Genomic DNA, 114296 nt, shown 5'->3' on the forward strand with positions numbered 1-114296 from the left:
ATCACCACCGCCTACTCCGTCAACCTGCTCCTGCTGACCTGCCGAGAGATCCGCCTGCACACTGTGCTGCCAGCACGCGGCGCGACAACGTCCCGGCTCGCGTACCTACGACAGCTACTCAGCCAGGCACGCCACGACGTTCAGGCGCTGATGCGATGGGCTTGAACCGGACAACCGCCGGCGCAGCGATCCAGCGCGGCCTCGCGGGCGGCTCACAGGCACCTGCCCCGCTGAGCCGTGACTTTCACCGACTGTGGGGCGCCTACTCGGTCAGCCACCTGGGATCCGCCGTCGGGGCAGGCGCGCTGCCGCTGGTCGCGATCCTGCTGCTGGACTCATCGGCTCTGCAGGTCTCCCTGCTCGCGGTGATCTCCGGCCTCGCTTCGGCAGTGATCGTCTTACCCCTGGGTCCCTGGATCGAGTTCCGGCGCAAACGGCCTGTGATGATCGGCGCCGACCTGCTGCGCTGCGCGGCCCTGACCAGCGTCCCCATCGCCGCCGCGCTCGGCGCCCTGACGTACGAGCAGCTGTGCGTCGTCGCCGTCGTGCAGACCGCCGGCACCATCGTGTTCAGCGCCGCCAGCGGCGCGCACCTGAAGCACCTCGTCACCATCGATCAACGTGTCACTGCCAACAGCCGATTCGAGACCTCCCAGTGGACGGCCAACAGCCTCGGCTCACCCATCGGCGGTGTCCTCGTGTCCTGGCTCGGCGCTACCGCGTCCATCACCGTCGACGCCGCGAGCTTCTTGATGTCCGCGCTCGGGATCCGCCGCCTCCGCAGCCCCGAGCCGCCGCCACCTGCCCGGCAAACCGCCCCGAGTCGGGGACGGGAAGCCATCGAAGGATGGCGGCACATCCTTCACCATGCGGGCCTGCGAGCCCTGTTCGTCAACGCCGTCATCTTCGGCGGCGCCATCACGGCCACCACGCCCATCATCGCGGTGTTCATGCTCCGCGACCTCCACCTGGCTCCCTGGCAGTACGGCCTGGCCCTCGGACTGCCCTGCCTCGGCGGCATCCTCGGCTCCCTCACCGCCGGCCCCCTCACCACCCGATACGGCCTCCGCGCAGTCCTACTCACCACCGGCGTCGCCCGCACACTCTGGATGGGACTCATCCCCCTCGCCCCACCCGGCACACCGGGCCTGATCATCATCACCCTCGCCGACACACTCCTGCTGTTCATGGCGGGAACGTTCAATCCCACCTTCGCCGCCTACCGAATGAACCACACCAGCGAGCACTGCCTGTCCCGCGTCCTGACCGCCTGGTCCATCACCAGCAAACTCACCCAACCCATCTTCATCGCCGCCGCCGGCATCCTCGCCGCCGCCACCGGCCCCCGCACCGCCCTCACGGCAACCGCCGCCCTCACGCTCACCAGCGCCGCATTCCTGCCGTGGAAGACAACCCCGACCAGCCCGCCGCGAGCCCGCCCAGCGGAGGTCGCCTACCGGCACGTCGTTCCGGTAGCGCGAGCACCGGCCTGCCTACCGCCGTCACGGCCACCGCCACCACCACACCCAGGGAGAACGCAGAACGAGCGATGACAACCCGCAGCTGCGGGCACCCCGCCGCTACACCGGCACCACGACCGATTTCGTGCTGGACGGCACCACGGGACGCCTCACCACGGCCACCTCGTCCGGTCAGCTCACCCACGTCGACCTGCGCGTCGGCAAGCACGGCTCCACCCTGGCCGGCTTAACCGAAGCGCTGTCCACGGCGATCACCGCCGGGCTGCAAGCCGGCGCGCCCCCGTCCGAGTTCGTGGCCCCACTGCGGCACACCCACTACACCCCCTCCGGCGCCACCACCGACCCGGACGTACCGCACGCGACCTCGCTGAGCGACTACCTCGCACACCGCCTCCACCAGCAGCACACCAGCAGCGCGCCACCGCACCCAGACGCCGCGCAGCTGCCTGGAGCCGCCCGAGCCAGCACGCAGCCACGACTTCCAACGGCGAGCTGGGTGCCGCACCCGCGCAGCTGAGCCGACCTCGATCAACCTGGACCTGTCGGAGGTGAAGAGGGCATGCGCGATGACGAGTTACGCGGTCTGGTTGGCGGGAGCCAGCCGCTGATGCGGGCGCTGCGCACCGTGCGGGACTCGGGCCTACCGGACGCCTGGATCGGCGCTGGTGTCCTCAGGGACCTCGTCTGGGAGCAACGCTACGGGCACGGATTCGACTTCTCCCAAGCCCGGGACATCGACGTGGCATTCGTCGACCCCACCGACCTGACCCAAGCCAACGACGAGCACGCCACCGAACGGCTGGCGACGATGTGGCCGGGACCGCCGTGGGAGGCGAAGAACCAGGCCGCCGTGCACACCTGGTACCCCGCCCGATTCGGAAGCGACCCCGTACCCGCGCTGCGAAGCATCGCCGACGCGGTCGCGACCTGGCCCGAATACGCCACCGCCGTCGCAATCCGTCTCGACGTCGGCGGGCACGTGGCTGTCTGCGCACCACACGGACTCGATGACCTTCTCGACGGCATCTGGCGCCGCAACCCGACCCGAGTCAGCCTGGTCGTGTCCGCGCAACGACTAGCGCGGCAACGCCCCGCCCACCGCTGGCCCCGAGTCCGAGTCCTCACCTGACCACCCGCGATCGCCGCCAGGACGCTGACCCCCATGATGTTCGACTCGCCGCGGACGCTCACGTTCGTTGCGAACCGTCCACCCTCGTCCCGTAGCCGAGTAGCTGCATCGCGGTCACGTTGTCGGGTTGGGCCCAGAAGAGCTGGTGTAGCTCGTCGGGCAGTTCGTCGCGATGGGTGCTGTTGAGCCCTCTACGGAAAAAGCGGTCATCGGCCTGTTGAAGCTCGGTGAACGACGGGATCTGGGCGCCGGCGTCGGGTCGGAGCTGGGGCGTCAAAGTGTGGATGACCCGTTCCACAGCAGCTCTCGGCTTCTGAGCAAGTGCTTCGTACCTCAGCACCACTCGGTGAGGTGCCGACGGCAGCAGCCAGCTCAGCACATTGCGTCCCCAACTGCCGGTTCCGAACTCGCCCCGTCGGAGGATCATGGCTCGCAACTCGCTCTCGAATCGTGCAGCGTCTGCCTCGCTGGCCAGGCGCGCCCACGAGACGAGCGCATCGCGCCCGTCCCGGACGAGACAGACGGCCTTGTCCGCTTCATCGACCTGGTCGTCGCGCTGTCGGTGCGTCTTGACGAAGTGAACCTCCATCGAGTCACGCATGGCTTCAATCGCTGCCGGGCGTTCGGTGAAACCGACCAGATCGGAACCCAGACGTTCGGCCACGCCATCGACGTCATAGACGACGGATGTCCTTACGCCGTAGAGCCGATTGAGGACGATCCGAAAGAAGGTGTTACCTGACCGGGGAAAGGAGCACACCCACACAATCACCAAACCAGGGTAGCCAATTCTATCGCCTACGCGCGGTTCACCATGGCCTCGGCGGTGCCTTCTGCGCCGACCTGTTGGGCTACGAATGTTGATTCTGACGGTCCCACTCGGCCCCCACCCGGACGGCGCGGTCTGGCCCCACCGCCGCCCGTCAGGCGGCCGGTGTGGCGGTCTCATCTGGCCCACGAGGCGGCTTATTTCCCGACTACCGAGTGTCACCGCGGCATGGGTAGCGAGCACGCGGATCGCGGCAGTTGAGCAAGTGAACCTGGCGAAACATCGACTCTCATCGGCCGGTCTTCGGAGGCGTTCCTCGAACGCCTTCATGCGGGGCGATTGGCAAGCTCACCGCGGATCTGATTTACCAAACCGAGAATCTCGGTCAACTCCTCAGTTTGCGGCGTCGGCCCTTTGACTCCATGGGCAAGGCTATTGCGAAACTGCTGAAGCCTGCGTACGCGTGGGAGAATATCCTCGTCTAGAACTCCAATCTCTACGAGCGTACTCGCTATCGATTGAGCGTTCGGAAGGTAGTCGACTCCTTCTTGCCGCGCTAGCCGCGCCAATGACCATTCCAGGGCAACGAACGCGGCCATGAAGGCTGCACCAATGTCAAGGTTTGCTAATTGCCCTACGGCAGCTATGCGTCGATCGATCTCGTCTTCATCTAGCAGATCCGGACCAGGATCTGGAATCACGAGCAATTCGAGATCCCAGCCGGGGATCGCTCGGACAATCGTACGCAGGTGCTCAATATTCCTCGTTTTGTCCTGATTCCTGAGCGCTCGCCGCGAGGTCACCTCGAAGACAATGCCACCCTGCGGTCCCCGCGCTACGGCGTCGACTTCCCGACCAGACAGGCCCGCCGGCAGTGATGCTGGTTCGGGGTTGACTTCCATCGTCCAGTCTGGCGGCAAGCGACTTGCCCGCTTGCGAAGCTCTAGCTGCCCGGGATACCGATCCATGGGATCTCCTCCTCGTCAATCGGCGCACCCATCACGATATACACAAAAGGCCCGTTCCATGACAATGCCTGAGCCAGCGCAGGCGAAGGATTGCGAAACGTGAGCGGCTTTGTTAGATCTCGGCGAGACCCCGACACATCACGCACTTGGTTGTCATCTGCAATAACCTGGGGCCATAATCCATCCAGGATAGGCTTAAGCATGTTGTCCACGTCTAGCGGCGGATCCTCATGAAAGTAGGTGACTGAAACTGCCAAATCGCCGAGGAGCGGGAAATCAGGTCCGCTAAACGCTGTTGTTGCATGTTGACGCACACGTTCTGTCCAAGCGTGTTTTTTGGCGGTGTTTCGTGTAGAAAGCGACACCGGCACTCCGGGAACTGCAAAGTCCCACTGCATGCCATTCGGTCCCCGTTCTGTCCAGCCGCCGAGAGTATGTCCGCTCAGCGTAGCCCCGTGCGTGCCCGGTAAGTCGAGCGCGCGCCGCTGCACGCCTGTTATTTTCTGAGCGGGGACTCGCCCGCTCAGGTGTGCCGGCACCGCCCCCACATCGGCAGGAGCGGGCAGGTGACCGAGGTGACGCTCGGCGTCTATCAACTACCCTGAGTGACGCCGCGCTTGAGATTCTGACCATGAGGTGGGGCCAAGTCAGACCCTCCCCTCTTCCGCTGCCTCGACCGCGGTGGAGCCAGAGGGAGCCGTCACGGTGGGGCCACCTATGGCCGTCAGAATCAGAATGTCGACTGGCGCCGATCTAGGCTGCGCCAGTCTCGATCGCGGTGAGCTGTCGCGCGTCGCCGGCACCACCGCCGCCGAATGGGACTACTCTTCGCCTCCGTCGCCCGTCGACGCCACTGGACTCGGCACTCTCCCGAACGGTCCGTTCGACAGCCGACGCCCACTTGAGGCTGGCTACGCGCTCCAGCGCCCGCCAGCGTGGGACCGAGGTGTCCCGCCGCACCCGGCGGCGGGACACCACCCGGTACTACTCGATGTCGTAGTCGTAGTCGTCCGGGTCTTGCGCATCATTGCGGTCAGCGGCTTCCTGCGCCCGGTCGTCAAACCCGCTGGTCGCGGTCGGCGAGTCGGGATCGCGGTCGGCGGCCGCGCTGATGCGGTCGGCGGACTCGTGGTCCATCGGCTGAGATCGGGCCATGACGGTTCTCCTCCGTCGGCTCGTGCCCTCGGTTACGCCTGGGGCGACGCGCACCCGGACCGCATGGTGCGGCCGGGCAAGCGATTCCGTGGCTACGTCGGTGCCGGGCCCGCTTCGGCGGGCTGCCCATGCTGGTCACCGCGAGTGAGGCGTCCGGCGGAATCAACCGGAGGTTCACACCGTCACACACCCGGCTGAGGAATGCCGGTCCCATCAATGCCCACCAGGCTACGCCAGTCGCGGGCGAGGCACGGGCGCCAGGCCCGGTAGCGCCTTGCGGCAATCAACCGTGGCGGTGGCCATCCCAGGGGTCATCTCCGGAACTTGGGCGACGACCTCGCCCTGAGGGCTGATGATGCTCGTCGGCCCGTAGCCGATGCGGTCCGCGCCCCGCTCGCCGGTGACGTCAGCCGAGACCAACCACAGGCCGCTTTCTCGTGCACGGGCGGCGCGGATAGGAGTGTGCCGGTCTTTCCATTGCAACGCGGAGGTGCGGCGCATCATGTTCTGCGCCGGCACGAGGAGAAGCTGCGCGTCCTGCGCTGCCACTGCCGCAGCTGCGGCTGGCACTTGCGTGTCCGAGCAGATGTTGATGCCGAACCGCACGCCCTCGACGTCGAAGGTCGGGTAATCCTCACCTGCGGTGAAAAGCGCTTCGCCCGGCATGAGGTGGACCTTGCGGTAGATGCCGAGAAGCTCACCGCCACCCACGACGACCGCGGAATTGAAGTAACGACCTTCCCGCCGTTCAATCACCCCGAAGACCAGAGTCTGCCCGATCGGGTCCAGGCGGCGCAGCAGCGCGCCGAACGACGCCGAGCGCAGGTCCATGGCGTAGGCGTCCAGGTGCCGCTCCTGCACGAGATAGCCCTGAAGAAAGCACTCCGGGAACAGCAGCAGCTGCACACCCCGCTGCTCGGCCTCCCGAGCGAACTCCTCCATGCACCGCAGCGCCGCGTCGACGTCACCCAGAGTCTCCGGGGTCTGACAGGCCCCGACTCGCAACACCCCAGTCACCCCAGTGATCCCGGCGAGTTGTGACGACATCGCTGCTTGTGCGCAGTCATCGCGGGGACGACGCCGCCGCTGGGGGATAAGAAGTGAGGCTGTCGGTGACGCTGTAGGACCAGCTGACGGCCCTGCCGTGGGCGAAGGGCATCACCCCGTGAAAGACGCGGGGCTGGCTGCTAAACACCAGCGGTAAGAAGTGTCGGTCACTTTCCCACATCGGCACGCGCCCAGCGAGCACGTCTGCGATCTTGGCCCAGACCAGGGTGCCCTCAGGGCACTCCGGCCGTAGCTGTCCTGTCCAGCAGGGGATGCGGAACAGGAACCCGAACCAGTTTTCCCCACTGCGGCCGAAGCCGGGCCAGGAGATCGTTCCTGAGAGCTGAACCTCGCGGCACTCCAGACCGCTCTCTTCTCGGATCTCCCGGCGCATCCCAGCGACCACGTCCTCGTCCGGCTCGAGCTTCCCGCCCAGCCCGTTGTGGTAGCCGAAGTGCACGTCGTCGGGTCTCTTGTCCCGCCGGATCAGCAACACCTGCTCGCCGTCGGGGTGCAGGACGTAGCCGAGCGTCGCGAGGATGGTCAGCATTCCCTCACCCTATGTTTACCGCTTCAGACGCTGAACAGACGCGCCGCTTTCGCCGCATCAGGGCGGACGCGGACTCCCGTAACCTGGACGACGCGTCTGCGGATGAGTGGGGGCGCCGTGCCCCGCGAGGCGCCCGCCCGCTTCGAAGGCCCGGAACCCGAACCAGGGGCCGTCGCGTCCAGCGACCGCGTTAGCTACCAGCTCTCCTCCGAAATGGCCCGGACGCGGCCAACGGGAGTCCGCGGAGGGCCACTGGGGGTTAGCGCTTGAAACGGCGGGGCGAGGTTCGGCTGTCCCAGAGTTCAACTCACTTCAGCATCGGACCGGAGAAAGATGATCAATGCGTAGTGCCTGGACCGATCTGCCTGACAACGTCACCGGGGCGATCGCCGAACGGATCGGTGAACCCTTCGACGTCACCCCGGCCGTCCACGGTGACCACGCGGACATCGCCGCGACAGTCACCGGACCAAGCGCGAAGGTCTTCATCAAGGCAGCCTCCGCAGACCTTTGCGTCCGATCACTGCGCTACGAGCTGGCGGCGAGCACGGCCATCGACCGGTACCCGCCGGCGGTCCTCTGGCACTTCGAGTCCGACGGATGGTTGGTGGTGGCGACCGAGCACCTTGCTGGCCCGCACCCCGACCTGTCCCCCGCCAGTCCCGATCTCGACCTCCTCGCCGCGACGCTCATGGAGCTGCAGAACACCCGCGCGCCGAACGGCACCTGGTACGACCCGGCGGGCCGGCTCGGGTTCGCGCATCCCCTGATGGCCGGCGAAGGGCTCGTGCACTCTGACCTCAACCCGACCAACCTGATCGTGACCGACAGCGGCCTGCGCATCGTCGACTGGGCTTTCGCGACCAAGGCAGCGCCTTGGGTGGAACTGGCACTGCTGATCCAATGGCTAATCGGCTGCGGCCACACCCCCGGCCAAGCAGAACGCTGGGTGGCGCAACTTCAGGCGTGGGCTGCGACCGATCGCGACGCCCTAGACGACTTCGCGATCCGCAACGCCGCGAAGTGGGCAGGCAAAGCCGAGAAGAGCACCCAGGTATGGGTCCACGACCTTGCAACCTGGACCAGTGAGTGGGCGACCTACCGCCGATCGAGGATCCGGGCGCGCTCCGTGGTGTCGCAGCAGCCCGGTCCCGGCGCGGACGCATGCGCCCTTGCCCCCAGGGGAACCTACAGCCTGTAGGGCTGCAGCCCATGCCCCACCGATGCCGGCGGCATCACCGATGCCTTGCTGCAACGGGCTGCGGCTCGGATACGAAGCAGACGCCGTCTCGCCCGCGCCGCCCACCGGACTGTCCTACATCCCCTGGCCGTTGCGAGCGACAGGCAGGTTACGCGCAGCCAGCGTCGGTGCGAGGTCACTGCAACTGATTGTGCCGGCGGAGCTGACGTCTACGGCGGACGCAGCGCGGGGACAAACGAAGCGGCAAAGCGAGGCGCCAACCTTGTTGTCTGGCGAGGGGAGGTGTCCCTGTCAGCCCCCGTTGTCACGTGCTCGCACACGCTAGAGCGCCGATAGCCGCCGGCAACACCAATGCCGACGCCGTCCCAGAACGCGGATGAGCCGTCGATGTGGCAGCCCAGGGTGTGCCAGGTAAACCCCGGCTTCTCCACGCGCAGCGCCACCAGCCGCCCACACCCTGAACCTCGACGTCGACATCTTCACAACGAAGTTCCCCTGCTGGATCAGCGGATGGCGGATCACCTAACTACGGCACCTGCGTTCGTCAGGGATCGCCTCGGGCTCCAACGCCGGCGGGCCACAGACGACGAGCATCGTCGGAACAGCAAGTCCCTGCGTCTCGGTGGGCAACCGAGGCAGCGGCACCCAATCCAAACCCACCATGACCGGGCAGTCACACGGCAACTCGTCCGCACCGAGGGTCGGTTCACCGGCAGCCACGTCGACCGCGAAGCACGCCGTCAAGCCCGACGGGTACGGCACCTCGAACAGGTAACGCACCGCGACAGGCCGCAGCCCGACCTCCTCGACCACCTCGCGCCGGACCGCGTCCTCCGCCGTCTCACCAGCGGCGATACCGCCCCCAGGCAGCGTCCAGTACTCCTGGCCATCATGGCGACCCGACGGACCGAGGCCACGCTCCCGCACCATCAGCACTCGGCCGTCACGAACGATCACCGCAGCGGCTCGATGACGTAGCGTCACAGTCACATCATCCCCATCCCGGCCGTGCACGGGGCGCTTCACCGCCGACAAATCTCACCGCAAAACCGGTGCCGATCACTGGGGCGGCGGCCAACCGTGGCCGGCCCCTGTTCCAAGAGCACCTACCGAATAGCACTTCCCGCCCCGCTCTGATGAGCCCGTACGCACCGGGCGAGACCAGTGGTACGGGCTCTTACGTAGCTGCCGAGACGTGCCCTTCAACCGGTGCGGACCCGACAAACACAGCGAGCCCCGGCCGCTACCCGTCGAGCCCGGCACCGCCGCAAGTGCTCGCCCACCCCCACGGGCGTGGGGGTGGGCCGATCCCCGACATGCGGCGGATCGGCGACGGCGGGTGCTCCCCATGCCCGTGGGGGTGGGGCCGGAAGGCGACCCGGTGCGCGCCTGGACCAAGGTGTGCTCCACACGTCCGTGGGGGTGGGCCGGCGGTCGAGCGGCTCAGCCGCCAGCTGGTCAAGGGCTCCCCGCGCTAGTGTGGGTGGGCCGCAGCCCACGCCGCCAGGCCTGCACCCGCCAGTGTTTCCCACGCCCGCAAAGGGTGGGGGTGGGCCGTTGGAGACCGGCACAACTCGCACCGGCATGCCGAACCCTCGGTGCTGTCACCTATTGGTTGTGCTCGATAGGCGCCCGTCTCTACGCTCCCACGGTTCGGTGTGGACTCTGAGCCCCGGAGGGTGCGCGATGTCGTTGACCGACACCATTGGTGCCGATTTGCAGGCGATGAAGGAGGGTGTGGACCGGGCGCAGCAGGAGGCTTCGGCCGTCGACCGAGCGATCGAGCAGATTGCCGTCCGGGCGGCGGCCTCCGGCTTTGCTGGCATCACTGTGGGGTTGGCTCGAGTGCGAGAAGTGCTCGGGCAGGTGCGGTCTGACCTGGCGGAGGCCGGTGGCGTCTTGGGTGAGGCGTCGCGGTCGCTGGGTGCCGTGGCACAGCAGCCGTCGCCGCAGGAGACGACCGCCGCGCTCACGCCGGTCGTGGCCGCGCTGGCCGCCGTTGACGGCCACGTCACGGCGGCGGCATCCGCGGTCGACGACACCCGACGGCTGGTCACGGCGGCGTTGCAGGGAGGACAGCCCGGTCCGACGCTGGCGCGACTGCAGCAGGTGCTGCAGGTCCTGGTGACTGTCCGGACGCGCGGAACTGCCGCCCGGCAACACGTCGATACGGCGCTGGCGCAGGCCCGGCAGGTCGGTGAACTGGGAAACTGATAACGGGCGGTGGTGGCGACATCCGCCAACCGCCCGCCGCACGCGGCACGTCTGCGAGTGCAACGGACGTGCCGGTGCCATCTGAGCCCTTGCCCGAATGGTTGAAAGATGCCGCTCGTGACCTGCCTCGCCGGCAAGCGAAGGACCCCACCTCCGGTGTCGCGTTGATCGGTGGTAAGCGGATACCCCTGAAGTCGGGCCGCGACCCAGCCGCCGCCGCCGACCTCAAGCCGGCCTACAAGCTCATCGCCACCACGACCGACCATCTGGAGGCCAAGCTTGCCGCCCGGATGCGCCGCGACCGGATCACACAGGCGGCTGTGGTGACGAACAATCCTCCCTGCGACTACACCCCCTACGGCTGCGAGAAAGTCCTCGCCCGACTCTTACCGGCCGGCACCCAGCTCGCTGTCTACGTACGCGACGATGACGGGCAGGTACGCCATTGGCGTACCTACACCGGCAACGGAAAGGCGATCGCATGAAGGTGACCTGGACCTACGACCGGGGCGAGCAGCGCGACAACCACGAGGTCGAACTGACCGACCCCAACGCCTTAGAAGCTCTCCTTCGCGAAATCCAGCAGGCCGGCGAGCCCGTCGTGCTGACCATCTTCAGCGACACCACCGACGACCCCGACGACCTGCCACCCGGCATCCAGATCGGCCTCGGTCACCCCACCCACGCGTTCGCGGTACACATCACCGACGATGGCGCCTACCTGCACGACCCCACAGCGGAGATCCCGAGCGACGGAGTGGCATTTGATCTCGGTGGGGTACCCACCGAGTACCCGGCCGAGGACCTACAACTCCGGCCCGAAACGGCAATACGACTGGCAGTCACCTTCTTCAAGACCGGCGGCGAACCGCCGGACTTGACGGCGATTGCCGAATGACCGCGTAGCGAATGGGCACGTGCCACGTCTTGGTGCCACCGCCCCGCGACGCCGAAGGCCTTCGTGCCCCGCAGCGCACGACACGGCCGGCTCCCGCAGAGCCCGGTCCGACGCGACGCCCAGTGCCTACTGACGGTGTGCGCGGCAGCTACCCAGCTCGTCGTCTCCTCCGTCGAGACCCGGAAACGCGGCCTCGGCAACTCGGTCACGCGCCGTCGGCGCGGGAGACAGATTCGCCGTAGGCGTGCTCGCCGCCGTAGCGCTCGCCCCAGGACATCTCCAGGAAGGGGTCCGGCTCGGCATGGCCCTCGCCCGACACGCGATTCAGCACCATGACCTCACCGGGGCCGCTTTCAAACCCGCCTCCGAAGCCGAACACCGGCGCCTGAGCCGATGCTCGGCTTCCGGAGGCGGCAACAAGGATGAACCGGCCGTGCGGACCTCGCGCGACGTTGGATCTCCCGGAACAAATCGAGGTGATGCGGCCGGCATCAGCCCGGCCAGTCGCCCGCCATCGGCGCTCTGCTCGGCCCAGCACGCGGGCGGTGAATAGGTTCGTGGCCGTATGGAAACGGGCTCCTACCGTACGAGCACTACGGGATTCACCTTCTCACAGTCGGTCCGCTCTGTTGCGGCGGGAAGGCTGGCGGCAAGAGGTCTGGCTGGATTGTGGCCGTCGGCGGTGCCTGGTGCCGCCGCGCCTGATCGGCGAATCTGGCTAGGCGCTCGGCTTCCTGGGCCGTTAGCGTCCGGTGCGCCTCGTTCTGGGTCATGGCGACGTCGTTCGCGTGGAGGTGGCCTCGTTCACGGAGTGCCGCCGCGAGGTAGGTAGCGTGGATTGGCTGGGTGGCCGCCGTGTCGGCGTCACCAGGATCGCCCTGCCACAGTGGTCCGAGACGTGAAGCCATGGCGCTGCTGATCTGGGCGCGTTCGTCGGCGGCCAGGCCGGTGTAGATGTCGGCGGCGATCCGGTGCCCGAGTGCGTCGGTTCGGTCTGGGCCGCTGGTCTCCCGGTGGGTGATGCGATGGGCCGCGATGACGGCTTCGGCGGTTTTCCAGTAGGCGTGGTGGCCGGCGCGGCCGGCGTCGATGTAGGGGCCGAGAGGTTGGGTGGTGGTGTCGTCGGTGACCTGGTGCTGGTCGCGGTATGCGGCGGCGGTGCCGAGATGGTGTAGCCAGGTGTCGTAGTCGGGTCCGGGTTGCGGCGCGGTACCGAAGACGGTGGTCCAGGCGGGTCGGGTGGTCGCGGCGTCGAGGGCGAGGTCGCGGATCCGTGCGCCGATCTGCTCGCGGGCGTCGGCGAGGTATTCGGTGTAGCGCGCGTCGCCGGTTTCGGTCGCGGGCGACAGCCACGGGGGCAGGTCGGCCGTGTGGGTGGCGGGTTGATTGTGGCTGCGGGTGGATGCTTCGAGGTAGCGCAGCAGTTCCTCCGGGGTGACCACGCCTTGCACCTTGGCGAACACGATGCTGGTGTCGGTGCCGGCGCCTTCTGCGGCTTTGAGCGCCCACGCGAGCTGGTTCCAGGTGTTTTCGGGATCGTTTGGTCCGGTGGCGGGGTGGTTGTCGAGGTAGCGGCCGATGCGCCAGGCGAGGACTTCGCTGAGCGAGTCGGCGGTGGCCAGTTCCCGCTGGGCGTAGGCGTGCTGCAGAACCTCGGCTGGATGGTGGCCGGCGTATTCAGCGCGGCGGACGGCGGCGGCCAGCGCCGGCCATGCTGACTCGCTGGCGGCGCGGATGGTGACGCGCGGGCCGAGAACCCCGACGATGATCGACTGGTAGTGGTCGGCGTCCCGCGCAGCTGCCATGGCGGGGTCGACGGTCAGCGCGCCGGGACGTCGCAGCGCCCGCCGGGTGTCGAGCTGCGCCGGGGTGAGACCGGTCAGCGGCGCGATGACCGCGGCGTAGCGGGCGGCGTCGAGCGCGGTGGGTTGGGCCAGGCGCGTGGGTGCCCGGTGTTCGTGGATGGTGGTGGTGCAGCGCCAGGCCAGCAGTTGGGCGGGCGAGTCGCCGGTGGTGAGCGGACCTCGGCGGGCGGCGGTGGCGAGCAGTTGCTCGGGCTGCCATCCGGCGGCTTCGGCGGCGTGTAGTGCCCGCACGACGGCGGGGAACGCGGTGTCGTTGGTGACGAGTGCGGCGGTGGTGGGGTCGAACATCGAGTGGATGAGCTGCTGGTATCCGGCGGTGGTGGCCTGCTCGGCGGCGTGCAGGTAGTGCGGGACCAGGGTCGAGAGCGAGGCGGCTTGTTGCTGGGTGCGGCGGATGGTTTCGGTCGCCGACAGCATGGCGCCTTCGCGGTCGAGGATGGTGTCGAGGACTTCGCGGGCGGCGCGGGCGTTGGCGTCGTAGCGGGGCCGGTCGAGCCGTTCGTCCTCGTCGAGCGGGAGTAGTTCGTGGGTGGCGACGTAGGCGTGGTTCGCGAGCCGGGCGCGGGTGATCGCGACGTACAGGTTTTCGCGGGTGAGTTGGTCGTCGACGAGTAGGTGCGCGGTGTCGACGGTGGCGCCTTGGGCGCGGTGGGTGGTGGTGGCGTAGTGCAGTTGGACATTCCGTGTGACGTAGTCCGCGGGCAGGGTGCACCGGCCGCCGTGCTGCTGGTGACGTACTCGGAGTGACCCGTCGCGGTAGCGGTGTTCGACAGTCCAGGCGTCGCCGTTCTTGACCCAGTCCCGGCCGCGGTTGGTGCTGAGTTTGCGGTTGTTGTGGCGGGTGACGATCCAGTCGCCCTTGCCCGCGAGGTTGTCATCGGCCAAGGCGACGCCGAGGGTTTCGACCTGACCGGCGGCGACTCGTTCGGCGCGGGCACGCGCGGACAGTGCGGTGATGTCGCGGTTCGTGGCGGCGATCATCAGGGTGACGTGGCCGACGAGCATGTCGGCCCGCCACGCCTTGTAAACAGCGTCGGCCATGGCCTGGCGGGAGCCGCCGTGGAGGCGGCCGTGGGTGTCGTAGAAGTCCAGGGCGGTGGTGTCGCCGGTGCGTAGCGCGATGGTCGCGGCGGCTTCGGCCGGGTTGGCGAACCGGTGCACGGTGTCGAGCTCGACGGCTCCGGCGTCGTGGGCGATCAGCCGCAGCGCGCCGCCGGATTCGACCGCGCCGAGTTGCCGCCAGTCGCCCAGCAGTCGGACGCTGGCGCCGTGCCGTTCCGCGATGGTGACGAGTCGTTCCAGCGGCAGGGTTCCGGCCATGCCGGCCTCGTCGACCAGGATGATGTCACCGGGGCGTACCTGGAACCAGAGTCGCTGGGGCGAGACCTGCTTGTGGTGGTGGAGGTTGTGGGCGTCCGGACCGTTGGTGTGTTCCCACAGGAACTTGTGCAGGTTCTCGGCCGTGGTCCCGATGTCGTTGCCGAGTACGGCGGCTGACGCGGCGGAGGTGGCAAGCGGGATCAGGCGCCTGCCGTGGGCGTCGGCGACGTGGCGTAGTGCCCGCATGGCGGTGGTCTTGCCGGTGCCGGCCGCGCCGATGCCGACCGCGATGCGGGTGTCCGTGGTGGCGAATGCGGTCACCAGGTCGCGCTGCCCGGCGTCGAGGGTCCGGCCGTGGCGGGTCTCGAACTGGCTGAGGCTGGTGGTGACCGCTGCGGCGGGAATGCCGATGAGGGTGGGGGTGCGTGCGGCGTCGAGCAGGCGCTGTTCGGCGTCGAGAATCTGCTGGCTGGTGTATCGGGACGTGCCGTGGCGGGCGAAGACTGATTCACCGTCGGAGCGGCGCAGCACGTCGGGTTCGTCCACCATCGCTGGGGCGTCGATCAGGATGCGGTGCGCTGGGGACACGGCCCGCTGTGTGATCGCGTCGGCGATGCGCTGTTGCGCGTCGACCGTGGCGAACCGGAGTCCGCCGACGCGCAGCGTTCGTTCGGTCTCGGCGTGCACGTTCCACCGGGTCCAGGTTGCCCGCGCCGCGGCGACCCTGCCGATCACCTCTGCGGCGAGTTCGTCGACCTGCTGATTGGTCAACGGGCCGATCTTGGCTGCGGTCGGAACGGTGGCGATCGTCGCCAGGACGTCGAGGGCGGCCGGGCCGTGGGCGTCGGTGATCTGCTCGCGCCAGTCCGCCCGCATTGCCTGCAAGGAGCGGGGTGGCTTCTTCCCGTCGCGGGTTTCCAGGGTCGCCTGGCGGGCGAGTTTCTGGGCGACCTTCGTGCCCGGGTCGTAGCCGTGCTCGCGGCGGTAGTCGCGCAGCAGCTCGTCGTAGCGTGTCTCCAGCTGGGTGCGCCGCTTGGAGAACTGGGTGATCCAGGTGTCGGGCACACCCTCGATCTCGCGGACCGGTTCCTTGCCCGCGGCCGTCCCTGGACGGGAAGCGAAGCTCACCCCGAGCCGGGCGGTCAGCGCGGTCTCGAAGGTGGTGTTGTAGTGCTCCGACGCGGCGACGGTCATCTGATACAGGGCGGTCGCGTCCAGGGACCGCCACTTGCCGTCGACGCCTTGGACCTTGTTGGCGATGACCACGTGGGTATGTAAGTTCGGGTCGCCGCACCGCGAGTCGTAGTGATCGAACGCTACCGCTACCAGGCCCCGCGTTTCGATCTGGGCGATGCCGGCCTTGCCCGTGCGGGTGTAGGCGGCGTGCTTCTCCAGCATCCCGAGCGCGGAATTCTTGGCCTCCTCATGCGCGGCGCGGACAGCCGCTCGAACCGATTCCCGCTCGTCGAGAGCCCACAGCAGCGCAGCCGATTTGACCGGGGCGAATACGGCGTCGTAGCCGGCATTGGCACCGCGCTGGCGGGCGGACTCCTCGTGCCGGACCTTCTTGACCTCCGCCTCGGTCGCGTCGCGGCCCATGTCCGTGGCGATCACCGCCAAGCGGCGGGCTACCCGCTCCTCGTACGGGTCGAGGGCCTTGTAGACGGGGAACTGGCGGCCGAGCGTGGCGTGCCGGCGGGCCTGATCGTTAACGGTGGCGATCTGCTCGGGCGTCATGTCGGCGGCAATGTGCGCGGCCTGGTAGGCGGCGATAATCCGGTCGGCGTCGGGGTGCCAGCCAAATCCGTAGAGGGCACGCATCTGCGCCTCGTCCACAAAGTCGCCGGGGGTGATTCCGAGACCGGCCAGACCCGCGCCGACCCACTGGCCGGTCGGGTTACCTTCGGCCGTGTAGTAGTCGGTGGCGTCCTGACCGCGCCGCCGGTCGACGTCACCACCGGCGACATGCCGAGTCAGGTAGGTGTACCCGTCCCCCACGGTGATCTTGTGAATGGTCATCATCGCCGGACTCCGACATGTCCGTACGCGGCCAGGGTCGGGCGGGTGGGTGCAGCTGCGAGCAGGCCACCGGCGCGTCCGGAACACCCTGGCCACCGGGCCGCGGAAATTCGCGGGCCGGCGGACAGGCTTCGCCCGGCCGCCCGGCGATACGCAACGCCCCGCAGGCGTGAGGGCCGGCTCGTCATGCCCCCCGACCACAACCGGATTCGGGAATACGGAACGGCGACTTCGATACCCATCCCGCACCTCCCAGGGTCGCCTTTGAATTGTTATTGGAGACCAACGCTCCCCCATGGTCACTACAAGTGCAAGAGGTGTCTGGCCCCTGTTTTTTTGATCTTGATGAGCGTATTGGGCTGGGATTTTGTCCGTTTCCTGTCGGCTTCGTCGAGGATCATGTGACGGCGGTTATTCGATGCTGGCTTTTCTTATCCAGTCTGTTTAACGCCTCTTTCGCGCACCTATTTCCGTGATTACTTTTCCCCGTATGGCACGAACGAGTGGTACCCGAGCGGCAGCGATCCGCAGGGCGCAGGAAGCCAAGCAACGTCGTGACGCCGAGCAGCTTCAGCGGTCGCGGCAGATCACCGACGCGCTGACCGACTTCTACGAGCAGACCCAGCGCGCGGCCGACATCACCGCTCACGGCGCCGAGAAGGCGGCCCGGATCATCGCCGACGCGGAACAGGCGGCCCGCGAACCGGCCCGGCTCGCCGCGCAGGCGGTGGCCCGGCTCGAAGCACTCGGCGAGACCCGCGGCGCGATCGCCGAACTGACCGGCCTACCGGTTGGCGCCGTACGGGACCTGATCAGTCAGGCATCAGCGGCGCGCGCCGAGCCCGAACACGAACGGACGCCATCCCATCCTCCGCACGCAACACACCCGGGCGATTCCGAGTCCGGGGCACACACCGACCCAGGCCACCCTGGCCTGTGAGGGGACTTCTGCGATGAGGACCGTGTTCGCCGACGACAGCGAGATCAACGCCAAGCACGTCCATCGCCGGGGCTTGCATCACCTGGTCGCGATGGCCGCCGTCGCGTTCACCGGCGACGGCATGACTCGCTACTCCATGACCATGCGCAATGTGCGGACACATCTGGGCGTCCCGACAAACTGCGAACTGAAGTGGAGCCCCGCCAACGGAAGCTGGCTCAAAACGCCGGAGGGTAACCGGGCACGTCCGATGCTGCGCCGGGCGATGCTACACGCCGCCATCGAGGCCGGCGCCCGATCGGTCACCGTGATCTACGACCGGACCGGCGACGAGCCAGTCGACCAGGTGCGAGCCAAAGTGATGCGCTACCTCTACGACAAGGTGTCACTTCACCTGGCCAACAGCGGCGGCAAGGCGCTGATGATCGCCGACGAACCCGGCGGCGGAGGCGAAGCCCGCCGGACCTGGTTGGCTGCCTCCCGGGAACTCACCCAAGTGGGCACCCCGTTCACCGCACCGGAATGGATCGGGCTGCCCATCATGGCCTGCCCGTCCGACCACCTCGAACACCTCCAGCTCGCGGACCTCATCGCTGGAGCCACCACAGCCGCAGTCGCCGGGAACCCGCACGCCCTGGAACTGCGCGACGACCTGGCCCAGCTCGCCGACCGCAACCGCGCCGGACGACTCGGCGGAGCCGGCGTAACCCTGTGGCCGCCTCGGCTGGTGGACCTCTACTGGTGGCTGTGGGACGAGCCACTCTACGGACGGCGCGGATACCTGATGAAACTCGGCCCGCAGTCCGCGCCGATGAGTTGGCGCACCTTCCAGACATCACCCGGGGTGTGACCGCGAGGGCGACGACACCGGACACCCGGTGGCGTCCGACGAGCGTCTGCGGTGCGTCGTGACATGCGGAAAGGGCCGGACCCGATGGGTCCGGCCCTTTCTGCGTTGGTGGCTCAGTGGTGGCGGTAGCGGACGACCATTCGGTACTCGGCCAGGTCGGCGGGGTTGCTCGGGTCGTAGAAGTCCTTCTGGCCGACCAGGACGAACCGGTGGCGGCGGGTCGAGTTGGCGTTGCCGCTGCGGCGGTAGTCGGTGGACTGGTTGGTGTGGCGCATGACGATGCCTCCTGGCGGTGCGTACCGGGTGCGGCGGTGCCCTGCGGGTTTGGCCCCCGGGGTGCCGCGCTGACAGATCGGTGAGGGACCGGCCATGGCCAGCGGGCAGGCAAGAAAGCCAGACAAAAGATCTTGGAAGCGCAGCGGCCGGGGAGCGAAGCGGACCGGGCCAAGATGTTGTGACGGCTCTTGCCTGACGCGGCCTGGTCGGTCACCACTGGGGCTGGCAAGCGCGCACCCGCGGGCCAGCCGGGCGGTCCGTACGGTCGCCCGCCGGGGCGAACGGTGTGCGACGCCAACGACTCCGGACAACGGCTCGCGCATCCAGTGCCCCGGGCACGGGCCGCCGCGTTCAACGGCGGGACTGCGTGCGGGGCTCGCACCAACGCCGGCCAGGATGTGCGATGCGATTCATCCGCCGCTGCGGCGGGATGCGGCAGGGCCGTCTCCGGCAAGGAACCCGTGAGGGCAGGGGACGGTCAGCGATTGCGGCGCCGGCCATCAGCCGGGTATTGGTGCAGCCAGTAGAAGAAGTTCTTGCTGCGGTCTTCGATGTCGGCCGCGGAGCCCGGGACGGGTCTGTCGTCGACGCGGTACCAGACGGCGGCCAGTAGTCGGTACCAGCGGTAGTAGAGCTCTTTCAGGGCGATGGCGCGTTCACGCTCGAGGTGGGTGCACCGGTTCCAGGCGGTGATCCACTGACGGTGCGTGCCGTGCCACTTGGGGTCGAACAGGTTGGCGGCGAGCATGTCGAGCTGGGTGCGGACGTCCGCGATGGTGTTGGGGACGCTGATCGGCGGGATCGGTAGGCACCTCGCCGCGTTCGGGTGGGCGGCTTCGACGACGGGCGACAATGCCCGGTGAGCGGCGACGAGGTAGGTGCGGGCGGCGGTGAAGCGCTGTTGGCTCGTCGGGGGCATGGGCGCTCCAAAGGGTTCGAGCTGGGTTAGGTGCAGTCCAGGCCGCAGAAACGGCAGACCAAGACCTGGCCGTTGGCGATCCACTGGCCGTCGGGGCGGTCGTCGCGGCACAGCTCGGGCGAGGGGTAGAGCCAGTCGCCTTCGACGACGCGGCGGCCGGGGTAGACGTGTTCGCCGCCGTGGTGGGTGACGGGTTGGTCCCGGTGGTGCACAGGTGGGGCGGGCGCGGTCGGGATCGTGAACACCGTTGACTCCAAGGGGGGATCGGTGTGAGAGGCCGTACGCGTCGGGGCGGAACGGCGGGCTCGGGCGGGCCAGTCGCGGTGGGAGTCCGCGACCGGCCCGCTCCGGGAGGTGCGTCAGTGGTGGAGGAGTTCCCGGTCGGTGGTGACGTCCGGGTAGGCGTCGGCGGCGTACTGCTCACCGTCGGCGGTGGTGATGATGTCGCCGCGACGGGTTTTGATCTGCGGCCCGGCGTGGGCGTCGGTGAACCGCATGGAGATCGACAGGTTGCGGGCCTGGACCTTCATCGCGGGTAGGTCGCTGTCGTTGATGTAGGGCAGGAGTTGCCCGGCTTCGATGATCACTTGATCGCCGCGGGTGAGGTTGCGGGCGCGGGTGGCGAGGTCGCCCCAGCACATGACCTCGAAGAACATGGCGCGGGTGTCGACCCACTTGCCGGTGTGGTCGCGGTAGCGGTCGCGGTGTACGACGGGGAACTGGACGAACTCGCGGCCCTCGCGGGTGTGGCCGGTCTGCGGGGACGCGGTGAGCCGGGCTTCGATGACGCAGGCGAACAAGGACATGACGGGGCGCTCCAAACGTCGACAGGGGTTCGGCGAGGCGAGCGGGGCCGGCCGGTGAGAGGTGACCGGCCCCGCGCGGGGGTGGGGTCAGAAGGCCGGTTCGAGGTCGCGGTCCGACGGCGCCCACGGGTCGTCGGCACCGGCGGCGGGCTTGGCGGTGCGCTGGGACTGCGCGGGCGCGAATCGCATCGACAGGGCGACGTTCGCGGCGGTGACTTGGAGCTGACCGGCGGGCTTTTCGGTGCTCTGGTTGAGGTAGGCCCAGACGCTGAGGTCGTCGCGGGCGTCGACGATCACGGTGTCGCCCTTCTTGGTGCTCTCGGCGACCCGTTCGGCGAGTGCTTCCCAGCAGGTGACGGTGACCCACATGGTCGGCCCGTTGACCCACTCGCCGGCGGTGGTGCGCCGGCGGGTGTTGTGCCCGACGCGCAGCTTGCAGACGGCCTTGCCGGCGGGGCTGAAGCGCAGTTCGGGCTCGTCGGCCAGGTTGCCCTCGAAGGTGAAGCTGAACAGCATGACGGTGCTCCCATCAGGGTGGTGCGGGGTGCGGGTGCCGGCCGGGTCGTGTGATCCGGCGCCGGGTGCCGCGCTGACGGGGCCGGTCAGAGCCCGCCCGTGGGCCGGGGCTGCAAGCAACCAGACAAAAAGATCTTGGCGTCGAGCGGAGCGAGACAAGACAGCCAAGATGTTTTTGGCTGGGCTTAGCGGCCCCGCGCCCGGGTGGGCTGACCTTCGGGTCCCTCAGCAGCGGCATCAGGCGGCCACGGATCCCACCGACCACCAACGGCCGACAACCGCACCGCACCCTGCCGGGCCCAGCACCGCACTGTTCAGCCTTCGGTACGCGGCCGGGTGCGGTAGCGGCCCGCAAGCCCCAACCCGCCCGCTCCCCGCGCACGCTCGGCCCCACCGGACCCGGCCCTCACCAGCGGTGGACAACGACCGCCATGACGAGTCGCGGACCGGGTTAGCGCCGGGGGCGGCGGAGACCGGCCCGCCAACCGGACGCGATCGTGCGCCGCGCCTCCGCCTGGCTCAACCCCACCGACACCGCCGCGTCGGTCAACCGGGGCCACACCACGGCCTCGTCGAGCGCTCCACTCGCGTCGAGCTGTCCGAGCCGGAACGCCGCCCGGTTCACCGCGTTGTTGCGCCCGCCGCCCGTCACCCGCTGCCCGCCCCGGAACACCGGACGCGGCGCGGCCAGAATCCGACCCACCTCCCCGTCCAACGCGGCCTGCGCGTACCGGTCGAGATCCGCGATCGGCTCGGCGCCGAGCGCCAACACCGGCGCTGGCGGGACCACCAACCGCGCAAGCGCCGGCGGGCACTGCGGCAGCGTGCCGCCGTCCCACGGCTGGGTGAACACGTACCGGTGGCCGGTCGAGTGCAGCGACGGCGGCGCGACAGCGGCTCCGCCCCGGCCGCGCCAGTCCACCCCGGGCAACAACCCGATCCGACTGCCGTACCCCGTCGGGCCGAACCACAGGTGGTAGCCGAGCCCCGTACGCACGAGCGGCCCAGCCGGGCGGACCACGTCGAGCAGATCGAGGACCGCGCGCAGACCGGCGTTCGTGTCGACGTCGCAGACATCCAACGTGGTTCCGGTGGCCAGGCCGATGTTCGCCCTCGGCCAGCGCCGCCACCACGACTGGATCAGCCGGGCGTCGGTGGACGCCTCGTGCAGCCCGTGCCGCAGCCGTGGATGCTTGCCCGGCGAGCCGCACTCGTCCCGCTCCCGGCAAAAACAACCCCCGCCGGGTACCGGGGTGTGCAACGGCATCACCGGGATTCCGGCCTGCGCGTACCCCAAGGCCGCTCCGAGCAGACTCTTCACCATCTCCTCACCTCCCCTGCTTCCGTCTCCATGTTCCGCAGCAGCCGTCCGCCTTTGATAGCGATGCGGCGGGCGTGACCCACTCCCAGCGGATCAGCGGACCCGGCCGAGTGGTTGCGGCAGTCCGTGCGCCCTCGGCTGGGCGGCGGTCGCGGCGCGGCCAGGGTCATGCCATCTCGGCCATATGTGCCCGGTACGCGCGACCGGTGCGTTTCCGCTGTGGGTCGCCGTCACCGTCGACGTCGCCGTGCACCCCCTCATCGGCGGTGCGGGCAAGAGTGTCCAACTCGTCGCCACTGAACTGCCCGGCAACGCCTCCCACAGTCACCACCCGCTGCACGCCACCGCGCCCCGGCGGGGCCAGCGGCGGGGCCGATTCGTCGTATGCCAGCGTTACGCTGTCGACGGACCACGACTCGTCCTGCGCGGTCTCGAAGTAGAGGAGAGTGACCTTTTGCTGCCTCGGGTGGCGGCGGCCTGGTCGACGCCCGCCTCGCGCATCGCGGCCTGCACCTGAGCGGGCCGCTTCGACAACGGGGCTCGCAGATCGGCCGGGACAGCGGCCACTTCCCACGTCTTACCACGGCGCCCGCTCGGCGGAGCCTATGGTTGGTGAGTGAACCGCGCTCGATAACATCGGCTGATGTACTCGCTGACGGTTCAGGAGACGAAGGTTGTCGTACTTGCCGAAGGCAGTAGTTCATCTGATTTGGCCAACGCCAGAGGGCATCTCTTCGAATATTTCATCGCGCGGCTGCTGACCCGCTTCGGGTTCGAGGAACCCCGCCGTGAGAACATCAATGTCACCAGCAGCGGTATCGAGCTCGACGTCGTGCTCAGACATGGTAAAACCGGCCGGACTGTGCTGGTCGAGTGCAAGGCGTACGGCAGTCCGGTCCCGGCCAAGGAACTCGTCGCCTTCTACGGCAAAGTTCACGCGCGGCGGCTGGCCGAACCGGAAACCGAAGGGCTCCTGTTCGCGCTTCCGGGGTTGTCGCGCAGCGGAGCCGAGCAGGCCCGCACCATCCAGGCCAAAGACAGCCTGTTCGCCTACTTCGACGCTGACCGGACCGCCGACATCGCCCGCCAGCTGCACATGATCGAGCCCTTGCCCGCCCCGCTTCGCGACAGAATGCTCACCGACCCGGCCCTGGTGATCACCGAGTATGGGGTGTTTTCTGCGAGGGTCGTGCTGGACACCGACACTCGGCAGGGCACGGAGATCGTCGTCTGGGGCACGGCCCCGGTTCCTGCGAAGGTGCTGGAACTCGTCGCCGAAGACGCGTACGCCCGGGGCCTGCCCGTCTCGCCGTACCGCACTCCGCCGGATGCGCAACCTGTTGGGGTGGCAGCCGACCTACCGGTGCTAGTGGAGGTCCGCGGTAGTGACACTGGCCTCGACTACCGGCTGCCCGCAGCCGCCGAGTTCTTCGTCGGCCGGCGGCAGTTGATCGACCAGATCATGGGAAAGGTCGGCACGGCCTCCTCTATTGTGATCCACGGCAAATCGGGATGGGGCAAGAGTTCGGTCGCCCTGCGCCTCAAGACCGAGATTGAGCGACATGGCGGCTACGCAGCCGTTTTTGACACCCGCACCGCGGGCCGCAGTGGATACGCGGCCGCCGCGCTGGGTTGGTTCGTCGAACAGGCCGCAGCGGCCGGGCACGTCACACTAGGGGACGACCGGTCCTGGAACGGCGTGGCGAACGCCGTCAAGAGTGCCGGCAACGCGACATGGCACACGCCGAAACGGCCCCTGCTGCTGTTCTTCGACCAGTTCGAGGCGGTGCTCACCGACGAACTGGCCTCCCGCGACTTCCGCGACCTGGTCCTCGCGATCGCCGGCACCGACGTCCCGTTGACGCTGGGGTTCGCCTGGCGAACCGACATGGGCGAATGGTTCGACGACCTCGCGCACCCGGTCCGCCACCAGATATTGGCGACGTCCGCGGTGTTCACGCTGGAGACATGGACCGATGACGAGATTGATGACGCCCTGGCACGACTCGACGCAGGGTTGCCGCCCGGCACAAAAGCGAAGCTACGGACGTACTGCCAGGGGCTTCCGTGGCTGCTGAAGAAGCTTGCCGAGCACGTCGCCGATCAGCGTCGTGACATGCTGGCGCATCAGCAGTTCGATGTCGCAGCCCTGTTCGACAAGGACCTCTCGGGCCTGCGGCCGGTGGAAAGGCACACACTGGAGAAGGTCGCCGCGGTGGCGCCGGTCTCCATAGCCGAGGCAGCCGAAATGGTTCCGGCCGCCGTCATCGACTCGCTGATCGCCGCACGTCTGCTGGTGGAGATCGGCGGCCGGCTCGACACGTACTGGGACACCTTCCGCGAGTATCTGATCTCTGGACGACTACCGGAGGAGGTCCGCTCGGACGTCGCGCACTGGCGCCGGGAATGGCAGTTGTCCGGCTGGCAGCGGCTGCTTCCGCACGATGCGATGTTCGTCGAGATCGCCGTCGCCACCGCCACCGTCCTGGAAATCGACGGCAGCCTGGCCGACCTGCTCGACCATCTCGGCGTCGTCCGCGCCGGCGTGCTGCCCGAAGGCACGCAGACGCCCTTGGACTGGGGGATCAGCGACGACAACGACGAGGAGACCAACCTGCTGAAGGCACATTCACGGGAGTCCTTCCGGTCGGCGTTGTCCGCGCTGGACATCAGGGAACCGGCAACGATTGGGGAACTCGCGGACACGTTGGCAGCCATTGGCGTCTACCACCGCAGCGTCGAGGACGGTGTCGAGCGGTGGCGGTGCGAGGACGATCTCCCGCCGGTGGCGCAGGTGCTGACGCTCACCGACCAGTTCGTGCACGACGAGGAACGGGTAGCCTTGCTAACCCGGATCCGGCCGGCCGTCGACCATCTGCTCCGGCACCTTCGCGGCAGGGGATGTCCGGAGGTCGTTGTCACCAGCGTGCAACGGCTCGCCGACGAGGCGTCGATGGGCGGGCCCGCGGTCCGCGACGCGCTCGCCGGCATGATCCGTGACGGGGACACACGCGTCCAGCGGTTCATGAAGGACGTTGATCCCGCTGACCTGGAGCGTATTGCCGAGCACGCCCGCATCACGCTGCTGCTCGACTGGAGCCGAGACGCAGGCGAGGCCGACCACGAGGACGACGACTGGGATGACATCGACCTGCAGCATCTGCGATGGTCCGGGCCGCCGTGGCAGGTCTACCAGAGCTTGGCCGAGCAGTTCCGGCAGGACGACGGCGACGTCATCGCGGTTCTCGGGGCGCTGCCGTTCGCCGTCCGGTTCCCCAACGGCAACAGGATCTTCTACAGCATGGCCCAGGCTGCGGTCGAACAACGGATCTCGGTTCCGGCGGCCGCGGGGGCGCTCCTGGAACTCGCACGGAACGGCCTGTTGATCTGGAATCACGAGGTACAGGAAGTGCAGTTCCGGGAGTCGGAGGACCCAGCGGTGTCGTCTTTCTTCGAGATTGCACCCAGACGGTGATCATTGAAGTCAGCCGCAGGCGTCGAAGCCACCTGGTCGCGCCGCCGTCACCCGGGGGCGACTCTGGTAGCGACCGCCCGGGTGAGCCTTGAATCCACAAACGACGAGGGTTGGAGTAGCACTGACGGTTGATAGCCGTTTCACAGGCATTCGTGATGGTTCTCGACAGGTCGAGCGCTCAGCGACCCGTCACCGGGGTCAGTCGTTGGCGGGGGGCGGCCACTTCCGCCCGGACCCAGGCGACCGCCAGGTCCGACGGACCGACCCACCTCGGGTATCTGGTGCCGAATGCCTGTTAGACCTCGGCGTCGGACGCGGCCTCCCGTGACACCGAGCAGCTTCAGCGGTCGCGGCAGATCACCGAGGCGCTGGCCGATTTCTATGAGCAAGCCGAGCGGGCGGCCGGCGTCACCGCTCAGGGTGCCAAGAAGGCGGTCCGCGTCATCGCCGATGCCGAACGGGGCGCCCGCGAGCCCGCCCGGCTCGCCGCGCAGGCGGTCGCCCGGCTCGAAGCCCTGGGCGAGACTCGTGGGACCATCGCGCAACTGACAAGCCCGTCAGTCAGTGCCGTGCGGAACCTGGTCGGCGAGGCGTCAGCGGCGCGAGCAGAGCCCGGGAATAACCGGCCGTCTCCCGGCCGCGCATACGTAGCGAGCGCGGACGATTCCGGGTCGGACAGCGACACCGACTCTGACCATCTTGGTCTGTGGGGGACTGCGATGAGGGCCGTGTTCGCGGACAGCGCGTCCGTGTCGAGCCGGCGGTAGGAGTCGGCGAGCACGCTGATCACGGTGAGGAGATACCAGCGGATGCGCTCGGGCAGCTCGGCGGCAGTCGCGGGACGGTTCCGCTTCGTCTGTTCGGGCACCCCCGGCACGTCCAGGCGGTGCGGCCAGGTCGGGTCGCGTCGGGTCGGTTCACGACGGCGCCGCCTTTCGCGGTGATGCCGTAGACGGCGACAGGTCGTCCCGGTGGTCGGCGAAGAATTGGTCGCCCTCAGCGAGTTGGATGATGATCCGGTCCCGACGCCCTGGTCATCGAGGACGTGGGGTTTGAACGCGATCGAGCTGCGTAGGTGCGGCCCGGTCACCTGCTAGCAGACGACGCCGGTCGCCCCGGACGTCGGCCGCGACGGCGACCAGGCCGTAGCCGGCCATGGCGTGGCTGGTCTCGGTCATAACGTGGCCCTCGTGGTGGAGACCTCGGCCGGGTCTTGAGAGACGGCGCAGCCATCGCCGGTCGCCGCCTGGGCGTCGGGATCGGTGGTCCGCCGGTGGGTGGTTGTGTCAGGTGCGGCGAAACACGGCGATGCCGGTGCCGGGGATCCTGACGTCGCGGACGGAGTCGCGGAACAGGTGCTCGACGAACGCTTCGGTGTGGAAGAACCGGTCCGGGATATCGGCGGCCCGCAGCGCGCCGGTCCAGCCGCGTCGGTCGCGTTCGACGGTGGCGAAGCCGTGGCGACCGGAGTGGACTCCGACGTACGCGGTGTTGACCGCGGTCGTGATCTGCTCGGCGGTGAGGTCGGTGGTGGTGGCACCTTCAACGTGCAGCCAGTCCCCGACGACCGCTGGCGGCAGGTTGTGGGTGGCGGCGAGGGCTTCGATGATGCACAGCACGTTGATGTCGAGACGGTCGCGGAGGCGGCCGTAGTCGCCGTACCCGAACGCGTCGACGATCAGGACCGGGCCGGTCGCGTCGCAGACCTGCCGCACATGACGTAGCGACTCGGCAGGGTCGGTGGTGATCCGGGTCCAGTGGGTGAGGGTCGGGTCGGCCTGGTCGGCGACGAGCACCTGCGTACCCGAATCACTCCGGTGCGGCTCGGGCCCGGGGCTGCGGCCGTTGCTGGCGTCACGCAGACGGGCCAGGCACTTGATGGCGCCGCGCGACAGGTGGGACAGGGCAACAACGGCTTGGGCCTGGTGGCGAAGCTGGTAGCTGGTCAGCGTGGCAGCGGGTGTGACGACCCGCGCGTTGTAGGTGAGCCACGCGACTGGGGTTCCGTCGCAGGAGACGACGTAATAAATCGTGTCACCGGTCACCGGAGTCCCCCGCTCCCGGTAGACGCTGTCGTGCAGCAGCGCGGCGGCCTCAGGCGTCAGGGCGCCAGCCGGGATGGGCCCGTGGCTGCGGTATCGCAGCGACTGGCCTTGAACCCTCCCGGCGTTCGTGTCGATGAGGTTCCGCATCTCCCGCAACGCCTCGGTCTGCGAACTCCGACTCATCACAGCCCTCCGACATCGCGACGATTCGCGGAAGGGTGTCGTGACGGGCCTGCCGGGGGCCCCTGGTTCACGACCGGTGCCCGCGTGTCGGGCTTCGGGAACGCGTACCGGAACGTGTCGAAGTCCTCCAGAACGAGGGCGAGCCAGGGCCGCCGCTGGCGGGCCGCCGCCCTAAGGAGGTCGATCAGGAGGCGGCCGTCGGAGAACCGCTGGGTCAGTTCGAGGTGCTCGACGAAGTCGTCGCCACCGATTTCGTCGGTGTGCCCGAGTTCCTGGCGGGTACCTGAGCCCCAGCCGTCGGCGTAGACGACCTGCTGCCCGGAGTCGGGCCGGCCCGGGTCGGCGGGCAGGCCGGGGATGCCGTTGCTCATCAGGTAGGTGCCGTCGTCCTTGACCCACAGCAGCGCCGGCACCGCGGGCCGGCCCTCGTCCTCGCGGGTCAGCGACCGCACGTTTTCGGGTGCGGCAAGGGCGTGCTCGGCCAGGCGCAGCGCCTCGTCCAGGGGAAACAGCAGGCTGATCATCGGCGGGTTTCCCTTGTCAGTTGCAGGTCTGGCGGGACGGTGCTGGTCCACGTGAAGGTCATGGCGTCCAAGACCGGACGGCCGTCGACGGTCACCGCGAGCCCGAAGTCGTCGCCGTCCTCGGTGAGCACCTCGACACGCAGATCGGCGCTGCGGTCGGTGGGCTGATACACGCGCACGACGTACTTGTCCGCGGTGACGGCGGCGACCTGTAGCCCGTAGCGGGTCTCGGTCACCTCGGCCTCGATCTCCCACGCCTCATCGATCAGTGGCCGTCCGCTGCCCGAGATCAGCCCACACAGCAGCTCGACCACGTCGGCACCGGAAGGGTCCGCCTCACGGTTGAGAAACGCCGTCAGCTCGTCGACGATCATCGTGTCCGGATGCCGGTCGCCGGTCATCGCGCCGCCCTCGTGGCCAGGACATAGCGGCGGACCCGATCCCAGGACTCCTCCGTCAGCACGCCGAGCGCCCGTGCCTCGTCAAGGTGATCCAGTGCCGCCGGATGGTCCCCGGCCTCGAACGCCGTCTGGGCCGCGGCGAACGCCGTCTCACCCTGCTCGCGGCGCAGGTCGTGCCACTGCTGCGGGTTGCGGACCGGACCGGTCTCCGTGAGCGCCTCGGGATGGGTCCGACCGTAGGCGTAGATCCAATCCCACTCCTCACGAGTGGCTTTGACGATCTCGGCCACGTACCGGCAGCCGTCGCCAGTGACCCGCTGGTAGCCGGGGCCGTGCTCTTCGAGGGCGAGCAGGATCTGTCGCTGGCGGATGCGCACCAGCCGGGCAGCCCGGTCATCGGGGATGGTGCCGGTGGCTGCCTGGGGATTGCTGGTCATGTTTGCGGTTCCGATCAGGTCAGGGGACGGGGTTTCGCCGGAGACGGCCTCGATAGGCGCATCGATGAGGTCCGGGGCACCGACGCGGCAAGACGGCGGGAGGCCAGCGCGCTGCGCTGGCCTCCCGCCGAAGGGCGTTAGTGCGGTGAGACGTCAGACGGTGGTCAGGGACTCGGACTCGGTCAGTTCGGCGAGGGCGAGGTCGGTGACCAGTTCCTCGATCGGGTCGCTGGCCTCGGAATCTGCTCCCTGTCCGCCGCCCGGCTCGCCGCGCTCACCGTCGGCGGTGCCGTCTGCCGGCAGCTCGATCTCGGCGACCTCGCCGTCGAGGTCCGGATCGAGGTCCTGGTCGGCGCTCTCATCGGGCTCCTCGTCGCCCCGCAGGGACTGCCGCAGCGTCATTTCCGCCTCCGACAGGGTGTAGCCGTCGGCGACGAGTTGGTCGAGCCAGAACGCCGCCGAGTCAGCGTCGAATTTCCAGGCTATGTCGGCGGCGGCGTAGCCGAGGTTGCGCTCGTGGGCGCAGATCCACTGCGCCACCAGGCACCGGCGCAACCGGTCCTCACCGGCCGCCAAGATTACGTCTATGCCGTGACCACCCAACGCCGTGTACAGGTCGTCGACGTCGGCGAACCGGATCGAGGCGGTGTCGGCCACGGCGTTGCGCAGCGCCTCGGGGAACAGGCGCTTCGAGGCGCGGGCTGAGGCGTAGGACTTGCGGTAGAAGTCCTGCCGCACGGTCGTGGCCAGCGTGAGGTTCTCGAGATACTCGGCGTGGACCCGCTCGGCTTCCTCCCGCTCGGCCAGCTCATCCTTCGACAGTTGGGGGCCGAATCTGTTGAAGCGGGTGTAGCCGTACCGGTCCGGGTCGGTGCAGTACACCACCGCCCGCGCGGCGTCGCCGAGGCCCTTCTCCACGAACGCGGCGAACCCCGGCCGTGCCATCACCACATCCGGATCGAGGCGCTGCCCATCGGCGTCGACCAACGCGTCGGCGGCCACCTCGAGACCACTGTAAGGGAACGATTTCGGCTTCCCGGTGACCTTCACCCCTGCGAGAACCAGCTCGGCCTTGAGCCGTTCCTTCGCCGCGCCGAACACACGCTTGGACCGCTCCGAGGCGATCGCATGCCGCAAACCCCACGCCGACCCTGTCGCCTTGAGGATCCGGGTGAGGGCGGCGGGTTCCTCGGTGAACTCAGCGAGCGCGGCGGCGTCCTCCAGGGTCAGAGCACCAGCGTCGGCGGCGCCACGGGCCGCCTGCGGAAGCGCACGCAGTTGCAGGGTCTGCTTGACCTTCGCCGTGGGAATCGCGCGGACCTTCGCGATCTGCTCCGGGGACCAGTCCAGCAGGGTGAGCTGGTGAAACGCCTCCGCTTCCTCAGTCGGGGTCAGCCCGATCCGGTGGCCGTTCTCCGCGAGCTGGGCGACGATCTGCAACGCAGCACCCTCGTCGGCGGCGACCCAGCACGGCACCTGGCTCACCCCCAGGTCGATCGCCGCGTACTTACGACGATGCCCGATGATCAACTGGAACATGTTGTCGCTGCCCTCGACCGGGATGACGACCAGGGGACACAGAACCCCGACCACGGCCATCGACGCCTTCAGGTCGGCCAGGTCACCGATGTCGGTGCGCAGGTTGCGCGGGTTGTCGACCAACTCGCTCGGATCGATGTACTCCGACCGAAGCGTCGGCAGATCAGTAGGCGGAATCAGATCGAGACCGTCACCAACGATCTCGCCGGTGACGACCTCGTCGGAAGTGACAGGGGTCAAGGTGGCTGTAGACACGGAAAGTCCTTCCAACAACGGAAAAAGGGGAAGCCGCCCATCGGCCGGCGCGGTGGCCGGGTGAGCGGTGCTGGCCCGATCCGTCAAGGCCGACCGATCGGCACGGCCCCGCAAGACCCACCCCCGGCCGTATCCACGCAGCCGGGCACGGTTGAGACGGGGTGGGCCTTGCGGGGCCAGCCGCGGTCGGCCAGGATCGAGGGCCAGCAACCGCACCCCGGGCATCCCGCCTCAGGCGAGCGGCAGAATCGGTTCGCGAGACCCGAACAGCTCAGCCGCTCTCAGGCAGCGGCTAGGTGCATCGCCTGGATGGCGGTGGACTCCAGTTCGTGCGCCGCGTCGGCGTCGGTCAGAGTTTGCGCCACCGACGTGACGGCGTGCATCACCCCGCCCGCGGACAGGTCCGCGCCGGCGATGAAGTGCGCGAGGATGCTCTGCTGCTGCTCCTCGGTATACCGCAACTGCTGCCCGACCACCTTCAGCGTGGTGTTCGGGTCGGTGATCGGAGTGCCCGCCGCGGCTTCCAACCCCCGCAGCGCCTGCGCGATGTAGTCAGGGTCGAGGAACGCGGTCACCGCGTCCGTGGTCCGCGACGTGATCAGCTCCAGGGTCTTGCGATTCGTCGCCTCCGACGCGGTGACCACCCCGTCGTCAGCGGTCATCCGGGACCCGACGTGCGTCCGGCGCAGGGCGTCACGGCGCAGGGTCATGCCGTTGCGGCACACCTCGAACCGCACCCACGGGGCGATAGAGAACGCCCCACAGCCGGTTTCGGAGTTGCGGATCAGGAAACCGGCCGACACGATCGGCAGGTCGGCACCGGCGCGGCCGTCGAACGGCGACCGGTAGCGGTCCAACAGCCGGGGCGCGGCCACCTGCACCTGCGGTGAGTAGACCCGCAGATACATGCGCCGGTCAGTCAGGTCACAGCCAGCGAACCGCACATGGACACCGGCTTGGCGGATCCCGTCGAGGGCGGCGAAGAGGACGTCAAGGTTGTCGATGCGGGCGTACCGGTCCGACAGCACCGCCCGGGCCACACCGCCGCCGGTGTTACCGCGCAGGCAGCGGACCAGGAACGTGCGGTGGTCGCGCTGCAGCCACCCGTTGACGTTGTCGTCCCACAGATCCGGGTGCTCGGCGGCCAACCGCCGCAGGTAAGCGACGGGGATACCGAGCTTGTCGGCCAGGCCGGTGTTGGCCACATCGTTCGGGGCGTACGTGCCGGCGGTCATCGTCACCCCGTCCGGGCCGAGTTGCGGCTCGGTACCGTCGAGGACCAGTTTCCCGCCGACAGCGCGCATCCGCCCGGCCCCGGCCTTCACATCCACCACGCGGGTGGACTGGTCAGCGAGCATGCGGCGGAGCTGGTCGAGTTCCAGATTCCGGTTGGCCGGCACAGTGATCATCGGAGACACACAAAGCACTCCTTACAACAGTGAGGGGAAAGAGAGGCCGCCCGTCCTCGTGGCCGAACGTGGCTTGATAAAGGCCACAGCGCGCGTCGGGACGGGCGGTGGTGCGCCCGGCCTCCCCGGTGGGGGCTGGGGCACGAGGACAGCTACCCGCCGGTCGCGCCGACGACGTCACAGCCCCGACAAGCCGGAAACAGGCGGGAGACGATCACGGCCGGCAGGCCGAGATCGTCTCCCGCCCCGGCGTGGGCGGGGCTTGACGGCGGCCAGCGGCGGCGGGAGCGTCGGTCCTCGCACCCAGCACCCCGGGGAAGGGCCGGAACCCGGCAAGCCCTGAGTGGGAGCAGGGTGATGTGTCGTTCGCGTCAGCCGGAGGACGGTTGAGGTAAGGATCGAGCGACGGTCATCAGAGCGAGATGACGCTCGGTTCGCCGCCGACGTGGTCGAGCACCTGTTGGAGGGCGTCGGTGCGGGTGTAGTCCCCTCGCCAGATGGTGGTGCAGCGCCCTTGGCGGATGACGTGTACAGCCCAGCCGCCGGGCTCGGGATTGATGACGTGAACGGAATCGGCGTACTGGCCCTCGCCACCGATGACGACGACCGATCGCTGCTGCACGCGGGACAACGTCTCGGCGACCAGGCGAGTGAGGTCGCGTCTGGCGTCGGCCTCGGTTAGTGCTTCGCAGGTGAACGGGTTGAACCCGGTGTGGCCGTCGAGCCGGAGGTCGACGTGCCACGGAGCGCCACGGGTGCCGGCGCGGTAGAGGGTGATCGGTAGGCGGATCACGGATGCCTTCCGGACACGACGCACGCGACTCCTCCTTCCGGGAGGAGTTCGCTGCGGCGTGCGGTCTGGTGCTGCCACGCATGGACCTGGGCGTGGAAGCGGGTGAAGCCGAAGCCGATCAGCTCCTGCTCCTCGGCGAGGAACACGGCGTACACCGGTTCCCAGGCCCGCCATCCGCGGTTCGCCGACGCGACGATCAATTCGGGGGTGGTGGGCATCGACGCGAGTTTCGGTGTGCTGAGCAGATCGGCGTAGGCGTGCAGGTGCTCGCGAATGTTCGGGTCGCCGGTGACGGCCAGCACGGCGCTCATTGCCGCTCCCCTCCGGTCGAGGTCGTGGCGGGTGGCCACGCGCCGACGGTGAAGCCGGGGATGTGCGCGTCGAGCGCCGCGGCGATGAGCAAAGTCAGCCGGTCTACAGGGTTGACCGTCAGGACACGGCGAGCCGCGGCGTGGGCGATCGCCTCCTCGCCGCGCATCCACGCACACCACGCGGCCAGGCTCCCCGGCCCGGTGACGTAGGCGTCGGGCATCCGGCGGGTCATGTCGAGCCACAGATCGCGCTGCCACATTCGCCCCGACGTGGCCTTCCACGCCCGTGCGCGTAGCCGCTTGTCGCGCAGCAGCACACCCAGTTCGGCGACCTGTGCGGTGGTGAGCCGGAACCCGTCGCCGGCCACATCCATGAAGAAGGCCAGCTTCGCCTGCTCCGGGTAGCCCCTGCTGCGGATAGCGGCGATCTCCGCACCGACCGCGGCTTGTTCGACCGGGTCGGGCTTGGCGAGCGCGAGCAGGTGGGACCGGTCAGGTAGGGCGACGATGCCGTGAAACGCGGCCCGCGCCGCCGTCGCGGTGGCCGTCGGATCGAACACCACCCCACCCGAGGCGTCACAGGGGCACCCGAGGCAGAAGTAGTGCCCGACAGCGACCAGGAACGCCTCCGCCACGGGCACGTGACGTGCCAGGTCAGCGGCCACTGCCGCGACCGCGCCGGACGCGCTCAGCGGACCGTAACCGACGACGATCAGGGACTGGGAATTCCCCCGGGCGGCGACGGTACGGACCGTGTCGGTGACGTGGGTGGCAGGCGCGGTCAGATCGTGACGGGCGGCTGCCTGGATCTCGTGGTCGGCCTGGACGAACAGCACCACCAGGCTGTCCGCCGGGTGATAGCCAAGCAGGTACGGCACCAGCCCGAGCAAATCCTCGGGGGTCCGCATCTGAAACGGGAATCGGTTCTCGGGCATGGTGAGGAACTCCGTCAGGTCGCAGGAGAAAAGGAAGAAGCGACGAGAAGCCACGAGCGAACCGCGCAGGGCTCTGCCCCGGGTCGGCGGCTGTCGCAGTGAGGACGTCGTGGCGAACCCGGCGGGGTCGTTGCCCGCGCTGGCGCGTCGACGCCGATTCAGGCGCCGACGCGCCAGTGGCGAGGGGCCGCGCAAGCAGAAGGCGCGCACCAGCGCCTGGGGGTTCGGCGGTTTCCGTCGGCGATCGGGGGTCAGCGGTCCCGGGCCCCGGCCGTCAGAAACACATCGGTGTCCTCGATGACCCACGGGGCGTCGGAGTACCTGGGCAGCCGGCCGATGGCCTGCCGGCGTAGGGCGTTGCAGAACTGGTACGCCTCACTGCCACGCCAACCCGGGTGCTCACACGACTGGTACTCGTAGCAAGACAGCGCCTTGAGGACCACGATCGGGTCCGGAGTTCCCGGAAGCCAGGTGAACAGGTACGGCTCCTCGATCTCGTCTTCGGCGTACCGGTGGTTCACGCTGGCCCGGTTCTCCGCCAACAACATCGCACCGACCCGACCCGCGGTTGGTAGCGTCAGATCGCGGCGGCGCTGGACGGACTCCAGCTGCGACTCCGACGACGTCCAACTGCCCCGATCTGACGTCGCGGTGGGGCTCGGCCAGTACCAGGACAGTGGGTAGCCCGTCTCGGCGAAGCGAAGACCGGCGGTGAGCATCGCGTCGATGTGCACGTTGGGAACCTCGAAGGCACTCATCGGGCACCGACCAGCGGAAACGGGGACAGGGCAGATCGCATGGGACACCTCTTCGGGAGTCGCACGATCGCGTACCCCGACGACGGTGAAGCCGCCGGGGACGCGCTGACTCCCGCCGCGTACCGGCCCGGATGCCCGCAGGCAGGCAAGGGCCCCGGCCAGCACCGGTCACCCGCGCCAACGCCCGACCAGCGAACAGGTACGTCGGTGACCGGTGCGGACGGAAGCGCCCTTTGCCGGACAAGGGCCGGGACGGTAAACGCGCGGGAAGGACAGCACGGCACCGCGCGGCCGCGATCGGTTCGCCACCCGCGACAGAGGAAGACACGCGATGGGGCATCGTGTGGTTCTGACGGTCTCGCTCGATCGGCCCCACCGGGGCGGCGCAAGCTGGCCCCACCGGAGATCGTCGGGGTGGTGGCGTGGCGGCCTGAACTGGCCCCACCAGGCGGCTCGCCCGCGACTACGGTGTGTCACCTCGGCGGGGGTAGCGAGGGCGCGGATCACGGCTACGCCTGATCAAGCGATAGCGGCTGCCGACGTCACCACCTTTGTCGTCAACCGACAGTGGCGGCAGCGGCACCCACCCGCAAACCGGTCCCGCTCCTCTCGATCGCGACGGCCACGACCGGACCCCGCAACGGAAGGCTCCATGTCAACCTGACCACATCCTCGGTCACGTGCTCCCGGCTCGGCAGCCTGCGCTGTCCGGTGCCGTCGATCATCACGAACGAGGTCAACCTCACGTCGCCGTCCGGAACCTCGACCCGTACCCCGTCGCCATCGCTGACCGCGGTCATCGGCAGCGTCGGCAGCTCGGGATCGATCCGCTCGTCGCCGACCTGACCGAGCGGCACAAGGACCAGCAACGGCCAGACCGATCGCAGCGGACCGGTCGAGTAGCGCACCACCACGACCTCGCTCAGCATGTCGGAACGCAACCGGTCGTCCACCGCCAGCCAGCCAGCCGCCGCGCCATCCCCGCCGGCGCCAGCGTCGGCCTCTCGGAGCGCCTTGCCGAGACGGGCGAAGACGGGTTGAAACCCATCCACATCCACATACACGCTGATCAAGTGGTTCCCGGATCGGCCGGGGATGACCACCGCCCCAAGTGGATTGCCCCCACTTGAAGGGCCGGCGGACGCGCCGCTACTGGGCGGGGACAAGGTCAACGTCGCTGGCGCCTCGCCCGAGCCGAAGAGCTAGAACGAACATCAGAAAGTGTTGTAGCCGAGCCGGTCATTCTCGTCCTGCATCGCGGCAGGAATCGGCGGCGATACCCGCTTTGGAGTCGTCACTGGGACGGTCCAGGTCCAGTGTGCGGCTTCTGAGGAACTCGTCGGTCTCCCGCACCGGCACGTCCACTGGTCCATATCCTTGTCGACCGGATGAGGCGGGTAGAACCGCAGCTTCAGTTCCTCGACCAAAGAGGTGTCGCGGTGCGGCCGCAGCACGTCCACGAACACCCGTACCGGCTTGCCGGCGACGTGGGTCATGCCGTTCATTGAGAGCGTTGACCTGCTGTTGCCTTGCACCGTGTCGCCGAGGATCCGATACGAGTGCTTCGGGATGAAGGTGAAGAACAGGTTTTCCTCACCGGTGCGAGGGTTGCGCTCGATGACGAAAGTCGCGTCCGGGTCGCCCGGACGGTAGAACTCATGATCGCGGTCGAGTTCGACCTGCGCGACCTTGGCGGCCGACTCCGCGGAGGCCTTGGCGTGGACCGCGGAAGTCTCCGATGCATCGGCGGATCGTTGCGAGGCCGCGGCGCTTCGAGCGCCATATACCCAGGACACGATCAGGGCCGCGACGCTGACCACGACTGCGGCGACGGTAAGAGTGGTATTCACGGCGCTGGAGCGTAGAGCCAAGGTGTGACAGTTCCGCGTTTGGGAGGCTGTCCAGGGCGGGTTTGTCTGCTTCGCTGCGAGCGCAAATGCACCCTGTCGAGGGCTCCACTTCGGGATGGCGGTCGAGCGGTCGGCACCTACCCTGTGCGGGTGATCTCCGCAGCGGTGCAGAAAGTCGACGTCGTTCACGACTGGATGGACTGGGTCCAACTCCTGGTCGGCGTCCTGGGAGTCCTTGCGCTCTGGTTGGCCTACCGGGCGCAAAGGGAGGCCACCAGGGCGCGGCAGGAGATCCCTGCCGAACGCCGGCGACAGTTCGAGTTGGAAATTCTGCGCGGTGTGCTCGACGACCTCGACGAAAAGCAAGTCCTCCACGAGGTCGAGTTCTCCCCATCCCGCCTGCAGCGCTACCAGCACCGGCTGGCGCCGCTGCCCGACTCGGCGCTGCCGTTCTGGCGGCAGGCAATGACCGTGGATTGGTACGACAGCCTGCCCGACGATCACGGTTTCCGGGCGCGGCAGAAGGCCTTGAGCGTCAGCCGGTTCGCGGTGGTCCAGCAACTCGGCAGTAACCCTGACGACGCAGAGCTCAGGGCCGAAGCCGACCGGCAGGCGGCCGAACTTTCGGCGGCCGCCACCCAGTTCGCCGACGACATCCGCGGGCGCCTGCTGGACGAGTTGCTGGCGGCGATCAGGGAACGAGTTGAAGCGGGCGCTGATCAGCCTCAGCGCTGGTGGCAGTGGCGCTGACGACAAACCCTGCGAGGCTAGGAAGAACCTGACCGGTCGACCGGGTCCGCGGCTGCGGGTGTTTCAGTGAGCCGCAGGGCGAGCAGCACGTCGGGATGCGGGCGGGCGGTTACGCGGTGCGGCTGGTCGACGTCGGGGACCACGTCGGTGACCAGGTCGCGGTCGGCGAGCGCGCTGAGCAGGTCGGCCGGGCCGTTGCCGTGCTGGTCGCCGAAGGGGCGCAGCACGTGCTCGTGGACCAGGCGCAGAACTTCGTGGGCTTCGTGGCCGGTCAGCGGGGCGAGTAGCCGCTGGCTGTCGGTGAACCGGGCGCGGATGTCGTCGGGCACCGCGCCGGGGTGGATCAGGCAGGCGAGGTGCTGGTCGGTGACGGCCAGCCGCATCGGTCCGCCGGCGAGCAGTTCTTGGCCTGCGGTGGTCGCGGTGTGCAGCCGCTCGCGGGTCCAGCCGAGCAGGTCGAGAAGCTGGTCGACGGTGAGGACTCCGTAGCTGAGCAGCAGCGCCAGCAGCAGTTGTGCGTCGCCGGGCGTCGCGGCCGCGGGTGACGCCGGCGCGGTGGTGTCGGTGTCGAGCACGAGGTCGGCGATGCCGAGGTCGAGGACCTCGCCGAGGCGGGCGAGCAGGGCGAGCGAGACGTCGCGGTGGTGCTCGAGGGTTTCGTGCAGGTCGGCCAGGCGTAGCCCGGTCAGCTGCCGGAAGGTGACCTCGGCGATGCCGATCTCGGAGGCCCGGGCTCGGATCAGCGGGTAATTCAGCGTCCAGGTCATGGTGGGGTTCCGTCCTGTCCGTGCAGCGGGGTGCCGACCCACCAGCACTCGGCCCGCCGGTGCCACGGCTGACCGTCGTCGGCGGGTCCGCGTACCGGTAGCGCGATGCCGCACGCCGCGGCGGAGGCGACGAGAAGCCGGAAGTGCTGGCCGACGCCAGCGCGTCGCAGTCATCCGGACGAGCGGGCGCCGCGCAGCTGCTCGAAGGTGCGGGCCGCGGCCAGCAGCGGCCGCGCCGCCGGGGGCACGGTGTAGTCGGCGCGGCTGGTCAGTGGCGCGGAGCGCAGCACGGCGGCCCCGTCAGCGAGGGCGTGGATCGGCCAGGCGCCGACCTCGTCCGGACTCTGGCCGGTGAACAGGGCGACCGCGAGCGCGGCGGCGTGCACCGGGTGGGCGATCGTGGCGCGAATCCGGTCGACGAGCTCCGCGCCGTCGGGCGCACCCGGGCCGCGGCGATCACCGCATGATCCGGCTGCGCGAATCAGCATCAGCCCCGAAACAGCGCCCGCAGCCAGCCGCCGCGCGGCGGCTTCGCAGGGGCTCGGACTTCTAGAATCTCCCCGTCGTCGTAGTGAGAGACGACCTTCACCTGGTATCCGTGCTCGGTCAGCGTCTTCGCGTGCTGACGCATCAACGGCGGCCACACACGGAACGGGTCGTAGTGGAAACCGCCCACGTAGTGCGGGCCGCCGTCCTTCGCGACCTGGATCTCGAAGCCGCCTTCGTAGTGCTCGTCCTCGTGGAAGGCGTCGTAGTCACGCCCGCCGTGGCGTCGCAGCAGAAGGCGAATCCGGTCCGCCTCGAGTTGGGCGTCGCGTTGCTGTTTCTGGCGAACCTTGTCGCTCATGGCGGTGACAGTAACCGAGCAGTAGCACCGTGTGCATCACGCACATCGATGCCGTGCCGGGCCCCGACCGGCCGGGACCGTGCCGAGTCCCCAACCCAGGCACGCCGTCTACGCCGGTCCGGGCGCTTGAGACCGTGATAAGCGGTGCGCTGAACGTTCACAGCACCGTCCCCCGTTCCTGGTCATCGTTGTCGGTGGCGGTCTGGTCCGTCACGGTTCCGGCCGGGGCCTGCCCGGTGACGGCGAGTAGCTCGAACCCGAGGTGTTCGCTCTGGTATCCGTCGTTGAAGGTGAGCCGCCACCAGCCGGCTGTGCCGGCGTGGCGGGTGGCGAGCGTGCGGGTGAGGCCGGCGTATGGCCCCCGCTCGCAGTAGAAAGTGTGGACCATTCCCGCGTGGTCGACGGTGCCGAGGACGACCGCCCCCGGGTCGGCCTGGTCCACGCGGATGGGCGTGAACGCGGGTACGTCGCGTTCCTGCGCCGTGGCGGGAATGTCGCGCACCTCCTCTTCGAGGCCGGGACACTGATCGCGCCACGTTCCGGCGATCCGGTGCTTCGCGTGCGGCTGGGTGTTAATGCACACGGCCTGCGGGAACTCGATGTCGTCGATGCCGTCGTCGTACATGGTTCGCAACTCCTAAAACGTTCGGGTAGCTCCGGTGTCACAGCTAGGAGCCGTCCAGCGAGGGCGTCACCGCAGGGTTGCGAGGGCCGTCGACGCGGAAAGCAAACAGCGCGGGCCTGCCTTCGCACCCGGCCGCCGGTGATCTCGGCAGGTTCGGTGTTTTCAGCGCCGACCGACAATGGGCGCCGGACCCAACGCGGCAAGGCAGTCCGGATCTGTCGGCCCGGCCGGTGACGCTTGGGGTAACGGTGGGCGGACAGGTCGATACGAGTACGCCGCCGCTGGGCCGGTGAGCCCAGCCGCATCAGGTACCGGTGGTTACCCGGATGCCGGACGGTCGTGGCCCCGATGACGGCGAGCGTCATGGTGAGCCACCGGCGCGGAGGTTGGTCCTCGGTGGGAGGTGGTGCGCCGAGAGCTAGTGCGTTGACCACGAACGTTCACCGGGTCGGCGACACACCGGGACATGTCCGCCGGTAGCTGCTGATCAAGGCTCACTCTCAACGCGGTGATGTTGGTTGTTGAGAGTGAGGTGACGGGTTGGCCGAGCCGGTCAGGGCACGGCGGTTGACGCAGGACGAGGGCCGCAAGCTGCAGCAATATCTGCTCTGGCGCAACGCCAACACCCGCCACCCTGACGTCCTGACCGCGCAACGCCGCGAACGAGCCCGCGTCCGCAGCGAACGCCAGCAACACGGGGGACGCCCCCGAGCCAAGGCCGCTTGACCAGTCAGACCCGGTGAACGTTCACGGCCAACACACTAGGGCCAGATGACCGGCCCGTTGCCCGCGCGCACCTGCAGGTCCGCGGTGAGCACCCCGGCCGACCGCAGCGTGCCGAGCACCCGATCCCGTTGCGCGGAGGTCAGCGAAGTCCCCCTGGGATAGACCCGGAACCGTAGGCGCGGCGCCGACGGGCCGCCCGAGGCGGTCACCGCCGTGACGCCGTCGAGCTTCGCGAGCTGGTCCGCCGCGACCAGGACCGGCTCGGTCAGGGCGGCGCCGCCGTTGCTGTCCACCTGCATCTGCTCGGTGGGGTGGGCGCTGAGGGTCAGCCGGTCGGCCGTCATCCCAGCGGCGGCCCCGGCCGCGACGAGGTTCCGGTATACCGCGGTGGCGGCCGGGCGGGCGGCGGCGGCGCCGTCCCACCCCTGGACGGAAACCATGAACTGGGTCGTGGACTGCTGCATCGCCAGCACCCGGTGAAAGCTGCCGGAGTCGATGGTCTGCCCCCACATGTCAGCCTGCCGGTCGAAGGCGTCGCGCGCGGCCGTGCCGTCGTACCACCGCCCGTCGTGCTCGGCGCTCCCGCGCCGCACCACCAGCATCAACGTGAGCGCGCTGACGCCGTCGGCCCGCATCAGCGCCGCCCGCAGCTGTTTCACCGCAGTGGCGACGTTCCCGGTGGCGGGGCGGATCGCCACGTCGGCGTGCACCAGGATCCCGTCCCGAGCCTTGCCGGTCCGGACGTCCAGACTCTCCACCCCGGCCAGGCCCTTGACCGCGGCCAGAACCTGCTTCTTGGCCCCGGCCGCCTTCTCCGCGTCGCTCGTACAGCCGGCCACACCTGCCACGCACAGCGCCAGAGCCGCGCCCACTGCCATCCATCGCCGCACCAGCCCACCGTATCCGGCCCCATCTAGTGTGTTGGCCGTGAACGTTCACCGGGTCTGACTGGTCAAGCGGCCTTGGCTCGGGGGCGTCCCCCGTGTTGCTGGCGTTCGCTGCGGACGCGGGCTCGTTCGCGGCGTTGCGCGGTCAGGACGTCAGGGTGGCGGGTGTTGGCGTTGCGCCAGAGCAGATATTGCTGCAGCTTGCGGGCCGGGACGGTGTGGTTCGGGTGGTTCGAGTTCGCCATCGTGAACATGCGTAGCGGCCCGAACTGCGCCTCGATCGGGTTCGCCCAGGACGCGCTGGTGGGGGTCAGGCACAGCTCGACCTTGTTGCGAGCTGCCCAGGCTCGGATGGCCGGCGTTTTGTTCGTGGACAGGTTGTCCATGATGACTTAGATCGGGGCGCCGTCCGGCCGCGTTTTGCGGATCGATTTCAGCGCGGACAAGGTGTGATCTGCGCCTTTGCGTCGCCGGTTCACTCCCCAGAGCTGGTCGTCGCCGAGGCTGTAGCAGCCGTGGAAGTAGCGGATGCCGTGCGTGCGGTGATACGTCGCGGGCAGCCGCTCCGGGTGCGACTGCGGTGCCCAGCCTCGGCCGTGGTGCGGACGGACCGACAACGGCCCGAACTGGTCGAACGCGAAACAGCGGGCCGGGAACTTGCTCGTCACTTCCTCGATTCGGTCGAGTTTGGCGTCGAAGTCCGGGTCCTTCGATTCCTTCCAGGTGCGGGTCCGCTGCCAGCTGACGTCGTTACGGCGCAGGATCTGCCGCAGCCGTTCCCGGCCGACGATGACCGTCCGGGCGGCCCTTGGCCGTCGCGACGATGAACGCCTCATCGTCGTCACTGATCCGGCGGGGACGGCCTCCCGCCCACTGAGGGTCGAGTGCGCGAAGACCGATCTCGTTGAACGCGTGGATCACGTCGCGGACGGTGTCCTCATGCCCAGCGATCAGCGCAGCGATCGCCGGGACCGGTGTTCCTGACGCCGACGCCATGATGATCAACGCCCGACGCACCCGGACCGAGTCGTGCTTGCCTCTACGGACGAGTTGCTGCAGCTTGCGGCCCTCGTCCTGCGTCAACCGCCGTGCCCTGACCGGCTCGGCCAACCCGTCACCTCACTCTCAACAACCAACATCACCGCGTTGAGAGTGAGCCTTGATCAGCAGCTACCGGCGGACATGTCCCGGTGTGTCGCCGACCCGGTGAACGTTCGTGGTCAACGCACTAGCAGGCGGGCGACGACACCGCGCGCACCACGCTCATTCCCGACGAGCTTGGCGACCGCCCGTGCGTTGAGAACGGTGGCGTTCGGGAGCATGATCAGCGATCGGGGTGTGGCCAGGCCGGTGTAGATCGCCGAACATGCCTGGTAGATCGTGCCGGCGTGCCCGGGGCTGATGGTCACGGGACCGTCGGGCGTATGCTGGATCCGAGGGATGGGGTCGGCGAACGCGACCACTCCGCGTGCTCCGCGTTCGGCCGCCATTCGTAGAGCGGCTGTGGTGAACCACGATTCGCCGTTCGCGGGCACATCACCTAGGACGAGCCGCGCAAGATCCAATGATTCGGTGTAGGGCTCGAGGTCTGGGAACGGGCGGGTCAGGACGTGCTGGTGCACGGGAACGCCGAGGACCAGCACCCCGCACAGGCTGCCGTCGTGTCGGTCGACCATGCCGAACCGCATCCGCGCCGATGGCCAACTGTGGGCGTAATGATGCCGAAGGACGTAGCGTTTCGCCTCGGCTTCGGGTAACTCGACGGTGTGGTAGCGGCGGGCGTTGAAGCCACCGTGGCGGCGGTGGACCCAACTGTGGCGGCCCTGGTGCCACCGCTGGCACCACGCCGTCAGGTGTGGCAGCGCGGTGTCGCTCATCGCGGTCACCGCGGGGTGAACGTGTAGGCACGGTAGGTGTCATAGACCCGGCAGACGGTCTCCGCGATCTCCGTGAGCACGAGGTCCGCCGGACGCGGGCGCTGGTGGAACATGCGTGGGTGGATCTGGTCGGAGGCGACGGTGACCGCGTTGTCGATGCGGACCAGGAGGAGGAACCCACCATCACGGGCCTCACCAACGGTGGTCGGGTGGACGCTGACGTCGCTGATCGGGTCCCGGTAGCGCATTGCGCCGTGGTCGACGCATCGGGCGAGCAGGTCGTGGACGTCGGTGCCGAAGTCACGACTGCCCGGGTCGAGTACCTCCAGGATGCCGTTCAGCTCGGCGATGTCGTCCGGGTGCGCGATGGCGCTGGAGACATCCCCGGCGGCCAGGTGCTGAAACCTGGTGGTGTCGAAGACGGCGACGGGCGGCGCGGGTCGCTGGTCACGCAGGCGGGCACCGTGCCGGTCGGCGGCGGTGGGGTAGGTCATGCCCGGGTGGTAAACGGCGTGGGTCTGCCGGTGGTGGCGGGCGTGGTAGAGGGCGATGTCGGCGGCCCGGAACGGTGTGCCCGGAACGGGTGTCGCGGTTGGCGGGGCCAACCCGATCACGCAGGTCACCTGTAGCGGCTCGGGTGCCCCGTCGATGGTGATGGGTTCGGCGAGGGCTTGCTGGACCGAGGCGGCGGCGTCCAGGAGTTGCGGGCTGGTGGTGGCGTGCGGGAGGAGTAGGACGAACTCGTCGCCGCCGAGACGCCCGGCGAGCCCGTGCAGGGCGGTGGCGACGGTGTGCAGGCGGGCAGCGACGGCGGACAGGAGGTCGTCGCCGGTGTCGTTGACGTCCTTGAACAGGGTCAAATCGAGGAGCAGGACCCCGGGCGGGGTGCCGGCGATGGTCATGTCGCGGTGGGCGTCGTGCAGGCCGCGCCGTCCGGCGATGCCGGTGAGGTAGTCCCGGCCGGCGGTCGCGGCGATGGTCGCGATACGCGTGTGCAGGTGCCGCAGTTTGAGGCCGACAGCGACGGCTTGGAGGACTTCGGCGGTGGCGATGGCCGCGATGACGGCGATGGCGGTAGCGGACATGAGGGGTCTCCCAGAAACGCAAAAAGCCCGCCATCAGGCGGGCTGAGGAACAGCGATCGGGACGCGGCGAACCGCGACGGATCTTCGTGGTGCCGAATGGGCTATGGCGCTCCGGCGGACGGGCCAGTCACACGGCTTGCGAGTCGCGCTGCGGACCTTCGAGGTCATCGGGTAATCAGTTCCCGTACGCCGCGCAAAGACGGTAATCAGAGTGAAGGGGCCGTGACGACAAGGCTCGTCAGGCCGCTGCTGCCTCACGTGGCACGGCTCCGGCGGCACTGCTGGTGGCTGTTATCCGCGACTGCTGGCGCAGCTTTTGGCGAAGCCATGCTTCCTGCTGGTCGATCGACGAGCCTTCCAGGGCTTCGTAGTGCACGCCGCTGTCGGTCATCTCGATCGGCGGCAGTTGGGCGAGTGTCCACATGCGGGCGTAGAGGCCAGCGGCGCTGGTGTGCAGCGGTGCCCGCAGGCTGGTTTCGCACAGGGCGATGCAGCACTCAGCGGCGGTGCCCGATCGGGTGTCTTCCCGCCTTGCTACCCGGTCGAGCAGTTCCCGGCAATGCGACCGGTACACAGCCTCCGAACGGCTCATCAGGTCGTGTGTCGGCGTGAGCAGCAGGAAACTGTCCCAGATACGGTCGGCGGCGTAGCGGTGTCTGCGTCGCGCCGCTTCGATCTCTTCCTCCGCCCATTCCATCGCCTGGAACAGCGGAGTGAGCAGGTCTTGCAACTCGTTGATATCGGGCAGGAACACGGATTCCTCCTGTGAGGGCTGTGATTCGAGGGGTGTTCGCGAGGCCGGGAGGTGGTGACCGGTCCGGGGCGCAGGGCACTGTCACCGCGCGGCCGGCAGGCCGCTCTCCTCCGGGGGGAAGGACGGGCGAGGTGGGAGGCATCGTTGGCCTGCCACCTTTGGGAGGCGCGCGGGATGCGCGTGGTGGTCAGCCGGTGGTGATCTGGATTGCCTGGTACACCCCGCCGGGTCCGACGACCCCAGCGTCGAAGGTCGCGTACGCGTGTGGGTTCGCCGCGAAGACCACCTCGAACCCGCGGTCGGCGGCGTCTCGGTGCGATGCGGCCCGGACAAGGAACTCCGGCACCTGCCGGCTGTGCCAACGGCCCTCATCCCACGACGCGGTACCGGTGATCTGAAACAACGGCTGCTCCGAGTTGTCGGGGACAACCGGCGGGTCGATGGCCGCGATGACATCGGCGGCGAGGATGACCAACCGGGCGCTGCCACCGGCGATCAACCGGTGACAGCCCGCCGACCATGCGGACGTGATGGGGCCCGGTACCGCGCAGACGATCCGACCGGTCTGGGCCGCGGCCTGGGCGGTCAGCAACGCCCGGCTGGTGACCCTGGCCTCGACGACCACCGTGGCCCTGGTGATCGAGCCGAGGAGCCGCTCCTGCACCGCCCACCGCGCCCGACTTCGCGGGCATCCCGGCGGGAACGCGGTGACCACCGCACCGTGCTCCGCAACATCCTGGAGCAGCGCGGCCAACTCGGCAGGGTGGGGCTGGTCCAGGCCATTGGCCGCGACCAGCAGCACGGGGCGTCCGGCGGCACGCGCGGCCAGCGCGGCGTGAGCGTCGATACCAGCGGCGGCGCCGGCCGTGACGGTCCAGCCGTAGGTCGCGAGGGCGTAGGCCATGTCGGTCGCGGCCTGCTTGCCGTACGCCGTCCCACCCGCCGCGCCGGTGACCGTGATCGCCTCGCGCAGCAGACCGGCGACGTCAGCATCACCTATCACCCACAAGCACGGCAGCAGATCGCAGCCGGTGCCAGCCGGCCAACCAGGGTCACCGGGCACCAACTGCGTGACCCCGGCCTGTCGCGCCTGATCGAGCAGAAGCCCACCGAGGGTGAGGAGATCGGTCGGCAGATCACGGCCGGCGTCCGAGATCGTGGCTGACTCCGCCGGGAAGACCCACCCGTCTGTTGGTAGACCATGGGCTTCGGCGGTCCCGTGCAGGTCTTCGGGCAGGGCACCGCCCACGTACAGCGACAGCGCCGCTCGAACGCTTCGGAAAACGTGATCATCGGTGGACATCGCTCGGCTCCCAACGTTCGGGTGATCCCGGCGACCGCCGTTGGGCGTGCCGTCGGGATGGGGACGAGCACGACAGGCCCGGCCGGGCGCCGCCGGGGTCAAGCCAGACCGGCAGCCCCCGCGCCGAGGATCTGTGGCCGAGCGAAGCGCCCCGGCGCGGCGCAGCAAGCCGGGCGGCCCAGATCCGAACGTGGGGCGTCGGCGGGCGGCTTGACGACGGCACGACCGGCCGGGACCGTGCCGAATCCCCATCACAGGCACGCTGCAAGAGGCGATTCGCGGACCCCTAGGTACCCCTCTGGAGAATCGAAGCCGCGACTCCGCGGGAAACACGTCAGGGCTCGTCCCAGCCCCACCGTGGCGCGGCTACCGCACGTCGTTTCAGGATGGTCTCGATTGATCACGCACGATGTTGGCGCGGATTCGGGCAAGGCGTTCGAGGATCTGTTCCTTGGGCGCACCGCTCGTGACCTCAGCACTCACGTCGTCGACGAGTGCGAGGGTCTGGCGCCGGGTGCGCTCCAGAAGGTCGAGCGCCTGCTTGTTGTAGACCTCTAGCAGTTCGCGTTGCCGGTCGGCGACCAGTGCCCGCACGTAGGCCGCCATCGCCTGGCCGCCCGGGGCCTCCATGGTCTCCAGCGCCGCGCCGTAGAAGAGCCGGGGATCGGAGCCTTCCAGCGCGGCGTCACCGACCAGCCAGTTGCGCCATTCCTCGGGATCGCGAACCTCAACGCCAGCGGTCACCGTGACGGTCTCGTTCCGCTGGGCGTCCAGGGCAAGGAGCGCCAGGGGCGCGACATCGAGCGCGTATGCCAGCACGATCACGTCATTGACGGAGACTCCGCGACGGCGGGTCTCCAGACTTGTCAGGAAGTCGCGAGTGATGTGCGCAGCGCCAATCTCCTTGCACCGGTCGGCCAGCTTCTGGGCCGTCAGGCCCCGGCGTTTGCGTAGTTGCTGTACCCGGTAGCTGACCACATCGCGTACCGAAAGCTGCCCGTCTGCCGTCACCTGATACCGCCTGCCCGACTTGCCAATGTGTGATCTTCACACATCATAGCCAGTCTGTTGACGCAAAATGCGGTTGGCCTGCACAGTTCTCGTCACCCGTACCGAGGCTGACCCAAGGGCCTCCCGGGGCTTGGACGGGAAGGACGTGATCGTGATGCAAGACATCGGCCGGCTGCCCGAGGTCACCGACTTGTGGACCCATAGGAAGACCGCCTGGTTCCTCAAGGTCACACCCGGCACCCTCTACGTCTGGGTCAGCAAGGGCATCGGCCCGCGCTCGTACAAGCTCAACGGCAGCCGCCGCTACGACCCGCGCGACGTTCAAGAGTTTCTGCGCGAGCGCTACGCGCGGGCAATCGAAGGGCGGGGCACTGATGCGGCCGCGTGACAAGATCGCGATGCCGTCAACACCGCCATCCCACGCGCTGATGCATCGAGGGCTGCTGTCGCCCAACGGTTCTGTGGACCCTGGCCGAGCGGATGGGGACCTGCGCGGACACCTGGCAGCTCGCCAGCCGCTGCCTCTGGTTGAGCTGTTCAGCGGGTCTCGCGACCGGACGAGCTTCACGGCCACGTCGTCGATAGATGACCGCGGGACGCTGACGGACCGGGCAGCGGTCAAGGAACTCGGCTGGGCTCCCGGGACAACGGTGTCAATCTCGACACTCCCGGAAGCGGGGATCGTCATCATCCGCCGTAGCGGGTCAGACGCGGTTTCTGGACGAGGTCACCTTCGCCTCCCCGCACGGGTGCGTCACCGGCTACGCCTGAGCGCAGGCGACCGGCTGCTGCTTCTTGCCTTGGTCCATGACGACATCCTCCTGGCCTACCTCGCCTCGGCGATCGACCGAATGGTCACCGCGCTCCACGCAGGCATCACCGAACAGGAAACACGATGAGCACCAACCCGCCTTCATCGGGCGAGCTCGACGCCGCCCGCCTTCTTCTGGACCGGCTTGGTGTGACGGCCGAACAGCTGCTGAGCACACCAGGCCCTGAAGTGGCGATGCCGACGTTCGACACGTTCATCGATCGCGCGTCTGCGGCTATTAGCGTCGGAGCGTTGAAGGTCTACCAGCCGTACTTCAAGAAGATCCGCAAGGAGTGGGGCCAGCGGCTCATAGACGAGCCAACCGGCCTGGAGATCCAGCGGTTCGCCGAGCAGGCGCGCAGTCAAGCCGTAGTACGGCGTAACGCCCGAGGCGGCAGAGTTGCCGGCGAGCACATGATCGGCGCATTCCGCTGCCTGTACCGCCTCGCTGTAGCTGATGAACTCATAGATGAGAACAAAAATCCTGCGGCAAAGGCAGTCAAGCCACGAAGGCTGAGCAACTCACGCCGCGCACTGCTGGACCACCAGCTGATGCAGATCAACGAGATCGCTGTCACCACCGGAAACGACCACGATCTCGACGGCTTGCTCATCAGGCTGCACGTGGAAACCGCATGCCGCCGAGGAGGCGCTCTGTCCATGCGGCGCTACGATCTCGACCCCGATCAGTGCCTGGTCCGGCTACGGGAGAAAGACGAAACCGAACGCTGGCAACCGATCTCACCAACACTGATGCGTCACCTCCTCGCGCACTGGCAGCAACGCGGCGATGGCGATCCACACAGCACCGGCCAACTGCTGCGCTACCGACACGGCCGGCCCATCAGCTACCGCCGCTACGACCACCTTTGGAAGCGGATCGGCGAGAACCTGCCATGGGTCACCGCCCAACAGGTGAGCACCCATTGGCTGCGCTACACCACCCTCACCTGGGTCGAGCGGGCCTTCGGGTACGCCGTCGCACGCGCCTATGCCGGGCACAACAACCGGGCCGACAACGGGAGCACCGCCACCTACGTCCGGGCCGAACTCTACGAAGTGGTCCTAGCGCTGACGGTGCTAACCGGAGAACCGCACCCGCTGTTGCCCGTCGAACATGCGGTTGCTCTCACGCGATGAACTATTGCCGGAGCAGCGGCCTGAGATACGCAACGACTGTCGCAACGCGGGTGGTCAGCGAGCGACGGCAGAGTTGATTAGCTCCCGTGCGCTCGCGGAAAGGAATTTGCCGCCGACCCGGGTAGCCACGTCTGTGGCTTCCGCAGCCAGACCCTACTCGGTGGCGGTCACCTGCTCGGAGCCATCGGGACTGTCGACGGCTGCAAGCAGCCATACCGTCTGGTCCGGCCCGACCTGGGCGAGCTGCCGATCGGACTGTGGCAGTGTCCGCTCAGGGTACGCCGCTTGGCGCGTTCGGCGGTTGCCGCGAGGGCGGTGAGCGGGTGGTTGAGCCGGGCGATGAGTTCGGTGGTCGCGGTGTCCGGCGGTGCGGGTGGTGATCACGATCGTGCCGGCGCCGACAGCGGGCAGCATGTCCTCGACCGGCAGCACGGCGGCGATCCGGGCTGCCTGGCCGATGCGGTGCAGCCCGGGAGCTGGACCGGGCATAGCTCGCCGGGGAGGTCACGATCGCCGTGCGCTGCCTCAAGCACCTCCCCGGCGATGTCGCCCTGCCCGAAGGTCTGATCATCGCCGCGTATCTGCCGCGCGAGGACGTACACGATGCGGTCGTGTCCCGCCATATGCCTCGACGACCTGCCCACCGACGCGATCGTGGCGACCAACTCTCCGCGTCGCCGCGCCCAGCTCACCGCAGGGTGGCCACATCTGCGCGTCACCGCCGTAAGCGGGGACGCCAACACCCGGCTGCGCAAGCTCGACGGCCGCGAGTGCGGCGCGATGATCCCCGCCGTCGCCGGGGACAAACGCGCCCATGCCGCCGATCGCGCCAAGCTCACCGGTCGCCACTGGCCGTCATCGGCACCAACCGGGCTCCTCCAACCTCTCGCATCTCGGCGCGCCGATCGGGACGATGTCCGCACCCACGGTGGGTTCGCCAACCGGATGTACCGGCTCGACACCGATCAGGGGTCGTTCGCGGTGAAGGAGGTAAACCCCGTCGACCGCCGCTGGGCCCACCACGTCGAGGACGTGTGGTCCCGCCTTCCCCTATCTGGGGTAGGTAGGACGAGGCGGCGACCTGACAGTGGGCGCCGCTGACAGCGCGGGCGCGCAGACGCGTAAGCTCAGGCCGATCGAGGGCTATGGAGGGTCGGCTCATCGCCAACCGGCCGGTGTAGTGGCAAGGCAGCCGCAGACGATGGGGACGACCCGATGCCGGACTATGACTTGAACCGCCTCGGGTCACGAGCCTTCGAGCAGATGATCGTGGCGTTGGGGCGTCTCGAGATCGGGCCGGGTGTCCGGGTTTTCGGCGATGGACCTGATGGCGGTCGTGAAGCAACTTTCGACGGGACGATCAACTGGTCGGCCACGTCAGCGGGCGTGAGCGACCAGGCCGATGCTTGGACCGGCTACACGGTGCTGCAGTCGAAGTTTCAGATCAAGCCGAAGGCGGAGCCGCGTGACAACGCGCTCTGGCTCCAAGGTGAGATCAGCCGCGAGATCGCTAGCTGGGTCAAGGCCGCCAAGGGCCGCACCCGATCACGCCTGCCCGACTATCTGATCTTCGTCACCAACATCGATCTGTCCCCGGTCGCCAAGACGGGTGGCATTGACACGCTGCACACATTCGTGAGCGGGAAGCTGAAGGAAAAAGAGACTGTCAAGGCGGGCCTGCGCGTCAAGGGCTTCATGATCTGGCACGCGGAGCAGGTTCGGTCGATGATCGATGCCCACCAGGATGTGCGCTGGGCATACCCGGGACTTCTCACCGTGGGTGACGTCTTAGCGTTGCTCGGATCCGACAACATGCCGCTCGGCAGCATGGATCTGAGGGACCCGCTGCGCGAGGAGATGTTGCGCTCGCTCAAGCTCGACCGGTATATCCGCCTTGGCCAGGCTGGCGGCCCCGGCGACGCAACCCTTTGGCTCGATGAGATCGCGATCGATGTACCGGCCCGCCTCGACGGGGATGAGGGCACGTCGTTAAGGGCAGTGCGTCACATTCTGGATCTTGGCGAGACTAATCTTCGCCAGCGGCAGGCCGACCGAATCGAACGTCCGAACGTGGTCATCGTGGGTGGTCCGGGCCAGGGCAAGTCGACGCTCAGCCAGCTCATTGCGCAGGCATATCGCGTTGCGATGCTCACCGAGGTTAGCCTCGGACCGAGCACCGATGAGGTCGTCAAGGGCACTGCCGCAGCGCTTGATCGGCTTGGACTCGCGGCTCCCAGGAACCGTCGATGGCCTGTCAGGGTGGATCTCGCGAAGTACGCGGAGGAGCTGAGCACCGGCAGTGAGACGACGCTGCTTCGGTGGATCTCAAAAATGATCCAGAAGCGGACTGAGCAAGACATCCAGCCTGGCCACCTCCGGGAGTGGCTGAAAGCGTGGCCCTGGGCGCTTATCCTCGACGGTCTTGACGAAGTACCCTCGGCTGCCGCGCGGCGGATGCTTTATCAGCAGATCGAGAACCTGCTTACCACCGCAGAAGACTTGGACGCCGACCTGCTGGTTGTAATCACCACCCGTCCCACCGGCTACGACGAACGGTTCGCTCCGGACCGTTATCAGCATCTGTACCTGCAGCGTTTGTCTGCCAGGGAGGCAGCCGAGTTTTCATTGCAGATCACCAACAAGCGATTTGTTAACGATGATGAAATGCGCGTCAAGGTCGCCGACCGGATGGCAGAGGCGTCGCGGGACCCAGTCTCCGCCAGGTTGATGGAGACACCTCTTCAGGTGACGATCATGTCGTTCATCGTGGAGAAGTACCCGAACCTTCCACCCGACCGGTTCACCCTGTTCAATCTCTACTACTCGACGATGTGTGATCGAGAGGGGGGCAAAGAGATTGCGATCGCCCGATTCATTGTAGAGAACCGTCCGCGCATCGACCGCCTCCACGAACAGGTCGGGCTCGTCCTGCAGGCCGAATCCGAGGTGGCCGAGGGAGCAGAAGCCTCGATGCAGCCCGAAGATCTCCGGAAGCTGGCCCGGCAACAGTTGCTGGAGCGCGGCTTCGCCGCCCGTGACGCCGAAAGTATCGCCGAGCAACTCGTGGATGCGGCGACGAGGAGGCTCGTCCTACTTACCCCACGTGACGGTGGCGTGGGTTTCGAGATCCGGAGTCTGCAAGAGCTTATGGCGGCGCGTGCGCTCACTGAAGGTGAAGACAGTGACGTGCTCGGCCGGCTCCGCCTTGTTGGACACAGTCCGCATTGGCGCAACACCTGGTTGCTGGCCGCCGGGCACCTACTGCTAACGTCGGAACGATTCGAGAAGTTGATCATCAGGCTCCTGCGTGACCTCGATAACGAGCCGCGTCGGTTCGGTGGGCGGTATCCGACGGCGCCCTTGCTGGCGGCGGACATCATCGCAGACAACCTTGCGGTCGCCCGGCCGAACTTTGAAAGAGCCCTCGTTCAGCGAGTGTTCGCCATTCTCAACCGTCCGCCAGTGGTCGGGCTCGACCAGATAGCCAAGGCGGTCTCGAGCTTGGCTCGGACCCGCCATCGGGAAACGATCTACGACCTGCTGAAGTCCGCGGCCCCCGGTAGCGCGGCTAGCAGGGCAGCAGCAAGCCTTGTTTTGCGGCGTATGCAGTCGATGACCGGCAGCCGCGAGCCGCAGGTCGGCATCCGTCTGGCCATGGAGAAGATCAACCTGTCGGCCATCGAGGAGCGAGCTGTCTCGGAGTGGCTGAAGATCTACATGAACGATGCTGCCCGGAGCCCGAGCACCCGTAGAGGCAAAGACGTGGTTGATCATTTGGCTAGATTGGCGGAAGCCACTGGGCTTGACGGGTCCATGCTCGAAACTTTGCGCGATGGCCTGACCGTCGTAGCTGGATCGATCTTCGAGCCCGTCGACGACGGACACTCCAGCATCGCGGTTTTGTTGAAAGCGAGGGCCGGCGACCCGACGGCCCTGGTCAACGCGCTGGAAAACGAGGATATCTCGGTCTCACTCGACCTCGCCCTAGATACCCTTCCCTCCTCTCACTGGGCAGTCGAGGAATTGCTTGGGTGGGCCGTGAAACCGGCACTGGACCGGCTGCCTGTCGGACCAGAGGTCGTGGAGCTTGTACGAAACGCAAAGACTGAGGAATCGACACTCGATGACATCTAACTTCCTCGTGCCTGGCGAGCGTGGCGCGAAGCGGGTGTCCTCGACGTTCCATGTCACCTGTTTCGCATCGCAGGGAAGCGCTATTTGCGCACCACCGACGACGGAGATGCCAGCGACGGTTCCGCGACGGACAAGCCCTCGCCTGGGTGGGTGAGCGCGAGTTCGAGTTCCGCCCGCCCCATCGGGACGCCGCCTGATCCGCTCACGCCGCGGACAAGTCGTGAACGGACAGGTACACACCATGTTTCCGAAACGCGGCCGGCGCCCATGCCAGCACGTCGGCCTGGTGGATGGCCAGTTCGGCTGGGAACCACGCCGGGCGCAGCACACGTGCGTCGACCCATGCAGGCGGAGCAAGATCCGCCTGGGCGAGCAGGTGCTCCGCGAGCGCCGCGAGCAGCGCGTCCCAACGCGCATCCCCAATTGGCCCAGGCTCATCCCTCAATAGACCGGCTCTGGTCTCGGCCGGTTCCCAGCGGTACTCCTCCAAGAACTCCCACACCAGCTTCCAGCGGATTCGGTCGGTGTCCGCGGACGCCAGATGGGTGGCCAACCTGGTCAGGCTCATCGGTTCGTATCTGGTACCCACCGGTCGAGCCTCACCTTCAAACCAACGGCATCTGTGGTTACAGGTAATCGCGGGTGCCGCCGGCGAACACCCAACGGTCAGGCGGCGGCGCGAGTGCATGTTTCAGCCGGGGCCTCACAAACCTTTGATTACCGGTGGTATTCGGCTACTGCGGTGGCTTATTCGATAGCGGCGTCTTCCACGCGGGTTTTGGCTGCTGCGGGACCGCTGTGCCAGACACCAGGAATCATTGCGCGGTCTTCGTAACCGAATTCGATGACGTGGATGTGACTCCAATCCGCTCGCGCAGGCAGTGGCGGTAGGGAGTTGTCCGCGATGATCATTTGGATTCGCTGGCTTGCGGCGTTGGTGACGTTCGCGATTCGATCGTAGATGCGCTGGCTAAGTTCGACGTCGGTAGGGCTTCGACCTATGGCGTTCTGGGGCGAGTCGATGATGAGCAGCGACGGCACGGTGACGTTAGGGTCGTCGAGCGCGGTGGTTATCAGGGCGATGTTGTAGGCGACGTGGACGGCCGTGGCGACACCTCCGCCGGAAGCTTGGATCTCGTGGAAGGCGGCTCCGTCGATCCGAGGCAGATAGTCTTCGGTATCGATGTGGGCTTCTTGCACTCCGGGGACTCCGATGAGCTGGATTTCTCGCTGGAAGGCCGTGTCGAAGCGGGCGACTCGCGCTCTGGCTTCGGTCATGGCCTGCTTGCGTCGCTTGATGTCCGCACGAACTGTCTTGCGTTGGTCCTCGTCGGTGCGTAGCCGTTGTTCGATGTCCTTGAACCGCTCCCAAGTGTTGGTCATGTCGTCCAGTCGGGCCAGGCGCGCCAGCATGGTGGCATGCTGACCGCTGAGAGCCGCGGTCTGGGTGAGCAGCGGCGCGGTACGGCTTCGGGTGAGTTCATCGAGACGTTGTCGAACCGCGTGCAGATGCAGCCGTGCGGTGCTCGCCAGTTCAGCGGCTCGGGTTGCGGCGTTTTCGTCTTCGTCGAGCAGTTGTCGGGTCTCAGCGATCTGGTTCTCGAAGCGGAGCCGGGTCTCGTCATCGACGGCGGAGGCTGCCACGGAGACGGGTTCCGGTTGGCGGCAAAGCCGGCACTGGTCATCGGCGAGAGTCTGGTGATCAAGATTTTGCAGGCAGCGGGGACAGACCTCGAACTCAAGCGCCCCGAGGATATGACCGGCAACGTGAGCTTGTTGAGCGCGAAGATAGTCCAGTTCCAGTTGCGCCAGCGCGGCGCGGCGTGCCGCGGCGGCTTCGGCTCGCCGGGCGGCGTCGGCCTGTAGCTGGCGTTCCTGGCTGGCGGTCTGGTCGAGTTCGGCGAACAGTACGTCGGTGGCGGGCCCGGGGCTTGACGATTGCGAGGCTAGGGCTTGCAGTCCTGCATTGATCTCATTGAGTCGGACTAGGATTACGCGTCGGTCTTCGTCGATTTTGTCCTCGGGTGGCGTCTCGGTCTGTCCGAGGAAGTTGCGTACCGCGGTCACCTCGGCTTTGTGTGCGGCGATGGCGCTGTTCAGCGTGCCTTCGCGGCGCTGCAAGGCGGCGAGGTCAGCGTCGTTGAGTCCGAACATGAACTCGAACAGCGCTCGACGCGGTCGGTCGGTGTAGGTCTCCGTGTGCCCGGCGATGGACCGGTCGATGTCGACTGCTTCGACATACAGGTAGGCCATGAGGTTCTGGAAGGTGACCGCTACGGTGTCAGCGGTGGCGCCGCGCCGTCGGGTCGGGATTCGTTCGCGCGGGATTCCGAGTCGTTCCAGGAGCCGGTCTGAGATCGTCTCCTGGCCTTCGCGGCTTCGGACGGGCAGCTGCGCCTCGATGTCACGGGTGTACGGGTCGAGAATCTCAACGATGCCTGATGGATCGGGCACCCTTCGCGCGAGCATCAGGCGGGTGTCTTCGACCTGGAGATCGAGGACGATCCTGGTCACGTTGGCGCGCACTGCTGGGGTGAGTGCGGCGCGACCGCCGGTCGCGTGTTTGATCAACATGAGCAGGCTGGACTTGCCCGTGCCCACCGAGCCGATGAGGGCTGTCAGCGGACGATCGAGGTCGAACCTGCGGCTTGTTTGGGTGGTGACCACCTCGACGGCTCGGATGCGCAGGCGCCTGGTCATGCGGTTGCCTGGGCGGTGTCGGCTTCCAGGCGGCGGATCGCAGGTCGCAGGAGTGCGTCGAGCTGTGGGGCGGACATGTTGAGCCGTCGGTGGAGAAACTCGGCGCGAAGGTGGGTGGGGTTCCACTGTGCTGTGTTGGACAGCTGCTTGGCCGCCTCTCGGCCGGCGGGGGTGGTGATGACCTCGAGAATGCGTCCGGGCACAACGTTGAGAAGTTGCTTGCCGATGAGGGAGCCGATGATGAGGGTGTAGCGGTCGGTCCATAACCCGTAGCGTGTCGCGGCGAAGTTGATGTCCGTTGCCCGGCGCTCGGCTGGCAGCGGTTTCGCTGAGCTTGGCCACTGCGCTTCGTCGGTCAGGTTGATGTATTGCAGGACGGGCGGGAAGCGCAGCAGGTAATCGAGTCGGGATATGCGGGCGAGGCTTCGCAGGCCGCGGCTGCGGCCGGAGAAGGCGGCGATGAGGAGGAGCACCCGGGCTTGGTGGAAGGCTGCCTCGGCGGCGATGGCCCGGGCTGCTGCCTGCTGCCGTGCGGCTAGCAGACGAGTGCGTGCCCCGCGGTCAGTCATGCACCTGCTCCTGCTGAGTGTCACTGCTGGTTGGCGGGAGGAAGTCGAAGATGCACTGGTCGCTCAGTTCGAACGACACGCCCAGGGCGTGCTGATCGTTGATGCGCAGCGGGGGCCGCTGGCGGAAGGACGACACACGGACGGTGTCGCGCAGTTGGCGGAAAAACGTCCGCCCGTAGGGGGTGGTGCCTGCCGCGAGAGCGGCGTCTTGGGCGTCGAGAACCAGTTCCAGCACTTCGGCTTCGATCTGCGCGAGGACTCCCGCATCTCCGGGCAGGTCGGGTAGGCGCGATCGATGAGTGCTGTACCAGGCGGACCGGAGTCGTTCGGCGAGATGGACGGCGCTGGCACTGAGCTGCCCGTCTGCCATTTTGCGGCGTAGTTGGGATCCGCCGGGCGCCGGGAGCGGGGCGTCCTGGGGTGGGAACAAGGGCACATCGCCGCCGTAGATGATGGCTGTGTCCAGTGCCTTGGCATCGAGCAATCGTGCTGCGAGCCGTTCATCTCGTTCCATGCCGTTGGGCCACACCGCCATGCCGACCACTTGGCGGGCGAGGTCCAGACGGCGTTTGCCGAACGTCCGGACGGTTTTCTCAACGATCGTCATGACCGCGTCGTGGATATGCTGGCCGTCGTGTGTGTCCCAGCCTTTCGCGCGACACAGCGGCAGAGCCACCTCGATGATGGTGCTTGCGGCTATGTCGTCGCGGTGTGACACCGGCACGAAGGTCAGCATCGGTATGAATCGCGCTACCAGCTGTACGAGCGGATCGGTGTCGAGCAGGTGTTCGGGACGCGCTGGTGGTTGACCTGTTGGCATGGCGGACGTTCGTTTGCGCTGCGACACCATGAGAAATTGTCGGGCGAGTTTCTTCGACCAGGCTAGGAGTAGGGCAGCGTCTGGTTGCGTGGCTTCGCATATGCCTGCCAGTTCCGCGGATTGACCTGGTCCGTTAGTCAGGCCGGCATTGGTCAGGTGTAGAGCACGGATGGGGCGCCCAGACGCAGCCACCGCGACCCATCGGTCGAACAGGTGTGTGAGACCGCCGTCGTCGCAGAGGTCAGCGACGGACCACGTCCCGCGGTTGCGGCTCCGATGCTTGACTGATGCGAGGTCAACCTGGCCGTCGGCGAAGAGCACCATGAAGTCTTCATGGTGCTCGCAGACCACTGCGATCGGGCCGTCAGGCTCGAACAAGCCGTAGCTCCAGCGGGCGATGACTTCGCACTGGAAGCGGAAGTTGGCTTGTGCTTCTGCGCCGTCGTCTTCTGGGGCGTCCGGCAGCTCCAGGACAAGGGGCAGGGCCTCCTGTCGCTCGCTCAACATAGCCACCTCCAAGACGACGCAGCGCAGCGTAGTCTTTCGACTTCGCAGCGCTGTGTTCTTCGTACCGGAAGCCGGGCATGGCGTAAAGACCTAGATCGGGCCGTTCGCATCAGCAGACGGGTGCTTGTTGCGACCTTGCGAGCCAAAGGGGTTTAGCCAGTCATGGCACAGCCCGCAAGCGTCCTAGGAAATTAGGTACCTGGCGGGCCTTCTGAACGTCTGGGGGCCGGGGTCAGGTGCGATGGCTGGTTGGCCCTCCCTTGCTGCACCCGACCGCATCCTTCGGGCAGCGGGCCTCGCTGCTCGCCGTCCGTCCTGGAGCCGCTTCGCCCAGCACCGCTCCTGGCAATCAGCCGCTACCTACGCACGTCTATGTTCTGGCACAGTGATTCGGGTGAGCGCGGCAGAGTTGATCAGTCGGCTTCTTCAGGCCAAGGCGCATCTCGACCGGGCTCGGGAACTGATACGAGCTGCCGGCTCCGAGCTTCACCAAGCGCGGGCGTTGATCCAGGCGGCGCTGCAGGGCGCCGCCGATCACAGCACTGCCGCGATGGTGGACCGCAGCTCACAGCAGCTCGATGGAGCGGGCATAACGGTCGGTCAGCGGGCAAGGTCGAGGAGATCCTCACGCGGGCGCGTGGGCTGGACGGTCTGGGAAACTGACTGCGGGTGGCGACGGGAACCGTCGACCACCCGCGCATGTTGACCCGCCGCAGGCGGTCCTTCGGGCAGCCGCGAGTCTGGCACGTCGCAGCGAACCGCACGACAAGACCGAGGCGTTCCTGCTCGTCGACGGGGCGATCATGCGCGATCCTGACCTCTCGGCGGAGCCAGACGGTCGGTTGCGCAGCCGGCAGATCCGGGCAGGCAGGCTTCCCGCCGCCGGCGTCGGACTCAAGCCGCCGCTGGCTCAGGCCATCGTGATGGACCACGCCGAGGCGCAGGCCGCAGCCGTGCTGCGCCGTTCCGGCAGCCCATCAGAGGCCACGCTCGTGCTCAATCACACCCCCTGCGACGATCCGATCAGACCCCTGGTCTGCGAAAAGATCCTCGCCACGATCCTGCCGCAAGGAACACGCCTGACGGTATTCCTCACCGACGGCGACCGCACATGGCTCCATAAGCTGTACGTCGGAACAGGAGAAGGGATCCGGCGATGAGCATCGACATCACCTGGGGACGCGGGGACGGCGCCGCGTCGGTCAGCACCGTCGCCGAACTCAACGCCACGCTGGACACCATCAGCCACATCCCCGCCGATCGGCTGCCCTACTGCGTCACCCTCATCGCTTCCGGCGGAGGCGAGTTCCCTGTCATGCTCGACATCTGCGTCGGGCACGCTGAACGGTCGTTCGTCTATCACGTCGCTGCCGACGGCAGCAGCGCTTGGGGATACCAGCCAGACCTCGAACCGGGGCCCGCGTTCACCTTCGACTACGCCGGCACGCCTACCGACGCGTGGCCCGAACGCACCCGCGTCACCAACGCGACCGCGCGGCACGCGGCACGACAGTTCCTCACCAGCCGTGGGCAGCGACCCCCCGCGCTGGCCTGGGAAACTGTCGAATAGCTTCGAGCCTGGACGGCTCCCGAGGCAAGTGCCGCAGCCAAGCGCCTCACCCGGAGCACCGCACGCGGTTCCCCGCCCCTTACTCGGTTGTAGGTGAGACGGCGTAGGTCGTCTGCGACCACCGCAAGCCTCGATGGCGAACTCTCAGGCTTCTAGCTACGAGAACCTGTCTCACCAGCGGACGGCGAGAGCAGCACGACGACGTCATGCAGTCCAGGCCCGGTCATCTCAGCGGGCGCGATGATGCGCCGCAGAGACTCGTCGTGAATCGCATCCTTGATCATCTCTTCGGCTACTCAGTACGAGGTGTCGCCGGCGGTCAACACTTGCGGACAGTTTTCGGGGCAGGCCCAGTGACCTTCAGCGGAAGCTGTAGAGGTGGTGAAGCCAAAGGTGAGGGCGCCCTGCTATAGGCGGCCCTCACCCTTGCTCTGCCCCTTCAGCTGACAGGACCCTGCCTGGGTTCGTGATGACCCTGAGATACAAGTGGATGCGGTTCACCGGTAAGGACTGACAGTGCTGCGGCCACTTCGACGATGTCGGCCTTCGTGTAGACGATGGTGGCCCCGACATCGCCGGTGTCCTTCTCCGCGTGACCCGCATACTTTCGTGCCACCGCGTAGCCGAAGTGACGCTCCACCCACCGCAGGATGGTGTGGCGCAGCCAGTGGGCGCTGATGCACTGGACCGCTACCCACGGCAGATACTTACCGAGCCGCACCCACAAGCCGTCATAGCGCCTGTAGGTCAACGGTTTCCCTGTGCGGTACCTCAGCAGCGGAGCTGTGCTGCGCGGGTTCCCGTCTCCCCGCTCGTCCCAGTGCGACAGCAGGTGGCTCATCATCGACGGGGAGACCGGCTGCCAGCGGGTGGTGAAACCCTTCTCCCGCAATAACACCAGGCACTGCTCCACGTCCAGGTCGCAGCGGCGGATATTCAAGGCACCGGCCCGGCGGCAGGCAGTCTCGGTATGCAAGCGCAGAAGGAGACTGTCCAGGGCGGGATCGTTGCCGGTGGTCGAAGCGACCCGGTTGATGTCGGTCAAGCGATCATCGGGCAACGCGGAACGGGTACTCGCGGTCCGTTTCGGCTTCGTGACCCGGGCAGCGGCATTCTCGGCCTGCGTGATCACCCCGTCGTTCACGGCGAACTTGTAGAGGCATCGGATCGCGGCGACGTAATTCTCCTCTGCCCCGGCACCACCCCGCCCGTTGCGCCGCACGACCCGTCCGCTGCGGATCTTCTTGCCCAGCGAGATCAGATCCAGGGTTGTCGGCTCGGTCAGCCGCTTGCCTGGCCACGTCTCCACCAGCCGATCCCAATAGGTGCCATAGGTTTTCAGGGTTCCCGGCGTCACCGCCTCCTTGACCTTCGGCACGTACTCGGTGAACGTCGGCACCGGCGGCCGACTCTCCGCCGCCGCAACATCAAGATCCGCAGGCGTCAGTCCCAGCCCGGCGAGAAGCACCAATGCCGCCTGGATCTCGGGACGACCACTGGTGGCCGTAGCTCCCGTCATGACGCATCACTCGGGAAGACCTCGGCATAGGCGCGCGAGATCATGGCATCAACCGACGCCGGAGGATGAATCACCAGACGCTCTTCATCCGGATCAGCCACCAGCAGGACGCGGGCACCGGCCTCCAACCCACACCAATGCCGAAGGGTAGACGGAATCCGCAGATGCCCTGTCGAAGTGAGCTGGTACCGCCCGCCTTCATCCGCTCTGACGACAAGCAGACCGGACAACTCGGTCAGCGAAAGGACAGTGGCGGGCTCCCAGCCCAGATGACCCAGCACATACTGCGCCCAGATCTTGCCGCGATCATCGACAGCAGCCATTCCATACAGCGACGAGCGCACACGGATGGGCGCCAGACCCGCTGGTGTTACCCGCACCCGATCCAGGTTCGCGGTGGCGACCCGGCGCGCCGACACGGCATCGATCTTGGGTGGGATGAGAGAAGAGACGAGACCGGCAGTCACGATGACCACCGCCTGGACAACGCCGCACGGATCGAAGAAGTTAACGATCCGACGACCCGCCAGAAGCGGGCTGACCTGCTGGAAAGTGGTGGTGAACTCACCACATTTTTGTGTCCGAGGGGCTACACGACCTATTGCCCCACTGCCGTTAACGCTCAACGGCACTCTGACGCTCACGCGAGCCTAGCTGCAGTGGTGGCCGCTTCGGATCCGCCGAAGAGTCCACCAGCCTGAAGGGCCAGGTCAGAACGCTTCCCGTGGGATCGGTGTCTCGAATGGCGGAACTGCGGCGGACTCCAAGCAAGCTCACCCACAACGCTCCACATCGATCCGCAGCACACCTAAAGACGTGACCTTAGGCGAACCGAGACGTCGGCCGGCGCCAGCCATCGCGGGAGCAGCAACGCCTGACCACTTCGACATCTACTGGGAGGTCACACCGCACCGCTCCATCTCCATCACCGCAGGTTAAAGCGCCTCGTCTCTGTCCGGCATCGGTGAGCACTTCGGGCGCGGAGACCTCTTCGCCAACCTGCACCCAATCTGCTCCCAGTTGCAAGGCCAGGCCAACCAATGGCTCCTTACCGCCTTGACCTGCGCACACTTCCCTGCCAGGCGACATAGAGCGTTGTCGACCGCCCCGCAGAACCGCGGAGCACTCTGCGGGAACAGGACGCCGCACCCACTCTGACCTGCGAAAACGTGGAGCCGCAGGTAGCGGTGGGCGCAGTTGAGGGCCGTTCGACGCCGTTGGGCGCAGTTCAAGGCCGTTCAGGGCACCCTGTTGCTCCCAATCTGCTCCCCCGACCGGAGCTGGCACGGGGCTGCTGGCGGTCGACCACGGCCATCCTCGTCCAGCACGGCCGTGGATCCTACAGCGGGCCCGGAACCTGCTCGTGGACCTGGGCGGCCGGGCTGACCGGTTCAAGGTGTTGATCCGCGACCGGACCGGACAGTTCACCGCCCCCTTCGACGCGGACGCCGAGATTCTCCTCATTTGCCCGCTCGTGACCGTCGGTCAGCAGGTCGTTGCCGGGCAGGTCATCGGCTGCGTGGGGTCTTCCGGCCACAGCAGCGGACCGCATCTGCTCTTCGAGGTGGACCTCGACGGAGACCGCAGCGAAGGCGGAGCCGTTGACCCGGTGCTGTACCTCCCCGTGCGCGGATTTGATCTCGCCTGAGGTCAGATCGGGCGGCTACCCGACAATGCAGCGTCCCGAAGCTCACGAAGAGACACTCGCGCACCGTCGGGCCGACTCACCTGCCAAAACTTCATACCTTCGCAGCGACGTCCCTTGACCGCTCGGCCTGCGTCATCCGCCTTGCGGAAGACGTCACCGGTCGAGAGGCGGATCGCTCCGTCGGCCTCGATGGTCGCCGTAACCTCGGCGTTCCCAACGACGGCGGTGATCACCGTGCCGGCGGACAGAACGCCGTCTCGCAGCATGCGTTGCACGTCCGTCAGCCGTCCGGCGGGCTTCCTCGGCGCTGGGACGACCGCCGCCGGGGTGACCGTGTCGGGAGCGGCATCGGCTACCGGTGCCTCGACGGAGAAGCCAAGCCGATCAAGTCTCCAGACGGCCGCGCAGAGGCGTCGGTAGAGTTCTTCGCGGACGGTGACGGCGGCGCGCAGCCCGCCCGAGCCCAACGGGCGCAGGTGACCCTGCAGGTCGTGCAGCTGGATGAAGGTCCGCATTGGCTTGTTGTTCTGCTGGAACATCGGGTGCAGGCAGCGAAGGAGAAGGTTTTCACTGCGGTACACCTCGATCTTGCGTTCGATCGGGGTGTCCTGGAGGCTCGCGTTGACGCTGGCTTTGAGCAGGCCCAGGACGCCGATGCGATTGCGCAAGAGGCGAAATTCGATCGGGTCGGGTCCCTCGGAATGCCGTTCGGGTCGATTCGGGAAGATGTGTTCGATCTGCCACCGCCGGTCCGACGCCAGGTAGTCGTCGGTGAGGTCGTGCTCCCCCCAGCCGGTCTGGGCGAAGGCGGTAAGGCGCGCGAGCAGGTACTTGACCTGTGCGGAGTTGTTGCCCCGCAGCCCGAACGACGTGACGGGGTGGAAACTCTGGTCGTCGGGCAGTTCGTGGACGAGGAACGACGCCACGTCGGCTGGCCGCTCGCACTTGCGAAGCTGCGGGATGAGCTTCGGCATGAGTTCGTCGAGGTCCCGGTCGAGGGCCGACTCGTCCGTGAGTACCCGGACGACATACCAGCGGTCGATGAAGTTGGCGACGAGGCGCGCCTTTTCCTTGGCGACGGACAGCGTGTCGCCGGGGCGTATCGCGGCCAGGACGAACGCCATCTGGTTCGACAGTCCGTTGATGTTGTTGAAGTAGAGCGCTTCGAGACCGTGGTCGCGGTCGAGCTGGTGGGTGGCGGACTGGAAGGTGCGGTAGGTGCTGGCCAGGCGAATGAGGCGTTCGACGAATCCGAAGAACTGGTGTGGACCTCGCAGGGCCAGATGGTCCTCAGCGTTGCGTTTAACCCACAAGTGCAGTGACGAGTTGATGTCCTCGACGTCGGTGAAGCCTTCATCCAGGCGGCCGTGATGGGCCACCAGTGCGGCCTTCAGGAAGCGGCTCGGTGCACCCGGGTCGTCGCGAGCGGGGGTCAGCTCGGCGAGCATCTTGCGCCACTGGAGGTTCAGTTCCTCCTCGTCGTGGCCGACCCGAGAGAGCAGATAACTCTTGAGGAGGTCGACCGGGGTTAGCCGGGCGCCGCGGTCGTTCATCGACTCGAAGATCTTGAAGCCGCTGTCCCGGCTCGGTGCCTCGATGCCGACCAGGAGGACCCGGTTCAGAATCCAGTCGACGAAGCTGGGAACGTCCTCGGCCTCAATCCGCGCTTCGAGCAGCTCACGCAACTCCTCGCTGCGGGTGCACAGATTGCGTAGTGAGAGCGACGAAGCCAGCGGCGGATCGTAATCGCGTCCGTCATAGAGCGCCTGCAGTGCGTCGCGGCGCTCGGCGATGTTGATGCGGAAGCGCCAGCCGCCGACGTGCGGTTCGCGGATGACACGGACCAGCTTGTCGACCGCGTTGCGGTTCCCGAGTGCGAGTGCCTGCCGGTAGAGGTGCATGAAGATCAGGTGCAGTGTGGTGAAGCGCTGCTGACCGTCGACAAGAAACCGGAGCCCGCGGCGCTGTTCGTAGTAGACGAACGGGCCCAGGAAGTAGGGGTCGGCGCGATGTATGCCGCGCCTTGTCCGGGGGTCCGCTTTGGCCTCTTCGAACTGCGTACACAGATCGTTGACCAGCGTGCGAATGTCCTCGTGGGTCCAGGCGTACTCGCGCTGGTAGTAGTCGATGTCGTAGGTCGCACGATCGAACAGGTCCTGCAACGTGAAGGTCTGGCCGTTGATCGTCGCCCCAGACATCGATCACGTCCCCTCTGTGCGCCTCACGGGAAGACAGGGTACACGTGAACCGCACTCACTGTTACGTATCACGTGCTGTCTGCCTCGGCGGACCCGGCGAGCGGCTGTGCGCGCGCCACACGATGAGGGATATTCGGTGGCCTCCGCGCCACTCGCCAGCCGCAAAAGCCACTGATGCTGACGCCTTCGGGATCGCCGAAGAGGTCAGCGAGCAGGAAGCGCTGGTCAAGCGCGCTGCTGGTGGGATTCGAGTCCCAGCCCTCGGAAGAACATCGACGCCAGCACGGCAGGAGCCAAAGCCATGCGTCGATACGGTGGACCCCTCTTGACCGGCGTCAGCGAGTCCCCGAAGGTAGCCGGCACCAGCCAGGCGAGAAGCGGCGAACCCTGACCACTTCGGTCTTCTCTGGGAGGTCACGGCGCACCGCTCGGCCGCAGCACCGCAGGTCAGAGTCCTCGTCTCTGTCCGGCGTCGGTGAGCACTTCGGTCGCGGTGACCTCTTCGCCAACCTGCACCCAATCTGCTCCCAGCTGCAAGGTCACGGCAACCAACAACTCCTTACCGCCTTGACCTGCGCACACTCCTCAACCAGGCGACATAGAGAGCTGTCGACTGCTGCGCAGAACCGCAGAGCACTCCGCGGTGAATCAGGACGCCGCACCGACACTGACCTGCGGAAACCTGGAGCCGCAGGTAGGGGTGGGTGCAATTGAGCGCCGCTGGTTGCCGTTGGACGCAGTTCAAAGCAGTTCAGAGCACTCCGTTGCTCCCAACCTGCTCCCCGCGGACAACCACCAACTCATCTGCAGGTGGCACGCGTACCTGGCCGGGTTCGGGTGGGCGCGCCACTCCAACCTCCGCATACTCGACCGCGACCCCACACCCGGACCAAGCCGATGAGCACGGCCGGACACGCCCCGACCCCTACTGCAGCTACGACGACCTGTTCATGTCAGAGTCTGGCTCGTGCCGCAATGGATCGGCTGGAGACGTGGGCAGAGATGGCGGCGAGGAGCCGGCGGGCGGCTGATGATCGTCCCGGCCGAGGTAGTTCAGGAATCGTCGGACGATGTCGCCAGCGACTACCAGGGCGGCGGTTCCTGCCGCGCCTGCCAGCGTCGGCTGATCAATAAGTGCCAGCACGACGCAGAAGCCCATGAGCATTAGATCGATGCCGATCAAGGCCAGAATTACCCGAACCGAAGGTGGCTGGACGCTCGGCGGCATGCCGGGCCCCGACGCCCGGGGTTCGACCACGCGCTGCGGGCGTTCGCGCTGGGCCGGCTCGCTCGGCTCTTGCTGGGCCCGCTTCCGGTTCTTTGCGGCAGCGGTGGGGTCGACGGTCACCTGCAGCTCCCTTGATGCGGCGTTCCTCTCTGCTTTAACAGTGGTAGTATTGCAGCACTCGAATGGCCGAAATTACACTTGATGACAGCCGGTTACACGCCGCGACGGACGCTGACGAGGGAGCCATGCCTACGCTTCAATTCCCCGCAGTCCCGCCCGGCCGGTTGCGAGACTTCCTGCTCCGACTCCATCAGATACACGCCCGCGCCGGCGCTCCGAGCACCCGCGAGATGGCGAAAGGGCTTGGATGCAGTCACCATAAGATCCACCAAATTTTCACCCAGCCGCGGCTGCCACCCGATGGTGCCCTGCTGCTCGACTTAGTCGAGTGGCTCGGCCGCTACGGCCGTCGCCCGCAGATCCGCAGCGAGGAGGACGAACGGACCTTCCTCGACGAGTTCGACAAGCTCTACAACGCCGCCCAGCGTTACGACAAGCTCGGTCCGCTGGACACGCTTGACACCGGCGCTGGAGCAGTGGCGGTTCCGATTGAAAACCCCGAATCCAAGATCACCACTCCCCTGCCGCCAGACGACAGCGAGAGCGGAGCCTTCCCCGGGACTACCGAGGCGGAGAAAGGCAAGGGATCTGTTGAACCAGGCGGCATGGACGACGCTGCGCACCTTGCCGATCTGCACGGACAGCCCGCGGGAATCAGCGTCATCGGCGGCGACCGAGTCGCCGGCGACAAACTTGTCGCTCCACATCGCTACAGCATTGGCCCAGTGAACGCGTCAGACGCGTCCTTCGGAAACCACAACGTGGTCAACGTGTCGGAGCTTGCCTCCGCAGAGACGCCGCCCGAGTTTCCCTCCGTCGAGAAGTCCGCGGCGGTCTTCGTCGGCGTTGGCAACTATCGAGAGCTCCCCAGCATCCCGAGTGCCACGACCGGAACAGCGGACTTGCATCAGATCCTGACCGACCGACGTCGACCCGGCGGGTTTGACCGATCAAAGACTTTCGCACTGATTGATCCTGCCGACTCGCTGACCGTCCTGCGAACCGTCGATGACGCGAGCCGATCGGCCACCGACACCCTGATGCTCTACTTCGCTGGGCACGGACTAATTTCACGGGCCGGCGAACTGCTCTTGGCGACGCGCGACAGTCGGCCGGACGCCGACTACACCGCACTGCGATACGACGAGATCCGGAACCTGCTAGCCAACTCGCACGCCCGCCGAATCCTAGTGGTGCTCGACTGCTGCTTCTCGGGACGGGCCTTGGAAGGTCTAATGGCCAGGGCGTCGGACCTCACCCACGTAACCGGCACATACGTCTTGACGTCCACCTCCTCCAACAGCGCAGCCTTCGCTCCCCCCAACCGACGCCATCCCGCCTTCACTGAGTCGCTCCTCGGAGTCCTGACTGGCGGCACCGAGCAACACGACAGGTTGCTGACTCTAGACGCGATCTACACAGCGGTTTCCAGACAGACCGCAAAGCAGGGACTCCCGCACCCCCGCTACCTCGCCGACGGGGCACTCGGAGAGGGACTAGCGCTCGGCTGGAACCCAAGGTTCCAACCGTCCATCGACGCCAGCCCAGCCGCGATCGCGAAGAATGCGCAGCTCCTGCGTGCCCTTTCGGAGCGCGAGATCACCGTGCTGCGTCTCGCCGCATCCGGCCTCACGACTGACGCCATCGCTAGACAACTCCACATCCGCCCATCCACGGTGCGCGCCCATCTCTCCCGTATCCGGCAACGCTTCCGCGCAGCACGGAGCGCCAGCCGGACTTCGGGCGATCACTGAGGAGCAGGAGACACCGCGGCGACCGAACCAACGAGGTTCGATGACGCGTCGGCGCGCCACGCACCCGCCACAGCCAACGCCGCCCGTTGGCGCCTGTCCCGGTCCAGCGCCGGCTCGACGCCTAGGAACGTCCGTACACCCTTCTAGCGTCGGTCCGGATGCTGATCAGCATTCCCGTACTCGGTGCCACGACGTCCGTCATACCGGGAGGAAAACCTGCTTGACCAGGCCGGCGGTTGCCGGCCCTGCGGGCTCGGCGGCCGCAGCATGCACACTCTTCAGCGCGTGCAGACGTCATCTTCTTCTGAGGCGTGAGCCACGGTGCTTGAGGCCTTCGGAGGACGCCGAAGAGGTCACCAGCTTGAAGTGCCTGGTCAGGGCGTTGGTGGCAGGTCCACGGCTCGCTGTGGGGGCGGCGGTGGTGGTGGTCGTACCAGTCGACGTACTCCAGGGTGGCGATCTCGACGTGGTCGCAGGTCCGCCACGGCCCACGTGGTTTGATAAGCGCGGTCTTGAGCAGGCCGATCGTCGACTCGGCCAGGGCGTCATAGGCGTCGCCGACCGAGCCTACCGACGGGTCGACGCCGCGCCTTATCAGGGCATGACAGGCTGTTCGGCATGGGCCCTGCCGACGATCGTCTCCATCCGAGGCTAAGGATCAACAACGGCCTGCTCCTGGTGCGGGATGGTGTCAGCACTTGGCTAATCCATGGCGCTGCCGACGGGTTGGTCTACCCGGCCGGGGACCGGCTCGTGTGGCTGTTGCCACTGCTGGAGCGCACCCCGAGCGACGTCAGTGCGGAGCTGTCTGACGTGCCTGTCGCCGACACACCGCTTCCCGCCCTCGTGCGGTTCGCGCTCACCGCATGGGGAAGCTACTGGCCGACACTGGCACTCGATTGGTTGGACGCCGGCTGGCCCACCCGGGATCTGCGCGACGTACTGGCCGACATGAAGGACTCGCGCGAACTCTCCCAGCCGCTTCGCGACCGAGCACTTCGCCTCTGGCACGCCTCGGCAGCTGCCTGACGGCCTGACAAGCCCGAATCTCGGGGCCTCCTCGACCAACGCCGGACCTACACCGCACTGCACGCCGAGTGCTCACGGTGGAACCGGTAGCCACGGAGGCGACAGCAACGGCGAGCACTCCACGCGGGGACGCTGACACCTTCGGGCACTCCTGGAAGGTCGCCGCACACCGAACCTACCGCATCACCGCAGGTCAAAGCCTTCGTCGCTGTCTGGGTCGGTGAGCACTTCGGCGGGTAACCGCATTGCCAACCTGCACCCAATCTGCGCCCAGTTGAAAGGCCTCGCCAACCAGCGGTTCCTTACCCGCACATGACGTCGGCCTCATACGATCCGCTCTCCCAGCCCGCCTTCTGATTCGACCCGTCCGCAGTCCACCCGCCCGCGTAGACGCTCCAGGGCCGGTACCGTAGCGAGGTGATTCCAGCCTGCCCCGAGTGCCACACGACGGGCGTCCCACTACTCTTCGGCCTCCCGGTCCCAGAAGCGCACATTGCCGCTGCCGACGGCGACCTTGCGCTCGGCGGGTGTCTCGTCCCCGAGGAACCGCCGCCGAACTGGCAGTGCGCACACCGGCACCGATGGCTCGACGCCGATGAAGAAACGTGGCAAGAACAGCTGCGGGCCGTGCTACTCAAACACGGCTACATTGAGCCGGACGGCAACGCCTGAGCTGGCGGCCAGGACGACGGGGCCGCGGCCAACTCCGCCGCAGCGCTTCTAGGTCGCTCTGCACGTCGTCGACCCAGGCACTGGGCAACAGCGTCACGGCGCGGTTGCTGTCCGAATCAGCGCGAGCGGCAAGTGAAGGCCGGCGTGAGGCTCCGAGGACGAGCGACGGTGGCAGTGATGGCCGCCTACCCCCAGCGGCGGCGCCGATAGACCGGGACTTCACGCACCGGCATCTCGGACCAGTGCAGCGGTCGGTCGACGACGGGTCGGGCGAGGTAGGGCGTGATCCGGTCGCGTTCGTGTTCTTCGCCGAATCGTTCAGCTTGCATGGTTTCACCAGCGACGTCGAGAGCTTTGATGAGTTGCACGACGAGGAGGTCGAGGCGGTGGTTCTCCGCTTCAGCGGCCGTGAGGCGTTCGTGGGCTACGACGGCACGGTGGCCGCACCATTGCCGCAGAAGCTCGTGCTCAGGCCGGACATGCTTGCGATACCACCGATACTCCCATTCCGGACTGGTCTCTTCGCCCTTGTGGATGGGATGCGGGCCGCCGTGTTTGCACTTGTGCCGGGCTTCGGCCTCCTCCTCGATCACGTGCTCCAGGATGGTGTGCGAGTGGGCTCGGCAGGCGGCCTCCGCGACGATGACAGCGCCGGCGGGTGAGACGATCGTGGCGTCATCGGTGGTGAACCACTGAACCGTCGCGAGGATCTCCTCTACGGGCACCTCAAGGATGTCGGTCAGCTTCGCGCGATCCTTGATGATCGTTGCGTTTTCGACCGGACGCCAGTCCAGCTCTGCCACATCCTCAGGGATGAGGGCGGAGTAGACGGTGAGAACCGCGCTCCGCTCGACGGAGTCGAGCTCAAAGTCGTCGATGCGCTGCCAGTTCGCTTGCCGGGCGTCGTAGGCTTCAACGTCGACCCACCGGGCTTTCAGCCGGGCTGACGACACGATTTGCAGACGGCGGCCCTCGTCGTCGAGGAACTCCACCTCGATGCTCGCACTGGCCTTCTTCGGCGTGACACCCTTGATGCGCACGCGTTCCGAGGGCGCCGTATCCCGCGACCGGTACGCCCAATCGTCGCCGACGACGTACTGCGATGCATCGAACGCCACCTCAACCGCCCTTCGGATACTGCCCCTGCCATCTCACAATGTGACCCGCTCGCGCAGCGCTCTGACATCAACTGATGGCCAACGGCACCAGATCGTGAGGGTCTCTGCGAGGACGAAGCTCGTCGGCATAACCGACCGATGGAAGACATCGCCGTGAGCGGTTGGTGCTCAACGCCTGACCACCTCGGTAACCAGCGGAAGGCACGCCGCACCGCTCGGCCACATCACCGCAGGTCAGAGCCCTCGTCTTTGTCCTGCGTCGTGAGCACTTCGGGTGCGGCGACCTCTTCGACGACCTGCACCCAATCTGCTGCCAGTTAGCGACGTGGATGCGACTGTGGTTGGTCGTCGAGGGGCACGCCGAAGATGATGCGTGCTGCCATTCACCGAGCAGCACCGCGTCCCGCCGAGGGTGAGAGCCTTTACGTACAGGCAATGAGGCTCCTCATCCCAGCCACAAAGCTGGGCAGATCAAGACTCAGCCGAGCTTCAATTTCCGAAATCTCGGGTGGCTGCGACCTCAGTGGGAAGACTCGGGCGTTGGGCGGTGGACCAGGGCATTCGCTCGTCATGGAAAGCGGCGTTCGAGTGCCAGACAATGAGTAGAGCCGCCAGACGGCCATTCGTGAGTCGACCAGAACCATGGTCTTGCCGGCCACAGCGATGAGGACGGCACACCGAGAGTTTTGGGCGACCACGGCTGCAGAACCGTCGATCCGCACCAGCTCGGTGGCAGCCCGCGCCGCCGCTCGGTAGGGGTTTGTGAAGCCGCCTTCTACCCGCCACACGCCGTCCTGTAGATCGACATCAAGACCGGTATCGGCAAGCGTCACCCGCACCTCCGCGTATGGATCCTGGCGGACCTCCCCCGCCAGCCTGACCGTTTCATGAAGCTCCTCCGCGGTCGCTACGTGCGCGAAGGGCTGAGTGGCAGGCAGGAGAAGTTCGTGAGCGAGGGAGACATCGACTTCCGCTACCCACTCGGCCGCATCTGCCCAGGCGTCGGTGGTCGGCAGATCTTCCTCCCGTCCTCCGTGCAGGTGAGTACCCTGCCGCAGGGTGGTCATAGCGACAGCGAGTAGCGCGTAGAGATGGTCGAAGGCCTCCGCAGGAACAGCATCGAGCATGTCGTCGTCAGGGATCAGCGACCAGATCAGCCACCTGAGGTCATGGCGCCAATCGTCGTCTTCATGCCAGACGCCAGCCGCAAGCAGCATCAGATAGAGCCGAGTGACGACCATGCGCAGGTGAACGGGCGGCAGGGTCGACCAATCGTTCTCTACGGCCGGTTCTGTTACCGCGGTGACCCAGCGCTCGGCGAACCGTCGGTACTTGGCGCGCTGGTCGGGACGGATCTGTGGGACCTGGGTCGCGGGATCTTCCTCCTGTTCGCGCGCCACGCCGTCGAGTACCTCGTCATCTTCGTCCTCCGTCACCTCCCCTTCGTCGACGTCATCGATCGACCAATGAGTCGCCCCGCCATGGCCACCAGCATGCTTCTTGGGAAAGATGAGCCCCGACAGGCTTGAGCCGAGTGTGTGTTCGCACTGCTCGAGGTAGTCGGCCCACCGGTCACCCGGCTCCAGTTGGGAACTCTCAGAAGTAGTGGATGTTGAGGACGGGGTGTGGCCGCACAGGCCCACCTGCTCGACGAGTCGTCCTAGCTCGTTGGTGAAGCGCTGGGCCAGCAGCGGGTCGCCGAAAAGCTCTCCCACCTCGCCTGACCAGGACAGGCGCGGTGTGTCGTTGGTGTCTTGGCGAGGCCGGCAGCGGGAGCTATCGGTGATGAAGACGGCCGCAGATTCCAGCCGCACGCCGGCCACCTCCATCACCGCGCGCACCGCGCCTCCGGTCACCTCCGGCACCAGGAGGCGGGCGGACTGCTGGTTGGCAGGAATTGCTCCTGCGATGGCCCATGAACCCGGCGCGCCGGTCGGCGAAGTTTCGATGGCGACCCTGTCGCCGGACGCCTTGGCTAGCTCCACTATCAGTGTCCCGTCGACCAGGGCACAGCCGAGAAGGACGGGCCCTGAGGCGCTTGTGGTGCTAGCGGGCGGGGCCGATCTCAGGTTCTGAATGGCATTCGGTGGCTGAGGGTCGCCTCCTGACGGGAAGAGCCCGGCGCCGTGTGGTGCAATGACTGCCAACTCGCAGTTGCCGCCCTGTCTGGTGCTGATCAGCAGCGCGGAAGTGGTGATATTCGCGCTGCCGGTCATGCCGGAAACCTTGCCGTCAGGGGTGCGCCACTCAATCAGCTTTCCGTGACAAGCGCGGCCGCCGCCGAGCAGGGTGAACTTCTGATCAACAACAGGCGCTGCCGCACGGGCCAGGGCAGCACCGTCGAACATGGCGATGGAGGGCTGCACGGCAACCCGTAGGGCTTGCGGCAACATCCGGGCGACGATGGCTGTCGCTGCTCGGGCTGGCGGATCGTAGAACGGGGCCGCGAGGCGCAACTCGTCTACCGCGTGCGCCGGCAGGTAGTTCAACAGCGGTTCGTGGAGGTTGCCGAACGCCCGCACCTGCGACCACCGTTCATCAACCTGCTGCGGTCGCATCCGCTCAGAGACGTGCCTGATTGTCTTGGCGACCCAGCTAGCCAGACCGACCGCGTCTGGCAGATCATGCAGCCAGTCCGCGATGTCGTGGATGAGTTGTGGCCCAAGATCGACGCTTCCATATGCGGTGACCCACAGCTCGTGGTTGTACCCCCAGCCGGACAGCGTCGGGTTGCCCGATCCGACGGCGAGCCACACGTCCCGGTCGCCGAGTAGAACCACCAGCTTGGGGTGGAATGCCCTGGAGCAGACGGCGTGACCGTGTTGATATGCCACGCCGGCGCGACGTACGTCCACGGGATCATGCACAGCCTGTCCAGGGTCGCCCAGGACCGTAATCCGCGCGCCGAGAGCCCGAGCGGTGGGAATCGCGAACTTCTCGAGAAACCCCAGGTCGACCGTGTAACCGGTGATGAGGACCTCGCGCAGCCGGGCACCGTCGATCCGGTCCCGCCACTGCTGCAAGAGCGTTAAGGGTGACCGGAGGGTATGAGTGACGTCGCTCATGAGGGCAGGTCCAGCAGTCGTCGCCCCTGGGGCGTGACTGGCTCTTCGGGATGCGGTGTGAGCAGCCCGACCTGTACCGCGATCTCGGCCAGTTGGGGAAGGCGCAGACCGATGTTGCCGCTGCCCTCGTTGGAGTCAGCGAAGTACGCACCATTGCGCTCGTGCAGTCTGCTGAACAGCGAGATCGTGCCGTCATGGTTGAACTTCACCTTCCGCAGCGCTACCCGCCGCGATTGGGCAAGCATGTCGTCAACGAGACGTCGCCCCAGCTCGGCGACCGAGCGTTGCCCATACTCGTGCCGGAGGTGCGCTATCCAGGCGGGATCGAGGTAGGTGGGCCGTTTCCCCTTGAAGGTGCGCAGGGTGACGCCGGTCAGCGAGTCGAGGCGCCGGGCGCCGAGCAGTAGCAACGCGACGTCGGTAACCACACCACTGTCGTCGCGCAGCAGCTCGTCCTCGGCCCGCAGGGGGTCACGACGCTCATCAACGACGGCAGGCAGACCGGCCTCGAACTCGGCGACAGTACTGCCGGGCAGCTGCGCGCTGATCCACTCGTGCAAGTGGCTACGAGAGGCAGTCTCCGTTCCTCGGACCTCGTTGACCAACGCCGCCCAGAAATGTCGCCACGCCCCGACACAGTGGTGACGAAGAACCACCCCTCGCCACGCGGCCGTTCGTTCTTCGCCGGCCAGCAACGGGTCTTCGCGGGCGGCCGAACCGTAGGCCACGGCAGCGGCGAACGCCTCCTGCCAGGTGGCCGCGTCCGGGTTGAGCTGCCACGACCGAGCGAGTATGCGGAGTGTGGCACGCCGCGTCCGATCGTCTCCTGTCCAGGACTCCGGGTCATGGCGACCATCTGCGGTGGCGCTGAACAGCGAGCTGAGCGGTTCCAGATCAGGAGTATCCGCGTCCTGCTGAAGGCGCAGAGACTCCAGTGCCGCCGACGGGAGCGACAGACCGCCTCGATGCTCGGCGACCTCGACGAGGAACTTGTACATCTTTGAAATCGCTGGCGGACACGGATGGCGGCCCATCCGCAGCGCACCGCCGTCCACCGTCACGGTCCCGAGCGTCACGCTCGGACCGTTGTACTGCGACCAGAAGCCCCACCTGCGCGGGGAGTATGAGCCGGAACCGACGGGATCAGCCACTGAAAATTCCTCGCCTTGGCCGGCAGCGAGCCTGGCTAACGCGTCCACCCCATGAGCGAGCCCGGGCGCGGATTCCGGATCGTCGTACTCCTGCGAGATTCGCGCCATACCCACCTCCGCCCGACGGACGAGGCGCTGGCATGCCTCTCGGTTCAAGCCCTTCCGGTCCGCGTGCGCGGCAAGAGCCCAATACAGGCTGTAGTAGCGGGCATAACGGGTCACCGTCGACACGCCTGGAACGAGCATGTCGACGCAGGTCATGACCGGTGCCTCGACAGCCAGCGGGTATCGGCCTGCCCGAGCCAGCAGACCAGGCTCGCACCACCTCGGCCCCTCGACTGCAGATCTCGAGGCCGCTGCCGAGCCGAGCATCTCATCGGTAATGACGCTGGTCATGGTGGCCATTTTCGTCATGCTTGGCGACATACGGAATCCTCGACAAGTTCGTGACTTGCCGGAAATCGGGCGGATCTGTGCTCATGACCCGGGCCGTCAGGCATACCTCCACAGTCTCCTCAGCCTGGGACCCTGAAAGTTCTTATACCGCCGGTCTCGGATATCAACGAAAACATGCAGCTGACCGAGATGGGATACGAGGCCGAGCCTGGACACTGGAAAATCCAGTGCCGGGCAGGTGACCATCTCGGCCTTCTCTGGGATGTCACGTCGACCTGCTTGCCAACATCGCCGCAGGTCAGGACGCTGTTCGCGTCCGGCCGCAGTGAGCACTTCGAGCATGCCGAAGAGGTCTCCAGCTTGAAGGACCTGGTCACGGTGTCGCCCATGGGATCGGCGCTTCAGATGACGGAACCGTGACGGATTCCAGCAGGCTCGCCCGCGATGCTTCGGATCGATCCACAGCAGACCTACAGGCGTGGCGTTAGGCGAACCGAGACGCCGGCCGGCGACGGCGATCCTGGAGCGACACGCCTGACCACTTCGAGCTCTACTGGGAGGTCACGCTGCACCGCTCGAACTCCATCACCGCAGGCCAAGGATCCTCGTCTCTGCTCCGGCGTTGGTGAGCACTTCGGGTGCCGAGACCTCTTGGTCAACCTGCACCCAATCTGCCTGGCAACCGATGGCTGCTTACCGCCCTGACCTGTACGCGTACCCCTACCTGGCGACATAGAGCGTTGGACGCTCCACCCGCTCTGAGCTGCGGAGACATGAAGCCGTCGGCAGGGGTGGGTGCCTTGAGCGCGGTTCGATGCCGTTGGACGCACTTCGAGGCCGTTCAAGGCGCCCTGTTACTCCCCCTGCTCTCCCTAAACCGGGCTCAGACTGGTCCGTCGGCGGCCGACCGATCGTGAGGTGCCCGCCCAGTGCCCTGATTGGTATCAGCGCTGGCTCCCGGAGCCGGATCGGTCGTTCGTGGGAGCTCCCCCACGATCGCCGCGCCCTGTCAGCGGCACGAGCTTGCGCCCGAGCCTGCCGCGGGTCCACCCGGTTCTTGCAGCTTCAGCGGTCGGTACGTGGTCGACCAGCCTCGTCGTACTACCGGCGCGCCCAGTCGGCCGCCGTTCGGCACGCGGCAGCCTGGCACCAACGTGCGTTGCCTGGATGACCGTTGTCATGGTCGCGTAGCACCAACCTGACGAGCAGGTCCTGGCCAGCTTCCGCTCGGACAGCCCGGTCAAGCAGATCGCGGAAGATCGTCGCGTCATCCTCCGGCCGGTTCATTGGTCGGTTCCGGCGCCAGCGGTGTGGGTTTTGGACCACCGTTGCCAGGCGACCGACGGTTCCCACGTGCGCAGCCGAGACTGGAGTTGCATGTCGGACTCCGTCGTTGGCGCCGATTCTCGACGTAGTAGCAGACCGAGGTGCTGGTCAACCCTGCCGCTGGAGGCCTTCCGGAGCGCTGTAATGCCTTCGTCGTGCCGATCGGTCCGGTACACGCCGGGCAGGCCGAGCAACGGGTGGGTGAGCTGTTCGGCTACGTCGGCCGGCGCGCGGCCCGCAGGCCACAACATGTGCCGCACGCCTGTGCTCCAGGTGGAGAACCACAAAGGTCGACCGAGTGCGAATATCCGTCGCAGTAGCGCGCTGCCCAGCGGAGGGTCCCCGACCGTCCTCCCGTAATGCTCGATCCAGTCTTGCTCCGACGGCGCGAGATGTCGGGCCAGGAGGATGCTCTGCACCTCGTCTAAGGCGAGACCAGTGTCATCGCTGACGTAGTCTAGGGCGCGCCGTGCGACGGGCGCCTTTACCGCGGCCAGTATGATCCGGGCAGCCGGGACGGCGTCGAGGAGGTACAACTCGCCGTGCCGCTTGTGCTGGCGGTAGCGCAGTCCGGGTACGCCCCGCTGCTCGCCGTTGAACGGAGCGGGAAGCAGGGCGGTCAGCAGCGGCCCGAGGGCGGGCTCATCCACATGGACGTTGAGGTCACCGGTTGCGGTGATGGTGAGGCGCCGGAGGACTGTGGCCGGTCGCATGAGGCTGGCCGGTGGCCGTAGGTGCAGCGCGTTGGTGGTGCTGCTTATGGAGTCGAGTAGGCCGCACTCCAGCTCACGTTGTCCGGCGCTGCCCGCAGCGGGCAGTAGGAGCTCTCGCAGGTCAGGCATGGATGGCTGTGTCCACGCAGGGTGCCGGACGCTGCTGTCATAGTTCGCGCGTAACGCGTCGACGACGCGGTTCCGGTCGGTTCGGTCCAGCCGCTGCAGTACTGGGCGGACCGCCTCTGCGGCGGAGGTGTTGGGCTCAGCGGTGTAGGTTCGGCGCAGCGCGGCCACTTGATCGACAAGCGAGGTGCTCACCATGGCAGGGTCCTCGTCCGCCCTCCCCGGCTAGGGCGGAACTAAGGACGCAGCTATGAGCGCGTCGGGAATGGTCACCTGCTGAGCAGCGGGTACCCCAACCCTGCGACCGGTCCACGCCGCCTCACTGCCGGGAGGGCGGCTCCAGCCTCACGTCTGCTCGACGCCGTCGACAACTTTAGCACCACACCACCACCAAGCCGCGCCTGTCGTCGGCCACGCCCACCAGCGCCCGTGACCGTGGTAGAGGCAAAGTGACTAGCCTTGCGGGCACCGACTGGACCGTAAGCAACAGCAGCATGACCATCTTTGATCTAGGGGAGGTCGCACCGATCGACTCACCCCGCAGGTAGCCGCTTCCTGCGCCGACAGGAGATGCTCACAGTTCCGCCAGACTTACGCCTTGGCCTGGGTCAGGCTTCGCCGGTATCCGAGTGCCTCGGGGACTTCTTCGTACTGCAGCAGGCTGCCTGTCAGCTCCAGCAGGTACTCCTTGGCTTCTTGTGGCGTGGCGTAGAAGAATTCCCGTCGCTGGTTGATGAGGTTTACTCGTCGGTCAGCCAGGCGGCTATGCATCTTGGCTTCGATCCCGACGGCGTCCTCGGAGAAGAAGAGTGCGTGCACGTCGAAGTTGAAGGGGACAGAGGCGTCGCTGAGTTCCCGGACCCGATCCGGTGGGTCGAGGCGGCGGGTCATGCCGATCTTGACCACTTGCTCGCCAAAAGATCACAGGTTCGAGATGACGTACACGTAGCCAGCGCGGACGTTGGCGGATCGGTAGTCCACGTCCTCGATGGCGGTTTCGATCTGCGACAGCCGCTCCTGCATTTGGGTGGCGCCGTCGACGTCGCCCTTGGCTTGCAGGGCGGCGAGGGCGTTGGCGTAGTGCTGACGTTCCTTGTCGAGACGGGCGCGCTCGCGGTCGATCTCCTGTTGAACCCGTCGCTCCTCGCGCAGTCGTGCCTTCTCTTCGCGCTCGCGCTCCTTCTCTTCGGCGACCTTGACTTGGTAGTCAGCCGTGAGGTCCAACTCGCGGACCCGTAGCCGGTGGTAGTCCTCCTAGATGTGGATGTGCATCGTCTTGCCTAGCTTGGCGATCGTGGCGGCGACCTTGCCCAGGCGCTCGATGGCCGAGTCAAGCTTGTAGGGCTTCAGGCCCCGTACCAGGTTGTCCGCCTCGGCGTTGTAAGCCCGCAACAGCAGCTTGGAGAAGTCCCGGACCACCACCCGCCCTTCGGCTGCTGAACCGTTCACCGTCCAGCCAGTCGCGGCGAGGACCGCGCCGCCTTCCCGCTTAGCCATGCTCTTGATCTGGCCCTGCAGCCCAGCCAACGCGCCCTGGTAGGCGACCGCGTCTGACAGGGGGTGCCGGTAGTCGTACACGCCAGCCTCCTGCAGCAGCGCCGTCTCCTCGGTCACCACAACCTGCTGGCCAAGGTCACGTAACTGGCGCTCCAGGTCAGCCTCCTGTGCCTGGGCTGTCGCGGTCTGTTCGGTGATCTCTCGCGTCAGCCGTTTTCTGTACTGCTCCAGCTCTACCGCGGGCAGTACTCCGAGGCGGTTCAACTCTGCTCGGACCCGCTCCAGCTCCGCCCTCAGGAGGGTCACCTCGGCAGCCAGCTCACGTGCTTTCGCCCGCGCCCCGAACGGCGGAATCTCGGGATCGTCGGCGCGTTGCGGTGGGACGGTCCGTGGCATGGGGGAAGCCACCACGGGAATAGCTGCCCACCAACGGGACAGCGTTTTGCGCAAGCGAGAAGCTATCCGCGAAGCCCAGGCGATGATCGCTGAGTCGCATCGCCGTATGACCGAGCTGCGGGCCTTGCGCCCGCAGGCGTAGGCATCGGCAAGCCGCCCGAGCAGCGCATTCGAACCGGTTTACCCGATGACGGCCTCGCATCGACGCGCGCGCACGGGTACTGCGAGTCGACGAGGTTTCACGTACGGTGGTCCTGCCTTCTGGAGATCAGCCCGATGGCCACTCGTTGATTGTCGTTAAGGAACCGAGGCACGGATGAACGACAGACGCGACCCACGCCTGTCGCTAGCAAGTCTTGATTTCCTCGGTGACGAGGCCGCGCTTCAGCGACAGGTCGGGCAGCTGCTGCGGGAGAGCGGACATCTCTCCCGTACGGACGGTTTCCGTGGATCTGATGCCACCGGATCGGTCTTCGTGGTCATCGACACTCAACGCCGCGTGGAGGCCGTCACGGTTGGCCGTGGGTGGCGGGCCGAGGTTGGCGTGACTCGGTTCCCGGCCGCGCTCTTCGAGGCCTACAGCGCCGCCGTCGGCGCCGCACTGGAACAGGTCGCCTTGACGGAACTTCAGCAGGGGCAGGCACCCCCACGCCAAACCGCGGTGCAGGCGTCTCCCGAGCTTGACGAGGACGTGTGGTCGCGGGAGACCTGGCGCACGCTGCAGGGCCTCGACGCGGAGCTGGATCGGGTGGCACAGCTGCGCGTTGCCCCGGTCGAGCAGGTCATGACCAGCCCCAACGGTTGTCTGACGTTGCGGATTCGCGCGAACAGCATTGTCGGTATAACCGGCGACACGGGACGGATCGCCCGTGCCGACGCCGGTCAGCTGCAGTTCGAAGCCCGGTCCGTCCTTCGCGCCTTCGACCTGGCGAGGGCAGATCAACACGACGTTGAGGGGTGGCCAGGTGGATGAGCTGAACGTCATCACGGACGCTTTGCGTACCGAGGGCGGCAAGTGGCTGCAGCTGTCCGACAGCGCTTCCGCCATCAAGGGCGCCACGGAGGGGCTGAGCTTGGACGCCTCCGCCTTCTACATCGGCGACGTCAACGCCGGCGTCCACGCAGCCGCCTACCGCGACTTTCACGCCTTCATGGTCGCGATCCTCGCTGGGGCGGCGACGGAGTTCGAGCAGGTCGGTGAAGCCCTTCGGCGTGTGGCCGACGCCTACGACCGGGCCGATGAGGTGATCTCGCTGGACCTCAACACGATCTACAAAGCCTAAGCACGGACGTTACGACCCGGAAGGATCCAAGCCGATGCAGCCCGCACCGCCGGACCTGGAATACGCCGAGCCGTTCAACAAGGCCTTCGACCAGATCCGCGTCGGCGTGGACCTTGCGGTGAAGGGGTTCAACGACGTCGTCTCGCAGGTCAACGAGTGGGCGTGGCTCATCGGCCCGGCGGCGCTGCTGTGGATCAAGCACAACCTTGACACCGCGCGCCGCGGCCTGCGGGAGGTCATGGACCGGGTTGACCACGCCGTGGAGCATCAGATGCCGGTGCTGTCGCTCATTTCGATGAGCTTCCGATGGATCACCGAGGTGAAGACGCCTGTCTCTCAGCTGTCGTTCGCGATCAGCGAGCCAGTCGACCAGAACCTGGTCAAGTGGACCGGTGACGCGGCACGGGCCTACGCCGACAAGGCTGTCAAGCAGCGGGCGGCGGTTGACGAGTCCGTTCTCAAGGCGGAGTTCATCAGTCAGTGGCTGTTCAAGATCGCTAGGGCCAACGTTGACTACGCGGTCGAGCTGGCGACGATCGTCACGAAGCTGGCGGGTCAGTTCGCCCAAGCCGCCGTCGACGCGACGACGGTCATCAACATTCCGTGGGCCATCGATGCGTTGGCCAAGTCTGTCGGGGATATCGTCACCGCGGGACTGGACACGCTCCTGCGGGTCGGTGAGCGTTTTGTTGACGCGTTGGGTAACGTCCGGGACATCGCGACGCAGGTGGGTGACTACTCGAAGCTTCCCGGCGGCCGTTGGCCCGAAGCCGTGCGCGGGTAGAGCCTGTCGTCAGGCGTGCGGGACGGCGGTGTAGGTCGCCTTGAGGATCGTCAGCGCTTTCGCGGCGAGTGTCTTTGTAGGCAGGTAGGAATCGCCGCCGACCGCGAGCCAGACCTTCACCACCAGGTTGGCGTCCCGGGCGTGGACCATGTACTCGGTGTACTTGAAGCCAGGGTCCGATCGCTTGACGAATCCCTCGGCCTCCTCGCCGACTTCGGCGACCGGGCCGTCCGCCGTCATGGCTGTCACCTGCTGGGTCGCCGTGTAGAGGCGTCCCGCTTCCTCGGCGCTCGTCAACGACGAGGCTTCCACTAGCAGGTTCGCCTGGTGGTCGTCCGCAGTGCGCATCTCGAACAGGCACGACGAGCCCTGCCGCGCCAGCGGCGGCTTCGGATCGGTACGAGCGACTCTCACCGATAGGTCCGCCAAGGTCGTTAGGTCCGTGCGTCGGCATAGGTCGAGATTGGTGGCGTCGTACGTGGGGCCGACGGCGGGTGCCGGGCTACTCGTGGCGGGAGTACCAGCGATCGGCGAGGTGGTGACGGCACGAGGCGTTGCTGATCCGCCGTCGTCACACCCTCCGGTAACCGCGAGCGTTACCAGAAGGCCGACAACCAGCGCCCGTTTCCGGGCCCGAGCTTTCACGCTGTTGACCATACCGTCAGCTGCGCCCGGCGATCGCCCGTGCTGGTTACCGTTATCGTCGTGGCATGCCCCGCGAGACCATTGAATCTGTTGCTCGCTCCCGCGCCATCACCGCAGCGGCGGTTCTGCAGCAGCTGGTCGATCTACGTGCCTACCCGCACCGGCACCTTGCCGTGGCCGCCTATGCCCCCGGCGGGGCCATCAGCCAGGCACTCGCCGCCGCCGACTACCTCAGCCAGATGGGATGGGAACTCATTAATGTGACGGAGGTGGGGAGCAGCAGGACGCTGCACGCGATCATGCGGCGCAGGTGAGTCAGCGGATGTCAGGCCCCATCGGCACGTCGGCGGTTGATCTGACTGCCTGGCCTGGAGGCATAGGAGAGCTTCCACATCATGCTTGTACGGGAGGAAAGCAGAGTGGACGAATCTTCGACAACAATTGTCACCACGCCCCCGCACGACCACCACGATCGTCGCCATCGCCTCTGACGACACCTACGCACACGTCTACTGAAAGCGGCCATGGTGCCCCCGCCATCGGCGCAGTAGCACTAGCCGCGTCCTCCCACTCGTTCCGTCGCAGGGCTTAAAGATCGTCGGGCCACCAGTGTGGATCGAGGCTTTTGCCGTGGCCGTGAGGGCATCGTTCGTAGCCACTGCTGGAGACGTTCCAGTGGTGGTAGCAGTACGGTGCGTCGCACTGGCCGCAGAATCCGGCGTCGTCGTAGAAGCCCGCGGAGGTTACCGCGGCGTACCGGTACGGCCGGGTGAAGGCGTCAGCGATCCGTTGCGCCTGCGCCGCGTCGACCGCGTGACCGAGTCCGTTGCCCGCCACGATCCCGGCGAACACCAGCCACCACTGCTGGCCGTCGTGACGCTGCCGTGCGGCGGTGTAGGCGTCGCGCTGCGCCGATGGCCAGCGCTGCCAGTCCACCGGCCTGCTGGCGGGTGCGACGAGTTCGACGTGGGCTGCCGATCGCCCACACACCGCGCACGGTGGTTCCGCGACGAAGGCCTGAAGCACGGCTCTCATCCTCCCTGTTCGTTAGGCGACCACGCGCAGTCGTCGGACGGTGTCGCTGGTGCCGTCGGGCTGCGTGGTTTCCCATCGACGTTGTAGCGCGTCGACGACGGTGGCGATCATTGGCTCGGTGACGTGGCTGTAGATACCCCGTACACCGGGCAGGCGGTGACCGAGGCGGCGGGCTTGGGCGATCTCGGGGATGCCGTCCTCGATGAGCCACGTCTTGTGAGTGTGACGCAGGTCGTGGAAGTGCATGCCGGGCAGGACCGCTGGGATGCCCTGTTGAGGGTTGCCGGCGACGGCGGGGGCCCAGGCGCGGCGGTTGAAGTTGGAGCGCCTCTGGTGGTAACCGCGGGCCCCGGGGAAGACGATGTCGTGGGGTTGTTCGGCGAGGTGGACGGCGAGCAGGGTAGTCAGGAAGCGGGGCAGCCGGATGTGGCGAACGCTGTCGTTGGCCTTGGGTGGGCCGAGGAACAGCTTGCCTTCGACCTCATGAAGGGCGCCGACGTCGGGGTGGACGTGGATGCTGCCGGTGGTGAGGTCGACGTTGTCGCGGGTGAGGCCGGTGAGTTCTCCCCATCGTATGCCGGTGTAGGCGGCGGTGAGGATGAGCAGTCCGTCGCTGGGGCGGGCTTGGCGGGCGACGATCGCTGCGACCTGCTCGGCGGTGGCATGCGGACGCTCAGCGCGGATGCCCTTGGGGATGCGGATTCCGCGGCAGGGGTTGAAGGGCAGACGTCGGTCTTCGACGGCTTCTTGAAGGACCATCGACAGGACCATGATCACGTCGGCGACGGATCGTGGTGACAGACGCTTGCCGAGGGCGACGGCGAGGGTTTTGACGTGTTGGCGGCGGATGTCGACCAGGGGCAGCGGGCCGAGGGCGGGCAGGATGTGCAGCCGGAGGTGGCTGCGGTAGGCGGCCCAGGTTGCGGGGCCGGCTTGGTGCGTTGTCTCCCAGATCGGGACCCAGTCGGTGAGGGGGATGCGTCCGCCGCGGGGGTCGATGTAGGTGTCCCGGGCTGCTTCGACGTCGATTTCCTTGGCGCGGATGGCGGCGTCGGCGCGGAGGTCGTGGGATGAGTCGGTGGTGACGGTGCCGTCGGGCATGCGCAGGCGGACGCGGAATCGGGTGCCGCGCTTCTCTACCCAGGCCATGGTGTGGTCTCCGTTCGGTTGGTGTCGGGGGTGGTGATTGACGCGTGGCTGTCGGGGTGGGGCAAGTCGCCGGTGGGGCGCCGGTGGCGTCGGGTGGCACGCCGGCCGGTGGGGGCTTGCGCGGCGGCGGCGATGATGGCGGCGAGGTCGGCGGCTGAGAAGCGCAGGTGTTTGCCGAGGAAGGTGCAAGGAATCTGGCGGCGGCCCGCACGGCGGCGCAGCCATGACTCCGGCACGCGGAGTCGGGCGGCGGCCTCGGCCGGGGTGTAGAGCCGCGGGTCCTGCTCGTCGTGACCCGCTGTTGGCTGCTGGAGGGTAGGAGCGGCCGGCGGTGGTCGGCGTGTGCTCGGGGCAGGTTGGCAGGCATGGGTGAGCTCCCGAAAGTCGGAGGATCTGGCGGCTGGAGATCGGGGTGGTGGCTCGTCGCGGACGGTGTGTGGATGTGCCCGCGACGAGCCACCGTTGGCTGGCAGGGGCTAGGCGTGCTGGCAGAGCAGCAGTCGCAGGGCGGCCGCGGCTTGGGCGGGGACGACGCCGTTGCCGAGGACCCGCAGTGCGGTGGTGCGGGGCAGCCCGAGGGTGGGGTCGGTGACCCAGTGCTCGGGCAGGCCCATGAGCCATTCCACGAATGGCGGTGCGAGGACGGGTTTGCCGTGCCGGCCGGTTTGCGTTGGTGCGGGTGCGAGGCGGCCGAGCAGCAGCTCCCAGCAGGCGACGGCGGCGGCATAGTCGCCCCACCGCTGCTCGTCGGGTTGCCCGAGCGCGGCGATGGTGGTGCGCAGATCCGCACCGCCGTCGCCGTGACGCCCGGGGCCGCGCCCGTCGGACGTCCGCGGGGTGGGCAGGACCCGCACGGCCGCGGAGGGGAGGGTGAGGTCTCCGTGCGAGCCACGCTGCCGAGGGCAACCCTTCTCGCCGTCGGTGGCCCGTGGGGTGGGCAGCAGCACCTGAGACAGCGGGGGCCGGAACCCGGCGCCCGCGCGTCGCCCGGGCGTGCCGGTGTCACTCGCCCTGGGAGTAGGCAGCAGCCGTGCGCCGTCGGTGCGCGTGTGCGTGTCCTGACCGGTGCGAGCGACGGGCTCTGCGGTGGTGGGTAGGAGGCCGTGGGTGGAGCCCGACGGTTCGATGAGGTCGGGCAGGCCGTGCTGGTGGCCAGGGCCTTTGCCGTCACGGGCACACGGTGTAGGCAGCGTCCGCATCCCCTTCCGCTCCTGGGGTGGGTGTGGCCAGCAGGAACAGCCGGTCGCGGCGGTGGGCGGCGCCGATATCGGACGCGCGTAGGCATAGCCAGCTTGTGTCGTACCCGATCGCGGCCAGGTCGGCTTCGACGACGTCGAATCCTCGCTGCAGGAGGGCGGCGACGTTTTCCACGAATACGACCGGCGGTCGAAGGACGCGAACGGCGTCGGCGACGAAACGCCACAGGCTGGAGTGCTCTCCGGTGATGCCGGCGCGTCTGCCGGCGTTGGAGATGTCCTGGCACGGGAACCCGGCGGTGAGGACGTCGACGGGCTTGACGCGGGTCCAGTCGACGGTGCGGATGTCGCCGAGGTTGGGGATGCCGGGCCAGTGGTGGGCGCAGACGGAGGCGGCGTGCCGGTCGGTTTCGGCGTACCAGGTGAGCTGGCCGCCGAGCACCAGCTCGACGGCCATGTCGAGGCCGCCGTAGCCGGTGCACAGCGATCCGATGCGGGGGGCGGTGGTGTGGGCACTGCTCACGCCACCTCCCCGTGCCCGGCGTCGCCTGTCACCGGCTCGCCGTGTGGGCAGGACCAGGGGCCACAGCCAGGCGCTTCTGCGGGTTGGGAACGTGGGCGCAGCTGTACTTTGTCGAGCGGCACTCGCTGTCTGTGCAGGAAGAATTGGCCGCGCAAGGGGTGTCCGTCCGCGTTGGCTCGGGCGGAGCCGTTGCGGATGGACCGGTCGAAGGCGACGGCGTCGGCCCACTCCTGCGGGCTGTGCTCGCGCAGGGCGAACCAAAAGCCCTCGTCGTGGAAGGGGCAGCCCACGCACGATGACTTTGGCGTGTCCGCGAGGCCGTGCGCGGCCAGGAAGCGTAGGCAGTCGGTGCGTCGCCAGCCGACGTCAAGCAGCGGATGCACGTTGTGCATGTAGGCGACGTCGGAGTCGCGGGCTCGACCGATCTCGTCGAGGCTGATGCCGATCGCGACCTCTGCCCGGACCCCTGTCGGGACGCGCATCGGGTGCGGGTAGCCCAGCCGGCGCCGTACCTCAGCCTTAATGGGTTTGATCTTGTATTCGGAGGTGCACTGCCGGCGGGCCATACCCCGCTCACCGTTCGGGCCGAGGGTGAACAAAGGCATGGAGGCGAACCGGTGGCGCGGATCGAGCGCGTCAGCTCGGATATCACCGGCGCTGACGCGCACCACCTCGATACCGGCCCGCTCGACGATGCCAGTCAGGCGGTCCAGGTGCCGGTAGACCGCCGCCGGCTCCCAGGAGGTGTCGGCGAAGATCGCCGCGGTGAACCCGGGGATCGTGCCATGGGCGGCGAGCAGCAGGAGCGTGGAGCTCTGCACGCCGGCGCCCAGGGACAGGTAGCGGTGGGTGGGTGGGCTCACGCGACCACCCCGGATCCGTCCTCAGCCGAGATCCGTGTCTTGCTGAAGATCAGAACGTCTTCGTGGGCGATCAGGTGCATCGGCACCCCGGTGGAGTGGGCCTTGCGGACCTGTTGGAGTTGGAAGAACGACGGGCGGGCGACGAGCTGCCCGCGACGGACGGCGGCGAGGAGGGCGACGCACCGCTCGGTCGGCATGAGTCCGGCGCGCAGGCCGGCGGCGATGACGGCGCTGGGCAGGTCGACCAGCTCGCCGCGTTTGCGCCACGGGCGGGCGGTGACCACGACGGCGCCGCCGGGTCGTAGCAGGGTGGCGCAGCCGCGCAGGATCTCGGCGAAGCCGTCGGTGAGACCGGTCAGGTCGCGGTAGGCGAGGTTGCCTTTGTCCTCGCCGTACCTGTCGTCGTACTTGACGACGCCGTGCTCGCCGGGGCGGACGAGGCCGTGGACGGTCGGCCCGTACGGGGGCGAAGTGACCACGAGCGCCACCTGCCCGGTGAGGGCCTTCGGCACCAGCGACATCAGCCGGGTCGCGTCGCCGCGGATGACCGATGCGCGTCCGCTGGCGCCTTGGTCGTGGGCGTGGCGGATGTTGGCGTCGGCGATGTTCGACCACTGCGGCTCGTATTCGATGCCGAAGGCGTCGCGGCCGGCGTGGACGGCCTCGACCAGGGTGGTGCCGATGCCGCACATCGGGTCCAGGACCAGATCGCCGGGCTCGGTGTAGGCGGCGATCGCGTGGGCGGCGATCGCGGGCAGCATCCGGGCGGGATGCTTGACCGATTCCGGAACGTACCGGCCACGTCGCTGCACAGGACCGGTCGACTGGGCGGTGGCCCAGACGGACAGAACTCCAGGTTCGGCGCGGTGGCGGCCTTCGTACTCGCGGTGCCGGCCTGGATGGTCCCCGCCAGCGGCGGAGCTGTTGGTGGCCGATTCGTTCCTGTCGGGATGTCCGGTGGTGTGCTCAGGCACGGCGCTCACCGCCGTCGCGGTGACGGCGTCGTCCCAACCCCGCCGCAGGAGCCTTGTGCGGGGTGAAGACCATCAGGTCGGCGTGCACCCGCACGTGGGCGGCCGACCACTGCTGCTCGGGGTTGGCGTGGGCCAGGGTGAGCAGTTCCTCATCCGTGCCGTAGTAGACGAACTGGTCGCCGCCGGTGTCGGCCTCGACGGCGACGATGTGCTGCAGGTAGCCCAGTCCCGCCGCGGAGGCGGCGATCACGAGCGGCCCGAAGTCCTCCGGCGTGGGCTGCGTGCCGGCGGAGACGCCGACGATGAGGACGAGGCATCCGCCGGGACGCAGCAGCCGCGCGCAGGCAGCGAGGAGCCAGGCGAGGCGGACCCGGGCCGTCGTGCCTGCCTCGTGCAGCGGCCAGAAGGCGACCACCACGCTGGAGGCCGCGTCCAGCGGCCCGCCGTCGGGCGGCCGGGCGACCGCTTTCTCGGTGCCGGGCAGGTCGGGGTCGGTGAGGTCGTCGCCAAACCAGTCGATCAGCTCGGGCGGGTCCTGCGCGTCGCCGGCCCCCGGCTCGGCTGCAGGGGTGAGCGGGCTGGTTGCGGTCGTCGGCGCCGGCGGGCCGGCGGTGGCGGGTCCGATGATCAGGCTGGAGCTGTCGGTGAACCAGGCGCGGTGGTGCTGGCGACCACCCTGGGCGCAGATCGGTGCGAGGACGTGGTCGGTGGTGAGGTCGACCACCACCTCCCCAGGCCGGCTGTAGGCGGCGACGAGGCGGTAAGCCAGACGGGTGGGCAAGCTGGTGTGCGGGTCGGCGCCGGTACGGGCCGTGCGCCAGACCGTGATCGGAACCGGCGGATCGCCGGCGATAAGGTCGATGAGAGTGGGGCCGGCCGGCTCGCTGTGGTCGGCCTGCTGGTGCGGCGTGTGCTCGCTCATGTGCTGTCGGCTCCGCGCCGCGCCGTGAAGCGCTGACATCCCCAAACCGGGTTTTGTGAGCCTCAGCGAACGCTTACCGAACCCACAACCGCTCACAACGCGCGACCCGGCAGCAGCTTGTCCCGGTTGTTCTCGTCCTGTCTCCTTGCGCGGGACGTGGCGGCAGCCATCGGCAGATGCCCTACCGCGACGGGACCGGCTTCGTCACCACTCACTTCTGTCAGTGACGCTGGCTCACTGACAGAAGGCACTGACGGTGCCGGCGCCGGTTGGAGAGAATGCATCCGGCGTTGACGTAGACAAGAGCGTTGACCGGCACTGTGAGACGCCGCCGAGCGTCGTGTGTGCCAGACCGTTGTCATCGGCGGGGCGTCGCCTGTCACAGGGTGCACGATGTCCAGCGGTGACAGCCTGCCCGCGACTGTCACGGGTACGTCCGCAGCCCGCGCGGGCCGCCCCCGGCGAGCGGGTGACAGCGGCGCTGTGAGCCGACCCGGTTGTCACAGCGGGACGGGCAAGTCCTGTATGGAGTCGCCCGCCCCGTCTCGCGGGTCATATGACCTGAGCCCGTGCCAACACCCCGTGAGGCGCGCGGCAACAGGCGCTGACAGGGTGTCACAGGGCAGGTCAACCGACCTTTGTCAGACCTTCGGCCATTGCTCAGCGGTGATGGCGCGCCGTGCGGGCGGGCCACTGACAGAGGCCCGGGTCGAGGGCGACATACAGCGCCCTGGGCAGTTCTGTCAGTTCGTTGTGAGCCCTCTGTGGCGCAATCGATGCCACCGATCGCCGTGACAACGCCGGCGACGGCATTCGCATCCCTTTGGTGTCACAGGAGTGCTGACATGAGCGTGTCCGACCCTACGAACTGGCCGGCATCCGCCCTCGACGCGGCGGCGACCGCCTACGCCGCGCTGACCTGCGAGCCCGCGCCGCTGGCGCTCGACTGCACGGCGTTCTTCTCCGACGCGGGTCTGCCGCGGCCGGTGATGCCGCTGCCCGCGCTGCGGGACTGGCTGTTGCGTCACCCCCGCGCCTACACGGCGCGGGACGAGGTGTGGCGGGAGTTGATCCGACGCGCCCGCCTCGACGGGCCGCACTGGGTCGTCGCCGCAGTTGGCATGGCGATGCCGGCGCTGCAGCAGTATGCGGCGCACCTGTGCGAGGGCTACACCGGTGACCCTGCGGATATCGACGCCGAAATCCTGACCGGCTTTTTGACCGCGCTGCGCGACCGGGCCGACCTAAGCAAACCCGCGCCGTACGCGAGCCTGTGCAGGGCGGCGTGGCGAGCCGGGCGTGACCTGCGGCTGCAGCAGCATCAGTGCCTGCCGGTGCAGGACATCGAGCACCTCGTTGCCGGCTCCCGCACTCCGCCGGTGCCGTACGGGCATCCAGACCTCCTGGTCCGCCGCGCCGTGGCCCTCGGGATCCTCGACCCCGAGGATGAGCAGCCCTACATCGACGTGCGGCTCGGCCGACGGGCGATCGAGCCCTTCGCGGCGAGCAATGGCGTCAGCGTCGACGCCCTGCGCATGCGGCTGTCCCGCATCGACAGCCGCATCGCCGAGGCCCTCTCGAGCGGCCTTCTCACCGGGGTCGCGTCGCCCGCGACCACGGCGCGGCTGCGCCGGCAGGCCGAGCAGCGGGGTCGGCGCCGCACGGGGCGTGCTGCGGCCGCGCGCCGCGAAATTGCCCGGCGACACACTGCGGCAACAGCCGCCTGAGGACTAACCGACACGGCTGTGGCCCGACCTAATCACGTCGGGCCACAGCCTTTTCCGCGTGCCGAGGGCCCGTCCCGGTTGAGCTGCTCCGGAGGCAGCTGCTGCGATGGCAGAAGAGGGCCGATACGGCCTTGTCAAGAGCTGTGAGCCCCGGCGGTACTTACACCGCTCATAGGCAGCCCGTTCAGATCCGGCTGTGAGTCCTCCTCCCCCGCAGGCCACGGTGTCGACGGTGATAGGCCCTTGACCTGTGCCGTGAGCCGTGCCCGGACCGGGGTGAGCGCGGCAAGTGTTCGCCAGGGCTGACAAATCCCGGTTTGGGGGTGCGGGACTTTCAACGAGCCGTACCGCTCGCCGGTCCCGCCCCGCCGCCGGGCGACACGAGCAGCCGCGATCCGCGCGCCTCGGGTGCCGCGCCAGTTGATGCGCTGACACCACATTGATGACCGCGACCCACCCATGAGGGAGGACGAGCTCCTCCCGGGGCTGACGCGGTTCGCGCCTTGTTCACCTGCGCCCGGCGGCGGTCCCATCGGACCCGTTTTTCGAGCAATCGCCGCCCCTGGTCACGCGTCTTGTGGTCAGGGCCGGCGGGAGGTGAACCGCAATGTCCCGCACCCCACAGCACACACTCCGAATCCCGCGACTCGTTCGTCTCGCGCTCCGTGCGGCCGTACCGCTGGGCGGTGTCGGCCTGTCCCTCGCCGTCCCGGCCGCCGCGTACGCTGATCCGGGCGCCGCCGTATACCTGGCGGCGAACTCGCTGCCGGTGGTGATCGCCAACTTGCAGGCCTGGGTCATCGGCATCCTGGCCGCCATCGCCACTCTCTTCCTCGTTCTGGCCGGCGTGTACTGGGCCACCGCCGGTGGTGACCCGTCGCAGGTGGAGAAAGCCAAGCTCGCCCTGCGCAACGCGCTGGTTGGCTACGGCCTGGCCGTTCTCGCGCCGATCTTGCTGCAGGTCGTTCAGGGCATCGTCGGGGGCTGACCGTCGTGGGATGGGTCCTCGACCAGGTTCTTGATTGGCTCACCACGGCGGTCCTGGCCTGCCTCAACGCGATCTTCGACCTCATCACCGGCATTCTGCTCACCACACCGAAGGTCACCGTGCTGCCGCAGGTGCAGGCGCTCACTGGCAGGTCGGTTTGGATCGTGGACACCGTCTTCGTGTTGGCGTTCGTCGCCGCCGGCGTGCTCGTCATGGTCGCCGGCGGCGACGAACAGTCCCGGTACACGGTCAAGGACCTCCTACCGAGATTGGTCGTCGGGTTCACCGCCGCGCACTTCTCGCAGTTGGCCTGCGACCAGCTCATCGACGTGGCCAACGCCCTGACGGCGGCGATCAGCGAGGGCGGCTACGACGGCGATGGCGCGTTCACCGCGATCCGCGCCCACCTCGCGGCGGCACAGGACCGCGCCGTCCCGCTGTTGTTCCTGATCCTGATCCTGCTCATCACCGTTCTGGTCGTGACGGCGGCGTTTCAGCTGATCGGCCGGTTCGTGGCGCTGCTGGTGATGACGAGCATCGCGCCGCTGGCGCTGGCCTGCCACGCGCTGCCGCAGACCGACGGCCTCGCCCGGGTGTGGTGGCGCGCCTACGCCGGATGCCTGGCGATCCCCGTGGCGCAGGCGTTCTTCCTCACCGCGGGGCAGCAGACACTGCTCGACCCGGCGACGATGCTGCCCGTGTTCGGGCTGCCCGTCGACCCGGGCGGCACGCTGAACCTCCTGGTCGTGGTGGTGCTGCTGTGGACCACCGTCAAGATCCCCGGACTGTTGGCCCGCTGGGCGGGCCAGACCGGACGTAGCACAAGCACCATGCTCGGCGCGGTGGTCCGCGTCGTCTTGGTGCAGCAGATCGCCCGCACCGTTCCCGGCCTGAACACCCTTGGAAGGAGGGCCATGAGATGACCCCGCCTGATCCAGAAGCGCCGATGAGGGCACGGATGCCCGCCGACGTCGACGCCCCCGACAAGGTCGCCTACGGGTTGACGTTCCACCAGCTGGCGATCGTCGCCGCCGGCGGGCTGCTGTTCTACGCCGCGTGGCGCGCACTGCACGATGTTGTGCCGGCGCCGGTGCTCATCGGTGCTGCTGTGGTGCTCGGCGGGCTGGTCATCGGCCTGGCGCTGGGCCGCCGCGACGGCCTGTCGATGGATGTGTGGCTGCTGCACGCGATCCGCCACACGCGCACCCCCCGGTCACTGTCGAACGCCAGCGTCGCGGCGGACACCGGGACACCGGATTGGGTCGAGACCCCCACCGGCCGCCGAATGCCACTGCCAGCGCCGTTACGGCTGCCCGCCGACGCCATCGACGACGACGGGGAAATCAGCCTCGGCGACGCCCGGGCGGCGATCATCGGCACCACCACCGTGAACCTCGCGCTGCGCACACCCGCCGAGCAGGCGGCCCTGATCGAGGGGTGGGGACGGTGGCTCAACAGCCTGTCGACGCCAACGCAGATCGTCGTGTCCGCGCAACCGGTTGACCTGGCCTCCCACAGCCGGGCCCTGGCCGCCGCCGTAGACGCTCAGCCGCATCCGCGGCTGGGCGAGGCGTGCGCCGATCACGCCGAGTTCCTCGGCGATCTCGCCGCCCGCCGGGACCCGCTGCGTCGACAGGTCCTGGTCGTCACCCGCACGGCGGCCGGCGAGCGCGCGCATGCCGCGCGGCGGCGAGCCGATGACACGGTGCGGGCGTTGTCCGGCCTCGGCGTCACTCCGCGGGTGCTGGACGGCGCGGCGGTCACCGCCGCCCTGGCCGGCGCCGCCGATGCGTACCGGCCGCCGCAGCCGGGCCGCCTGGCCGCACCCGACGCCGTCATCACCGCCGCCCCCCCTACCCGCAGGACAAGGAGCCAATCATGATCAGAGAGAGAGGGTCCGGCGACGACAGAGCGCGGCCGCAGCCGGGCTCGCTGGCGTCGGCGGTCGCGCCGGCCGCCGTCGAGGTCACACCCCGGTGGCTGCGCGTGGGCGACGGCTTCGCCGCCACCCTCGTCGTGACCGGCTACCCGGCCGAGGTCGGCCCGGCGTGGCTGGAGCCGCTGCTGTCCTGGCCGGGCCGGCTCGACCTCGCGTTGCACATCGAGCCGCTGCCGGCGCCGATCGCCGCCGACCGGCTCCGCAAACAACGAGCGCGGCTGGAGTCGTCGCGGCGGGCCGACTCCGAACGCGGAAAGCTCGCCGACCCCTACGTCGATGCCGCCGCGGATGACGCCGGGGACCTGGCCGAGCGGCTGGCCCGAGGAGCGGCGAAGCTGTTCCGCGTCGGCCTGTACCTGACCGTGCACGCCCGCACCGAAGACGAACTCCTGCAGGCGTGCGCGCAGGTTCGGGCCGCCGCCGCGTCCACCCTCCTGGAGGTGCAGCCCGCGACGTGGCGGCAGCTTCCCGGCTGGACCACCACCCTGCCCCTCGCGACGGATGGGCTACGGATGCTGCGCACCATGGATACCCAGGCCCTCGCCGCCGCCTTCCCACTGTCGAGCCCGGACCTGCCCGCCCCGCTGCCCGGCGACCCGCCGGCCACCGGAGGTGTCCTTTACGGCATCAACCCCGCCAGTTCGGGGATCGTCTGGTGGGACCGCTGGACGCAGGAGAACCACAACTCGATCGTCCTGGCCCGCTCCGGAGCGGGGAAGTCGTACTTCGTGAAGCTGGAGATCCTGCGCAACCTCTACCAGGGTGTGCAGGTCGCGGTGGTGGACCCCGAGGACGAGTACCTGCGACTGGCCGACGCGGTCGGCGGCAGCATCGTCCGGTTGGGCCTGCCGGGAGTGAAGATCAATCCCCTGGACCTGCCGGTCGGTGACCGGCGTCCTGACACGCTGACCCGCCGCGCTCTGTTCCTGCACACGCTCATCAGCGTGCTGCTCGGTCACCAGCCGCCACCGGCGGAGCGCGCCGTACTGGACCGCGCCATCCTCGCCGTCTACCGGGCCGCCGGGATCACCGCCGACCCGGCCACGCACCACCGGCCCGCGCCGCTGCTACGCGACCTGGCCGCCACGCTACGCGCCGACGACGACCGAGCCGCCGCGACGCTGGCCGCCCGGCTCGCTCCGTGGGTGCAGGGCAGCTTCGCCGACCTGTTCGACGCACCCACCACCCAGGCCCCGGTCGGACACTTGGTGGTGTGGTCGCTGCGGCACCTGCCCGACGAACTGCGCACCGTCAGCACCCTGCTCGCGCTGGACGCGATCTGGCGCACCGTCGACGCCCCACAACGCCCGTCACGGCGGCGGCTCGTGGTGGTCGACGAGGCGTGGCTGCTGATGCGCGACGGCGAAGGCATCCGCTTCCTGTTCCGCATGTCGAAGGCCGCCCGCAAGCGCAACGCCGGGCTGACCGTCATCACGCAGGACGCCGCCGACGTGCTGGGTACCGACCTCGGCCAGGCGGTGGTGTCCAACGCCGCCACCCAGGTGCTGCTGCGGCAGGCGCCGCAGGCCATCGACGCCGTCGGCCAGGCGTTCGGTCTCACCGACGGTGAGCGGCGGCTGCTGCTCTCGACCCGCCGCGGCCAAGGGCTGCTGATCTCCGGGACGAGCAGGACGAGCTTCGAGTCGATCGCCTCAGATGCCGAGCATTCGCTGGCGACAACTGATCCGGCCGAGCTGGCTGACCTCGACCAGGAGGAGGACGACCTGTGACACCACCGACCGAAGCACTCAGCTCAGCGCTCGCGTCCCCGCCGCCGGCGCCCAGCCCCACCATCGGGCCGGGCGCCGGTCCCATCCCGCCCCCTACCGGAGCGGCGGTCGCGCTGCTCGACGCCGTCGTTTGGGCCACACAGCGGCCGTGGCTGGCGGCGGTCGCCGCCGGCGGGCTGATCGTGTGGATCGCGGCCCGCAACCTGGTCGAGGTCGGGCGGCACCGCCACCACGCCCGCGGCGCGCGCCTCGTGACGATCGCGCCACCGCCGGAGGTCGACCCGCACAGCGCGTCAGCGTTGTGGGCGAACCTGGCCGGCGTGCTGACCCCGTCACGACGGCGGCGACTGCTGCACGGCGCCCCGCACGTCGTGTGGCAGTACACCTGGTCCGGCCGGCAACTGCTCATCTCGATCTGGGTTCCGGGCACCGTGCCTGCGGGGGCGGTCGAGGCCGCGGTGCGGGCGGCGTGGCCCAGCTCGGCCACCACTACCGACGACAACCCACCGCCGCCGATACCCCTAGGCGCCCATCCCGCGGCGGGTGGGCACCTGCTGCCCGTGTACGCGGAGTGGCTGCCGCTGGCCACCGACCACGACACCGACCCGTTGCGACCGCTGATGGCCGCCGGTGCGCAGCTCACACCCAACGAGTACGCCTGCGTGCAGATCCTCGCTCGCCCGGCCACACCCCGGCGTGCGACACGGGCCCGCCGCGCGGCCGGGCGGCTCCGGGCCGGCATTACCGCCGTACCGGCGATCAACCCGGCCGCGCCGGTGCGGTGGCTGCTGGACGCGTTCCTGCCCAGTAGCCGCACCACCGGCCGAGCTGCGGCACTCGCGTCCCGCCGGGATCCCATCATCGAGCGCGACGTCCGGGCGATCCTGGACAAGACCGCGCACCCGCTGTGGCAGACCGGCATCCGCTACGCCGTCGCCACCACCAACCGGCGCCCCAGTGCCGACTCGACGGGCCGGTTGCGGGGCATCGCTGACACGCTTGCCTCGGCGTTCGCCATCCACACCGGCCGTAACCGGCTCACCCACCGCGCCCGCATGCCCGCCCCGGTGGCCGTTCTCGCCGCCCGCCGCCTCGGACCCGGATTCCTCACCTGCGCCCCGGAACTCGCCGCTCTCGCGGCCCTGCCGCAGGACCTTGCCGTGCCCGGCCTTGACCGGGCGCGGGCGGCGTCCGTGCCGGCGCCGGTCGCCGTGCCCGGCGGTGGACGTGGGGTGAAGATGCTCGGCGACGCCGAAATCGGTGGCCACAGTGTCGGGCTGACGGTGGCGGACGCGAGGTATCACCTGCATGTGATCGGTTCCACGGGCTCCGGTAAGACCACCCTGCTGGTGAACATGGCCCTCGACGACATTAAGGCCGGCCGCGGCACGGTCGTCATCGACCCGCATGGCGACCTCGTCCTGGACATCCTCGACCGGCTGCCCGCCGCCGTCGCCGGCCGCGTCGTCCTGTTCGACCCCGACCAGGACAACCCGCCGACGCTGAACCCCCTCGAAGGCGACGACCCCGACCTGGTCGTCGACAACCTGGTGTCGATCTTCGGGACCATCTTCGCCAAGGCGTGGGGACCGCGGATGGACGACGTCATGCGGGTGGCCTGCCTGACCCTGCTGCGCCACAACAACGTCACTTTGCAGCACATCCCGCCGCTGCTCAACAGCCCCCAGTTCCGCTCGGCGATGACGGTGGACCTGGACGACCCAGCCGGGCTCAGCGGCTTCTGGCAGTGGTACGACAGTCTCAACGACAGCCTGCGCTCGCAGGTCATCGGACCGGTCCTCGCCCGGCTGCGCGCGTTCCTGCTGCGCGACTTCGTCAAACGCACCATGCGCTACCCCCGCTCGAGCTTCGACATGGGCCGCGTCCTCGACGGCGGCGTGCTACTCGTCCGCATCCCCAAGGGCGTGCTCGGCGAGGACACCAGCCGGCTGCTCGGCTCCCTGATCCTCGCGCAGGTGTGGCAGGCCACCACCGCCCGCGCCGGCGTCGCACCCGACCGGCGCCGCGACGCGACCCTGATCATCGACGAGGCCCAAAATTTCCTGACCCTGGCCAACTCCCTAGACACGATGCTCGCCGAAGCGCGCAAGTACCGGCTGTCACTCGTGCTCGCCCACCAGGACCTGGCCCAGTTCCCCCGCGACCTCCTCGCGGCGGCGTCGGCCAATGCCCGCAACAAGATCTACTTCACCGTGGCGCCGGAAGACGCGAAGGTGCTGTCCCGCCATACAGTGCCGGAACTGGGCGAGCACGACCTCGCCCACCTCGACGCGTACACCGCCGCCGCGCGACTGGTCGTCAACGGCCGCCAGACCCCGGCGTTCACCATGAAGACCCGGGCGCCGAAGCCGGTCGTCGGGGAGGCGACCGCCATCCGCCAGGCCGCCGCCGCAGCGGTACCGGGCCAGGACACCAGCGCCGTCGACGACCTCGTCGAACGGCTCAGCCGCAAACCCGACGACCGTCGGTCCCGTCCGAAGAGCGAGCGGACCTAACTGTCCCTCTCAGACACGGGCGTTGCCCGGGTCGCGCACCGGCTCGTCACCGGGATCGTCACCGTTGACCGCTGAGCATCCACAGCACAGTGCTGACCTGGGCTGTCAGTGCCGCATACACCCCGTGACACGCCCTCCTCATCGGCTCTCCCCTGCCCAGACACCCCTCCCGATTGGGAGGGGAACCCCATCCTGCTCAGGAGCAAACGTCGTGTACTCCCGCGTTCCCCCCGCCTCCCGCAACCCGGACCCGCTAGCGGTCTTCGGTCGCATCGTCCCCCGCGACCAGGCCCTCCTCGGGCTGCTCGCCGAGCACTACCTGCTGTCCACCGACCAGATCACCAGCGCTCTCTTCGACGCCCGGCGCACGGCCCAGCGGCGGCTGACGATCCTGCACCGCCTCGATGTGCTGCACCGCTTCGGCCGCAGCGGCGCCCACGGCCGGTACGGGTCACTGCTCTACACCCTCGGTCCCGTCGGGCTGCAGCTACACCCGACCGTCTACCACGATCCGACCGGGACCGGCGGCAAGGCGCCGCGCAGTTCCCTGGAACGCGCCAAGCGCATCGCCGCCAGCGGGCAGGTCAACCACCTGCTCGGCGTCAACCAGTTCTTCACCGACCTCATCGCGACCGCCCGCCACACGCCCGAGGCTCGGCTGTCGCGCTGGTGGTCTGAGCAGCACGCCACCACCGTCTACGCCCAGGCCGGCATCCGCCCCGACGGCCACGGCGTGTGGACCGTCGGCGACACCTCGACCGGGTTCTTCCTCGAGCACGACAACGACACCGAGAACCTCGCCCGAGTCGTGGCCAAGCTGCGCGGCTACGAACGCCTCGCCACCTTCGGCCCCCGCTACCCCGTGCTGTTCTGGGTCCCCAGCCAGCGCCGCGAGGCCAGCCTCCTCGCTGTGCTCGCCGGGCTGCCCACCGCCAGCCCGATCGCCACCGCCGTCCACGGCCCCGACCCCGCCGGCAGAGTCTGGACCCTCGTCTCAGACCCCACCCACCGCCGGTATCTGCACGAGCTGCCCTGCGACCACGGCCCCGACACGGCCACCAACCCACAGCGCTTCGACCACCCGTAGAACCCACACCGCAGGCCAGCGCGCCGACACCTGCCAAAGTGAGCACCTCCGGCAGCCGACCGTCGCCGACGTCCGTCAGCAAACAAGATCTGTGAGAGTCGTGAAGACTCACCGCATCCGCGCCGACGAGAACTCCCCTACGAGCCGGAATGGCTCACAGCGCAGGTCAGACCCGCTGTCTGGCGATCAACTCGTCGGATCGGCCTGACAGAACAGGTCGCTACCGTTCCCGGCACTAACACCTCCTCATCAATTCCACCCCGGTCCGGTCCCACCTCGGAACCACCGCCGCACCTACCGGTGCGTACCGCCCACCCGCCCTTCCCGGGGCCGGTCGGCGCCGCGCCGCGCGGCGACCCCAGGTCGCACCGCACCAACCCGCCGCACCTCTCCCGCAACCGACCCACGCACCCGGTGGGCCGGTCATCTCCGCGCGCCCTGACGCGCCCACCCCCAAGGAGGACCATTCATGCCGAAGAACGCAACCCGGAAGGCAAACTCGCCAGCTGTCACACCGACGGCGACGATCCGCACCATGATCGTCTGCGTGCCGGGCGACCTGCCCCGCGAGTCTCTGACCGCACACCGGCTGGACCGCAACTTCGGCGTGCAGGGCACGCTGTCGCCCCGCTTCTGGGCCAGCCCTGCCCTGTACCTGTGGCAGCGCCGCCAGATGTTCGGACTGCGCACGGGCCGCCCGGCCTACTGCGCCGGTGGACCAGCGCGACTGCTCGACCTGACCGGCATGCGCCACGCCGCCGGCGTCGGGGCGGGCATCCGCCATCAGGTGTTCAGCCGCGCCGTGCACGGCACCCGCAACGCCATGCCGTGGCACGTCTACGAAGCCCGCCACCTGGCCGACCCGCAGCAGTACCCGTGGGACACGGCCGTCGCGGACTTCACCCATCAGCCCCGGGTCAACGCCGTCCGGATGCACAACGCCGCCACCTACGGCGCCGGGCAGATCCGCCTCAGCGAACTGGAGATGTACCAGGCCGGCTGCATGGCCTACCAGCACCACAGCGCCCTGACCGCTCTCGCGGGCGACGCGCTGATCACCGCCGAAGGGGCGAAGCTGGCCCCGGCCAGCGATGCCATGGCCGACCGGGTGACCTACCTCGAACAGGCCAACCGGCTGCTCGACGCCATCGACCCCGACCAACGGCTGCTCGCGGTCGCGCTCTGACAGAGCGGGCCAAGAAGGAGACACGCCCACGGGCCCGTCATGGACCTGCTCGAACAAGGTCGAGTGCCTGCGTCTGCGTCCCGCGCCGCAGCGCCGCGAACCGCTAGCAATCCACGCGCAGCTTCTGGTCGCCGCTCGCACTGGCGCACCGCCCTGCTCACCATCCTGGCGACCGGCTCACGGTGTCGGCAGATACCCGCGAGCCGCCGCATCGCGCCCCGACGTGCCAGCCGCCTCCGGCAGGGGCGCTGACAGCGCTGGCGGCCAGCGAGACGGCCACCCTTTCCCTCTTGCGCCTAAGCGGCGAGCGCCGGCACCCAACCCCTTGGCACCTCACCGAGCCGTCGGCGACCAGGCCCTGGTCGCGGACATCACCCTGCCTGAAGGGACACCGCTCCATGATCCAAATTCCGATCTGCCCCGTCTGCGACGAGCCGGTGGCAGACCAGCCCGCGACGCACTGGACCAACGCCTACCGCGGCGGTACTCCGTGGTGGCATCTGGCGGACAACAGCCCCGTCTGCGCGGCTGCCGACGGTCAACCCTCCCAGCCGGCCTTCGTCGCCGACCCGCTTCCGGTCGATAGTCAGACCACCACCTGGCTCGACGTGATGAGCAGCTTGTTCGCCGTCGACGGCCCCTACGACCCCGCCCGACTGGGCAGCGCCATCATCGCCGCCGAGCACCTCGCCCGCTGGCTGCACACGGCCACCGGACCGTTCAGCGCGCTGCGCTCCCTGCCTGCACCTTCCGAAGTCGCCTCGCTGATCGGGCACCTGCACCGAAGCGCCCGGCTGCTCGCCCGGGTACATGCACAGACCGGGTCCCACCTTCTCAACCAGGCCCGCCATGCACACCTCGCCACCCTTGAGGACAGCGAGCGGAACGATGTCATCGACGCCGTTGACGACGTCCACGCATGGTTGCAGGACGCGGCTGACTGGCTCGCCCAGTCGGCGCAGGCGTCAGGGGTCGCTTGGTCCAGCGCCCGCAAGGTCGCGGCCGCGATTCAGTCCGGCGCCTCATCCACAGGCGGCGGCGCCGACGGCCACGAGGGCCAGCGGTGACGACGCCTGACTACATCCCGCGTGAGGGCAGCACCGCCGTCTTCTCCGGTCGGTGGCTGCGCTACGAACCGGTCCCTGGCTTCCACCGCTACCACGAGGGCTACCTCGCGACGGTGAGCGGTTGGTGGAACGGCAGCTTCGAGCTCGCCCTCGACCACGAGGCCGTGACCGCCCTTACCCAGACGTTCGCCGCGATGGCCACCTACGTCGGCGGTGACTGGCACACCGTCGGCTTCGACGGCCACACGCTCACCATCGCCCGTCCGGTGTCCCTCGGCGGCGGCGTCCATCTCGTCGAGCCCACCGGCGGGCGGTACCGGGTCGGCTGGGGCCTGCCGTGGCTGTCGGTCGACCCGCGCCGCTGCGACCACGTTTTCGGCCAGCCATAGCCGCACCGCCTACCAGCACACGGGCCCGACGGGCTCCGCCCCGAGCATCGACGGCATCTCAAGATCCGTCACCGCACTTGATCGCGAGGCGCTGCCGAAGCGTGGATCAGTGCACGCCACATCCCGGCAGACGCCACAACAGCCACAGGGAGGACTCATGGACAACACGACCGAGCAGACCGCGCCACCGAGCGCACTCGACAAGGTCGCCGCCGCTCTGGCAGCACTTGGCCAGGACACGGCCGCCGCGATCGCGCAGCACGCGGGCGTCGGCTACTCGACGGCCACCAAACGACTGCGCACCCTGGCAGAGGCAGGCCAGGCCGAACCGTTGCGCGCCGACGACGGCCCCACGCTCTGGCGACACCTGTCGAAGACCACGACCAGCACCAACAGCGATGACCCGCCGGCGACCACGACCGACGCCAGGCGCGACCCGCCCCCCGCACTCAGGGGCGACAATGCCGACGAGGCTCACGGACCGGACGAGGCCCCCCGCCCGGCAGAAGAGACAAGCACCGCCGGGGCGGCGAGACCGGACGACGACTCGACCAGTCTTCAGCCGGACGACGAACGCCGATCAACGCCGGACAGCGACCCGGGCCAGGCAGCCCTACCGGACCCAGCCGCCCAGCCGGACAGCGTCCCCGACGCACCGACCACAACGCACGCGGAGGCCGGCGAGGTCTCTCCGGCCGACGCTGAGGATCCGGCCGCAGCCGACGCGTCTGGTCAGGCAGACTCCCGACCCAGTGCGGACCCGCCGGGCAGCGACGAACCCGTTGCGTGCAGCAGCCCCTCGGATGCTCCGAGCGCGTCAGGTAGCGGGAAGCCGCGCCGGTCCAAGGGCAGCCTGCGCGGGGCCATCCTCGACGTGCTCGAAGCCCACCCCGGGCAGCCGTTCAAGACCAGCCAACTGTGCAAGGCCATCGACCAGGCGAACGAGGACACCGATTCGGCCAAGGCCAGCGCGGGCGCGGTCGTCAACGCCGTGCACAAGCTCGTCACCGACGGTGTCGCCGTTCAGGTCGCCGAGAAGCCGGCGACCTTCCAACTCGCCCCGACAACCACCTAGCAAAACCGTTACCGCTGGCAGCCCGGGGCGGGCGTCGAACTTGGCGGAACCACGCCCGCCCCGGTGCTCCTTACTACAGAAGGAGCGACGTCAAGTGTGTCACCTGAGCTCTTACCTCACCGCGGCCGGCGGAGTCCTCGCTGGTCTCGCCGTCGCCGCGGCACTGCTCGCCCGGCAGCGGCACATCATTCACTACCAGCGGCAGGCGTTGGCCGCCCGCGACCGTGACCGGTCCTACTGGCACCGAATGGCCACGCGCAACGACACGAGCGGCCTGCCGAACCGGCGGGCCCTGTGGACCCACCTCGAGGCCACGTTCTCGCTCGGGGAACCTCTCGGGCTCGTCCTCATCGACCTGGATCGGTTCAAGCAGGTCAACGACACCTACGGCCACGAGCACGGCAATGACCTGCTGCGCGAGGTGGGACGCCGCCTGCGGGCCCTCGGGCCGTCGGTAGCGTTGGCCGCGCATCTCGCCGGTGACGAGTTCGCCCTCGTCGTGCATGGCGACGACGGCGAGGTCGAGGCTGCCGCGGAGGCCGCCCACTGGCGCATCTCGGAGCTCCCGTACAAGATCGCCGGGCAGCAGGTGATCGTCACCGCCAGCGTCGGGTACGCGCTCGCCGAGCCGGACATGCTGCCCCGCGACCTCCTGCACGCGGCCGACCAGGCCATGTACCTGGCCAAACGCAATCGCTCTGACATCCGCGCCCACGACCCGGACAACGCCACGCCGCCGGGAATCGCCATCCGCTACCGCGACCTGCGCTAACACACCCCGGCGCCACCTGCACCACGTCCCCGCACACACCAGAAGCCCCGCAGGCCATTCGGCCTGCGGGGCTTCGCGTATGTCAAGGAGCCCCATCCCCGTGATGTCCTTCCACGCCGTCCACACCCTGACCGGGTGCCTGCTGGACACCGAAGCCAACCTCGACCGTCTCGGCTGGGGCCGCCCGCCTCTCCTGCTGCTCGTTCAGGACCGACCCGCCCCCGCCGCACCGCACCGCCCGAGACGCCAGATGCGCGCCGTGCACCTACCGCTAAACGACACCCGCATCAGCCGCTACCGCGCCGGACTCGCCGACCTCCTGCCGGACCTCGCCACCGCACTCGACAGCAACCAGCCGATCGCCCGGCCCACCCTCGCGGCCTGCGTCGACATCGGCCTGATCACGGGCCTCCTCGCGCATCCCACCCCCGGACTCCGCCTGCTGGCCTGGGCAGTCTGCTACGAGGACATCCTCGTCGAGTCCGACGACCTGCACGAGATCCGCCGCGTTGACGCGGTCGACGCCGACCGCCGCGGCTACCGGATCACGAGGCTGCGGGGCGAACCGCACCCCGTGGTCCGCGTCGACGACCACGACGACCACGACGACGCACCGGCCACTCGCTCCGCACTGACGCGTCTCGTGCAGACCACCAGCAGGCCCGGCCGAATCACGCCGACGACCTCCTGACGGCCGCCGACGCCCCGCAGGGAGCGCGGGTCCCGACCTCACCCGCGCGCCTGTGACTGGGCAGGCTAGTCGGCGAGAGTCGCTGGGCTGACCAGGGTCCTTTAGCGTGGTTGGGCAGGCTAGTCGGCGGGCTCTGGGCAGTGATCAAGGCGGTTCGGTGCAGCGGTTGTCGGCGTACTGCTCGAGATGCAGAGCCGCGTATGCCACGAAGTACCCAACAACCATCGACGTCGGTCCGCCTGCGGGAGGGGTCGTGAACGTCCGTCGACTACGCCAAGTCACCGAGCGCGGGGGAAGGTGTTCACCGAAGTTCGCGCTGGCGCTGCCCGCGGCGGTAAAGCCGCGCAGTCGCGGCGTCGATGTCGGTTCGCTTTACTTTCCCGGCAAATACCTCGTACGAGTTCAGAAAGGAGCTTTCCGATCCCCGGTACTTCCGCTCCGCATCGACATGCGCCTGAATGCAATCCCAGGTTCGTAACAGCCGGTAAGTGGTCTGCACTGCAATGAAATCCCAATCGGCCAGACCGTATTCCGCAAGATAGCTCAGGTGCTGGTAGTAGCAACTGACTTCGAAGGCGCAACCTCGGAGCGGCTCCGGGAGTCTGGTGAAGCCCAGGGCGACGTCATGCTTGGGCAGCTCCTCCCACAGCTCCGCCTCTCGACGCGTGAATTCTGGCAATCGTTGCGCCTTCAGTGCATCGAGCACGATGGGCAGATGGTTGGCGTTCTGGTTCAAGCGAAGCGCTCGCCCGGCCAAGAACGACGATGTGACAACGGCAGCTAACGCAACCACAAGGGCCAGGACATTGATCAACTGCGACATGTTACTGCTACCCCCTGAGGACGCCGTGTTTATCAGGGTAAGCAGATCTGGCAAGGGCTGGAGCGGGCACGGCACGCCACGGCACTGGCCTCCGAGATCTTGTATCCACCTCCCCATGTAAATACGGGTGGGGGTTTCACCATCAATGGAAGCACTTTGAAGTACGCCCCCACCATTTGACCGACCTGCAAGCACCACGAATCGGCGGCACCGAGGCGTACTACCTCAACACCCGATGCCTTAACATCACCCGGCCTGCCCGAGGCGGCAGCATCTACACCGAACTCCGACGCCGCCCCCACCCTTTGATCGAACAGATCATCAGCGAGACCGACACGCCAGCGTTCGAGCGCCCTTAACCGCCCAGCACATCCCGCACCGCGTAGCCCACAGATGGGCTCCCCGACCCGGCCGACAGCGCACTCTGGCCAACTAGCTCGCCAATTCGCCAACTACGGCGCCCAGTCACAGCGCCGCACACAGTGCCCTATGGCACCACCCCAGGCAGACGACTTGACCTTCGTCGAGAGAGAAGCGTCGATCAACTAGGTCATTGTCCGAGGCGGCAATCAGGCAACACACGACCGGCCCCGACCGGACGACGACCCCTGCCCAAAACTCCGACGGAAGGTCACCCGCCATGTCCGGCCGCAGCCGAACCCGACCGTCCCACCGTGCCCTTGTCCCCCGTGAAGTCACCGACCCCCTGCTGTGGCGGCTGGCCGTGGACGTCCTCACCGCCCACCAACCCGCACCGGACAATCGGTGCGCCAACCTGCAGTGCGCCGACCAGAGGGGGTCGTGTTCGGCCGCAAGGCAGGCACAACGGGCGATGCGCGCCGCGCGAGCCACACCACCGCCACAGCCGGCACCTACCCGCGAACCCACACAACGGCCGGCCCGCGCCCCCCTCGGATTCGTCGGCTGGTTCGCCAACGGTCTCGCCGCCGCTGCCACCCAGTTACTGCCCCGGGTCCCGCAGCGGCTGCCCCACCGCGTCCCCGGCGCGACCCTGACCGCCGCCTACGCCGCGTAGCCGCAGCCCAGACGCAACGACCCAACGCCGCCCGACGCGGGCCAAGAGATCTTACGACCTTCGACCGCGTGGCCCACCCCGGCCGCGCGGTCGTCGCCGTACCCGCAAGAAACACGACGACGAGGAGACACGAGCCGTGGCAACCATCTGCTACGTCAGCGCTATCGGTCCCGCTCAGCCAGGCATTGTCCACGCCCGCTACGTCCACTTCGACGGCTGCCCTCTGGCGCTCATCGCGCACCTGCGCGGCATCTGGGCCACCACCGCCCGCCGCGACACCCAAGCCCTCATCGACGCGGTCCTCGCCCACGACTGGTACTACCTCGGATCCGACGTCACCCCAGACACCCGGTCGCTTCCTCACCAGCACCCCGTCGGCGGTGTCGGCGTGACGTTCGACGACACGGAGCCGGAGCCTCTCACCGTCGTCCCGCTCAGCCGCGCCCTCGACCTCGACGCCTCCTGGATCTACGTGATCAGCCCCGCCGACGACACCGTCGCCGTGCACACCGGCGACGGCGATCCGGCCGGTGTCCACCGCCTCGGCTAGCCGGCAACCAGGAGGACCAGTCATGCCCGGTCACGCCTCTCCCCCCGTTCAGCGCCACTCAACGCCCTACCGCGCTCCCTACCGCACCTATCCCCTCGTCCGCTGGGGGCCGACGTGAAGCTCCGATCTCTGCTGTCCGTCGCGGTGGCGTTCATCGCCGTGCTCTTTCTCTGCGCCGGTGGCCTCGGCGGACTCCTCGCCGGCGGCTCGGCCACCGCCGGATGTGACCCCCTGCCAGCCACTACCGGACCCACGTCAGCCAGCACGTCGCCACCCGGGCCGCCGATCCAGTGGCCGGCGATCGGTGACTGGGACAGCGACCAGGTGGGCAACGCCGCCGCGATCGTCACCACCGGCGCTCGCCTCGGGCTACCAGCGCGCGGCTGGGTGATCGCGGTCGCCGCCGCCCTGCAGGAGAGCAGCCTGCGGAACCTGGCCGGCGGCGACCGGGACTCGGTCGGGCTGTTCCAGCAGCGCCCCAGCCAAGGGTGGGGCACCCCCGCCCAGCTGCAGGACCCCGGCTACGCGTCGGAGAAGTTCTTCGACAAGCTGGCCACCGTCAGCGGCTGGCAGGCGATGCCGCTCACCGAGGCCGCCCAGGCCGTGCAGGTCAGCGCCTTCCCCGACGCTTACGCGACATGGGAGGCACCAGCCACCCACCTTGTCGCCGCGATCGCCGACACCGTCAACCTCCCCACCGACGGGCTGGCCGGGTGCGGGGCTACCGGCCCGTGGACGCAGCCGGTCCTCGCCCCTGTCGGGTCGCGTTTCCGCAGCGCGGAGCGGCCCGGTCACGACGGCGTCGACCTCAGCGCCGCGCGCGGCACCATCATCCGCGCCGCGTCCGCCGGGACCGTCCGCACCGTCGCCTGCGACGCCGTCTACGCCGACACCGGCGCCGATTGGGGCTGCGACCGCGACGGCGACCCCGCACGCACGCGCGGATGCGGCTGGTACGTCGACATCGACCACCCCGGCGGCCTGCTCACCCGCTACTGCCACATGGACCAACCCCCGACGGTGACGCTCGGGCAGCCGGTCGCCGTCGGCCAGCCCATCGGCGTCGTCGGCTCCACCGGCCACAGCTCCGGCCCGCACCTGCACTACGAGGTGCACCACCACGGCGACGCCAGCCCGAACGGCGCGATCGATCCGGTGCCCTTCATGGCGGCTCAAAACGGCCCAATCGGCCAAAGGCCCTAGCTGTGACGGCGGTGGATCCATGGCACCCCGAGCTCGGCGGCCGTCTCGCCCGAGACGACTGCCGCAACCCCATCCACACATCCCTGAGGAGGAAGGCACGTGAGCACACCAACGCTGATCGGCGTTGCCGCGTTCCGCGGCAAGTACACCGCCCGCTTGATCCAATTCGGTGAGGATCCCCAGGTTCTGGTGCCTCTGCTACGCCGCATCTGGACCGACACGTTCGGCCGCGACACCGACGCCATGGCCATCGCACTATTGTCCCGCAACTGGTGGTCCCTCGCCGTCAACCCCAAGCCCCGCCGCTGGAACCAGCAGCCGCCCGTACCGGGCCTGGGCTACCCCGCCGACCATGGCACCCTCCGGCAGGGCGTGCTGCACGAGGACGTCGGCGGCGCCCTCGAGTGGCTGTACCTGCTGTACCTCGACCAGCGGCGGCTGGTGGCCTACGAGGCGACGGTCCACGGCCGCTGGCTGCGGCACAGCGCCCACCACCTCGACCCCGTCGAGGAACTGTTCATCACCGAACCCGACGACGGCGGCGGCACGGAGATGACGGTGTGCACCGTCTGCGGCGCGGTCGACGAGATCGACCACGTCGAGGTGCCGTCCATGGCCGGCTACGGCTACGACACCGCCACCACCTGCACCCGCTGCGGCTCCTCGGTCGCCACCGACCCGATGTTCGGCGACCACGTCACCCGCAAGCCCTGGCCCCCGAACGCCCCCACCACGGGCGACCCGACGGGCGGAACCCGATGAACACCGACCCCCTGTTGTCCGCGGCCGCCGACGACGGCGGCCCTTCTACCGACCCCGACGACCGATCGGAGATCACCATGGCCAGCTACGAGACCGGCCAGCGCGTCGCCCTAGTCCACACCAGCGACCCGCACACCCTGCTGCGCCCCGGAGACACCGGCACCGTCCGCCGCCACGACCAGCGGCAGAACCTCGTCGAGGTCACCTGGGACAGCGGCTCGACGCTGTCGATGTGCCTCGACGCCGGCGACCGCATCGCACCGGCCACCACCCCGTCGCCCACCGGCGCCCCGGTCGCCGAGGCCACCGAATGGGCCGCCGCGCTGCAGCGGATGCGCGCCGCCGGCACCGACGCCGGACGCACCGCCGCCGAATGGTGGGCCCAGGACACCATCGGCGCCCGCGCCAGCGGCGACACCCGCCTGGCCGCGCGCCGGATCCTGGCCGGCGTCAACGACGGTGATCCCGCCGTCCTCGACGCCCTTCCCCGATTTTCCTCGGCGGGAGAGCCGGTCGACGTCGCAGGGTGGGAGCTGTTCGCCGACGCCACCGACGACGTCTCCGCCTGGTTTGGGCTGCGCCTCCAGCAACGCGACGAGGCAATGACCGTCTACCGCAACGCCTACGACACCGCCGCCACCGACCGCGTTGTTCAACTGTGTCACCTCGCGGCCAGCCCCACCGGCACGGATCTGTCCCACCTGCACCCCGACCGGGTCCGTATCGGCGGCGCCGGTGTGTTCTCCGGGGACTGGGCGCGCAGCAGCGGCCCCGACGGCGACGAAAGGATCGAGGTCGGGTTCGTCGGCACTCTGATCGACCACTGGAACGGGTGGGCGGTGTTCTCCTGCACCCGCCCGGTAGCCGAGTCGATCGTCGCTGACCAGCAGCGCCACCGCGACCAGCACCGCGACAGCCTCCGGGACGCGGCCGTGCCGGCCGACGACCTGGACCGGCGGGTCGACGCCGCGCTGGCCGACCTGTCCTTCGACGGCGACGTCATCGTCGCCGACCAGCGAACCATGTCCGCCGACCCGCAAGCCATCGAACGCATCGCCCCGGACGGCGACGGCCGGTACGTGGTGATGGGCCGCAGCTGGTGCTGGGAGGCCATCGACCCGTACGACTGCCACCGGATCGTCGGCGACCTGCCCGAACCCGACCACGCACAGGCCGCCACCCCCGACCACGCCGCGCCTGCCGAGGCCGAGCCGGATTCGGCAGCGGCATCCGACACACCCTGACGACAGGAAACACCAACGGGAAGGAAACCCAGTGACCATCCGTACCCAAAAGGAGATCGTCAGCCGGGTCTGGGCTCTGCGGGCCAACCGCGGGGACATCTTCGGCTTCCGCGAGGAGGTGCTCCTGGAGGCACTCGACCTCGATGACACCCGCCAGATCATCACCCCCCGAGACCCCGAGGCATGGACCCCGCGGGTCGACCACGAGACCTACGCCCGCGACTACCTGCGATTCCCTATCGGGAAGGTGCTCGACCACCGCGGCAACTCGGCGAGCCGGTCGGTGGACAAGCTCAGCGAACTCGCCTGGCTCCTTGGCCGCGACGACATCGTGGCCGGGATGGACCACGCCGGCTACCCGATGTACGGGGCGCCCAAGGTCACGGCGTTCGCCGACGGGTTCGGCTGGCCGTTGCTCGACGACCTCGACGGCGACGACAGGCTGGCCCTGGCCCGGATGGCCGAGGGACAGCAGTGCGACCCGCAGGGCTGCGAACGGGGCTGCGCCGACTGACCACGCCCGGGCCACCGGCATCGCTCCCGACCCTCGATGTGCCTGCGTAGACAGCCGGCACCCAGCAATCCCGAACCGCTCACCAATCCGACTTGATCGATTGGACTGTGGGGCGTTCCATCGTCGGCGCCGACACCGCCCGCAGAACGTCGACACCGACCAGCACGCACCAGCGGCGATCCGACATTCCGCCGTATCCCTTCAGCACCACCAGGGGGTGGTCGCCCACCTGCCCGGCCTAATGCGGGCCGAGTGGGGGCTGGCCCCACCCGTCTCCGCTGTGCGGTACCCACCGCTCGCGCACCCGGAGACGGGTGCGCGGGCCCGACCCCTGAAAGGCAACCCCATGACCACACCACACCCGCCGGCCCCGCCGGCCGGTGCACCGCAGAACGACCCAGCCTCCGCCAGCGGCGCTGACACTCCCACCACCGATGCGGGCTCCGGCCGGTCCGGCTACCTCTACCGCAGGGTCGCCCTGCACCTGGCCGACCATACCGACGCCATCCTCAAGGTCGGTGAGATCACCCGGGCGATCGGCGCACCGTCGTCCGGGGCGGTGTTCGAGGCGCTGAAGAAGATGACCGCCGCCGGGCACGCCACCCACCACCGCGACCCGCACCACCGCTTCCAGATCACCCAGGCCGGCATCGACGCCGCCGGCACCCTCCCACCCGCCTCACCCGGCACCCGCACCGCCAGCGGCGGTGGGCGGCAGGCGCGGCCCGCGCCGGTACCGCGACCGAACGGGACGCTGTATCACCCGCGACGGCTCGGCAAGGGCTGGGACGTCGAGGAACTGCGGCGGCTGCGCGCCCAGCAGGTGCCCGTGCTGCTGTACGGGCCGCCCGGCACCGGCAAGACCGCCATGGTCGAGGCCGCGTTCCCCGACCTGCTGACCGTCGCCGGCACCGGCGACGCGGTCGTCGACGACTTCCTCGGCTCCTACAACCCGATCCCCGGCGGCGGCTACGAATTCGTCCACGGACCCCTCGTAACCGCCATGCGCGACGGGCGAGTGCTGCTGGTCGACGACGCCACCCTCATCCCGCCCCGTGTCCTGGCCGTCCTGTACCCCGCCATGGACGGTCGCGGAGTGATCACCATCCCCGCCAACGGCAACGAGACCGTGCCGGCCGTCGACGGGTTCTACATCGTCGCCGGCCACAACCCGGGCGTGCACGGCGCGGTGCTCACTGAGGCCCTGGCCTCCCGGTTCACGGTCCACCTGCACGTCACCACCGACTGGGACCTCGCCCGCCACCTCGGCGTCCCCAAACAGGTGGTCAATGCGGCGATCGACCTCAACGCCGACCTGACCGCCGGCAAGACCGTGTGGGCACCCCAGTTACGCGAACTCCTCGGCTTCGTCACCGTTCGCGACCACCTGGGCATGACCGCCGCCCTGGCCAACCTGGCCGGCATCGCCCCCGAGGACGCCCGCGACGACGTCACCGCCGCCCTGTCCCGACACACCGGCACGCCCATCACCGCGCTCGCCCTCGGCAAGCGCTGACCCCCCAATCACCTCGGATTCCTGGAAGGAGCCCATCCGTGTCACACCCCAGCACCCACCTGCGGCAGGGCGCACCGCCGACGCCGGTCGGCGCCAGCGACTGGCATGACTGGTCCGCAGCGTGGACCAAACACGTCCCGCTGCTGACCGGCCGTACCGACCTCACCGTCCTCGTCGCCCCCGGCGCCGCCGGCGACGCGCCGGAGTGCTTCTACCCCGACCTGAACCGGATCGAGGTCGACGCCACCTACATCGCCAACAGCCCAGATGTCACCGACCCGGCCAAGGCCCGGCATAAGCGGATCGTGCCCACCGGCTACGGGCTGCTCGTGCACGGCGCCGCGCACGCCGCGCACAGCCGCTGGGCCACCCCGCCCGGCACCCCGCCGATCCTCGCCCACGTCGCCGACATGCTGGAGGAATCCCGGGCCGAAGGACGCCAACGCACCCGCCGCCGGGGCGACCGCCGTTGGCTGCGCCATGTCGTGACAACCCTCCTCGACCCCGACGACGCGGCCGTCGACGACGCGTGGCACGCAGGGCAACTCGCCGCCCTGCTCCTGGCCCGCGTCGACGCCCGCATCGTCACCAGCAAAGACGTCCGCCCCGTCCGCGCCGCCATCACCGGCGTCCTCGGACGCAAACGCCTACGGCACCTACGCGACATCTGGCGCGAGGCTCACACCTGCGACGACGCCGATGCCGACACCATGATCTACCTGGCCCGGCGGTGGTGTCAGGTCCTCGGCATCGACCCCGACCAGCAGGACGACCCGCCCGTACCCGACGCCGGCCTGTTCCCCGGGCGCCTCGCCGCGGCCCTCGTCGACTACCTCGCGATCGCCGCTGGTGTCACCCCGGCCGAGTACGCCGCGGCGCTGGTAACCCGCCGGCACAGCCCGCCCTCGGAGTGGGACCACCGGGACCCGACTGAGCAGGAACACCGCGCGGCCCGCGACCTCGCCAACCGGCTGCGGCAGGCCCGCACCCGCCACCCCGAGCCCGGCCGGCGGCCCTCCGCGATCCCACCCGGTCGGCTGCGCACCCGCCACGCCATCACCGCCGACGCGCAAACCGCCGCCGGGCAACTGCCAACGGCCGCCCCGTGGCAGCAACGCGCACAGCTGCCTCCGGAGAAACCCCGCCTGCACCTGGCGATCCTGGTCGACCTGTCCGGGTCGATGGACCGCTACACCGAGGCGATGTCCTCCGCAGCGTGGATCTTCGCCCACGCCGCTCGCCGCGCCGACGCGACGACCACCACCATTGGCTTCGGCGACCGCACCACCATCCTGATACCTCCACGCACCTACCCGAGGCAGGTGCTGCACATGCGCACCGACTTTGCCACCGCCACCTTCCCCGAAGCGGTCAAGGTCGCCGACCACCTCCTCGACCTACGCCACGGCCGCACCCTACGGATGCTCGCCGTCGTCTCCGACGGCTACCTCGACGACATCCCCGCCGGCCAACAACTCGTCACCACCCTGCACCGCGCCGGCTGCGCCGTGCTGTGGCTTCACCCCGCAGACCCGCCCGCCGCGGGCGAGCCAACCGACCCGGACCAGATCTGGGGAAACACCTTCACGCACACCACCACCCTGACCGTTACCGACCCGGTCGACGCCATCGCCGCGATCGCCGACGCCGCCGTCACGACGCTCGCCCAGGCCTGAACCCCCCGCCCAACCTGACCCGGCCGGGCGGCCAACCAGTCCCCCCCGGGTGCGGCGCTGCAACGAGCCGCGGCCGGGCAGCGTCGCGCGCGGCCACTCACGAAGTACCCCAGCCACGGGATCGCGCGGCCCGCCGCCGGCTCTCCGCCGCCGGGCCGCAACTTGACCATCCGCCGTCATCGAAGCGTGGATGCGTCGCGTCCCCGACAGTCCCTAACCGACCAGGCGCGACGCGAGACGACGATGCCCATCACAAGGAGTTCACCCCATGCGCTACGGCACCGACAACGAGTACCCCTTCGACACCGACAACCATGCATGGCGACGTCGCCAGCGAACACTTCGACGTCATCATCTGGAGCCGGGACCCGGACGGCCGACCGGTCATGCTCACCCTGGCCGACCTGCACACCGGCGACACGATCACCCTCGC

114 protein-coding genes and 3 pseudogenes (2 of these 117 running past the window's edge) are annotated in these 114296 nt (G+C 68.2%); 50 read left to right on the forward strand and 67 right to left on the reverse strand.

What is annotated here, in order from left to right; translation table 11 throughout:
- The 4 genes in view from ACQP03_RS22605 to ACQP03_RS22620 are tightly spaced (at most 52 nt apart) and all read left to right on the forward strand, a layout consistent with a single transcriptional unit that may run on beyond the window.
- Window positions 1-165 carry the end of a phosphotransferase gene (locus ACQP03_RS22605; protein ID WP_357171103.1) on the forward strand. The gene continues 747 nt to the left of window position 1, outside the view, so the window shows 165 of its 912 coding nt (coding positions 748-912); its start codon lies beyond the left edge, outside the window; its stop codon occupies window positions 163-165.
- A complete protein-coding gene (locus ACQP03_RS22610; RefSeq protein ID WP_357171101.1) occupies window positions 162-1553 on the forward strand; it encodes an MFS transporter in 1392 nt (463 codons plus the stop codon). The genes ACQP03_RS22605 and ACQP03_RS22610 overlap by 4 nt, the downstream gene beginning before the upstream one ends.
- 52 nt (window positions 1554-1605) lie before the next feature.
- Complete coding sequence (locus ACQP03_RS22615; protein ID WP_357171099.1) at window positions 1606-1998, forward strand: hypothetical protein; 393 nt, start codon at window positions 1606-1608, stop codon at window positions 1996-1998.
- A 42-nt stretch (window positions 1999-2040) separates the two neighbouring features.
- Entirely contained in the window at window positions 2041-2610 is a 570-nt protein-coding gene (locus tag ACQP03_RS22620) for a nucleotidyltransferase family protein (protein ID WP_357171097.1), read from the forward strand.
- A 58-nt stretch (window positions 2611-2668) separates the two neighbouring features.
- Here ACQP03_RS22620 and ACQP03_RS22625 read toward each other — a convergent pair whose 3' ends face one another.
- From ACQP03_RS22625 to ACQP03_RS22650, 6 genes are all read right to left on the reverse strand, one after another.
- A complete protein-coding gene (locus ACQP03_RS22625) occupies window positions 2669-3382 on the reverse strand; it encodes a sulfotransferase domain-containing protein (protein WP_433458295.1) in 714 nt (237 codons plus the stop codon).
- 323 nt (window positions 3383-3705) lie between these two features.
- Window positions 3706-4281 (reverse strand): hypothetical protein, encoded by a 576-nt coding sequence (locus ACQP03_RS22630; RefSeq protein WP_433458297.1) that lies wholly within the window; start codon window positions 4279-4281, stop codon window positions 3706-3708.
- Window positions 4282-4322: 41 nt separating this feature from the next.
- Window positions 4323-4838, reverse strand: a complete 516-nt coding sequence (locus ACQP03_RS22635; protein ID WP_357171091.1) for a RusA family crossover junction endodeoxyribonuclease — start codon at window positions 4836-4838, stop codon at window positions 4323-4325.
- 493 nt (window positions 4839-5331) lie between these two features.
- Entirely contained in the window at window positions 5332-5502 is a 171-nt protein-coding gene (locus ACQP03_RS22640; protein WP_357171089.1) for a hypothetical protein, read from the reverse strand.
- Between the two features lie 228 nt (window positions 5503-5730).
- Entirely contained in the window at window positions 5731-6549 is an 819-nt protein-coding gene (locus ACQP03_RS22645) for a carbon-nitrogen hydrolase family protein (RefSeq protein ID WP_357171087.1), read from the reverse strand.
- Between the two features lie 16 nt (window positions 6550-6565).
- The gene (locus tag ACQP03_RS22650; RefSeq protein ID WP_357171085.1) at window positions 6566-7099 is read right to left on the reverse strand and encodes an NUDIX hydrolase; all 534 of its coding nucleotides are present in this window, start codon (window positions 7097-7099) and stop codon (window positions 6566-6568) included.
- A 340-nt stretch (window positions 7100-7439) separates the two neighbouring features.
- On the opposite strand from ACQP03_RS22650, the gene ACQP03_RS22655 reads away from it, so the two are divergent.
- Complete coding sequence (locus tag ACQP03_RS22655) at window positions 7440-8300, forward strand: phosphotransferase (protein WP_357171083.1); 861 nt, start codon at window positions 7440-7442, stop codon at window positions 8298-8300.
- Window positions 8301-8822: 522 nt separating this feature from the next.
- Here ACQP03_RS22655 and ACQP03_RS22660 read toward each other — a convergent pair.
- Window positions 8823-9326, reverse strand: coding sequence for an NUDIX domain-containing protein (locus ACQP03_RS22660; protein ID WP_433458301.1), 504 nt, complete (start codon window positions 9324-9326; stop codon window positions 8823-8825).
- A 660-nt stretch (window positions 9327-9986) separates the two neighbouring features.
- Here ACQP03_RS22660 and ACQP03_RS22665 point away from each other — a divergent pair.
- From ACQP03_RS22665 to ACQP03_RS22675, 3 genes are all read left to right on the forward strand, one after another.
- The gene (locus ACQP03_RS22665; RefSeq protein WP_357171079.1) at window positions 9987-10514 is read left to right on the forward strand and encodes a DUF6244 family protein; all 528 of its coding nucleotides are present in this window, start codon (window positions 9987-9989) and stop codon (window positions 10512-10514) included.
- Between the two features lie 74 nt (window positions 10515-10588).
- The gene (locus tag ACQP03_RS22670) at window positions 10589-10999 is read left to right on the forward strand and encodes a DddA-like double-stranded DNA deaminase toxin (protein WP_357171077.1); all 411 of its coding nucleotides are present in this window, start codon (window positions 10589-10591) and stop codon (window positions 10997-10999) included.
- Window positions 10996-11412 carry an Imm1 family immunity protein gene (locus tag ACQP03_RS22675; RefSeq protein ID WP_357171075.1) on the forward strand — a complete coding sequence of 139 codons (417 nt, stop codon included), beginning with the start codon at window positions 10996-10998 and terminating at the stop codon, window positions 11410-11412. The genes ACQP03_RS22670 and ACQP03_RS22675 overlap by 4 nt, the downstream gene beginning before the upstream one ends.
- Before the next feature lie 205 nt (window positions 11413-11617).
- Here the strand turns inward: ACQP03_RS22675 and ACQP03_RS22680 are convergent, their stop codons facing one another.
- Entirely contained in the window at window positions 11618-11746 is a 129-nt protein-coding gene (locus tag ACQP03_RS22680; RefSeq protein WP_357171073.1) for a hypothetical protein, read from the reverse strand.
- 268 nt (window positions 11747-12014) lie between these two features.
- Complete coding sequence (gene mobF, locus ACQP03_RS22685; RefSeq protein WP_433458304.1) at window positions 12015-16619, reverse strand: MobF family relaxase; 4605 nt, start codon at window positions 16617-16619, stop codon at window positions 12015-12017.
- A gap of 487 nt (window positions 16620-17106) precedes the next feature.
- Here mobF and ACQP03_RS22690 point away from each other — a divergent pair, with 487 nt between their 5' ends.
- Window positions 17107-17556, forward strand: coding sequence for a hypothetical protein (locus ACQP03_RS22690; RefSeq protein ID WP_357171069.1), 450 nt, complete (start codon window positions 17107-17109; stop codon window positions 17554-17556).
- Window positions 17557-17578: 22 nt separating this feature from the next.
- Window positions 17579-18406 carry a hypothetical protein gene (locus ACQP03_RS22695; RefSeq protein WP_357171067.1) on the forward strand — a complete coding sequence of 276 codons (828 nt, stop codon included), beginning with the start codon at window positions 17579-17581 and terminating at the stop codon, window positions 18404-18406.
- Window positions 18407-18519: 113 nt separating this feature from the next.
- Here ACQP03_RS22695 and ACQP03_RS22700 read toward each other — a convergent pair whose 3' ends face one another.
- From ACQP03_RS22700 to ACQP03_RS22725, 6 genes are all read right to left on the reverse strand, one after another.
- A complete protein-coding gene (locus tag ACQP03_RS22700) occupies window positions 18520-18681 on the reverse strand; it encodes a hypothetical protein (RefSeq protein WP_357171065.1) in 162 nt (53 codons plus the stop codon).
- Window positions 18682-19160: 479 nt separating this feature from the next.
- Window positions 19161-19601: a hypothetical protein gene (locus tag ACQP03_RS22705; protein ID WP_357171063.1), complete on the reverse strand. Its 441-nt coding sequence runs from the start codon at window positions 19599-19601 to the stop codon at window positions 19161-19163.
- Between the two features lie 26 nt (window positions 19602-19627).
- A complete protein-coding gene (locus ACQP03_RS22710; RefSeq protein WP_357171061.1) occupies window positions 19628-19846 on the reverse strand; it encodes a hypothetical protein in 219 nt (72 codons plus the stop codon).
- A gap of 114 nt (window positions 19847-19960) precedes the next feature.
- Window positions 19961-20407 (reverse strand): single-stranded DNA-binding protein, encoded by a 447-nt coding sequence (locus ACQP03_RS22715; RefSeq protein ID WP_357171059.1) that lies wholly within the window; start codon window positions 20405-20407, stop codon window positions 19961-19963.
- 87 nt (window positions 20408-20494) lie between these two features.
- Complete coding sequence (locus tag ACQP03_RS22720; protein ID WP_357171057.1) at window positions 20495-20923, reverse strand: single-stranded DNA-binding protein; 429 nt, start codon at window positions 20921-20923, stop codon at window positions 20495-20497.
- Between the two features lie 451 nt (window positions 20924-21374).
- Entirely contained in the window at window positions 21375-22247 is an 873-nt protein-coding gene (locus ACQP03_RS22725) for a bifunctional DNA primase/polymerase (RefSeq protein ID WP_433458308.1), read from the reverse strand.
- A gap of 181 nt (window positions 22248-22428) precedes the next feature.
- Here ACQP03_RS22725 and ACQP03_RS22730 point away from each other — a divergent pair, with 181 nt between their 5' ends.
- Window positions 22429-22761, forward strand: coding sequence for a hypothetical protein (locus tag ACQP03_RS22730; protein ID WP_357171053.1), 333 nt, complete (start codon window positions 22429-22431; stop codon window positions 22759-22761).
- 126 nt (window positions 22762-22887) lie between these two features.
- Window positions 22888-25719, forward strand: coding sequence for a DUF6042 family protein (locus tag ACQP03_RS22735; protein WP_357171051.1), 2832 nt, complete (start codon window positions 22888-22890; stop codon window positions 25717-25719).
- A gap of 1286 nt (window positions 25720-27005) precedes the next feature.
- Here the strand turns inward: ACQP03_RS22735 and ACQP03_RS22740 are convergent.
- The 12 genes from ACQP03_RS22740 to ACQP03_RS22795 all read right to left on the reverse strand — a co-directional run bounded on the left by ACQP03_RS22740 (window position 27006) and on the right by ACQP03_RS22795 (window position 37159).
- Entirely contained in the window at window positions 27006-27947 is a 942-nt protein-coding gene (locus tag ACQP03_RS22740; protein ID WP_357171049.1) for a hypothetical protein, read from the reverse strand.
- Window positions 27947-28471 carry a DUF3085 domain-containing protein gene (locus ACQP03_RS22745; RefSeq protein WP_357171047.1) on the reverse strand — a complete coding sequence of 175 codons (525 nt, stop codon included), beginning with the start codon at window positions 28469-28471 and terminating at the stop codon, window positions 27947-27949. Before ACQP03_RS22745 ends, ACQP03_RS22740 begins: the two co-directional genes overlap by 1 nt.
- Window positions 28468-28872 carry a hypothetical protein gene (locus ACQP03_RS22750; protein ID WP_357171045.1) on the reverse strand — a complete coding sequence of 135 codons (405 nt, stop codon included), beginning with the start codon at window positions 28870-28872 and terminating at the stop codon, window positions 28468-28470. Before ACQP03_RS22750 ends, ACQP03_RS22745 begins: the two co-directional genes overlap by 4 nt.
- Window positions 28869-29309 carry a hypothetical protein gene (locus tag ACQP03_RS22755; RefSeq protein WP_357171043.1) on the reverse strand — a complete coding sequence of 147 codons (441 nt, stop codon included), beginning with the start codon at window positions 29307-29309 and terminating at the stop codon, window positions 28869-28871. The genes ACQP03_RS22750 and ACQP03_RS22755 overlap by 4 nt, the downstream gene beginning before the upstream one ends.
- A gap of 153 nt (window positions 29310-29462) precedes the next feature.
- Window positions 29463-31103: a ParB/RepB/Spo0J family partition protein gene (locus ACQP03_RS22760; protein WP_357171041.1), complete on the reverse strand. Its 1641-nt coding sequence runs from the start codon at window positions 31101-31103 to the stop codon at window positions 29463-29465.
- A gap of 281 nt (window positions 31104-31384) precedes the next feature.
- Window positions 31385-32512, reverse strand: coding sequence for a DUF932 domain-containing protein (locus tag ACQP03_RS22765; RefSeq protein WP_357171039.1), 1128 nt, complete (start codon window positions 32510-32512; stop codon window positions 31385-31387).
- A 412-nt stretch (window positions 32513-32924) separates the two neighbouring features.
- Window positions 32925-33329, reverse strand: a complete 405-nt coding sequence (locus tag ACQP03_RS22770; RefSeq protein WP_357171037.1) for a hypothetical protein — start codon at window positions 33327-33329, stop codon at window positions 32925-32927.
- Window positions 33302-33616: a hypothetical protein gene (locus tag ACQP03_RS22775; RefSeq protein ID WP_357171035.1), complete on the reverse strand. Its 315-nt coding sequence runs from the start codon at window positions 33614-33616 to the stop codon at window positions 33302-33304. Before ACQP03_RS22775 ends, ACQP03_RS22770 begins: the two co-directional genes overlap by 28 nt.
- The gene (locus ACQP03_RS22780) at window positions 33613-34605 is read right to left on the reverse strand and encodes a DUF4192 domain-containing protein (RefSeq protein WP_357171033.1); all 993 of its coding nucleotides are present in this window, start codon (window positions 34603-34605) and stop codon (window positions 33613-33615) included. Before ACQP03_RS22780 ends, ACQP03_RS22775 begins: the two co-directional genes overlap by 4 nt.
- Before the next feature lie 197 nt (window positions 34606-34802).
- Complete coding sequence (locus tag ACQP03_RS22785) at window positions 34803-35309, reverse strand: hypothetical protein (protein WP_357171031.1); 507 nt, start codon at window positions 35307-35309, stop codon at window positions 34803-34805.
- Between the two features lie 557 nt (window positions 35310-35866).
- Window positions 35867-36412 carry a hypothetical protein gene (locus ACQP03_RS22790; RefSeq protein ID WP_357171029.1) on the reverse strand — a complete coding sequence of 182 codons (546 nt, stop codon included), beginning with the start codon at window positions 36410-36412 and terminating at the stop codon, window positions 35867-35869.
- Window positions 36413-36523: 111 nt separating this feature from the next.
- Window positions 36524-37159, reverse strand: coding sequence for a hypothetical protein (locus tag ACQP03_RS22795; RefSeq protein WP_357171027.1), 636 nt, complete (start codon window positions 37157-37159; stop codon window positions 36524-36526).
- Between the two features lie 150 nt (window positions 37160-37309).
- Between ACQP03_RS22795 and ACQP03_RS22800 the strand changes: the two genes are divergently transcribed.
- Window positions 37310-37909 carry a hypothetical protein gene (locus ACQP03_RS22800; protein WP_357171025.1) on the forward strand — a complete coding sequence of 200 codons (600 nt, stop codon included), beginning with the start codon at window positions 37310-37312 and terminating at the stop codon, window positions 37907-37909.
- A 17-nt stretch (window positions 37910-37926) separates the two neighbouring features.
- Here the strand turns inward: ACQP03_RS22800 and ACQP03_RS22805 are convergent, their stop codons facing one another.
- The 4 genes from ACQP03_RS22805 to ACQP03_RS22820 all read right to left on the reverse strand — a co-directional run bounded on the left by ACQP03_RS22805 (window position 37927) and on the right by ACQP03_RS22820 (window position 40148).
- A complete protein-coding gene (locus ACQP03_RS22805) occupies window positions 37927-38676 on the reverse strand; it encodes a hypothetical protein (RefSeq protein WP_357171023.1) in 750 nt (249 codons plus the stop codon).
- Between the two features lie 170 nt (window positions 38677-38846).
- Window positions 38847-39164: a hypothetical protein gene (locus ACQP03_RS22810; RefSeq protein WP_357171021.1), complete on the reverse strand. Its 318-nt coding sequence runs from the start codon at window positions 39162-39164 to the stop codon at window positions 38847-38849.
- Window positions 39164-39523 carry a hypothetical protein gene (locus tag ACQP03_RS22815; protein WP_357171019.1) on the reverse strand — a complete coding sequence of 120 codons (360 nt, stop codon included), beginning with the start codon at window positions 39521-39523 and terminating at the stop codon, window positions 39164-39166. The genes ACQP03_RS22810 and ACQP03_RS22815 overlap by 1 nt, the downstream gene beginning before the upstream one ends.
- Window positions 39524-39680: 157 nt before the next feature.
- Window positions 39681-40148 (reverse strand): hypothetical protein, encoded by a 468-nt coding sequence (locus tag ACQP03_RS22820; RefSeq protein WP_357171017.1) that lies wholly within the window; start codon window positions 40146-40148, stop codon window positions 39681-39683.
- 585 nt (window positions 40149-40733) lie between these two features.
- Here ACQP03_RS22820 and ACQP03_RS22825 point away from each other — a divergent pair.
- Window positions 40734-40874: pseudogene (locus ACQP03_RS22825) on the forward strand (IS630 family transposase); the annotation flags it as partial.
- Window positions 40875-40909: 35 nt separating this feature from the next.
- Here ACQP03_RS22825 and ACQP03_RS22830 read toward each other — a convergent pair.
- The 7 genes and pseudogenes from ACQP03_RS22830 to ACQP03_RS22860 all read right to left on the reverse strand — a co-directional run bounded on the left by ACQP03_RS22830 (window position 40910) and on the right by ACQP03_RS22860 (window position 47791).
- Window positions 40910-41764: a hypothetical protein gene (locus ACQP03_RS22830; protein ID WP_357171015.1), complete on the reverse strand. Its 855-nt coding sequence runs from the start codon at window positions 41762-41764 to the stop codon at window positions 40910-40912.
- Window positions 41765-41826: 62 nt separating this feature from the next.
- Window positions 41827-42871: pseudogene (locus ACQP03_RS22835) on the reverse strand (IS630 family transposase).
- A gap of 110 nt (window positions 42872-42981) precedes the next feature.
- Entirely contained in the window at window positions 42982-43638 is a 657-nt protein-coding gene (locus tag ACQP03_RS22840; protein WP_357171013.1) for a hypothetical protein, read from the reverse strand.
- A 5-nt stretch (window positions 43639-43643) separates the two neighbouring features.
- On the reverse strand, window positions 43644-44723 hold the full coding sequence (locus tag ACQP03_RS22845) for a GGDEF domain-containing protein (RefSeq protein WP_357171011.1): 1080 nt from the start codon (window positions 44721-44723) through the stop codon (window positions 43644-43646).
- Between the two features lie 238 nt (window positions 44724-44961).
- Window positions 44962-45477, reverse strand: coding sequence for a hypothetical protein (locus ACQP03_RS22850; protein WP_357171009.1), 516 nt, complete (start codon window positions 45475-45477; stop codon window positions 44962-44964).
- A 187-nt stretch (window positions 45478-45664) separates the two neighbouring features.
- The gene (locus tag ACQP03_RS22855) at window positions 45665-47032 is read right to left on the reverse strand and encodes a DNA-processing protein DprA (RefSeq protein ID WP_433458316.1); all 1368 of its coding nucleotides are present in this window, start codon (window positions 47030-47032) and stop codon (window positions 45665-45667) included.
- A 129-nt stretch (window positions 47033-47161) separates the two neighbouring features.
- Window positions 47162-47791: a helix-turn-helix transcriptional regulator gene (locus ACQP03_RS22860; protein WP_357171005.1), complete on the reverse strand. Its 630-nt coding sequence runs from the start codon at window positions 47789-47791 to the stop codon at window positions 47162-47164.
- A gap of 154 nt (window positions 47792-47945) precedes the next feature.
- On the opposite strand from ACQP03_RS22860, the gene ACQP03_RS22865 reads away from it, so the two are divergent.
- The 3 genes from ACQP03_RS22865 to ACQP03_RS22875 are packed head-to-tail and all read left to right on the forward strand — an operon-like array spanning window position 47946 to window position 49742.
- Window positions 47946-48179, forward strand: a complete 234-nt coding sequence (locus tag ACQP03_RS22865) for a helix-turn-helix transcriptional regulator (RefSeq protein WP_357171234.1) — start codon at window positions 47946-47948, stop codon at window positions 48177-48179.
- A complete protein-coding gene (locus ACQP03_RS22870) occupies window positions 48166-48690 on the forward strand; it encodes a hypothetical protein (protein WP_357171003.1) in 525 nt (174 codons plus the stop codon). Before ACQP03_RS22865 ends, ACQP03_RS22870 begins: the two co-directional genes overlap by 14 nt.
- Window positions 48687-49742: a tyrosine-type recombinase/integrase gene (locus tag ACQP03_RS22875; RefSeq protein WP_357171001.1), complete on the forward strand. Its 1056-nt coding sequence runs from the start codon at window positions 48687-48689 to the stop codon at window positions 49740-49742. Before ACQP03_RS22870 ends, ACQP03_RS22875 begins: the two co-directional genes overlap by 4 nt.
- 153 nt (window positions 49743-49895) lie before the next feature.
- Here the strand turns inward: ACQP03_RS22875 and ACQP03_RS22880 are convergent, their stop codons facing one another.
- Window positions 49896-50231, reverse strand: a complete 336-nt coding sequence (locus ACQP03_RS22880) for a hypothetical protein (RefSeq protein ID WP_357170999.1) — start codon at window positions 50229-50231, stop codon at window positions 49896-49898.
- Window positions 50232-50345: 114 nt separating this feature from the next.
- Here ACQP03_RS22880 and ACQP03_RS22885 point away from each other — a divergent pair, with 114 nt between their 5' ends.
- Window positions 50346-50843 carry a hypothetical protein gene (locus ACQP03_RS22885; protein WP_433458319.1) on the forward strand — a complete coding sequence of 166 codons (498 nt, stop codon included), beginning with the start codon at window positions 50346-50348 and terminating at the stop codon, window positions 50841-50843.
- 114 nt (window positions 50844-50957) lie between these two features.
- Complete coding sequence (locus tag ACQP03_RS22890; protein WP_433458321.1) at window positions 50958-53876, forward strand: NACHT domain-containing protein; 2919 nt, start codon at window positions 50958-50960, stop codon at window positions 53874-53876.
- A 202-nt stretch (window positions 53877-54078) separates the two neighbouring features.
- Here the strand turns inward: ACQP03_RS22890 and ACQP03_RS22895 are convergent, their stop codons facing one another.
- The 4 genes from ACQP03_RS22895 to ACQP03_RS22910 form a co-directional block, all read right to left on the reverse strand.
- The gene (locus ACQP03_RS22895; protein WP_433458323.1) at window positions 54079-54444 is read right to left on the reverse strand and encodes a hypothetical protein; all 366 of its coding nucleotides are present in this window, start codon (window positions 54442-54444) and stop codon (window positions 54079-54081) included.
- A gap of 179 nt (window positions 54445-54623) precedes the next feature.
- Complete coding sequence (locus tag ACQP03_RS22900; RefSeq protein ID WP_357170993.1) at window positions 54624-56576, reverse strand: hypothetical protein; 1953 nt, start codon at window positions 56574-56576, stop codon at window positions 54624-54626.
- Window positions 56573-57145: a hypothetical protein gene (locus ACQP03_RS22905; protein WP_357170991.1), complete on the reverse strand. Its 573-nt coding sequence runs from the start codon at window positions 57143-57145 to the stop codon at window positions 56573-56575. The genes ACQP03_RS22900 and ACQP03_RS22905 overlap by 4 nt, the downstream gene beginning before the upstream one ends.
- Entirely contained in the window at window positions 57138-58472 is a 1335-nt protein-coding gene (locus ACQP03_RS22910; protein WP_433458325.1) for a hypothetical protein, read from the reverse strand. Before ACQP03_RS22910 ends, ACQP03_RS22905 begins: the two co-directional genes overlap by 8 nt.
- 803 nt (window positions 58473-59275) lie before the next feature.
- Here ACQP03_RS22910 and ACQP03_RS22915 point away from each other — a divergent pair.
- The gene (locus ACQP03_RS22915) at window positions 59276-59632 is read left to right on the forward strand and encodes a DddA-like double-stranded DNA deaminase toxin (RefSeq protein ID WP_357170987.1); all 357 of its coding nucleotides are present in this window, start codon (window positions 59276-59278) and stop codon (window positions 59630-59632) included.
- The gene (locus tag ACQP03_RS22920; protein WP_357170985.1) at window positions 59629-60042 is read left to right on the forward strand and encodes an Imm1 family immunity protein; all 414 of its coding nucleotides are present in this window, start codon (window positions 59629-59631) and stop codon (window positions 60040-60042) included. The genes ACQP03_RS22915 and ACQP03_RS22920 overlap by 4 nt, the downstream gene beginning before the upstream one ends.
- Window positions 60043-60481: 439 nt before the next feature.
- On the opposite strand, the gene ACQP03_RS22925 is transcribed toward ACQP03_RS22920, so the two are convergent.
- Window positions 60482-61561, reverse strand: a complete 1080-nt coding sequence (locus tag ACQP03_RS22925; RefSeq protein ID WP_357170983.1) for a site-specific integrase — start codon at window positions 61559-61561, stop codon at window positions 60482-60484.
- Window positions 61558-62205, reverse strand: a complete 648-nt coding sequence (locus tag ACQP03_RS22930) for a hypothetical protein (protein WP_433458328.1) — start codon at window positions 62203-62205, stop codon at window positions 61558-61560. Before ACQP03_RS22930 ends, ACQP03_RS22925 begins: the two co-directional genes overlap by 4 nt.
- A 719-nt stretch (window positions 62206-62924) precedes the next feature.
- On the opposite strand from ACQP03_RS22930, the gene ACQP03_RS22935 reads away from it, so the two are divergent.
- On the forward strand, window positions 62925-63209 hold the full coding sequence (locus ACQP03_RS22935; protein ID WP_433458330.1) for a M23 family metallopeptidase: 285 nt from the start codon (window positions 62925-62927) through the stop codon (window positions 63207-63209).
- A 2-nt stretch (window positions 63210-63211) separates the two neighbouring features.
- On the opposite strand, the gene ACQP03_RS22940 is transcribed toward ACQP03_RS22935, so the two are convergent.
- On the reverse strand, window positions 63212-65407 hold the full coding sequence (locus ACQP03_RS22940) for a GmrSD restriction endonuclease domain-containing protein (RefSeq protein WP_433458332.1): 2196 nt from the start codon (window positions 65405-65407) through the stop codon (window positions 63212-63214).
- Between the two features lie 934 nt (window positions 65408-66341).
- Window positions 66342-66755, reverse strand: a complete 414-nt coding sequence (locus ACQP03_RS22945; RefSeq protein ID WP_433458334.1) for a hypothetical protein — start codon at window positions 66753-66755, stop codon at window positions 66342-66344.
- 125 nt (window positions 66756-66880) lie between these two features.
- Between ACQP03_RS22945 and ACQP03_RS22950 the strand changes: the two genes are divergently transcribed.
- The gene (locus ACQP03_RS22950) at window positions 66881-68509 is read left to right on the forward strand and encodes a caspase, EACC1-associated type (RefSeq protein WP_433458336.1); all 1629 of its coding nucleotides are present in this window, start codon (window positions 66881-66883) and stop codon (window positions 68507-68509) included.
- Window positions 68510-68933: 424 nt separating this feature from the next.
- On the opposite strand, the pseudogene ACQP03_RS22955 reads toward ACQP03_RS22950, so the two are convergent.
- Window positions 68934-69107 (reverse strand): annotated as a pseudogene (locus ACQP03_RS22955) (IS3 family transposase); the annotation flags it as partial.
- Between the two features lie 20 nt (window positions 69108-69127).
- On the opposite strand from ACQP03_RS22955, the gene ACQP03_RS22960 reads away from it, so the two are divergent.
- Window positions 69128-69538, forward strand: coding sequence for a hypothetical protein (locus tag ACQP03_RS22960; RefSeq protein ID WP_433458338.1), 411 nt, complete (start codon window positions 69128-69130; stop codon window positions 69536-69538).
- Window positions 69539-69997: 459 nt separating this feature from the next.
- On the opposite strand, the gene ACQP03_RS22965 is transcribed toward ACQP03_RS22960, so the two are convergent.
- From ACQP03_RS22965 to ACQP03_RS22980, 4 genes are all read right to left on the reverse strand, one after another.
- Window positions 69998-70150 (reverse strand): hypothetical protein, encoded by a 153-nt coding sequence (locus tag ACQP03_RS22965; RefSeq protein ID WP_433458340.1) that lies wholly within the window; start codon window positions 70148-70150, stop codon window positions 69998-70000.
- Window positions 70151-70395: 245 nt separating this feature from the next.
- A complete protein-coding gene (locus ACQP03_RS22970; protein WP_433458342.1) occupies window positions 70396-71328 on the reverse strand; it encodes a hypothetical protein in 933 nt (310 codons plus the stop codon).
- 422 nt (window positions 71329-71750) lie between these two features.
- The gene (locus ACQP03_RS22975) at window positions 71751-74351 is read right to left on the reverse strand and encodes a hypothetical protein (protein ID WP_433458344.1); all 2601 of its coding nucleotides are present in this window, start codon (window positions 74349-74351) and stop codon (window positions 71751-71753) included.
- Window positions 74352-74389: 38 nt separating this feature from the next.
- Window positions 74390-75949, reverse strand: coding sequence for a hypothetical protein (locus ACQP03_RS22980; RefSeq protein WP_433458346.1), 1560 nt, complete (start codon window positions 75947-75949; stop codon window positions 74390-74392).
- Window positions 75950-76114: 165 nt separating this feature from the next.
- Here ACQP03_RS22980 and ACQP03_RS22985 point away from each other — a divergent pair, with 165 nt between their 5' ends.
- The gene (locus ACQP03_RS22985) at window positions 76115-76360 is read left to right on the forward strand and encodes a hypothetical protein (RefSeq protein ID WP_433458348.1); all 246 of its coding nucleotides are present in this window, start codon (window positions 76115-76117) and stop codon (window positions 76358-76360) included.
- Between the two features lie 863 nt (window positions 76361-77223).
- On the opposite strand, the gene ACQP03_RS22990 is transcribed toward ACQP03_RS22985, so the two are convergent.
- From ACQP03_RS22990 to ACQP03_RS23005, 4 genes are all read right to left on the reverse strand, one after another.
- On the reverse strand, window positions 77224-78303 hold the full coding sequence (locus ACQP03_RS22990) for a hypothetical protein (protein WP_433458350.1): 1080 nt from the start codon (window positions 78301-78303) through the stop codon (window positions 77224-77226).
- A 393-nt stretch (window positions 78304-78696) separates the two neighbouring features.
- The gene (locus ACQP03_RS22995; RefSeq protein WP_433458352.1) at window positions 78697-79011 is read right to left on the reverse strand and encodes a GIY-YIG nuclease family protein; all 315 of its coding nucleotides are present in this window, start codon (window positions 79009-79011) and stop codon (window positions 78697-78699) included.
- A 15-nt stretch (window positions 79012-79026) separates the two neighbouring features.
- Window positions 79027-79329 (reverse strand): hypothetical protein, encoded by a 303-nt coding sequence (locus ACQP03_RS23000; RefSeq protein ID WP_433458354.1) that lies wholly within the window; start codon window positions 79327-79329, stop codon window positions 79027-79029.
- A gap of 30 nt (window positions 79330-79359) precedes the next feature.
- Entirely contained in the window at window positions 79360-79998 is a 639-nt protein-coding gene (locus tag ACQP03_RS23005) for a DUF4041 domain-containing protein (RefSeq protein WP_433458356.1), read from the reverse strand.
- A gap of 316 nt (window positions 79999-80314) precedes the next feature.
- On the opposite strand from ACQP03_RS23005, the gene ACQP03_RS23010 reads away from it, so the two are divergent.
- From ACQP03_RS23010 to ACQP03_RS23020, 3 genes are read left to right on the forward strand one after another with little or no spacing between them, the layout of a single operon-like run.
- Window positions 80315-80971: a hypothetical protein gene (locus tag ACQP03_RS23010; RefSeq protein ID WP_433458358.1), complete on the forward strand. Its 657-nt coding sequence runs from the start codon at window positions 80315-80317 to the stop codon at window positions 80969-80971.
- Window positions 80964-81281, forward strand: coding sequence for a hypothetical protein (locus tag ACQP03_RS23015; protein WP_433458360.1), 318 nt, complete (start codon window positions 80964-80966; stop codon window positions 81279-81281). The genes ACQP03_RS23010 and ACQP03_RS23015 overlap by 8 nt, the downstream gene beginning before the upstream one ends.
- Window positions 81282-81315: 34 nt before the next feature.
- Window positions 81316-82065 carry a hypothetical protein gene (locus ACQP03_RS23020; RefSeq protein WP_433458362.1) on the forward strand — a complete coding sequence of 250 codons (750 nt, stop codon included), beginning with the start codon at window positions 81316-81318 and terminating at the stop codon, window positions 82063-82065.
- Window positions 82066-82074: 9 nt separating this feature from the next.
- Here ACQP03_RS23020 and ACQP03_RS23025 read toward each other — a convergent pair whose 3' ends face one another.
- Window positions 82075-82722 carry a hypothetical protein gene (locus ACQP03_RS23025; protein WP_433458364.1) on the reverse strand — a complete coding sequence of 216 codons (648 nt, stop codon included), beginning with the start codon at window positions 82720-82722 and terminating at the stop codon, window positions 82075-82077.
- Window positions 82723-82775: 53 nt separating this feature from the next.
- Here ACQP03_RS23025 and ACQP03_RS23030 point away from each other — a divergent pair, with 53 nt between their 5' ends.
- The gene (locus ACQP03_RS23030) at window positions 82776-83024 is read left to right on the forward strand and encodes a transcriptional regulator (protein WP_433458366.1); all 249 of its coding nucleotides are present in this window, start codon (window positions 82776-82778) and stop codon (window positions 83022-83024) included.
- 274 nt (window positions 83025-83298) lie between these two features.
- Here ACQP03_RS23030 and ACQP03_RS23035 read toward each other — a convergent pair whose 3' ends face one another.
- The 8 genes from ACQP03_RS23035 to ACQP03_RS23070 form a co-directional block, all read right to left on the reverse strand.
- A complete protein-coding gene (locus tag ACQP03_RS23035; protein ID WP_433458368.1) occupies window positions 83299-83646 on the reverse strand; it encodes a hypothetical protein in 348 nt (115 codons plus the stop codon).
- Between the two features lie 111 nt (window positions 83647-83757).
- A complete protein-coding gene (locus tag ACQP03_RS23040) occupies window positions 83758-84894 on the reverse strand; it encodes a tyrosine-type recombinase/integrase (RefSeq protein ID WP_433458370.1) in 1137 nt (378 codons plus the stop codon).
- A complete protein-coding gene (locus ACQP03_RS23045; protein WP_433458372.1) occupies window positions 84882-85130 on the reverse strand; it encodes a hypothetical protein in 249 nt (82 codons plus the stop codon). Before ACQP03_RS23045 ends, ACQP03_RS23040 begins: the two co-directional genes overlap by 13 nt.
- Before the next feature lie 240 nt (window positions 85131-85370).
- Entirely contained in the window at window positions 85371-85841 is a 471-nt protein-coding gene (locus tag ACQP03_RS23050; RefSeq protein WP_433458374.1) for a hypothetical protein, read from the reverse strand.
- Between the two features lie 220 nt (window positions 85842-86061).
- Entirely contained in the window at window positions 86062-86613 is a 552-nt protein-coding gene (locus tag ACQP03_RS23055) for a DNA cytosine methyltransferase (RefSeq protein WP_433458376.1), read from the reverse strand.
- Entirely contained in the window at window positions 86610-87476 is an 867-nt protein-coding gene (locus tag ACQP03_RS23060) for a hypothetical protein (RefSeq protein WP_433458378.1), read from the reverse strand. The genes ACQP03_RS23055 and ACQP03_RS23060 overlap by 4 nt, the downstream gene beginning before the upstream one ends.
- Window positions 87473-88459 (reverse strand): TRM11 family SAM-dependent methyltransferase, encoded by a 987-nt coding sequence (locus ACQP03_RS23065; RefSeq protein ID WP_433458380.1) that lies wholly within the window; start codon window positions 88457-88459, stop codon window positions 87473-87475. The genes ACQP03_RS23060 and ACQP03_RS23065 overlap by 4 nt, the downstream gene beginning before the upstream one ends.
- Window positions 88443-89372 (reverse strand): hypothetical protein, encoded by a 930-nt coding sequence (locus tag ACQP03_RS23070; RefSeq protein WP_433458382.1) that lies wholly within the window; start codon window positions 89370-89372, stop codon window positions 88443-88445. Before ACQP03_RS23070 ends, ACQP03_RS23065 begins: the two co-directional genes overlap by 17 nt.
- A gap of 845 nt (window positions 89373-90217) precedes the next feature.
- On the opposite strand from ACQP03_RS23070, the gene ACQP03_RS23075 reads away from it, so the two are divergent.
- The 13 genes from ACQP03_RS23075 to ACQP03_RS23135 all read left to right on the forward strand — a co-directional run bounded on the left by ACQP03_RS23075 (window position 90218) and on the right by ACQP03_RS23135 (window position 104539).
- Window positions 90218-91099 carry a hypothetical protein gene (locus ACQP03_RS23075; protein WP_433458384.1) on the forward strand — a complete coding sequence of 294 codons (882 nt, stop codon included), beginning with the start codon at window positions 90218-90220 and terminating at the stop codon, window positions 91097-91099.
- Between the two features lie 607 nt (window positions 91100-91706).
- Entirely contained in the window at window positions 91707-92087 is a 381-nt protein-coding gene (locus ACQP03_RS23080; protein WP_433458386.1) for a pilin, read from the forward strand.
- Between the two features lie 5 nt (window positions 92088-92092).
- The gene (locus ACQP03_RS23085; protein ID WP_433458388.1) at window positions 92093-93010 is read left to right on the forward strand and encodes a conjugal transfer protein TrbL family protein; all 918 of its coding nucleotides are present in this window, start codon (window positions 92093-92095) and stop codon (window positions 93008-93010) included.
- Window positions 93011-93045: 35 nt separating this feature from the next.
- Window positions 93046-93969, forward strand: coding sequence for a PrgI family protein (locus tag ACQP03_RS23090; RefSeq protein WP_433461202.1), 924 nt, complete (start codon window positions 93046-93048; stop codon window positions 93967-93969).
- The gene (locus ACQP03_RS23095) at window positions 93966-95756 is read left to right on the forward strand and encodes a VirB4 family type IV secretion system protein (protein WP_433458390.1); all 1791 of its coding nucleotides are present in this window, start codon (window positions 93966-93968) and stop codon (window positions 95754-95756) included. The genes ACQP03_RS23090 and ACQP03_RS23095 overlap by 4 nt, the downstream gene beginning before the upstream one ends.
- Window positions 95753-98272 carry a type IV secretory system conjugative DNA transfer family protein gene (locus ACQP03_RS23100; RefSeq protein WP_433458392.1) on the forward strand — a complete coding sequence of 840 codons (2520 nt, stop codon included), beginning with the start codon at window positions 95753-95755 and terminating at the stop codon, window positions 98270-98272. Before ACQP03_RS23095 ends, ACQP03_RS23100 begins: the two co-directional genes overlap by 4 nt.
- 211 nt (window positions 98273-98483) lie before the next feature.
- Complete coding sequence (locus ACQP03_RS23105; protein WP_433458394.1) at window positions 98484-99359, forward strand: replication-relaxation family protein; 876 nt, start codon at window positions 98484-98486, stop codon at window positions 99357-99359.
- 469 nt (window positions 99360-99828) lie between these two features.
- Window positions 99829-100545 (forward strand): hypothetical protein, encoded by a 717-nt coding sequence (locus ACQP03_RS23110; protein WP_433458396.1) that lies wholly within the window; start codon window positions 99829-99831, stop codon window positions 100543-100545.
- Window positions 100546-100943: 398 nt separating this feature from the next.
- The gene (locus tag ACQP03_RS23115) at window positions 100944-101612 is read left to right on the forward strand and encodes a hypothetical protein (protein ID WP_433458398.1); all 669 of its coding nucleotides are present in this window, start codon (window positions 100944-100946) and stop codon (window positions 101610-101612) included.
- Window positions 101609-102001 carry a hypothetical protein gene (locus tag ACQP03_RS23120; RefSeq protein ID WP_433458400.1) on the forward strand — a complete coding sequence of 131 codons (393 nt, stop codon included), beginning with the start codon at window positions 101609-101611 and terminating at the stop codon, window positions 101999-102001. Before ACQP03_RS23115 ends, ACQP03_RS23120 begins: the two co-directional genes overlap by 4 nt.
- Window positions 102002-102158: 157 nt before the next feature.
- A complete protein-coding gene (locus ACQP03_RS23125) occupies window positions 102159-103076 on the forward strand; it encodes a MarR family transcriptional regulator (protein WP_433458402.1) in 918 nt (305 codons plus the stop codon).
- Window positions 103077-103170: 94 nt separating this feature from the next.
- Entirely contained in the window at window positions 103171-103848 is a 678-nt protein-coding gene (locus ACQP03_RS23130; RefSeq protein ID WP_433458404.1) for a GGDEF domain-containing protein, read from the forward strand.
- Between the two features lie 103 nt (window positions 103849-103951).
- Complete coding sequence (locus ACQP03_RS23135) at window positions 103952-104539, forward strand: hypothetical protein (RefSeq protein ID WP_433461203.1); 588 nt, start codon at window positions 103952-103954, stop codon at window positions 104537-104539.
- Window positions 104540-104840: 301 nt separating this feature from the next.
- Here the strand turns inward: ACQP03_RS23135 and ACQP03_RS23140 are convergent, their stop codons facing one another.
- Window positions 104841-105353: a hypothetical protein gene (locus ACQP03_RS23140; protein ID WP_433458406.1), complete on the reverse strand. Its 513-nt coding sequence runs from the start codon at window positions 105351-105353 to the stop codon at window positions 104841-104843.
- A gap of 1181 nt (window positions 105354-106534) precedes the next feature.
- Here ACQP03_RS23140 and ACQP03_RS23145 point away from each other — a divergent pair.
- The 5 genes from ACQP03_RS23145 (at window position 106535) to ACQP03_RS23165 (ending at window position 110671) form a co-directional block, all read left to right on the forward strand.
- The gene (locus ACQP03_RS23145) at window positions 106535-106948 is read left to right on the forward strand and encodes a hypothetical protein (protein WP_433458408.1); all 414 of its coding nucleotides are present in this window, start codon (window positions 106535-106537) and stop codon (window positions 106946-106948) included.
- A 114-nt stretch (window positions 106949-107062) separates the two neighbouring features.
- On the forward strand, window positions 107063-108151 hold the full coding sequence (locus ACQP03_RS23150; protein WP_433458410.1) for a M23 family metallopeptidase: 1089 nt from the start codon (window positions 107063-107065) through the stop codon (window positions 108149-108151).
- Window positions 108152-108250: 99 nt separating this feature from the next.
- Window positions 108251-108913, forward strand: coding sequence for a hypothetical protein (locus tag ACQP03_RS23155; protein ID WP_433458412.1), 663 nt, complete (start codon window positions 108251-108253; stop codon window positions 108911-108913).
- A complete protein-coding gene (locus ACQP03_RS23160; RefSeq protein WP_433458414.1) occupies window positions 108910-110157 on the forward strand; it encodes a DUF4314 domain-containing protein in 1248 nt (415 codons plus the stop codon). Before ACQP03_RS23155 ends, ACQP03_RS23160 begins: the two co-directional genes overlap by 4 nt.
- Window positions 110158-110188: 31 nt before the next feature.
- The gene (locus ACQP03_RS23165) at window positions 110189-110671 is read left to right on the forward strand and encodes a hypothetical protein (protein ID WP_433458416.1); all 483 of its coding nucleotides are present in this window, start codon (window positions 110189-110191) and stop codon (window positions 110669-110671) included.
- Window positions 110672-110750: 79 nt separating this feature from the next.
- Here ACQP03_RS23165 and ACQP03_RS23170 read toward each other — a convergent pair whose 3' ends face one another.
- Window positions 110751-110900, reverse strand: coding sequence for a hypothetical protein (locus ACQP03_RS23170; protein ID WP_433458418.1), 150 nt, complete (start codon window positions 110898-110900; stop codon window positions 110751-110753).
- Between the two features lie 117 nt (window positions 110901-111017).
- Between ACQP03_RS23170 and ACQP03_RS23175 the strand changes: the two genes are divergently transcribed.
- The 3 genes from ACQP03_RS23175 to ACQP03_RS23185 form a co-directional block, all read left to right on the forward strand.
- Window positions 111018-112187, forward strand: coding sequence for an AAA family ATPase (locus ACQP03_RS23175; protein ID WP_433458420.1), 1170 nt, complete (start codon window positions 111018-111020; stop codon window positions 112185-112187).
- A gap of 38 nt (window positions 112188-112225) precedes the next feature.
- Window positions 112226-113863: a VWA domain-containing protein gene (locus ACQP03_RS23180; RefSeq protein ID WP_433458422.1), complete on the forward strand. Its 1638-nt coding sequence runs from the start codon at window positions 112226-112228 to the stop codon at window positions 113861-113863.
- 314 nt (window positions 113864-114177) lie between these two features.
- A protein-coding gene (locus tag ACQP03_RS23185) for a hypothetical protein (protein ID WP_433458424.1) crosses the window boundary here: on the forward strand, window positions 114178-114296 show its start. Its footprint extends 436 nt past the window's final position; only the first 119 of its 555 coding nucleotides appear in the window; the start codon lies at window positions 114178-114180; its stop codon lies off the right edge, out of view.

The sequence above is a fragment of the Micromonospora sp. CA-248212 genome (genome assembly GCF_050948405.1).
Taxonomy (GTDB): domain Bacteria; phylum Actinomycetota; class Actinomycetes; order Mycobacteriales; family Micromonosporaceae; genus Micromonospora.

Bases quoted from the DNA above. Each gene is read 5' to 3' on its own strand.
- ACQP03_RS23115 (WP_433458398.1), top strand. From the start codon at position 100,944: ATGATCCAAATTCCGATCTGCCCCGTCTGCGACGAGCCGGTGGCAGAC.
- ACQP03_RS22845 (WP_357171011.1), bottom strand. From the start codon at position 44,723: ATGTCCGCTACCGCCATCGCCGTCATCGCGGCCATCGCCACCGCCGAA.
- ACQP03_RS22855 (WP_433458316.1), bottom strand. From the start codon at position 47,032: ATGGGGATTCGGCACGGTCCCGGCCGGTCGTGCCGTCGTCAAGCCGCC.
- ACQP03_RS22980 (WP_433458346.1), bottom strand. From the start codon at position 75,949: ATGGCCACCATGACCAGCGTCATTACCGATGAGATGCTCGGCTCGGCA.
- ACQP03_RS22755 (WP_357171043.1), bottom strand. From the start codon at position 29,309: ATGACCAGCAATCCCCAGGCAGCCACCGGCACCATCCCCGATGACCGG.
- ACQP03_RS22805 (WP_357171023.1), bottom strand. From the start codon at position 38,676: ATGACCTGGACGCTGAATTACCCGCTGATCCGAGCCCGGGCCTCCGAG.
- ACQP03_RS22700 (WP_357171065.1), bottom strand. From the start codon at position 18,681: ATGCGCCACACCAACCAGTCCACCGACTACCGCCGCAGCGGCAACGCC.
- ACQP03_RS22895 (WP_433458323.1), bottom strand. From the start codon at position 54,444: ATGAGCCTGACCAGGTTGGCCACCCATCTGGCGTCCGCGGACACCGAC.
- mobF (WP_433458304.1), bottom strand. From the start codon at position 16,619: ATGATGACCATTCACAAGATCACCGTGGGGGACGGGTACACCTACCTG.
- ACQP03_RS22925 (WP_357170983.1), bottom strand. From the start codon at position 61,561: ATGACGGGAGCTACGGCCACCAGTGGTCGTCCCGAGATCCAGGCGGCA.
- ACQP03_RS22885 (WP_433458319.1), top strand. From the start codon at position 50,346: ATGCGGTCGTGTCCCGCCATATGCCTCGACGACCTGCCCACCGACGCG.
- ACQP03_RS23110 (WP_433458396.1), top strand. From the start codon at position 99,829: ATGCCGAAGAACGCAACCCGGAAGGCAAACTCGCCAGCTGTCACACCG.
- ACQP03_RS22650 (WP_357171085.1), bottom strand. From the start codon at position 7,099: ATGCTGACCATCCTCGCGACGCTCGGCTACGTCCTGCACCCCGACGGC.
- ACQP03_RS22900 (WP_357170993.1), bottom strand. From the start codon at position 56,576: ATGACCAGGCGCCTGCGCATCCGAGCCGTCGAGGTGGTCACCACCCAA.
- ACQP03_RS23020 (WP_433458362.1), top strand. From the start codon at position 81,316: ATGCAGCCCGCACCGCCGGACCTGGAATACGCCGAGCCGTTCAACAAG.
- ACQP03_RS22785 (WP_357171031.1), bottom strand. From the start codon at position 35,309: ATGAGTGCCTTCGAGGTTCCCAACGTGCACATCGACGCGATGCTCACC.
- ACQP03_RS23030 (WP_433458366.1), top strand. From the start codon at position 82,776: ATGCCCCGCGAGACCATTGAATCTGTTGCTCGCTCCCGCGCCATCACC.
- ACQP03_RS22950 (WP_433458336.1), top strand. From the start codon at position 66,881: ATGCCTACGCTTCAATTCCCCGCAGTCCCGCCCGGCCGGTTGCGAGAC.
- ACQP03_RS23160 (WP_433458414.1), top strand. From the start codon at position 108,910: ATGAACACCGACCCCCTGTTGTCCGCGGCCGCCGACGACGGCGGCCCT.
- ACQP03_RS23090 (WP_433461202.1), top strand. From the start codon at position 93,046: ATGCCCGCCGACGTCGACGCCCCCGACAAGGTCGCCTACGGGTTGACG.
- ACQP03_RS22735 (WP_357171051.1), top strand. From the start codon at position 22,888: ATGTACTCGCTGACGGTTCAGGAGACGAAGGTTGTCGTACTTGCCGAA.
- ACQP03_RS22655 (WP_357171083.1), top strand. From the start codon at position 7,440: ATGCGTAGTGCCTGGACCGATCTGCCTGACAACGTCACCGGGGCGATC.
- ACQP03_RS22905 (WP_357170991.1), bottom strand. From the start codon at position 57,145: ATGACTGACCGCGGGGCACGCACTCGTCTGCTAGCCGCACGGCAGCAG.
- ACQP03_RS23135 (WP_433461203.1), top strand. From the start codon at position 103,952: ATGTCCTTCCACGCCGTCCACACCCTGACCGGGTGCCTGCTGGACACC.
- ACQP03_RS23095 (WP_433458390.1), top strand. From the start codon at position 93,966: ATGATCAGAGAGAGAGGGTCCGGCGACGACAGAGCGCGGCCGCAGCCG.
- ACQP03_RS22750 (WP_357171045.1), bottom strand. From the start codon at position 28,872: ATGACCGGCGACCGGCATCCGGACACGATGATCGTCGACGAGCTGACG.
- ACQP03_RS23080 (WP_433458386.1), top strand. From the start codon at position 91,707: ATGTCCCGCACCCCACAGCACACACTCCGAATCCCGCGACTCGTTCGT.
- ACQP03_RS22725 (WP_433458308.1), bottom strand. From the start codon at position 22,247: ATGGTGAAGAGTCTGCTCGGAGCGGCCTTGGGGTACGCGCAGGCCGGA.
- ACQP03_RS22940 (WP_433458332.1), bottom strand. From the start codon at position 65,407: ATGTCTGGGGCGACGATCAACGGCCAGACCTTCACGTTGCAGGACCTG.
- ACQP03_RS23125 (WP_433458402.1), top strand. From the start codon at position 102,159: ATGGACAACACGACCGAGCAGACCGCGCCACCGAGCGCACTCGACAAG.
- ACQP03_RS22680 (WP_357171073.1), bottom strand. From the start codon at position 11,746: ATGGTGCTGAATCGCGTGTCGGGCGAGGGCCATGCCGAGCCGGACCCC.
- ACQP03_RS22865 (WP_357171234.1), top strand. From the start codon at position 47,946: ATGCAAGACATCGGCCGGCTGCCCGAGGTCACCGACTTGTGGACCCAT.
- ACQP03_RS22705 (WP_357171063.1), bottom strand. From the start codon at position 19,601: ATGCCCCCGACGAGCCAACAGCGCTTCACCGCCGCCCGCACCTACCTC.
- ACQP03_RS22715 (WP_357171059.1), bottom strand. From the start codon at position 20,407: ATGTCCTTGTTCGCCTGCGTCATCGAAGCCCGGCTCACCGCGTCCCCG.
- ACQP03_RS22630 (WP_433458297.1), bottom strand. From the start codon at position 4,281: ATGGAAGTCAACCCCGAACCAGCATCACTGCCGGCGGGCCTGTCTGGT.
- ACQP03_RS23040 (WP_433458370.1), bottom strand. From the start codon at position 84,894: ATGGCCTGGGTAGAGAAGCGCGGCACCCGATTCCGCGTCCGCCTGCGC.
- ACQP03_RS23075 (WP_433458384.1), top strand. From the start codon at position 90,218: ATGAGCGTGTCCGACCCTACGAACTGGCCGGCATCCGCCCTCGACGCG.
- ACQP03_RS22840 (WP_357171013.1), bottom strand. From the start codon at position 43,638: ATGAGCGACACCGCGCTGCCACACCTGACGGCGTGGTGCCAGCGGTGG.
- ACQP03_RS23010 (WP_433458358.1), top strand. From the start codon at position 80,315: ATGAACGACAGACGCGACCCACGCCTGTCGCTAGCAAGTCTTGATTTC.
- ACQP03_RS22665 (WP_357171079.1), top strand. From the start codon at position 9,987: ATGTCGTTGACCGACACCATTGGTGCCGATTTGCAGGCGATGAAGGAG.
- ACQP03_RS22990 (WP_433458350.1), bottom strand. From the start codon at position 78,303: ATGGTGAGCACCTCGCTTGTCGATCAAGTGGCCGCGCTGCGCCGAACC.
- ACQP03_RS22645 (WP_357171087.1), bottom strand. From the start codon at position 6,549: ATGTCGTCACAACTCGCCGGGATCACTGGGGTGACTGGGGTGTTGCGA.
- ACQP03_RS23005 (WP_433458356.1), bottom strand. From the start codon at position 79,998: ATGCCACGGACCGTCCCACCGCAACGCGCCGACGATCCCGAGATTCCG.
- ACQP03_RS22640 (WP_357171089.1), bottom strand. From the start codon at position 5,502: ATGGCCCGATCTCAGCCGATGGACCACGAGTCCGCCGACCGCATCAGC.
- ACQP03_RS22810 (WP_357171021.1), bottom strand. From the start codon at position 39,164: ATGCTGATTCGCGCAGCCGGATCATGCGGTGATCGCCGCGGCCCGGGT.
- ACQP03_RS22720 (WP_357171057.1), bottom strand. From the start codon at position 20,923: ATGCTGTTCAGCTTCACCTTCGAGGGCAACCTGGCCGACGAGCCCGAA.
- ACQP03_RS22675 (WP_357171075.1), top strand. From the start codon at position 10,996: ATGAAGGTGACCTGGACCTACGACCGGGGCGAGCAGCGCGACAACCAC.
- ACQP03_RS23025 (WP_433458364.1), bottom strand. From the start codon at position 82,722: ATGGTCAACAGCGTGAAAGCTCGGGCCCGGAAACGGGCGCTGGTTGTC.
- ACQP03_RS22745 (WP_357171047.1), bottom strand. From the start codon at position 28,471: ATGATCAGCCTGCTGTTTCCCCTGGACGAGGCGCTGCGCCTGGCCGAG.
- ACQP03_RS22985 (WP_433458348.1), top strand. From the start codon at position 76,115: ATGCAGCTGACCGAGATGGGATACGAGGCCGAGCCTGGACACTGGAAA.
- ACQP03_RS23070 (WP_433458382.1), bottom strand. From the start codon at position 89,372: ATGAGCGAGCACACGCCGCACCAGCAGGCCGACCACAGCGAGCCGGCC.
- ACQP03_RS22880 (WP_357170999.1), bottom strand. From the start codon at position 50,231: ATGCCCGGTCCAGCTCCCGGGCTGCACCGCATCGGCCAGGCAGCCCGG.
- ACQP03_RS22870 (WP_357171003.1), top strand. From the start codon at position 48,166: ATGCGGCCGCGTGACAAGATCGCGATGCCGTCAACACCGCCATCCCAC.
- ACQP03_RS22890 (WP_433458321.1), top strand. From the start codon at position 50,958: ATGCCGGACTATGACTTGAACCGCCTCGGGTCACGAGCCTTCGAGCAG.
- ACQP03_RS22765 (WP_357171039.1), bottom strand. From the start codon at position 32,512: ATGATCACTGTGCCGGCCAACCGGAATCTGGAACTCGACCAGCTCCGC.
- ACQP03_RS22620 (WP_357171097.1), top strand. From the start codon at position 2,041: ATGCGCGATGACGAGTTACGCGGTCTGGTTGGCGGGAGCCAGCCGCTG.
- ACQP03_RS23175 (WP_433458420.1), top strand. From the start codon at position 111,018: ATGACCACACCACACCCGCCGGCCCCGCCGGCCGGTGCACCGCAGAAC.
- ACQP03_RS22920 (WP_357170985.1), top strand. From the start codon at position 59,629: ATGAGCATCGACATCACCTGGGGACGCGGGGACGGCGCCGCGTCGGTC.
- ACQP03_RS22875 (WP_357171001.1), top strand. From the start codon at position 48,687: ATGAGCACCAACCCGCCTTCATCGGGCGAGCTCGACGCCGCCCGCCTT.
- ACQP03_RS22910 (WP_433458325.1), bottom strand. From the start codon at position 58,472: ATGTTGAGCGAGCGACAGGAGGCCCTGCCCCTTGTCCTGGAGCTGCCG.
- ACQP03_RS22820 (WP_357171017.1), bottom strand. From the start codon at position 40,148: ATGTACGACGACGGCATCGACGACATCGAGTTCCCGCAGGCCGTGTGC.
- ACQP03_RS22775 (WP_357171035.1), bottom strand. From the start codon at position 33,616: ATGAGCGCCGTGCTGGCCGTCACCGGCGACCCGAACATTCGCGAGCAC.
- ACQP03_RS22740 (WP_357171049.1), bottom strand. From the start codon at position 27,947: ATGAGTCGGAGTTCGCAGACCGAGGCGTTGCGGGAGATGCGGAACCTC.
- ACQP03_RS22730 (WP_357171053.1), top strand. From the start codon at position 22,429: ATGTGCCCGGTACGCGCGACCGGTGCGTTTCCGCTGTGGGTCGCCGTC.
- ACQP03_RS22815 (WP_357171019.1), bottom strand. From the start codon at position 39,523: ATGAGCGACAAGGTTCGCCAGAAACAGCAACGCGACGCCCAACTCGAG.
- ACQP03_RS22690 (WP_357171069.1), top strand. From the start codon at position 17,107: ATGGCACGAACGAGTGGTACCCGAGCGGCAGCGATCCGCAGGGCGCAG.
- ACQP03_RS22960 (WP_433458338.1), top strand. From the start codon at position 69,128: ATGGGCCCTGCCGACGATCGTCTCCATCCGAGGCTAAGGATCAACAAC.
- ACQP03_RS22915 (WP_357170987.1), top strand. From the start codon at position 59,276: ATGCGCGATCCTGACCTCTCGGCGGAGCCAGACGGTCGGTTGCGCAGC.